113 protein-coding genes and 5 tRNA genes (2 of these 118 cut by a window edge) are annotated in these 113,017 nt (G+C 62.7%); 97 read left to right on the top strand and 21 right to left on the bottom strand.

Annotation, left to right across the window (positions count from 1 at the left end):
• From ACYU03_RS18305 to mgtE, 17 genes are all read left to right on the top strand, one after another.
• Positions 1–146, top strand: partial view of an ABC transporter ATP-binding protein gene (locus ACYU03_RS18305; RefSeq protein ID WP_461886043.1) — the 3' portion only. The gene continues 619 nt to the left of window position 1, outside the view; 146 of the gene's 765 nt are visible here — the last part of the coding sequence; its start codon lies off the left edge, out of view; the stop codon is at positions 144–146.
• A 115-nt stretch (positions 147–261) separates the two neighbouring features.
• The gene (gene argR, locus ACYU03_RS18300) at positions 262–1,242 is read left to right on the top strand and encodes a transcriptional regulator ArgR (RefSeq protein ID WP_461886042.1); all 981 of its coding nucleotides are present in this window, start codon (positions 262–264) and stop codon (positions 1,240–1,242) included.
• Between the two features lie 248 nt (positions 1,243–1,490).
• Positions 1,491–2,711, top strand: coding sequence for an aspartate aminotransferase family protein (locus ACYU03_RS18295; RefSeq protein ID WP_461886041.1), 1,221 nt, complete (start codon positions 1,491–1,493; stop codon positions 2,709–2,711).
• Between the two features lie 129 nt (positions 2,712–2,840).
• Positions 2,841–3,860 (top strand): arginine/ornithine succinyltransferase subunit alpha, encoded by a 1,020-nt coding sequence (gene aruF, locus ACYU03_RS18290; RefSeq protein ID WP_461886040.1) that lies wholly within the window; start codon positions 2,841–2,843, stop codon positions 3,858–3,860.
• A gap of 78 nt (positions 3,861–3,938) precedes the next feature.
• The gene (gene astA, locus ACYU03_RS18285; protein ID WP_461886039.1) at positions 3,939–4,967 is read left to right on the top strand and encodes an arginine N-succinyltransferase; all 1,029 of its coding nucleotides are present in this window, start codon (positions 3,939–3,941) and stop codon (positions 4,965–4,967) included.
• Positions 4,967–6,430, top strand: coding sequence for a succinylglutamate-semialdehyde dehydrogenase (astD, locus tag ACYU03_RS18280; RefSeq protein ID WP_461886038.1), 1,464 nt, complete (start codon positions 4,967–4,969; stop codon positions 6,428–6,430). Before astA ends, astD begins: the two co-directional genes overlap by 1 nt.
• Before the next feature lie 23 nt (positions 6,431–6,453).
• Positions 6,454–7,803: an N-succinylarginine dihydrolase gene (gene astB / locus ACYU03_RS18275; RefSeq protein WP_461886037.1), complete on the top strand. Its 1,350-nt coding sequence runs from the start codon at positions 6,454–6,456 to the stop codon at positions 7,801–7,803.
• A gap of 14 nt (positions 7,804–7,817) precedes the next feature.
• On the top strand, positions 7,818–8,105 hold the full coding sequence (locus ACYU03_RS18270; protein WP_461886036.1) for a topoisomerase II: 288 nt from the start codon (positions 7,818–7,820) through the stop codon (positions 8,103–8,105).
• A 10-nt stretch (positions 8,106–8,115) separates the two neighbouring features.
• Complete coding sequence (gene astE, locus ACYU03_RS18265; protein ID WP_461891494.1) at positions 8,116–9,123, top strand: succinylglutamate desuccinylase; 1,008 nt, start codon at positions 8,116–8,118, stop codon at positions 9,121–9,123.
• A gap of 336 nt (positions 9,124–9,459) precedes the next feature.
• Positions 9,460–12,084 carry an alanine--tRNA ligase gene (alaS, locus tag ACYU03_RS18260; RefSeq protein ID WP_461886035.1) on the top strand — a complete coding sequence of 875 codons (2,625 nt, stop codon included), beginning with the start codon at positions 9,460–9,462 and terminating at the stop codon, positions 12,082–12,084.
• A gap of 86 nt (positions 12,085–12,170) precedes the next feature.
• Positions 12,171–13,406: an aspartate kinase gene (locus ACYU03_RS18255; RefSeq protein WP_461886034.1), complete on the top strand. Its 1,236-nt coding sequence runs from the start codon at positions 12,171–12,173 to the stop codon at positions 13,404–13,406.
• A 180-nt stretch (positions 13,407–13,586) separates the two neighbouring features.
• Positions 13,587–13,775, top strand: a complete 189-nt coding sequence (gene csrA / locus ACYU03_RS18250) for a carbon storage regulator CsrA (protein ID WP_003254503.1) — start codon at positions 13,587–13,589, stop codon at positions 13,773–13,775.
• Positions 13,776–13,847: 72 nt separating this feature from the next.
• Positions 13,848–13,938 (top strand) — tRNA-Ser (locus ACYU03_RS18245).
• Between the two features lie 107 nt (positions 13,939–14,045).
• Positions 14,046–14,122, top strand: a tRNA-Arg gene (locus tag ACYU03_RS18240).
• 75 nt (positions 14,123–14,197) lie between these two features.
• Positions 14,198–14,274 (top strand) — tRNA-Arg (locus ACYU03_RS18235).
• 73 nt (positions 14,275–14,347) lie between these two features.
• Positions 14,348–14,424 (top strand) — tRNA-Arg (locus tag ACYU03_RS18230).
• Positions 14,425–14,809: 385 nt separating this feature from the next.
• Positions 14,810–16,252, top strand: coding sequence for a magnesium transporter (gene mgtE, locus ACYU03_RS18225; protein WP_461886033.1), 1,443 nt, complete (start codon positions 14,810–14,812; stop codon positions 16,250–16,252).
• A gap of 73 nt (positions 16,253–16,325) precedes the next feature.
• Here mgtE and ACYU03_RS18220 read toward each other — a convergent pair whose 3' ends face one another.
• Positions 16,326–16,652, bottom strand: coding sequence for an Arc family DNA-binding protein (locus ACYU03_RS18220; RefSeq protein WP_027915923.1), 327 nt, complete (start codon positions 16,650–16,652; stop codon positions 16,326–16,328).
• 108 nt (positions 16,653–16,760) lie between these two features.
• Here ACYU03_RS18220 and ACYU03_RS18215 point away from each other — a divergent pair, with 108 nt between their 5' ends.
• The 3 genes from ACYU03_RS18215 (at position 16,761) to ACYU03_RS18205 (ending at position 17,843) form a co-directional block, all read left to right on the top strand.
• On the top strand, positions 16,761–17,009 hold the full coding sequence (locus ACYU03_RS18215; RefSeq protein ID WP_461886032.1) for a hypothetical protein: 249 nt from the start codon (positions 16,761–16,763) through the stop codon (positions 17,007–17,009).
• Positions 16,999–17,628 carry a phosphonate metabolism protein/1,5-bisphosphokinase (PRPP-forming) PhnN gene (phnN, locus tag ACYU03_RS18210; RefSeq protein ID WP_461886031.1) on the top strand — a complete coding sequence of 210 codons (630 nt, stop codon included), beginning with the start codon at positions 16,999–17,001 and terminating at the stop codon, positions 17,626–17,628. Before ACYU03_RS18215 ends, phnN begins: the two co-directional genes overlap by 11 nt.
• A 138-nt stretch (positions 17,629–17,766) precedes the next feature.
• Positions 17,767–17,843, top strand: a tRNA-Arg gene (locus ACYU03_RS18205).
• A gap of 226 nt (positions 17,844–18,069) precedes the next feature.
• Here the strand turns inward: ACYU03_RS18205 and ACYU03_RS18200 are convergent.
• Positions 18,070–18,648, bottom strand: a complete 579-nt coding sequence (locus tag ACYU03_RS18200) for a hypothetical protein (RefSeq protein ID WP_461886030.1) — start codon at positions 18,646–18,648, stop codon at positions 18,070–18,072.
• 226 nt (positions 18,649–18,874) lie between these two features.
• Between ACYU03_RS18200 and ACYU03_RS18195 the strand changes: the two genes are divergently transcribed.
• A complete protein-coding gene (locus ACYU03_RS18195) occupies positions 18,875–19,876 on the top strand; it encodes a sensor domain-containing diguanylate cyclase (protein ID WP_461886029.1) in 1,002 nt (333 codons plus the stop codon).
• Between the two features lie 53 nt (positions 19,877–19,929).
• On the opposite strand, the gene lpdA is transcribed toward ACYU03_RS18195, so the two are convergent.
• Genes lpdA through ACYU03_RS18175 form a run of 4 tightly spaced genes read right to left on the bottom strand, consistent with a single transcriptional unit; the run spans position 19,930 to position 24,897 of the window.
• Positions 19,930–21,315: a dihydrolipoyl dehydrogenase gene (gene lpdA / locus ACYU03_RS18190; RefSeq protein WP_461886028.1), complete on the bottom strand. Its 1,386-nt coding sequence runs from the start codon at positions 21,313–21,315 to the stop codon at positions 19,930–19,932.
• A 2-nt stretch (positions 21,316–21,317) separates the two neighbouring features.
• Positions 21,318–22,604, bottom strand: a complete 1,287-nt coding sequence (locus ACYU03_RS18185) for a dihydrolipoamide acetyltransferase family protein (protein ID WP_461886027.1) — start codon at positions 22,602–22,604, stop codon at positions 21,318–21,320.
• A complete protein-coding gene (locus tag ACYU03_RS18180) occupies positions 22,605–23,663 on the bottom strand; it encodes an alpha-ketoacid dehydrogenase subunit beta (protein WP_461886026.1) in 1,059 nt (352 codons plus the stop codon). It lies immediately after the preceding gene.
• 1 nt (position 23,664) lies between these two features.
• Complete coding sequence (locus tag ACYU03_RS18175) at positions 23,665–24,897, bottom strand: thiamine pyrophosphate-dependent enzyme (protein WP_461886025.1); 1,233 nt, start codon at positions 24,895–24,897, stop codon at positions 23,665–23,667.
• Positions 24,898–25,097: 200 nt separating this feature from the next.
• On the opposite strand from ACYU03_RS18175, the gene bkdR reads away from it, so the two are divergent.
• The 3 genes from bkdR (at position 25,098) to ACYU03_RS18160 (ending at position 28,599) form a co-directional block, all read left to right on the top strand.
• Positions 25,098–25,583 (top strand): Bkd operon transcriptional regulator BkdR, encoded by a 486-nt coding sequence (gene bkdR, locus ACYU03_RS18170; RefSeq protein WP_461886024.1) that lies wholly within the window; start codon positions 25,098–25,100, stop codon positions 25,581–25,583.
• 279 nt (positions 25,584–25,862) lie between these two features.
• Entirely contained in the window at positions 25,863–27,104 is a 1,242-nt protein-coding gene (locus tag ACYU03_RS18165) for a glutamine synthetase family protein (protein ID WP_461891493.1), read from the top strand.
• Between the two features lie 145 nt (positions 27,105–27,249).
• On the top strand, positions 27,250–28,599 hold the full coding sequence (locus ACYU03_RS18160) for an MFS transporter (protein ID WP_461886023.1): 1,350 nt from the start codon (positions 27,250–27,252) through the stop codon (positions 28,597–28,599).
• Between the two features lie 138 nt (positions 28,600–28,737).
• On the opposite strand, the gene ACYU03_RS18155 is transcribed toward ACYU03_RS18160, so the two are convergent.
• The 4 genes from ACYU03_RS18155 to flgA form a co-directional block, all read right to left on the bottom strand.
• Positions 28,738–29,481 (bottom strand): flagellar brake protein, encoded by a 744-nt coding sequence (locus ACYU03_RS18155; protein ID WP_461886022.1) that lies wholly within the window; start codon positions 29,479–29,481, stop codon positions 28,738–28,740.
• A gap of 79 nt (positions 29,482–29,560) precedes the next feature.
• The gene (locus tag ACYU03_RS18150; protein WP_461886021.1) at positions 29,561–30,028 is read right to left on the bottom strand and encodes a flagella synthesis protein FlgN; all 468 of its coding nucleotides are present in this window, start codon (positions 30,026–30,028) and stop codon (positions 29,561–29,563) included.
• A 47-nt stretch (positions 30,029–30,075) separates the two neighbouring features.
• Positions 30,076–30,390 carry a flagellar biosynthesis anti-sigma factor FlgM gene (gene flgM, locus ACYU03_RS18145; RefSeq protein ID WP_461886020.1) on the bottom strand — a complete coding sequence of 105 codons (315 nt, stop codon included), beginning with the start codon at positions 30,388–30,390 and terminating at the stop codon, positions 30,076–30,078.
• Between the two features lie 152 nt (positions 30,391–30,542).
• Positions 30,543–31,295 (bottom strand): flagellar basal body P-ring formation chaperone FlgA, encoded by a 753-nt coding sequence (flgA, locus tag ACYU03_RS18140; protein ID WP_461886019.1) that lies wholly within the window; start codon positions 31,293–31,295, stop codon positions 30,543–30,545.
• A gap of 67 nt (positions 31,296–31,362) precedes the next feature.
• On the opposite strand from flgA, the gene ACYU03_RS18135 reads away from it, so the two are divergent.
• The 55 genes from ACYU03_RS18135 to ACYU03_RS17865 all read left to right on the top strand — a co-directional run bounded on the left by ACYU03_RS18135 (position 31,363) and on the right by ACYU03_RS17865 (position 84,902).
• Positions 31,363–32,292: a chemotaxis protein CheV gene (locus tag ACYU03_RS18135; RefSeq protein ID WP_461886018.1), complete on the top strand. Its 930-nt coding sequence runs from the start codon at positions 31,363–31,365 to the stop codon at positions 32,290–32,292.
• Positions 32,293–32,343: 51 nt separating this feature from the next.
• Positions 32,344–33,171: a protein-glutamate O-methyltransferase CheR gene (gene cheR, locus ACYU03_RS18130; RefSeq protein ID WP_461886017.1), complete on the top strand. Its 828-nt coding sequence runs from the start codon at positions 32,344–32,346 to the stop codon at positions 33,169–33,171.
• Positions 33,172–33,668: 497 nt separating this feature from the next.
• Positions 33,669–34,076, top strand: coding sequence for a flagellar basal body rod protein FlgB (flgB, locus tag ACYU03_RS18125; RefSeq protein ID WP_461886016.1), 408 nt, complete (start codon positions 33,669–33,671; stop codon positions 34,074–34,076).
• 3 nt (positions 34,077–34,079) lie between these two features.
• Positions 34,080–34,523: a flagellar basal body rod protein FlgC gene (flgC, locus tag ACYU03_RS18120; protein WP_461886015.1), complete on the top strand. Its 444-nt coding sequence runs from the start codon at positions 34,080–34,082 to the stop codon at positions 34,521–34,523.
• A gap of 13 nt (positions 34,524–34,536) precedes the next feature.
• Positions 34,537–35,238, top strand: coding sequence for a flagellar hook assembly protein FlgD (flgD, locus tag ACYU03_RS18115; protein WP_461886014.1), 702 nt, complete (start codon positions 34,537–34,539; stop codon positions 35,236–35,238).
• A gap of 29 nt (positions 35,239–35,267) precedes the next feature.
• Positions 35,268–36,587 (top strand): flagellar hook protein FlgE, encoded by a 1,320-nt coding sequence (flgE, locus tag ACYU03_RS18110; RefSeq protein ID WP_461886013.1) that lies wholly within the window; start codon positions 35,268–35,270, stop codon positions 36,585–36,587.
• Between the two features lie 115 nt (positions 36,588–36,702).
• Positions 36,703–36,897, top strand: a complete 195-nt coding sequence (locus ACYU03_RS18105; RefSeq protein WP_461891554.1) for a hypothetical protein — start codon at positions 36,703–36,705, stop codon at positions 36,895–36,897.
• Positions 36,898–37,062: 165 nt separating this feature from the next.
• On the top strand, positions 37,063–37,803 hold the full coding sequence (locus ACYU03_RS18100; protein ID WP_461886012.1) for a flagellar basal body rod protein FlgF: 741 nt from the start codon (positions 37,063–37,065) through the stop codon (positions 37,801–37,803).
• A 46-nt stretch (positions 37,804–37,849) separates the two neighbouring features.
• A complete protein-coding gene (flgG, locus tag ACYU03_RS18095) occupies positions 37,850–38,635 on the top strand; it encodes a flagellar basal-body rod protein FlgG (protein WP_461886011.1) in 786 nt (261 codons plus the stop codon).
• 57 nt (positions 38,636–38,692) lie between these two features.
• Positions 38,693–39,388 carry a flagellar basal body L-ring protein FlgH gene (flgH, locus tag ACYU03_RS18090; protein ID WP_461886010.1) on the top strand — a complete coding sequence of 232 codons (696 nt, stop codon included), beginning with the start codon at positions 38,693–38,695 and terminating at the stop codon, positions 39,386–39,388.
• Between the two features lie 12 nt (positions 39,389–39,400).
• On the top strand, positions 39,401–40,510 hold the full coding sequence (locus ACYU03_RS18085) for a flagellar basal body P-ring protein FlgI (protein WP_461886009.1): 1,110 nt from the start codon (positions 39,401–39,403) through the stop codon (positions 40,508–40,510).
• 11 nt (positions 40,511–40,521) lie between these two features.
• Positions 40,522–41,679, top strand: coding sequence for a flagellar assembly peptidoglycan hydrolase FlgJ (gene flgJ, locus ACYU03_RS18080; protein WP_461886008.1), 1,158 nt, complete (start codon positions 40,522–40,524; stop codon positions 41,677–41,679).
• 10 nt (positions 41,680–41,689) lie between these two features.
• Positions 41,690–43,732, top strand: coding sequence for a flagellar hook-associated protein FlgK (gene flgK, locus ACYU03_RS18075; protein WP_461886007.1), 2,043 nt, complete (start codon positions 41,690–41,692; stop codon positions 43,730–43,732).
• Positions 43,733–43,745: 13 nt separating this feature from the next.
• Positions 43,746–45,308, top strand: coding sequence for a flagellar hook-associated protein 3 (locus ACYU03_RS18070; RefSeq protein ID WP_461886006.1), 1,563 nt, complete (start codon positions 43,746–43,748; stop codon positions 45,306–45,308).
• Positions 45,309–45,597: 289 nt separating this feature from the next.
• Positions 45,598–46,524: a ketoacyl-ACP synthase III gene (locus tag ACYU03_RS18065; protein WP_461886005.1), complete on the top strand. Its 927-nt coding sequence runs from the start codon at positions 45,598–45,600 to the stop codon at positions 46,522–46,524.
• A gap of 247 nt (positions 46,525–46,771) precedes the next feature.
• Complete coding sequence (locus ACYU03_RS18060) at positions 46,772–48,208, top strand: flagellin N-terminal helical domain-containing protein (RefSeq protein ID WP_461886004.1); 1,437 nt, start codon at positions 46,772–46,774, stop codon at positions 48,206–48,208.
• Between the two features lie 73 nt (positions 48,209–48,281).
• Positions 48,282–48,629, top strand: coding sequence for a flagellar protein FlaG (locus ACYU03_RS18055; RefSeq protein ID WP_461886003.1), 348 nt, complete (start codon positions 48,282–48,284; stop codon positions 48,627–48,629).
• Between the two features lie 81 nt (positions 48,630–48,710).
• The gene (gene fliD / locus ACYU03_RS18050; RefSeq protein WP_461886002.1) at positions 48,711–50,099 is read left to right on the top strand and encodes a flagellar filament capping protein FliD; all 1,389 of its coding nucleotides are present in this window, start codon (positions 48,711–48,713) and stop codon (positions 50,097–50,099) included.
• Positions 50,100–50,245: 146 nt separating this feature from the next.
• Entirely contained in the window at positions 50,246–50,647 is a 402-nt protein-coding gene (fliS, locus tag ACYU03_RS18045) for a flagellar export chaperone FliS (protein ID WP_461886001.1), read from the top strand.
• 14 nt (positions 50,648–50,661) lie between these two features.
• Positions 50,662–50,958: a flagellar protein FliT gene (locus ACYU03_RS18040; protein WP_461886000.1), complete on the top strand. Its 297-nt coding sequence runs from the start codon at positions 50,662–50,664 to the stop codon at positions 50,956–50,958.
• A 171-nt stretch (positions 50,959–51,129) separates the two neighbouring features.
• Positions 51,130–52,605, top strand: coding sequence for a transcriptional regulator FleQ (gene fleQ, locus ACYU03_RS18035; RefSeq protein WP_461885999.1), 1,476 nt, complete (start codon positions 51,130–51,132; stop codon positions 52,603–52,605).
• Positions 52,606–52,788: 183 nt separating this feature from the next.
• Complete coding sequence (locus ACYU03_RS18030) at positions 52,789–53,997, top strand: sensor histidine kinase (protein ID WP_461885998.1); 1,209 nt, start codon at positions 52,789–52,791, stop codon at positions 53,995–53,997.
• Positions 53,997–55,367 carry a sigma-54-dependent transcriptional regulator gene (locus ACYU03_RS18025; protein WP_461885997.1) on the top strand — a complete coding sequence of 457 codons (1,371 nt, stop codon included), beginning with the start codon at positions 53,997–53,999 and terminating at the stop codon, positions 55,365–55,367. Before ACYU03_RS18030 ends, ACYU03_RS18025 begins: the two co-directional genes overlap by 1 nt.
• Before the next feature lie 115 nt (positions 55,368–55,482).
• Complete coding sequence (gene fliE, locus ACYU03_RS18020) at positions 55,483–55,809, top strand: flagellar hook-basal body complex protein FliE (protein WP_461885996.1); 327 nt, start codon at positions 55,483–55,485, stop codon at positions 55,807–55,809.
• A gap of 15 nt (positions 55,810–55,824) precedes the next feature.
• Positions 55,825–57,603, top strand: coding sequence for a flagellar basal-body MS-ring/collar protein FliF (gene fliF, locus ACYU03_RS18015; RefSeq protein WP_461885995.1), 1,779 nt, complete (start codon positions 55,825–55,827; stop codon positions 57,601–57,603).
• Positions 57,596–58,615, top strand: a complete 1,020-nt coding sequence (gene fliG / locus ACYU03_RS18010) for a flagellar motor switch protein FliG (protein ID WP_461885994.1) — start codon at positions 57,596–57,598, stop codon at positions 58,613–58,615. Before fliF ends, fliG begins: the two co-directional genes overlap by 8 nt.
• 142 nt (positions 58,616–58,757) lie before the next feature.
• Complete coding sequence (fliH, locus tag ACYU03_RS18005; protein WP_461885993.1) at positions 58,758–59,525, top strand: flagellar assembly protein FliH; 768 nt, start codon at positions 58,758–58,760, stop codon at positions 59,523–59,525.
• Complete coding sequence (gene fliI, locus ACYU03_RS18000) at positions 59,515–60,873, top strand: flagellar protein export ATPase FliI (RefSeq protein WP_461885992.1); 1,359 nt, start codon at positions 59,515–59,517, stop codon at positions 60,871–60,873. Before fliH ends, fliI begins: the two co-directional genes overlap by 11 nt.
• A 6-nt stretch (positions 60,874–60,879) precedes the next feature.
• Complete coding sequence (gene fliJ / locus ACYU03_RS17995; RefSeq protein ID WP_461885991.1) at positions 60,880–61,332, top strand: flagellar export protein FliJ; 453 nt, start codon at positions 60,880–60,882, stop codon at positions 61,330–61,332.
• Between the two features lie 124 nt (positions 61,333–61,456).
• A complete protein-coding gene (locus tag ACYU03_RS17990; protein ID WP_461885990.1) occupies positions 61,457–61,762 on the top strand; it encodes an STAS domain-containing protein in 306 nt (101 codons plus the stop codon).
• 8 nt (positions 61,763–61,770) lie between these two features.
• Positions 61,771–63,474, top strand: a complete 1,704-nt coding sequence (locus ACYU03_RS17985) for a SpoIIE family protein phosphatase (protein ID WP_461885989.1) — start codon at positions 61,771–61,773, stop codon at positions 63,472–63,474.
• A 25-nt stretch (positions 63,475–63,499) separates the two neighbouring features.
• Positions 63,500–63,847, top strand: a complete 348-nt coding sequence (locus tag ACYU03_RS17980; RefSeq protein ID WP_461885988.1) for an Hpt domain-containing protein — start codon at positions 63,500–63,502, stop codon at positions 63,845–63,847.
• Between the two features lie 74 nt (positions 63,848–63,921).
• Positions 63,922–65,145 (top strand): flagellar hook-length control protein FliK, encoded by a 1,224-nt coding sequence (locus tag ACYU03_RS17975; protein WP_461885987.1) that lies wholly within the window; start codon positions 63,922–63,924, stop codon positions 65,143–65,145.
• Positions 65,146–65,244: 99 nt separating this feature from the next.
• A complete protein-coding gene (gene fliL / locus ACYU03_RS17970) occupies positions 65,245–65,742 on the top strand; it encodes a flagellar basal body-associated protein FliL (RefSeq protein WP_461885986.1) in 498 nt (165 codons plus the stop codon).
• Positions 65,743–65,752: 10 nt separating this feature from the next.
• Positions 65,753–66,721: a flagellar motor switch protein FliM gene (gene fliM / locus ACYU03_RS17965; RefSeq protein ID WP_461885985.1), complete on the top strand. Its 969-nt coding sequence runs from the start codon at positions 65,753–65,755 to the stop codon at positions 66,719–66,721.
• 47 nt (positions 66,722–66,768) lie between these two features.
• Positions 66,769–67,242 (top strand): flagellar motor switch protein FliN, encoded by a 474-nt coding sequence (gene fliN, locus ACYU03_RS17960; protein WP_461885984.1) that lies wholly within the window; start codon positions 66,769–66,771, stop codon positions 67,240–67,242.
• Positions 67,243–67,689: a flagellar biosynthetic protein FliO gene (gene fliO / locus ACYU03_RS17955; RefSeq protein ID WP_461885983.1), complete on the top strand. Its 447-nt coding sequence runs from the start codon at positions 67,243–67,245 to the stop codon at positions 67,687–67,689.
• Positions 67,689–68,441, top strand: coding sequence for a flagellar type III secretion system pore protein FliP (gene fliP, locus ACYU03_RS17950; RefSeq protein ID WP_461885982.1), 753 nt, complete (start codon positions 67,689–67,691; stop codon positions 68,439–68,441). The genes fliO and fliP overlap by 1 nt, the downstream gene beginning before the upstream one ends.
• A 21-nt stretch (positions 68,442–68,462) precedes the next feature.
• Positions 68,463–68,732: a flagellar biosynthesis protein FliQ gene (gene fliQ, locus ACYU03_RS17945; protein ID WP_461885981.1), complete on the top strand. Its 270-nt coding sequence runs from the start codon at positions 68,463–68,465 to the stop codon at positions 68,730–68,732.
• A 7-nt stretch (positions 68,733–68,739) separates the two neighbouring features.
• Entirely contained in the window at positions 68,740–69,516 is a 777-nt protein-coding gene (gene fliR, locus ACYU03_RS17940; RefSeq protein ID WP_461885980.1) for a flagellar biosynthetic protein FliR, read from the top strand.
• A gap of 2 nt (positions 69,517–69,518) precedes the next feature.
• Positions 69,519–70,661 carry a flagellar biosynthesis protein FlhB gene (gene flhB, locus ACYU03_RS17935; RefSeq protein ID WP_461885979.1) on the top strand — a complete coding sequence of 381 codons (1,143 nt, stop codon included), beginning with the start codon at positions 69,519–69,521 and terminating at the stop codon, positions 70,659–70,661.
• Between the two features lie 194 nt (positions 70,662–70,855).
• Positions 70,856–72,985, top strand: coding sequence for a flagellar biosynthesis protein FlhA (gene flhA / locus ACYU03_RS17930; protein ID WP_461885978.1), 2,130 nt, complete (start codon positions 70,856–70,858; stop codon positions 72,983–72,985).
• Positions 72,986–72,996: 11 nt separating this feature from the next.
• A complete protein-coding gene (gene flhF / locus ACYU03_RS17925; RefSeq protein WP_461885977.1) occupies positions 72,997–74,307 on the top strand; it encodes a flagellar biosynthesis protein FlhF in 1,311 nt (436 codons plus the stop codon).
• A 115-nt stretch (positions 74,308–74,422) separates the two neighbouring features.
• A complete protein-coding gene (gene fleN, locus ACYU03_RS17920; protein WP_461885976.1) occupies positions 74,423–75,256 on the top strand; it encodes a flagellar synthesis regulator FleN in 834 nt (277 codons plus the stop codon).
• The gene (fliA, locus tag ACYU03_RS17915) at positions 75,253–75,993 is read left to right on the top strand and encodes an RNA polymerase sigma factor FliA (RefSeq protein WP_461885975.1); all 741 of its coding nucleotides are present in this window, start codon (positions 75,253–75,255) and stop codon (positions 75,991–75,993) included. The genes fleN and fliA overlap by 4 nt, the downstream gene beginning before the upstream one ends.
• Positions 75,994–76,103: 110 nt before the next feature.
• The gene (locus tag ACYU03_RS17910) at positions 76,104–76,478 is read left to right on the top strand and encodes a chemotaxis response regulator CheY (RefSeq protein WP_191622497.1); all 375 of its coding nucleotides are present in this window, start codon (positions 76,104–76,106) and stop codon (positions 76,476–76,478) included.
• 18 nt (positions 76,479–76,496) lie between these two features.
• The gene (locus ACYU03_RS17905) at positions 76,497–77,285 is read left to right on the top strand and encodes a protein phosphatase CheZ (protein ID WP_461885974.1); all 789 of its coding nucleotides are present in this window, start codon (positions 76,497–76,499) and stop codon (positions 77,283–77,285) included.
• Positions 77,286–77,297: 12 nt separating this feature from the next.
• Complete coding sequence (locus ACYU03_RS17900) at positions 77,298–79,511, top strand: chemotaxis protein CheA (RefSeq protein WP_461885973.1); 2,214 nt, start codon at positions 77,298–77,300, stop codon at positions 79,509–79,511.
• A gap of 45 nt (positions 79,512–79,556) precedes the next feature.
• Positions 79,557–80,663 carry a protein-glutamate methylesterase/protein-glutamine glutaminase gene (locus tag ACYU03_RS17895; protein ID WP_461885972.1) on the top strand — a complete coding sequence of 369 codons (1,107 nt, stop codon included), beginning with the start codon at positions 79,557–79,559 and terminating at the stop codon, positions 80,661–80,663.
• Positions 80,663–81,403 carry a flagellar motor protein gene (locus tag ACYU03_RS17890; RefSeq protein WP_461885971.1) on the top strand — a complete coding sequence of 247 codons (741 nt, stop codon included), beginning with the start codon at positions 80,663–80,665 and terminating at the stop codon, positions 81,401–81,403. The genes ACYU03_RS17895 and ACYU03_RS17890 overlap by 1 nt, the downstream gene beginning before the upstream one ends.
• Positions 81,404–81,406: 3 nt before the next feature.
• Positions 81,407–82,294 carry a flagellar motor protein MotD gene (motD, locus tag ACYU03_RS17885; RefSeq protein WP_461885970.1) on the top strand — a complete coding sequence of 296 codons (888 nt, stop codon included), beginning with the start codon at positions 81,407–81,409 and terminating at the stop codon, positions 82,292–82,294.
• Between the two features lie 48 nt (positions 82,295–82,342).
• Entirely contained in the window at positions 82,343–83,131 is a 789-nt protein-coding gene (locus ACYU03_RS17880) for a ParA family protein (protein ID WP_461885969.1), read from the top strand.
• Complete coding sequence (locus tag ACYU03_RS17875) at positions 83,131–83,964, top strand: CheW domain-containing protein (RefSeq protein WP_461885968.1); 834 nt, start codon at positions 83,131–83,133, stop codon at positions 83,962–83,964. Before ACYU03_RS17880 ends, ACYU03_RS17875 begins: the two co-directional genes overlap by 1 nt.
• Before the next feature lie 64 nt (positions 83,965–84,028).
• Positions 84,029–84,508: a chemotaxis protein CheW gene (locus tag ACYU03_RS17870; protein ID WP_461885967.1), complete on the top strand. Its 480-nt coding sequence runs from the start codon at positions 84,029–84,031 to the stop codon at positions 84,506–84,508.
• Position 84,509: 1 nt separating this feature from the next.
• A complete protein-coding gene (locus ACYU03_RS17865) occupies positions 84,510–84,902 on the top strand; it encodes a DUF2802 domain-containing protein (protein WP_461885966.1) in 393 nt (130 codons plus the stop codon).
• A gap of 107 nt (positions 84,903–85,009) precedes the next feature.
• On the opposite strand, the gene ACYU03_RS17860 is transcribed toward ACYU03_RS17865, so the two are convergent.
• The 3 genes from ACYU03_RS17860 to fliK all read right to left on the bottom strand — a co-directional run bounded on the left by ACYU03_RS17860 (position 85,010) and on the right by fliK (position 89,819).
• On the bottom strand, positions 85,010–87,805 hold the full coding sequence (locus ACYU03_RS17860) for a dermonecrotic toxin domain-containing protein (protein ID WP_461885965.1): 2,796 nt from the start codon (positions 87,803–87,805) through the stop codon (positions 85,010–85,012).
• Positions 87,806–87,915: 110 nt separating this feature from the next.
• Positions 87,916–88,266 (bottom strand): EscU/YscU/HrcU family type III secretion system export apparatus switch protein, encoded by a 351-nt coding sequence (locus tag ACYU03_RS17855; RefSeq protein ID WP_461885964.1) that lies wholly within the window; start codon positions 88,264–88,266, stop codon positions 87,916–87,918.
• Positions 88,263–89,819: a flagellar hook-length control protein FliK gene (fliK, locus tag ACYU03_RS17850; protein WP_461885963.1), complete on the bottom strand. Its 1,557-nt coding sequence runs from the start codon at positions 89,817–89,819 to the stop codon at positions 88,263–88,265. The genes ACYU03_RS17855 and fliK overlap by 4 nt, the downstream gene beginning before the upstream one ends.
• Before the next feature lie 158 nt (positions 89,820–89,977).
• Between fliK and ccmA the strand changes: the two genes are divergently transcribed.
• The 16 genes from ccmA to ACYU03_RS17770 all read left to right on the top strand — a co-directional run bounded on the left by ccmA (position 89,978) and on the right by ACYU03_RS17770 (position 102,265).
• Positions 89,978–90,610 (top strand): cytochrome c biogenesis heme-transporting ATPase CcmA, encoded by a 633-nt coding sequence (ccmA, locus tag ACYU03_RS17845; protein WP_461885962.1) that lies wholly within the window; start codon positions 89,978–89,980, stop codon positions 90,608–90,610.
• Positions 90,607–91,275: a heme exporter protein CcmB gene (gene ccmB, locus ACYU03_RS17840; RefSeq protein WP_461885961.1), complete on the top strand. Its 669-nt coding sequence runs from the start codon at positions 90,607–90,609 to the stop codon at positions 91,273–91,275. Before ccmA ends, ccmB begins: the two co-directional genes overlap by 4 nt.
• A 43-nt stretch (positions 91,276–91,318) precedes the next feature.
• Complete coding sequence (locus ACYU03_RS17835) at positions 91,319–92,095, top strand: heme ABC transporter permease (protein WP_461885960.1); 777 nt, start codon at positions 91,319–91,321, stop codon at positions 92,093–92,095.
• Positions 92,092–92,268, top strand: coding sequence for a heme exporter protein CcmD (gene ccmD / locus ACYU03_RS17830; protein WP_461885959.1), 177 nt, complete (start codon positions 92,092–92,094; stop codon positions 92,266–92,268). The genes ACYU03_RS17835 and ccmD overlap by 4 nt, the downstream gene beginning before the upstream one ends.
• Positions 92,265–92,720 (top strand): cytochrome c maturation protein CcmE, encoded by a 456-nt coding sequence (ccmE, locus tag ACYU03_RS17825; protein WP_461885958.1) that lies wholly within the window; start codon positions 92,265–92,267, stop codon positions 92,718–92,720. Before ccmD ends, ccmE begins: the two co-directional genes overlap by 4 nt.
• An 11-nt stretch (positions 92,721–92,731) precedes the next feature.
• Complete coding sequence (locus tag ACYU03_RS17820) at positions 92,732–94,705, top strand: heme lyase CcmF/NrfE family subunit (protein ID WP_461891492.1); 1,974 nt, start codon at positions 92,732–92,734, stop codon at positions 94,703–94,705.
• Positions 94,702–95,238: a DsbE family thiol:disulfide interchange protein gene (locus tag ACYU03_RS17815; protein WP_461885957.1), complete on the top strand. Its 537-nt coding sequence runs from the start codon at positions 94,702–94,704 to the stop codon at positions 95,236–95,238. The genes ACYU03_RS17820 and ACYU03_RS17815 overlap by 4 nt, the downstream gene beginning before the upstream one ends.
• Positions 95,235–95,711, top strand: a complete 477-nt coding sequence (locus ACYU03_RS17810; protein ID WP_461885956.1) for a cytochrome c-type biogenesis protein — start codon at positions 95,235–95,237, stop codon at positions 95,709–95,711. Before ACYU03_RS17815 ends, ACYU03_RS17810 begins: the two co-directional genes overlap by 4 nt.
• On the top strand, positions 95,704–96,900 hold the full coding sequence (gene ccmI, locus ACYU03_RS17805) for a c-type cytochrome biogenesis protein CcmI (protein WP_461885955.1): 1,197 nt from the start codon (positions 95,704–95,706) through the stop codon (positions 96,898–96,900). The genes ACYU03_RS17810 and ccmI overlap by 8 nt, the downstream gene beginning before the upstream one ends.
• Before the next feature lie 12 nt (positions 96,901–96,912).
• Positions 96,913–97,338 carry a hypothetical protein gene (locus tag ACYU03_RS17800; protein ID WP_461885954.1) on the top strand — a complete coding sequence of 142 codons (426 nt, stop codon included), beginning with the start codon at positions 96,913–96,915 and terminating at the stop codon, positions 97,336–97,338.
• A gap of 45 nt (positions 97,339–97,383) precedes the next feature.
• Complete coding sequence (locus ACYU03_RS17795) at positions 97,384–98,322, top strand: 2-hydroxyacid dehydrogenase (protein WP_461885953.1); 939 nt, start codon at positions 97,384–97,386, stop codon at positions 98,320–98,322.
• Between the two features lie 51 nt (positions 98,323–98,373).
• Complete coding sequence (locus ACYU03_RS17790) at positions 98,374–99,159, top strand: PhzF family phenazine biosynthesis protein (protein ID WP_461885952.1); 786 nt, start codon at positions 98,374–98,376, stop codon at positions 99,157–99,159.
• Between the two features lie 130 nt (positions 99,160–99,289).
• The gene (locus tag ACYU03_RS17785) at positions 99,290–99,697 is read left to right on the top strand and encodes a GFA family protein (protein ID WP_461885951.1); all 408 of its coding nucleotides are present in this window, start codon (positions 99,290–99,292) and stop codon (positions 99,695–99,697) included.
• 101 nt (positions 99,698–99,798) lie between these two features.
• Entirely contained in the window at positions 99,799–100,137 is a 339-nt protein-coding gene (locus ACYU03_RS17780) for an FKBP-type peptidyl-prolyl cis-trans isomerase (RefSeq protein ID WP_461885950.1), read from the top strand.
• Between the two features lie 202 nt (positions 100,138–100,339).
• Positions 100,340–101,002 carry a histidine phosphatase family protein gene (locus ACYU03_RS17775; protein WP_461885949.1) on the top strand — a complete coding sequence of 221 codons (663 nt, stop codon included), beginning with the start codon at positions 100,340–100,342 and terminating at the stop codon, positions 101,000–101,002.
• A gap of 63 nt (positions 101,003–101,065) precedes the next feature.
• Positions 101,066–102,265 (top strand): D-amino acid dehydrogenase, encoded by a 1,200-nt coding sequence (locus tag ACYU03_RS17770; protein ID WP_461885948.1) that lies wholly within the window; start codon positions 101,066–101,068, stop codon positions 102,263–102,265.
• A gap of 76 nt (positions 102,266–102,341) precedes the next feature.
• Here ACYU03_RS17770 and ACYU03_RS17765 read toward each other — a convergent pair whose 3' ends face one another.
• The 3 genes from ACYU03_RS17765 to ACYU03_RS17755 form a co-directional block, all read right to left on the bottom strand.
• Entirely contained in the window at positions 102,342–103,070 is a 729-nt protein-coding gene (locus ACYU03_RS17765) for an aspartate/glutamate racemase family protein (RefSeq protein ID WP_461885947.1), read from the bottom strand.
• Between the two features lie 16 nt (positions 103,071–103,086).
• Positions 103,087–104,619, bottom strand: a complete 1,533-nt coding sequence (locus ACYU03_RS17760; protein ID WP_461885946.1) for an NCS1 family nucleobase:cation symporter-1 — start codon at positions 104,617–104,619, stop codon at positions 103,087–103,089.
• A 438-nt stretch (positions 104,620–105,057) separates the two neighbouring features.
• Entirely contained in the window at positions 105,058–105,495 is a 438-nt protein-coding gene (locus ACYU03_RS17755) for an Lrp/AsnC family transcriptional regulator (protein WP_461885945.1), read from the bottom strand.
• Between the two features lie 133 nt (positions 105,496–105,628).
• Between ACYU03_RS17755 and ACYU03_RS17750 the strand changes: the two genes are divergently transcribed.
• Both ACYU03_RS17750 and ACYU03_RS17745 read left to right on the top strand, forming a co-directional pair.
• A complete protein-coding gene (locus ACYU03_RS17750; RefSeq protein WP_461885944.1) occupies positions 105,629–106,534 on the top strand; it encodes a DMT family transporter in 906 nt (301 codons plus the stop codon).
• A gap of 68 nt (positions 106,535–106,602) precedes the next feature.
• Positions 106,603–107,532, top strand: coding sequence for a class I SAM-dependent methyltransferase (locus ACYU03_RS17745; RefSeq protein ID WP_461885943.1), 930 nt, complete (start codon positions 106,603–106,605; stop codon positions 107,530–107,532).
• A 96-nt stretch (positions 107,533–107,628) separates the two neighbouring features.
• Here the strand turns inward: ACYU03_RS17745 and ACYU03_RS17740 are convergent, their stop codons facing one another.
• The 5 genes from ACYU03_RS17740 to ACYU03_RS17720 form a co-directional block, all read right to left on the bottom strand.
• A complete protein-coding gene (locus ACYU03_RS17740) occupies positions 107,629–108,627 on the bottom strand; it encodes a sulfate ABC transporter substrate-binding protein (RefSeq protein WP_461885942.1) in 999 nt (332 codons plus the stop codon).
• A gap of 144 nt (positions 108,628–108,771) precedes the next feature.
• Entirely contained in the window at positions 108,772–109,650 is an 879-nt protein-coding gene (locus tag ACYU03_RS17735; protein ID WP_461885941.1) for an urea transporter, read from the bottom strand.
• A 185-nt stretch (positions 109,651–109,835) separates the two neighbouring features.
• Positions 109,836–111,251, bottom strand: a complete 1,416-nt coding sequence (gene pyk / locus ACYU03_RS17730; protein WP_461885940.1) for a pyruvate kinase — start codon at positions 111,249–111,251, stop codon at positions 109,836–109,838.
• The gene (locus tag ACYU03_RS17725) at positions 111,241–112,521 is read right to left on the bottom strand and encodes a glycerate kinase type-2 family protein (protein WP_461885939.1); all 1,281 of its coding nucleotides are present in this window, start codon (positions 112,519–112,521) and stop codon (positions 111,241–111,243) included. Before ACYU03_RS17725 ends, pyk begins: the two co-directional genes overlap by 11 nt.
• A 186-nt stretch (positions 112,522–112,707) precedes the next feature.
• Positions 112,708–113,017: the end of a 2-hydroxy-3-oxopropionate reductase gene (locus tag ACYU03_RS17720; RefSeq protein WP_461885938.1), read on the bottom strand. The gene runs 584 nt beyond the window's last position; only the last 310 of its 894 coding nucleotides appear in the window; the start codon falls outside the window, past its right edge; it ends in the stop codon at positions 112,708–112,710.

Raw genomic sequence — 113,017 nt, 5'->3', positions numbered from 1 at the left:
ATGAAATGGGCTTTGCCCGCGAGGTCTCCAACCAACTGGTGTTCCTGCACAAGGGAGTGGTGGAGGAGAGTGGCAACCCGCGTGAGGTACTGGTCAATCCGCAATCGGAGCGTTTGCAGCAGTTCCTCTCTGGCAGCCTAAAGTAAAGACTGCCGCTTTGCACCAGAATAGGGCATGCTGCGCAACTGGCGCAGCCTGACCCGGCGCCACCGTCCGCCCTATGGGGCGTGTTGAATGACTTCAGGTTTCGGACCGCACCCTATGACCACCCAGCGAATCGGTTTTCTCATTTGGCCCAGCACCAAGGCGTTGACCCTGGCGCTCGCCGAGGAAGTGTTGCGGGTTGCCCAGAAGGTGCATCCGGAGGTGGTCTACGAGCTGGCCTTTCTCCAGGCCGAAGCGCCGGAGGAAGGTGCCTGGCGTTTACCGGGCGAGGCTTGGGTCGGCCGCCTGGAAGGTTGTCAGAAGCTGTTCCTGCTGGCGGACGAGCCGCCCTTGAGCGTGGGGACTGCACTGGCGGCGGCGCTCAAGCAGCAGGCGCGCAGCGGTTGCATGATCGGCGGGCTGTCCGCCGGTGTCTATCCGCTGGCGCAGTTGGGTCTGCTCGATGGCTACCGGGCGGCGGTGCACTGGCGCTGGCAGGATGATTTCGCCGAGCGCTTTCCCAAGGTCATTGCCACCAGCCATCTGTTCGACTGGGACCGTGACCGCCTGACCGCCTGTGGTGGCATGTCGGTGGCCGACCTGTTGCTGGCGGTGCTGGCCCGCGATCACGGTGCCGAGCTGGCGGGCGCGGTGTCGGAGGAGTTGGTGGTCGAGCGCATCCGTGAAGGTGGCGAGCGCCAGCGCATCCCGTTGCAGAATCGTCTGGGCTCGAGCCATCCGAAGCTGACCCAGGCCGTGCTGTTGATGGAAGCCAATATCGAAGAGCCGCTGACCACCGACGAAATCGCCCAGCACGTCTGCGTGTCGCGTCGCCAGTTGGAGCGTATCTTCAAGCAGTACCTGAATCGGGTGCCGAGCCAGTATTACCTGGAGCTGCGCCTGAACAAGGCGCGGCAGATGCTGATGCAGACCAGCAAGTCGATCATCCAGATCGGGCTGTCCTGTGGCTTCTCTTCCGGCCCTCACTTTTCCAGCGCTTACCGCAACTTCTTCGGCGCTACCCCGCGTGAAGACCGCAACCATCGGCGTAGCAGCAGTCCGTTCGAGCTGAGTTCGGTTCCTGCCGAGCGCGGCTGAAACCCGGCGCAGTATCTGTAGGCGCGGCATCAGGCTTCAAGAAGGGCTCGGCATCTCCCCGGCGGTCCCCGCAGCGTTTAAACTGCGCGATTGCGACACTGTTTGTCGCATTGCCGAAAGCCTTGGTAAAACAGGGTTTGGCGCTGTAAGAAGTTGTCGCTTGGCGACAAGGACAGCCGCCGTTCAGTCCTTACAATCCCCCCATCGCTCGCCACTTCCAGGCCAGCGTTCCTCTTCAGGAGACTCCGATGTCCGTTGAGCAAGCTCCGGTGCAACGTGCCGATTTCGACCAGGTCATGGTTCCCAACTATTCCCCGGCCGCCTTCATTCCTGTGCGCGGCGCGGGTTCCCGAGTCTGGGACCAGTCGGGCCGCGAGCTGATCGACTTTGCCGGCGGCATCGCGGTGAATGCACTCGGGCATGCTCATCCGGCACTGGTCGCGGCCCTGACCGAGCAGGCCAATACCCTCTGGCACGTGTCCAACGTCTTCACCAACGAGCCGGCCCTGCGCCTGGCCCACAAGCTGGTGGACGCGACCTTCGCCGACCGTGCCTTCTTCTGCAACTCCGGCGCCGAGGCCAATGAGGCCGCGTTCAAGCTGGCCCGCCGTGTTGCCCACGATCGTTTCGGCCCTGAGAAGCACGAGATTATCGCCACCGTAAACAGCTTCCACGGTCGCACCCTGTTCACCGTCAGCGTCGGTGGCCAGCCCAAGTACTCCGATGGTTTCGGGCCTAAGATCACTGGCATCAGCCATGTGCCGTACAACGATCTGGAGGCGCTCAAGGCACAGATCTCCGACAAAACCTGCGCCGTAGTGATCGAACCTATCCAGGGCGAAAGCGGTGTGGTCCCGGCTGACAAGGCCTACCTCGAAGGCGCGCGCAAGCTGTGCGATGAGCACAATGCCCTGCTGATCTTCGACGAGGTGCAGACGGGGGTTGGTCGCACTGGCGAGCTCTACGCTTACATGCACTACGGTGTTACCCCTGACATCCTGACCAGCGCCAAGAGCCTGGGCGGCGGGTTCCCGATCGGCGCGATGCTGACCACCGCCGAACTGGCCAAGCACCTGGCGGTCGGCACCCACGGCACCACCTACGGTGGCAACCCGCTGGCTTGCGCAGTAGCCAACGCGGTGCTGGACGTGGTCAATACCCCGGAGGTGCTGGCGGGTGTCAAGGCCAAGCACCAGCGCTTCAAGGCCCGCCTGGAGCAGATCGGCCAGCAGTACGGCCTGTTTACCCAGGTTCGTGGCGTCGGCCTGCTGATCGGCTGCGTTTTGACCGATGCCTGGAAGGGCAAGGCCAAGGACATCCTCAATGCAGCCGAGAAAGAAGACGTCATGGTGCTGCAGGCCGGCCCGGACGTGGTGCGCTTCGCCCCGAGCCTGGTGGTCGAAGACGCTGACATCGATGAAGGCCTGGCTCGCTTCGAGCGCGCCGTGGCCAAGCTGACCCAGGCCTGATCGGCCTGCGGTTCTGTCGCTGGCCTCGATGCAGGCCGGCGATGACCGAATTCCAGCGCAGGTGCCCTGAGTGCCTGCTGTTTTTCCGTGCCGACTCCGTTGGCCCGCTTTCCCGAAAGGAGTGACACCATGCTGGTGATGCGCCCCGCGCAAATGGCTGATCTGAGTGAAGTGCAGCGTCTGGCTGCGGACAGCCCCATTGGTGTCACGTCCTTGCCGGACGATACCGGCCGTCTCGGCGACAAGATCGCCGCTTCGGAAACCTCCTTCGCCGCCGAGGTCAGCTTCAATGGTGAAGAGAGCTACTTCTTCGTCCTCGAAGACAGCAGCACCGGCAAGTTGGTCGGTTGTTCGGCGATCGTTGCCTCGGCCGGCTATTCCGAGCCGTTCTACAGCTTCCGCAACGAGACCTTCGTGCATGCCTCGCGTGAGCTGAAGATCCACAACAAGATTCATGTGCTTTCGCAGTGCCATGACCTGACCGGCAACAGCCTGCTGACCAGCTTCTATGTGTTGCCGGAGCTGGTGAACACGGCCTGGGCCGAGCTCAACTCCCGTGGGCGCCTGTTGTTCATGGCGGCGCACCCGGAGCGGTTCGCTGACTCGGTGGTGACCGAGATCGTTGGCTACAGCGACGACCAGGGCGAGTCGCCGTTCTGGGATGCCATCGGCCGCAACTTCTTCGACCTCAACTATGCCGCGGCCGAGCGCCTGTGCGGCCTGAAGAGCCGGACCTTCCTCGCCGAGCTGATGCCCCATTACCCGATCTACGTGCCGCTGCTGCCGGACGCTGCCCAGGAAGCCATGGGTCAAGTGCACCCGCGAGCGCAGATCACCTTCGACATCCTGATGCGCGAAGGCTTCGAGACCGACCACTACATCGATATCTTCGACGGTGGGCCGACCCTGCACGCGCGGGTCTCCGGCATTCGCTCGATCGCCCAGAGCCGCGTCGTGCCGGTCAAGGTCGAGGCCAGCGCAGTCAAGGGCGGGCGCCCTTACCTGGTGTGCAATGGCCAGTTGCAGGACTACCGCGCGGTGCTGCTGGAGCTGGACTGGGTGCCCGGCAAGCCCGTCAGCCTGACCCCGGAAGCCGCCGAAGCCCTGGGCGTCGGCGAGGGTGGCAGCGTCCGCCTGGTCGCCGTTTGATGCCAGTGGCCGGATAGCCCAGCCAGGGCCCGGAGCAGAGTTTCGCGGCAGGCACAGACCGCCGCCCAAGGAGATAGCATGATCGTTCGTCCTGTACGCAGCAGCGATTTACCCGCGCTGATCGATTTGGCACGCAGCACCGGGACCACCGGGCTGACCACCTTGCCGGCCAACGAAGAGCGCCTGGGACACCGGGTCGGTTGGGCCGAGAAGAGCTTCCTTGGCGAAGCCGAGCGTGGCGACACTGACTACCTGTTCGTGTTGGAGGACGACGAGGGCCAAGTGGTCGGCATTTCCGCCATCGCCGGCGCGGTGGGCTTGCGCGAGCCCTGGTACAACTACCGGGTCGGCCTGACCGTCAGCGCTTCCCAGGAGCTCAACATCTACCGTGAGATCCCGACCCTGTTCCTGGCCAATGACCTGACCGGCAACTCCGAGCTGTGCTCGCTGTTCCTGCGCAGCGACTACCGCAACGGCCTCAATGGCCGCCTCCTGGCCAAGGCGCGGCTGCTGTTCATCGCCGAGTTCCCGGAGTTGTTCGGCAACAAGATCATCGCCGAGATGCGTGGCATGTCCGACCTGGCCGGCCGTTCGCCGTTCTGGGAAAGCCTGGGGCGGCACTTCTTCAAGATGGAATTCAGCCAGGCCGACTACCTCACCGGGGTAGGCAACAAGTCGTTCATCGCCGAGCTGATGCCCAAGTTCCCGCTCTACACCTGCTTCCTTTCCGAGGCTGCGCGCAACGTTATCGGCCGTGTTCACACCGACACGGAACCTGCGCTGGCCATGCTCAAGAGCGAAGGGTTCAGCTACCAGGGCTATGTGGACATTTTCGACGCCGGCCCTGCGGTCGAGTGCGAGACCGGCAAGATCCGCGCGGTGCGCGATAGCCAGACGTTGGTGTTAGCTGTCGGCACCCCTGGCGACGATGCCACGCCGTTCATCATTCATAACCGCAAGCGCGAGGATTGCCGCATCACTGCGGCGCCCGCGCGCCTGGCGGCCGGCACCCTGGTGGTCGATCCGCTGACGGCCAAGCGCTTGCGCCTGGGCGTCGGCGACCATGTGCGCGCCGTCCCATTGTCTGCTAGCCGGGAGGGCAAGTAATGACTACGCATTTCATCGCCGGCCAATGGCAGGCAGGGCAGGGCGAGGCGCTGCAATCGTTGAACCCGGTCAGCCAGCAGGTTATCTGGCAGGGCCAGGGCGCCAGCGCGGCGCAAGTCGATGCTGCCGTACAGGCGGCGCGGCAGGCATTCCCGGCTTGGGCACAGCAGAGCCTGGAGGCGCGCATCAGCGTGCTGGAAGCCTTCGCGGAAAAACTCAAGGCCAATGCCGAGGCGCTGGCCCGTTGCATCGGGGAGGAAACCGGCAAGCCGCTGTGGGAGTCGGCGACCGAAGTGACCAGCATGGTCAATAAAGTGGCGATCTCGGTACAAAGCTACCGCGAGCGTACCGGTGAAAAGAGCGGCGCACTGGCTGATGCCACTGCGGTGCTGCGGCACAAGCCCCATGGCGTGGTGGCCGTGTTCGGCCCCTACAACTTCCCAGGCCACTTGCCCAACGGTCATATCGTGCCGGCGCTGCTGGCCGGCAACTGCGTGGTGTTCAAGCCGAGCGAGCTGACGCCCAAGGTCGCCGAATTGACGGTCAAGTGCTGGATCGACGCCGGCCTGCCGGCAGGGGTACTCAACCTGGTCCAGGGGGCACGCGAAACCGGTGTCGCTCTGGCCGCCAACCTAGGGCTGGATGGCTTGTTCTTCACCGGCTCCAGCCGTACCGGCAACCTCCTGCACCAGCAGTTCGCCGGGCGTCCGGACAAGATCCTGGCCCTGGAGATGGGTGGCAACAACCCGCTGGTGGTTGACCAGGTCCAGGACCTGGACGCGGCGGTCTACACCATCATCCAGTCCGCATTCATTTCCGCCGGCCAGCGTTGCACCTGCGCCCGTCGCCTGCTGGTGCCGGAGGGGGCCTGGGGCGATTCGCTGCTCGGGCGCCTGGTCGAGGTGTGCAAGGGCATCAGCGTCGGTGCCTTTGACCAGCAGCCAGCGCCGTTCATGGGCTCGGTGATTTCCCTGGATGCCGCCCGGGCATTGCTCGCAGCCCAGGCCGAACTGCTCGGCAAGGGAGGCGTAGCGCTGCTGGGCATGACCCAACTACAGGCCAACGCTGCGTTGCTGACCCCTGGCATCATCGATGTCACCGCTGTGGCAGAACGTCCGGATGAGGAATTCTTTGGTCCACTGCTGCAGGTCATCCGCTACAGCGATTTCGATGCCGCCATCACCGAGGCCAACAACACTCAGTACGGGCTGGCCGCGGGCCTGCTGTCCGACTCCCGCGCGCGCTACCAGTACTTCTGGCTGCGCAGCCGCGCCGGCATCGTCAACTGGAACAAGCAACTGACCGGCGCTGCCAGCAGCGCGCCCTTCGGTGGCGTCGGTGCCAGCGGCAACCACCGTGCCAGCGCCTACTATGCCGCCGACTATTGCGCCTACCCTGTGGCCTCGCTGGAGACCCCCAGCCTGGCCCTGCCGGCGACCTTGACGCCGGGCGTCACCCTATAACAACAGGTCTCGGAGCCTAGCCGATGAAATCCTATGAAGTGAATTTTGATGGTCTGGTGGGACCTACGCACAACTATGGCGGGCTGTCCTACGGCAACGTGGCCTCGCAGAGCAACAGCCAACAGGCTTCCAACCCCCGTGAGGCCGCGCGCCAGGGCCTGGCGAAGATGAAGGCGTTGATGGACATGGGCTTCACGCAGGGCGTGCTCGCCCCGCAGGAGCGCCCCGATGTGGCTGCCCTGCGCCGCCTGGGTTTCACCGGCAACGACGCCGACGTGATCCAGCGTGCGGCGAAGGACGCCATGCCCCTGCTGGTGGCCAGTTGCTCGGCTTCGAGCATGTGGGTCGCCAACGCCGCCACCGTCAGTCCGAGTGCCGATACCGAGGATGGGCGCGTGCACTTCACCGCCGCCAACCTCAACTGCAAATACCATCGCAGCATTGAGCACCCGACCACCAGCCGTGTGCTCGGCGCGATGTTCGCCGATGACAAGCACTTCGCCCATCACGCCGCGCTGCCGGCGGTGGCCCAGTTCGGCGACGAGGGGGCGGCCAACCACACGCGGTTCTGCCGCGCCTACGGTGAGGCGGGAGTCGAGTTCTTCGTCTATGGCCGCAGTGCCTTCGACAGCCGCTACCCGGCGCCGCAGAAGTACCCGGCGCGCCAGACTTTGGAAGCCTCTCAGGCGGTGGCCCGGCTGCATGGGCTGCGCGAGGACGGGGTGGTCTACGCTCAGCAGAACCCCTCGGTGATCGATCAGGGGGTGTTCCACAACGATGTGATCGCGGTAGGCAACGGCGAAGTACTGTTCTATCACCAGGACGCGTTTCTCGAGACCGAAGCGGTGCTTGCCCAGCTGCAGGCTAAACTGGCCAGCAAGGGTGGTAATTTCCAAGCCATCTGTGTGCCGCGCTCGGCGGTGACGGTAGAGGATGCGGTGCGTTCCTACCTGTTCAACAGCCAGCTGCTGACACGTGCTGACGGGGCGATGCTGCTGGTGGTGCCGGAAGAGTGCCGCAACAACGAGCGGGTCTGGAGCTACCTGTCGCAACTGACCAGCCAAGGTGGCCCGGTCAAGGAGGTCAAGGTGTTCGACCTCAAGCAGAGCATGCAGAACGGCGGTGGCCCGGCTTGCCTGCGTTTGCGCGTGGCCCTGAACGAATCGGAACTGGCGGCGGTCAATCCAGGCGTTATCATGACCGCGCCGCTGTACGACACGCTGGTCCAGTGGGTCGACAGGCATTACCGCGACCGCCTGGGCGAGGCTGACCTGGCCGACCCGCAGTTGCTGGTTGAATGCCGCACGGCACTGGATGAACTGACCCAGATCCTCAAGCTGGGTTCGGTCTATCCGTTCCAACGCCAACCTTGAAGAGAGAATTCGACATGTCCGATGCCCTGCGCCTGATCCTTGAAGACGACGACGGCACTCAGCTGGAAACATCCTGCACCCGCTTTGCGGTGGTCTGGCAAGGCAAGGAGGTATGGATCCAGCAGGATGGCCGTGGCCAGCTGCTGATCGGCGTCGATGTCGAAGAGAACGACACCGAGTATGCCAACCTGCTGCTGCGTCCGATGGCCACCAACCTGGTCAGCCTGCAGCTGGAAATGGAGCCGGCGGATGCCGGTGATGACGATCACGTCCACGGCCCTGACTGTGGTCACCACCACTAAGGATTCGCCTATGCTCGCCCTCGGCAAACTGCTTGACCTGACCCTGGCCGACCACGAACCGGCCGAGAAGACGCAAGTGACGGTCGAGGGCGTGCGCCTGCGGTGGTTGGGCGTGGGTGCCCTGGAGGTGCGTCCGCCCGAGGCCCGTGACAATGGCATGGACCTGTTGCTGTCGGCGGGTATCCATGGCAACGAGACCGCTCCGATCGAGTTGCTCGACGAGTTGCTGCACGGTGTGGCGCGAGGCGACATCAAGCCGCGCGCACGGGTGCTGTTCCTGTTTGGCAACCCAGAGGCGATACGCAAGGGCGAACGCTACGTGGAGCAGGACATCAACCGCCTGTTCAATGGCCGTCATGAGCTGTCCAGCGGCGCCGAGGCCCTGCGTGCCGCTGAGTTGGAGCAGTTTGCCAGGCAGTTCTTCAGCCTACCGGACCGCACCCGCCTGCATTACGACCTGCATACGGCCATTCGTGGCTCGAAGATCGAGCAGTTCGCCCTGTACCCCTACAAGGAAGGGCGCCTGCATTCCCGGCGCGAACTGGCCCGCTTGCGCGCCGCGGGCATGGAGGCGGTGTTGCTGCAGAGCAAGCCGTCGATCACCTTCAGCGCCTTCACCTATGAGCAACTGGACGCCGAGGCCTTCACCCTGGAACTGGGCAAGGCGCGCCCCTTCGGGCAGAACCAGCAGGTCAACCTCGACCGCCTGGAAACCCGCCTGAAGCAGTTGATCGAAGGCAACGAGCCGGAGGCTGACGAAGGGCTCGATGGCCTGCAACTGTTCAGCGTTGCCCGTGAAATCATCAAGCACAGCGACAGTTTCCACCTGCATCTGCCGGCGGATATCGAGAATTTCTCGGAGTTGAGCAAAGGCTACCTGCTGGCCGAGGACCTGGCCGAGACACGTTGGATCGTCGAGGAGGAGGGGGCCCGTATCATCTTCCCCAACCCCAAGGTCCGCAACGGCCTGCGGGCGGGGATTCTCATCGTGCCCGATTCGGGTCAGCAACTGGGCTGACGTCTCAGGCTACCGGGGTATGCCTTGGAGGAGCCTGTCTCTCTTGAGGTATGCGCCTGGCGACCCTCATGCAACCCCCGCGATGGACCACATTTTCCCCTGCTGATTGGATCCCTTGCGAGATGAAAGTCGTTTCATCCGCTGCCCCTTGCCATTTTCCCTTCCCCTCGGCAGTTTTAGCATCCTGGCAGGCCCATAAACCGCCCAATCGACGGTTTCTATCGCATAAACACACTGCACCGAGATTGCAGGACCGATATAATGCGGCCCTTTGCCGTCGTTTCGTCAATTTGACGCACGCACTTGCCTCAGGCCGCCGTTTCCGTGGAAGAACCTATGAAAAGCGCAGAAATCCGTGAAGCCTTCCTTCGCTTCTTCGAAGAGCAGGGACATACCCGAGTTGCCTCCAGCTCCCTGATTCCGAACAATGACCCGACCCTGCTGTTTACCAATGCCGGCATGAACCAGTTCAAGGACTGCTTCCTGGGCCAGGAAAAGCGCGCCTATACTCGTGCCGTCAGCAGCCAGAAGTGCGTGCGCGCCGGTGGCAAGCACAACGACCTGGAAAACGTCGGCTACACCGCGCGTCACCACACGTTCTTCGAAATGCTGGGCAACTTCAGTTTCGGCGACTATTTCAAGCGCGATGCGATCACTTTCGCCTGGACCTTCCTGACCTCTGAAAAGTGGCTGAACCTGCCCAAGGAAAAGCTCTGGGTCACGGTCTACGAAAGCGACGATGAAGCCTACGACATCTGGACCAAGGAAATTGGCGTGCCAGCCGAGCGCATGGTGCGCATCGGTGACAACAAGGGCGCCCCGTACGCTTCCGACAACTTCTGGACCATGGGCGACACCGGCCCATGCGGCCCATGCACCGAGATCTTCTACGACCACGGCGCGGACATCTGGGGTGGCCCGCCCGGTTCGCCAGAGGAAGACGGCGACCGCTATATCGAGATCTGGAACAACGTGTTCATGCAGTTCAACCGTACTGCCGGTGGCGTCCTGCACCCGCTGCCGGCACCTTCGGTGGATACCGGCATGGGCCTGGAGCGCATCAGTGCGGTCATGCAGCATGTGCATTCGAACTACGAGATCGACCTGTTCCAGAACCTGCTCGCTGCAGCGGCCAAGGCCATCGGCTGCAGCAACGATGGCCAGCCGTCGCTCAAGGTGGTCGCTGACCACATCCGTTCCTGCGGCTTCCTGATCGCTGACGGCGTGCTGCCGTCCAACGAAGGCCGCGGCTATGTGCTGCGCCGCATCATTCGCCGCGCTTGCCGTCATGGCAACAAGCTTGGCGCCAAGGGCAGCTTCTTCTACCAGATCGTCGCCGCCCTGGTGGCCGAGATGGGCGAGGCCTTCCCTGAGCTCAAGTCCCAGCAGGCGCACATCGAGCGCGTGCTCAAGACCGAGGAAGAACAGTTCGCCAAGACCCTGGAGCAGGGCCTGAAGATCCTCGAGCAGGACCTGGCCCAGCTCAAGGGCGACGTGGTGCCGGGCGACGTGGTGTTCAAGCTCTACGACACCTATGGCTTCCCCATGGACCTGACCGCCGACATCGCCCGCGAGCGCAGTCTGACCATCGACGAGGACGGCTTCGAGCGCGAGATGGAAGCCCAGCGTGAGCGCGCACGTTCCGCCAGCGCCTTCGGCATGGACTACAACAGCCTGGTCAAGGTCGACGTCGCCACCGAATTCACTGGCTACAGCACCACTGAAGGCCTGGCCAGGGTCGTTGCCCTGTACAAGGACGGCCAGGCCGTCGAGCAACTGGCCGAGGGCGAGGAGGGTGTGGTCGTCCTGGACCGTACACCGTTCTATGCCGAGTCCGGCGGCCAGGTCGGCGACACCGGCTACCTGCAGGCGTCCGGCGTACGCTTCGATGTGCGTGACACCACCAAGACTGGCGGCGCCTTCCTGCACCATGGCGTGGTCGCCAGCGGCGCGCTGAGCGTCGGCGCTGAGCTCCAGGCCCGCGTCGATGCCGACGTGCAGAAGGCCACTTCGCTGAACCACTCGGCGACTCACTTGCTGCACGCCGCGTTGCGCCAGGTGCTGGGTGACCATGTACAGCAGAAAGGCTCGCTGGTCGACAGCCAGCGCCTGCGTTTCGACTTCAGCCATTTCGAAGCGATCAAGCCGGAGCAGATCAAGGCCCTGGAAGACATCGTCAACCGCGAAGTGCGCAAGAACTCCGAAGTGCAAACCGAAGAGACCGATATCGACACCGCCAAGCGCAAGGGAGCCATGGCCCTGTTCGGCGAGAAGTACGGCGATACCGTGCGCGTACTGAGCATGGGCGGCGACTTTTCGGTCGAGCTGTGTGGCGGCATCCATGCCAAGCGCACGGGCGATATCGGCCTGTTCAAGATCATCAGCGAAGGCGGCGTGGCCTCCGGCGTGCGCCGTATCGAGGCGATCACTGGCGCTGCGGCGCTGGCTTACCTCAACGGTGCCGAAGAGCAACTCAAGGAAGCCGCGCAACTGGTCAAGGGCAGTCGCGACAACCTGATCGACAAGCTGTCGGCTGTGCTCGAGCGCAACCGTCAGCTGGAAAAACAGCTGGAACAGCTGCAGGCCAAGGCCGCCAGTGCCGCCGGGGACGATCTCTCCAATGGCGCGGTGGAGGTCAAGGGCGCCAAGGTGCTCGCCGCTCGCCTGGATGGCCAGGACGGCAAGGCCCTGCTGGCGCTGGTCGATCAGCTGAAGAACAAGCTCGGCCGCGCAGTGATCCTGCTCGGCAGTGTGCATGAGGGCAAGGTCGTGCTGGTTGCCGGCGTGACCAAGGACCTGACCGGCCAACTCAAAGCCGGTGATCTGATGAAGCAGGCCGCTGCGGCGGTGGGAGGCAAGGGCGGCGGCCGTCCGGACATGGCCCAGGGCGGCGGTGTCGACGCCGCGGCGCTGGACAGCGCCCTGGCCCTGACCGTGCCTTTCGTCGAGCAAGGTCTTTGAGATGCCCGTGGCCTGCCGCCCAGTGGTAGGCCACGGCATGATGGATTGTTTATTGGGTGCCCTTCGTGGGCTGAGGCGGCTTTGAAATGGCGTTGATCGTACAGAAATTTGGCGGCACCTCTGTCGGCTCCATCGAGCGGATCGAGCAGGTTGCCGACAAGGTCAAGAAATTCCGTGAAGCCGGCGATGACCTGGTGGTCGTGCTGTCGGCCATGAGCGGAGAAACCAACCGCCTGATCGGCCTGGCCAAGCAGATCACCGATCAGCCGGTTCCTCGTGAGTTGGACGTGATTGTCTCGACCGGCGAGCAGGTGACTATTGCCCTGCTGGCCATGGCCTTGATGAAGCGAGGGATTCCGGCGGTGTCCTACACCGGCAACCAGGTACGGATCCTCACCGACAGCGCGCACAACAAGGCGCGCATCCTGCAGATCGACGACCAGAAGATCCGTGCCGACCTCAATGCCGGCCGCGTGGTTGTGGTGGCGGGTTTCCAAGGTGTGGACGAGCACGGCAACATCACCACCCTCGGGCGTGGCGGTTCCGACACCACCGGTGTGGCCCTGGCAGCGGCGCTCAAGGCCGATGAGTGCCAGATCTACACCGACGTCGATGGTGTCTACACCACCGATCCCCGTGTGGTGCCTCAGGCCCAGCGGCTGGAAAAGATCACCTTCGAAGAGATGCTGGAAATGGCCAGCCTCGGTTCCAAGGTGCTGCAGATCCGTGCCGTCGAGTTTGCCGGTAAGTACAACGTTCCGCTGCGCGTGCTGCACAGCTTCCAGGAGGGTCCGGGTACCCTCATTACCATTGATGAAGAGGAATCCATGGAACAGCCGATCATTTCCGGCATCGCTTTCAATCGCGATGAGGCCAAGCTGACCATTCGTGGCGTACCGGATACCCCGGGCGTTGCTTTCAAGATCCTCGGCCCGATCAGTGCCGCGAACATCGAAGTCGATATGATCGTGCAGAACGTCTCGCACGATAACACCACCGACTTCACCTTCACCGTACACCGCAACGAGTACGAGAAGGCGCACAAGGTGCTGGAAAACACCGCGCGTGAGATCGGCGCCCGTGAAGTGATCGGTGACACCCATATCGCCAAGGTTTCCATCGTCGGTGTCGGCATGCGCTCCCACGCGGGCGTTGCCAGCCGCATGTTCGAAGCCCTGGCCAAGGAGGGTATCAACATCCAGATGATCTCCACCTCGGAGATCAAGGTGTCGGTGGTCATCGAAGAGAAGTACCTGGAGCTGGCCGTGCGTGCCCTGCACACCGCTTTCGAACTGGACGCCCCCGCCCGACAGGGCGAGTAAGGCGTTGCCTGGAGGGGCGCGGCTTGCCGCGCCCTTCGCGTTTCTGTCTGGTGCAGATAATCCTGTCCTTTTGTCTGCGCCGGCCGATACCTAGGTCAGACGTCCGCCCCGCTTCGGAGGAGGGGCGTCGATCTTCTTACAGACTGTTGTCCCTGAATTGTTTTGCTTGAGGAGAAAGCTATGTTGATTCTGACTCGTCGGTGCGCCGAGAGCCTGATCATTGGTGACGGTGAGATCACCGTGACTGTGCTGGGTGTGAAAGGAAATCAAGTGCGCATCGGTGTCAGCGCCCCGAAGGAAGTCGCCGTCCACCGCGAGGAAATCTACCTGCGGATCAAGAAAGAGAAGGACGAAGAACCAAGCCTTTAATTTTTATCGATTTTTTTTTGAAAAAGGGTTTGCAAACGGGGAAAGCTCTGGTTATTATACGCCCCGTGTTGCGGAGAGGTGGCCGAGTGGCCGAAGGCGCTCCCCTGCTAAGGGAGTATACCTCACAAGGGTATCGGGGGTTCGAATCCCCCCTTCTCCGCCATTATTCATTTAGGGCGCTGTAATCTGGATTGATCGCTAAGTCGTTGAAATTAAACGAAAAAGTGATTGATAAATCAGTTAAGCGAACTATAATGCGCGGCAAGACACGGACTCATAGCTCAGCTGGATAGAGTACTCGGCTACGAACCGAGCGGTCGGAGGTTCGAATCCTCCTGAGTCCGCCATATAATGAAGCTGTTTTGAACATAGAAGCAGCTTTATTTCCACCAGTGGTAACCTGGTCTAAAACTACCAACTACGGACTCATAGCTCAGCTGGATAGAGTACTCGGCTACGAACCGAGCGGTCGGAGGTTCGAATCCTCCTGAGTCCGCCATAAAATGAAGCTGGTTTGATCATCGAAGCAGCTTTGTTCAACCAGTGGTAACCTGGTCTAAAACTACCAACTTGCACTCATAGCTCAGCTGGATAGAGTACTCGGCTACGAACCGAGCGGTCGGAGGTTCGAATCCTCCTGAGTGCACCATACGACGAAGAGCCCGCTCCTGAAGCGGGCTTTTTGCTTTTCGGCGATTCATTGTTTTGTCAGCATGATGCGTCAGGCTTTCTCGGGATCGGGAATGCTCCTCTCTGATTTTTTCGCACTGCAGTGTGTTCTTTTGTTTGCGTCCGCCGTCGCACTGATGGCCTCGAGCGTTGTCACAGCTTTATCGCGCAAACGATTGTTATGGCCAAAAATTTAAGCGCCCAGGCCGCGCAGGCGGTGTATGATTGCGCCCGTCAGCCCCGCCGGGGCTTGTGGAATACCACCATGGACTTACCCAGTAGTTACTCAATAGCCCGATTTGCCAAGCAAGATCTGACCGATTGATTCTCCCGGCGTGCTCCGCTGCTGGGAGTGGAGTTCGCCTATGACCGAAATCGAAGTAAAGAAAGCTCAAGAGAGCCTGCAGGATCGCCTGGCCCAAGTGGTCGAGTTGCTGCAGCGTCAGCGTGTGGTCGAAGACCTCACCCACCGCCAGGAAGGTCATCACCAGGATTTGGTGGAAAACCTGGTTCACCGGCAGAACCTGGTCGAGTTGCAACGCAAACTCGATGACCTGCACTCTGCCGACGTCGCCTACATCCTCGAAGCCCTTCCTTTGGACGACCGCCTCACCGTGTGGCAGTTAGTCAAGGCTGAGCGTGACGGTGACATTCTCCTGGAAGTGTCTGACGCGGTTCGGGAAACCCTGATCGCCGACATGGATGACCACGAGCTGCTTGCGGCGGCCAAGGAGATGGACGCCGACGAGCTGGCCGACCTGGCGCCGGAACTGCCGCGCGACGTCGTTCATGAGCTGATGGAAAGCCTCGATGCCCAGCAACGTGAGCGTGTACGTTCGGCGCTGAGCTATGACGAGGAGCAGGTTGGTGCGCTGATGGACTTCGAGATGGTGACCATCCGCGAGGATGTCAGTCTCGAAGTGGTGCTGCGTTACCTGCGCCGTCTCAAGGAACTGCCGAGCCATACCGACAAGCTGTTCGTGGTCGATTACGACGGCGTCCTCAAGGGGGTGCTGCCGATCAAGCGCCTGCTGGTCAACGATCCGGAGAAGAAGGTCGCGGATGTCATGGCCAGTGACCCGGTGAGCTTCCACCCTGATGAGGATGCCTACGACGCGGCGCAGGCCTTCGAGCGTTATGACCTGATTTCGGCCCCGGTGGTGGACAAGAGCGATCGTCTGATCGGTCGCCTGACTATCGACGAAATGGTCGACCTGATTCGGGAAGAGAGCGAGAGCGAAGTGCTGAACATGGCCGGTCTGCGCGAAGAGGAAGACATCTTCGCCTCGGTCTGGCGTTCGCTGCGCAACCGTTGGGCCTGGCTGGCCATCAACCTGATCACCGCCTTCCTGGCATCGCGGGTGATCGGCTTGTTCGAGGGTTCGATCGAGAAGCTGGTGGCACTGGCAGCGCTGATGCCGATCGTGGCGGGCATCGGTGGCAACTCGGGCAATCAGACCATCACCATGATCGTCCGGGCTATGGCCCTGGACCAGGTAAGCCCTGGCAATACCTCGCGGCTGATGCGCAAGGAGCTGGCGGTGTCGTTGCTCAATGGCCTGATCTGGGGAGGCGTGATCGGTGCGGTGGCCTATGCGCTGTACGACAGCTGGTCACTAGGCTTGGTGATGACTGCGGCCATGACCCTCAACCTGTTACTGGCAGCCCTGATGGGGGTGTTGATTCCCATGACCCTGACGCGTCTGGGGCGTGATCCGGCCATGGGGTCCAGCGTGATGATCACGGCCGTGACCGACAGTGGCGGGTTCTTCATCTTTCTTGGCCTGGCGACCCTGTTCTTGCTCTGAGCTGCCAGGTGTGCTCAAAAGAGATACAAAAAAGCCAGCTTTCGCTGGCTTTTTCATTGCATTGCAGGGCGGATCAGGAAGCGTCGGCTGCCATCTCTACATCATGTGCAATCAGGGCGACCAGTGCGTTCTGCTGGCGGTGGGAAAGCTGGCGGAAACGTTGCAACAGCTCGCGCTCATGCAGTGACAGCTCCGGGCTGTCCAGGCGCATGCTCAGCTCTTCACCGAGGGCGCCTTCCTGGATAAGGCTTTGCTCCAGGCGCGCGATGATTTCAGAGTTCATGCTGCGGTGATGGTTGCGCGCTACCTCGGCAATGCGCTCACGCATTCCGTCTGGCAGGCGGACGACGAACTTGTCAGCGGTGCGGCTCGAATAGATAGCCTGTTTCATTGGGCGCATATAATTGACCGGTTTTTTAGTTCAGGGGAAGCGGTTCTCAAAATTGGCCGCGCGGTGGGAAATACGACCATCGCGACGGCAAAATGTTCAACCCATGGAGCGAATTAGGTGTTCATCATGCCTCAAGGTCGCCGTTTCCTTGGCGTCAAGACTGTGACAAATAGTGATCCGGATAAAGGCTTTTTGCCAGCAGCAATTATCAGAAATGAGCACTGGTTTGAAAAGTCTCCCTCTATCTGGCTCACCATGCTGTCATTATCTTGTCGCCAAAATCTGATAAAAAGCAGCAAAGGTAAGGGAAAACGCCTAGAATGCGCTGGTTTCCCTACCTTTGAGCATAGTGGCTATGCGGTATGACGCAAGCGGGGCGGACCACAGGGCTTCGGCAGGTCGCCTCATCTACTTGATAGGACCTTCCGGGGCCGGAAAAGATTCCCTGATCGAGGCGGCCAGACGCAAATTAGCAGCGCATGGCGTGCAGATCGCCCGGCGTATCATCACCCGTTCTGCCGAATCCAAAGGTGAAGATGCCATGAGCGTTTCTCCCGAGCGGTTCCATGAGCTGCTCCATGCCGAGGGTTTTGCGTTGCACTGGCGTGCCAATGGCTTGGACTACGGCATCCCGGCGCAAGTGGACCAGTGGCTGGCCTCGGGGAGGCATGTCTTGGTGAATGGCTCACGTGCCCATTTGATGGAGGCGCGCCGACGTTATCCTGACTTGCTGGCCATTCGCCTGGATGTCGACCCGGCAGTTTTGCGTCATCGCCTGCTGGCGCGGGCGCGGGAGTCTATCGAGGAAATCGAACAACGCCTAGCGCGCAACCAGCAGCTACTGATGGCGGATGATCGTTCGATTCATGTGCTGGACAATTCCGGCACGCTGGAGGCGGCGGTAGAGGGCTTGCTTGGGCTCATGGGCGAAGAGGGGTTGCTCCACGATACGGACGAATCCCCAGACGCTCAGCCGAGCCGTTGAAATGACCTGCACACTTACCCAGATGGCAAGGAAAGAGATTACGGGCAAAAAGCCCGATTGATGACATGACAAATGGCGGAACGCTGGTTAACATGCTCGCCGTTCTTTATCGCGCAGCGCCCGCTGCCGGTATCTAATGTCTCAGTAGCTCAATTGGATAGAGCATCCCCCTCCTAAGGGGAAGGTTGCAGGTTCGAACCCTGCCTGGGACACCATCCAATTCAAGTTTTCCAGCAAACTCATCGGTTCTAGCAACCTTCTCAGCCAAGAATCGAGAAGTGGCACGCGCTGATCAACTGAAAAGCCTCCTCAGTAATACGCAGCCGGACCGCGTTCCAAAAAAAGTAGGGTAGGGCGGTACTGAGTCTCTGTGCAATGCAGATATAGACTGTCGAGAGGTATTTATTAAGGCGTTTCTCCCGACAGCCTCGATACCAAGGTTCAACCCAGGATGTTCTCCTGTTTTTCCCTGGCCTCCTTGCTCGCCTGTTCTATTGTCTGTGTACCGTTTGCCTGGGCCATCAGTTGCGCCGGCGTTGCGGATCCGTCCAGTTGCTGGTCCAGATTGGCCTTGGCCTTGAGTTCTGCTTCTTCCTTTATCTTCTGGGCAATCTGCTTGTCGACCAGTTCTTTTTTCTCCGGCGGCAACGCGTCGTACTCTTCTGCGGTCATGCCCAGTTCCGCCAGTATCTTCTCCTTGATCTTTTCCGCTGGGCTCTTGGCCATGTAGTCGTGAAACGCCTGTTCGGCGCTGCTGCGTTCTGGCTTCTCGACGCCACCTTGCTGGCGGGCGCTGACGTCAGGGTTCTGCAATTGCACCTTGAGCTTGGCGAAGGCTTCTTCACGGGCATCCTCGGCGTTCTGCTGCGAAGCATTGCCGTGGTTGTTCTGTTGTTGAGCGGTGTTGCTGGTGGCAACTGGCGGACGGAAGGGCAGGACGTCGGCAACCGGCGGTTCGCTGCCGATGCGGTTCTGATACTGCACGTTGCTCTGCCAGCCCAGGCCATTGAGGGTAATCACTGCGTCTTCTCCTAGAGAGGTTGGGGCTTTCGAGTAATGGCAAAACCTGTGCCAAGCTCTTGGATGGCTTAACCGCTGATATATTGAGAGGTGGTAGGCAGTTCCGTGGAGGGGCGTGTCGGAAGCGCCTTGCCAGAAGAGGAATGTGATTGCCCATCAGCGGCAAACCTACCGCTATCGGCAGTCTCTATCTGGGGGCAATTGCTGGACACAACGGGGAGCGTCCATGAGTCGAGAATCCGTACCTTTGCCGTCTGGCGGTTTCAGCGAGGAGCAACTGCAAACCCTGTTCGAGCTGATCAGCGATGGCATCTGGGATTGGAACGCCAATACCGGCTACGTCTATCGCAACCCAGGTTGGTACGCGATGCTGGGTTACCCCTGCCACTCCATGGATAACACCGTGCTGACGTGGGAAAGCGTGATTCACCCCGATGACTATCCCCGGGTGATGGCTCATTTCGAGGCCTACATCAACCAGCGCAATGAGCACTACCGGATCGAGTACCGTTGCCGGCGCCAGGACGGCAGCTACCTGTGGATAGAGGACAGCGGCCATATCATCGCGCGCAACGAGGATGGCTCGGTGGCGCGCATGCTCGGCGCCCACCGCAACATCGATGCGGGCAAGCGCCTGGTGGCCGAGCTGGAGCAGAAGAACCAGTCCCTCGAAGCCCTGGTGGAGGAGCGCACCCGGGAGCTTTCCTGGGTCAATGAACAGCTGCAGCGGCAGTTGGACGAGAACCGCGACTTGGCCGAACGTGATGCGCTGACCCGAGCCGCCAATCGCTACTGCCTGGAGCGCACGTTGCAGCAGGAGTGCGAGCGGGCGCGACGTTTCCGCCAGCCGCTGGCGCTGATCGTCATGGACCTGGACGATTTCAAGCCGATCAACGACCGCTATGGCCATGCCCGTGGCGACAGTGTGTTGCTCGATGTGGTCGAGCGCATTCGCGAGTGTCTGCGGCCTCAGGATTTGCTGGCCCGCTGGGGTGGAGACGAGTTCGTCGTGGTCTTGCCGGGCACGGCCTTGCCGCAGGCTTTGGACTGCACTGCGTCGTTGCGCGAGGCGATACAGCGTGCCGAGCCTGTGGGGGGCTGCCGGCTGACCATGAGTTATGGCGTCGTGCAGTGGCAGGACGGTGAGGACCAGACGCAGTTGTTGAGCCGTGCCGACCAGGCCTTGTACCGGGCCAAGGCGGCAGGCAAGGACGCCATCGGCGAATAAAAAAAGACCCGCTGCCAGGGGCAGCGGGCCAATCGGCTACAGCCGCTTCAGTATCAGATGTGCAGGGCGTGGCCCAGCGCGCGCAGCGCCGCTTCCTGGACCGCTTCGCCCAAGGTCGGGTGAGCGTGGATGGTACCCGCCACGTCTTCCAGGCGTGCGCCCATCTCCAATGACTGGGCAAAGGTACTGGACAGTTCTGAGACGCCCACGCCCACCGCCTGCCAACCGAGGATCAGGTGGTTGTCGCGGCGGGCGACCACACGCACGAAACCGCTCTTCGATTCCAGGGTCATGGCGCGGCCATTGGCAGCGAAGGGGAACTGCGTGACGATGCAGTCCAGGCCCTGTTGCTGGACCTGTTCCGGTGTCTGGCCGACCACCACTACTTCCGGGTCGGTGAAGCACACCGCGGCAATCGCGGTCGGCTCGAAGCGGCGAGCCTTGCCGGCGATCAGCTCGGCGACCATCTCGCCCTGGGCCATGGCCCGGTGGGCCAGCATGGGTTCGCCGGTGAGGTCGCCGATGGCCCAGACATTGTGCATGCTGGTCTGGCACTGCTCGTCCACGGCGATGGCCGCGCCCTTCATTTTCAGGGCCAGGCTTTCCAGGTTGAACCCTTGGGTGCGCGGCTTGCGGCCGACGGCCACCAGCACTTGATCAGTCTCCAGGCGCACTTGCTCGCCGGTCGTGTCGCGGGCCAGCAGGCACTGGCTGTCGCTGTCGAATCCTTCGACGCTGTGGCCCAGGTAAAGCTGGATGCCCAGCTTCTTGACCGACTCGGCCACTGGTTGGGTGAGCTCGTTGTCGTAGCTCGGCAGAATGCGCTCGCGCGCCTCGACCACGCTGACGTCTACGCCGAGCTTGCGGTAGGCGATGCCCAGCTCCAGGCCGATGTAGCCGCCTCCGACCACCACCAGGCGTTTGGGCAGGGCCTTGGGGGCCAGGGCTTCGGTCGAGGAGATGACCGGTCCGCCCAAGGGCAGCATCGGCAGTTCGACACTACTGGAGCCGGTGGCCAGCAGCAGGTGTTCGCACTGGATGCGCTGGCCGTCGACCTCGACGCTCTTGCCGTCGAGGAGTTTCGCCCAGCCATGGATCACCTTGACGCCATGCTTCTTCAGCAGAGCTGCGACGCCACTGGTCAGACGATCGACGATACCGTCCTTCCAGGCCACGCTGCGGCTGATGTCCAGGCGTGGCGAGGAGACGCTGATGCCCAGGTTCGACTGTTCGGTATGCTGGCAGGTCTGGTGGAACTGCTCGGCCACATGGATCAGCGCCTTGGAAGGGATGCAGCCGATATTCAGGCAGGTACCGCCTAGGGCTTGGCCTTCGACCAGCACGGTGGGGATGCCCAGTTGCCCGGCACGGATGGCGGCCACGTAGCCGCCGGGGCCGCCACCGATGATCAGCAGGGTGGTGTTGAGGGTCTGTTGCATGATCACTCCACAAACAGGCAGGCAGGCTGTTCCAGCAGGCCACGGACGGCCTGGATGAACAGGGCGGCATCCATGCCGTCGACCACGCGGTGGTCGAACGAGCTGGACAGGTTCATCATCTTGCGCACCACGATCTGACCGTTGATCACCATTGGCCGTTCGACCATGCGGTTGACGCCAACGATGGCCACTTCCGGGGTGTTGACCACCGGTGTGCTGGCGATACCGCCAAGGGCACCCAGGCTGGTCAGGGTGATGGTCGAGCCTGACAGTTCTTCACGGCTGGCCTTGTTGTTGCGCGCGGCGTGGGCCAGGCGGGCGATCTCGCTGGCATTGCTCCACAGGGTGCCGGCTTCGGCATGGCGCAGCACAGGCACCATCAGGCCGTTGTCGCCCTGGGTGGCGATGCCCACATGCACCGCGCCATGACGGGTGATGACTTGGGCCTCGTCGTCATAAGTGGCGTTGATCTGTGGGAAGTCACGCAAGGCCACGACCATGGCGCGGACCAGGAAGGGCAGCAGGGTCAGCTTGCCGCGGCTGTCGCCCCACTGCTTGTTCAGGTGCTGGCGCAGTTCTTCCAGGGCGGTGACGTCGATCTCTTCGACATAGCTGAAATGCGCGACCCGGCGCTTGGCGTCCTGCATGCGCTGGGCGATCTTGCGGCGCAGGCCGATCACCGGGATCTGTTCGCTGTCGGTACGCTGGGCATAGCCGCCTGGCGTCTGTGCGGCTGCGCTTTGCGGCCGGGTCATGAAGGCGTCGAGGTCTTCGTGGAGGATGCGGCCGGCAGGGCCGCTGCCATGCACATAGCGCAGTTCGATACCGGCATCCAGGGCACGCTTGCGTACGGCCGGGGAGGCCAGCGGGCGTTCATTGGCCTGGCGCGGCACGATGGGGGCGGCGGGTTTCGCGTTGCCTGGAGCGCTGGCCGCCAGTTGTGCTTCGGCGCGTGGCGTGGGCTGGCTGGCAGCGGCCGCCGGTGCTGGCGCAACAGGCTCGGCGCTGGCCGGCTTGGCGGTTGGCGGTTCCTCGTGATTGCCGTTGCCTTCGACCTCGATGCGGATCAGCTCGCTGCCCACGGCCATGACTTCACCGGGCTGGCCGCCCAGGGCCAGGACCTTGCCGCTGACCGGCGAGGGGATTTCAACGGTGGCCTTGTCAGTCATGACATCGGCTACCACCTGGTCTTCGGTGATGGTGTCGCCGACCTTGACGAACCATTCCACCAGTTCAACTTGCGCGATGCCTTCGCCAATGTCCGGCATCTTGATGACGTGCGTGCCCATTCAGACCTCCATGACCCGTTTCAATGCCGCGCCCACTCGCGAGGGGCCCGGGAAGTACGCCCATTCCTGCGCGTGCGGGTAAGGGGTGTCCCAGCCGGTGACGCGTTCGATCGGGGCTTCGAGGTGATGGAAGCAATGCTCCTGGACCAGCGATACCAGTTCGGCACCGAAACCGCAGGTGCGGGTGGCCTCATGAACTACCACGCAACGACCGGTCTTCTTCACCGATTCGACGATGGTTTCCAGGTCCAGTGGCCAGAGGCTGCGCAGGTCGATGACTTCGGCATCGACACCGGTTTCCTCGGCGGCGACCTGGGCCACGTACACTGTGGTGCCATAGGTCAGCACGGTGACGTCGTTGCCCGGGCGGGTGATGGCGGCCTTGTCCAGCGGTACGCTGTAGTAACCGTCCGGGACGGCACTGGCCGGGTGTTTCGACCAGGGGGTCACCGGCCGGTCGTGGTGGCCGTCGAAGGGGCCGTTGTACAGGCGCTTGGGCTCGAGGAAGATCACCGGGTCGTCGTTTTCGATCGAGGCGATCAGCAAGCCCTTGGCGTCATAGGGGTTCGAAGGCATGACAGTGCGTAGACCGCAGACCTGGGTGAACATCGCTTCGGGGCTCTGGCTGTGGGTCTGGCCACCATAGATGCCGCCGCCGCAGGGCATGCGCAGGGTCAGTGGGGCGACGAACTCGCCGGCCGAGCGGTAGCGCAGGCGCGCCATCTCGGAAACGATCTGGTCCGAGGCCGGGTAGAAGTAGTCGGCGAACTGGATCTCCACCACCGGGCGCAGGCCGTAGGCGCCCATGCCTACGGCGGTGCCGACGATGCCGCTTTCCGAAATCGGAGCGTCGAACACCCGCGACTTGCCGTATTTGGCCTGCAGGCCTTCGGTGCAGCGGAACACGCCACCGAAGTAGCCAACGTCCTGGCCGTAGATCACCACGTTGTCATCGCGCTCAAGCATGATATCCATGGCCGAGCGCAAGGCCTGGATCATGGTCATGGTGGTGGTGGTCATGGCGGTTTCCAGATGGATGCTGTTGTTGTGATCGTTCATCTCAGACCCCCAGTTCCTGGCGTTGGCGGCGCAGGTGTTCGGGCATTTCCTTGTACACGTCCTCGAACATCGAGGCGGCGCTCGGAATGTGGCCGTTGACCAGGGTGCCGTACTGTTCGGCTTCTTTTTGCGCCGCGACGATCTCGGCCTCGAGTTCGGCGGTGACCGCCTGGTGTTCTTCCTCGGACCACTGCCCGAGGGCGATCAGATGCTGCTTGAGGCGGGCAATCGGGTCGCCCAGCGGAAAGTGGCTCCAGTCGTCGGCCGGACGGTATTTGGACGGATCGTCCGAGGTCGAGTGCGGGCCAGCACGGTAGGTGACCCACTCGATCAGGCACGGGCCGAAACCGCGGCGGGCGCGTTCGGCGGCCCAGCGTGAAGCGGCATAGACCGCCAGGAAGTCGTTGCCGTCGACCCGCAGCGAGGCGATACCGCAGCCCACGCCACGGCCAGCGAAGGTGGTAGCTTCACCACCGGCGATGGCCTGGAAGGTGGAGATCGCCCACTGGTTGTTGACCACGTTGAGGATCACCGGCGCGCGGTATACGTGGGCAAAGGTGAGGGCGGTGTGGAAGTCCGACTCGGCGGTGGCGCCATCGCCGATCCAGGCGGAGGCGATCTTGGTATCGCCCTTGATGGCCGAGGCCATGGCCCAGCCAACTGCCTGGACGAACTGGGTCGCCAGGTTGCCGCTGATGGTGAAGAAGCCGGCTTCGCGCACCGAATACATGATCGGCAACTGGCGGCCTTTGAGCGGGTCGCGCTCGTTGGACAGCAACTGGCAGATCATCTCCACCAGCGACACGTCGCGGGCCATCAGGATGCTTTGCTGGCGGTAGGTGGGGAAGCACATGTCGGTGCGGTTGAGGGCTAGGGCCTGGGCACTGCCGATGGCTTCCTCTCCCAGGCTCTGCATATAGAAGGACATTTTCTTCTGGCGCTGGGCAACCACCATGCGGCTGTCGAATAGTCGGGTCTTGAGCATGGCACGCATGCCTTGGCGCAAGACCTGCGGATCGATGTCCTCGGCCCATGGACCCAAGGCATTGCCCTGGGCGTCCAGCACGCGGATAAGGCTGCAGGACAGGTCGGCCGTATCGGCGGCTTCTACATCGACGGGAGGTTTACGGACTTGACCCGCATCGTTCAGACGCAGGTAGGAGAAATCGGTCTGGCAGCCTGGCCGGCCGGTAGGCTCGGGCACATGCAAACGCAGGGGGGCGTACTCGTTCATGCTTTTTACGCTCGCTCGGTTTTGTGTTTTTGTGAGCTTTGAAGCGGTCGCTGCTGACGTCACTGGCTTGTGACCAAGGAGTCAGCGTTATTTACATCATAGGGCGCCAGAGGGAGAATTTTTCTCTCAAGTTCGTTGCCTTTGTCCTAATTTGCAGATAAACATTCTGCATAAACACAAGAAACAGGTGAATTTGTCTCATGCGAAAACTGGATCGCACGGATATTGGCATTCTCAACAGCCTGCAGGAAAACGCCCGCATCACCAACGCCGAGCTGGCCCGTTCGGTGAACCTGTCGCCCACGCCCTGTTTCAACCGGGTCAAGGCCATGGAAGAGCTGGGGGTGATCCGCCAGCAGGTGACCCTGCTGTCCCCGGAAGTGCTGGGGCTGGATGTGAATGTGTTCATTCATGTCAGCCTGGAGAAGCAGGTGGAGCAGTCGCTGCACCGCTTCGAAGAAGAGATTGCCGAGCGCCCCGAGGTGATGGAGTGCTACCTGATGACTGGCGATCCGGACTACCTGTTGCGTGTGCTGTTGCCCAGCATCCAGGCGTTGGAGCGCTTTCTCGATTACCTGACGCGCCTGCCGGGCGTGGCCAACATCCGCTCCAGCTTTGCCCTCAAGCAGGTGCGTTACAAGACGGCGTTGCCGTTGCCGGCCGGCGGCATGATGTTGCCGGGGTGAGCGACATGCATGCGTACATGCCTTCGACTTCTATGTAGGAACCAGCGCAAGCCGGCAATACGTTCCGTGTGGATGGTCACGAGCACTGTGTCCTCAGCGGCTTGATATCCTGAACACCTGCCGCCTATGTTGTGCAGGTCGCCGTTTCCGGCATGCCATACAACAAGGATTAGAGTCATGACGACCAAGGGCCAGAGTGCTTTCGCCGAGCGATTGACGGGCATTGACGAGATCGAGTGTGTAACCCCCGATCTCAACGGCGTACCACGAGGCAAGGTGATGACCGCCGATGGTTTCCTCGAAGGCCGCCGCTTGCAGATGGCCAGGGGCGTGTTGTTGCAGTGCATCATGGGCGGCTATCCACCGGCCAGGTTCTACGGCAGCGACGACGGCGACCTGGCCCTGGTGCCCGACCCCGGGCAGGTGCACCGTCTGCCCTGGAGCGACGAGCCCCGGGCGCTGGCGGTTTGCGACGCCAATGAACTGACTGGCGAGAGCTCCGGCCTGTCCACCCGTGGCCAACTCAAGGCCGTGATTGCCCGCTATGCCGCGCTCGGCTTGGCGCCGGTGGTGGCGACCGAGCTGGAGTTCTTCGTCTTTGCGCCGAACGGCGATCCGCACCAGCCCTTCCAACCGCCGTTGGGCAAGGATGGTCGGCGCGAGGAAGGCCACTCGGCGTTCAGTGTCAGTTCCAACAATGGCCTGCGGCCGTTTTTCAGCGAGGTCTACCGCTGCATGGCGGCGCTCGGCTTGCCGCGCGATACCTTCATGCATGAGATGGGCGTCAGCCAGTTCGAGATCAATCTGCTACATGGCGACCCGCTGCTGTTGGCGGACCAGACCTTTCTGTTCAAGCACCTGCTCAAGGAAGTGGCGCTCAAGCATGGCTTGACCGTCGTGTGCATGGCCAAGCCGTTGGCCAAGACCCCGGGCAGTTCCATGCACCTGCACCAGAGCTTGGTGGAGGTGGGCAGTGGCCGCAATGTGTTCAGCGATGGCGACGGCAAGCCGACGGAGACCTTCATGCATTTCATCGGCGGCTTGCAGGCCTGTATGGCGGATTTCACCGCGTTGTTCGCGCCTAACGTCAATTCCTACCAGCGCCTGTGCCATCCGTACGCTTCGCCCAACAATGCCTGCTGGTCCGAGGACAATCGTGCCGCCGGCCTGCGTATCCCGGCCAGTTCAGCGGCGGCGCGGCGGGTCGAGAATCGGCTGCCAGGGGCCGATGCCAACCCCTACCTGGCGATCGCTGCCAGTTTGGCGGCTGGCCTGCATGGTATCGAGCAGCGCTTGCAACCGACGCCGGCCATCCAGGGCGAATTCGAGGTGCCCGACCACCTCAGCCTGCCTTGTACCCTGCACGCGGCACTGGAGCGGCTCAAGCACAGCCAGCTGGCGCGGGCAGCGTTCGGCAAGGAGTTCATCGACGGCTATGTGGCGACCAAGACCCTGGAATTGACCGACTTCTTCGATGAAATCACGCCATGGGAGCGACGCGTGCTGGCGGCGCAGGCCTGAGGCGTTTTCAGCAGCGGGTGCGGGGCATGGGTGTCAATACGTCCCTCACCTGTTTTTTTGCGTCCGGGGGCCTGCGTTGCTGCAGTTTTCCCCTTATGCTTTCAGGCAGTTCTACACCTGCCCCAAGGAGCCCTTCGGGACGCTGATGCGACAGATCTGGAAGTCATTTCGCTCGCTGTATTTTGCTGCCCTGATGATGCTGATCGGCTCCGGCCTGTTGAGTACCTACCTGGCCCTGCGGCTGGCGGCCGATCATGTCGACAGCCTGTGGGTCGGTGCGCTGATGGCGGCCAACTATTTCGGCCTGGCCCTGGGGGGCAAGATCGGCCACCGGCTGATCGGCCGGGTCGGACATATCCGCGCCTACGCCACCTGTGCCGGCATCGTCGGCGCGGCGGTGCTCGGCCATGGCATGACCGACTGGTTGCCGGCCTGGGTGGGGCTGAGGATGATCGTCGGCCTTGGAATGATGTGCCAGTACATGGTCATCGAGAGCTGGCTCAACGAGCAAGCCGACGCCCGTCAGCGTGGCGCGGTGTTCAGTGGCTACATGATCGCTTCTTACCTCGGCTTGGTGCTTGGCCAGTTGATTCTGGTGGTGCATCCACAGTTGGGGCCGGAGCTGTTGATGTTGGTCGCCATGTGCTTTGCCCTGTGCCTGGTGCCGGTGGCCATGACCCGGCGTATCCACCCGGCGCCGCTGCGCCCGGCGCCCATGGAGCCGAGGTTCTTCATCAAGCGGGTGCCGCAATCGCTCAGCACGGTGCTGGGCTCGGGCCTGATCGTGGGCTCGTTCTATGGATTGGCGCCGGTGTATGCGGCGCACCAGGGGCTGTCCACGGAGCAGATCGGTCTGTTCATGGGCTGCTGCATCTTCGCTGGCCTGTTGGTGCAATGGCCGCTGGGCTGGTTGTCCGACCGCTATGACCGAGCCCTGCTGATCCGTAGTGTGGCGGTCGGTATCGCGCTGATCTCGCTGCCGCTGGCGATCCTGCCCAGCGTGCCGCTGGAACTGTTGTTCGCCATCGGCTTTTTGATTTCGTTGCTGCAGTTCTGCCTTTACCCGCTGGCCGTGGCGTTCTCCAACGACCACGTCGAGGGTGAGCGACGCGTGTCGCTGACCGCCATGCTGCTGGTCACCTACGGCGTCGGTGCCAGTATCGGCCCGCTGACGGCCGGTGTGTTGATGAAGATGCTGGGCAGCCAGATGCTGTATGCGTTCTTCGTGTTCTTTGCCTTGGTCCTGGTCTGGCGCATCCGTCCGAAAGCGGTCACCAACCTGCACCAGGTGGACGATGCGCCGCTGCATCACGTGGCCATGCCGGCGGCGGGCTCGCCATTGTCGGCAGCCCTGGACCCGCGTGTCGATGAGCAGGTGGTGCAAGAGCAGATGCAGACGCCGGTGGCAGCGGAAGACACCGAAGGGGAGGAGGAGCAGGGCGAGCCTGCCGAGGAGAGCGTGACGGCCGAGGCGGACAAGCCGACCCCAGTGTGAGATTCGTCGTGACGAGCCCCAATGCTGTTGCAGCTGGGGCTAATACCTGTGTAAGCCGCGAATCTTGCGACTGACACAACCCTGCGGGAGCGGCCTTGTGTCGCGATGGGCTGCACAACAGTCCTGGTAGTGACTCGATCAGTAATCGTCTTTGTCGAACCGGCGCGCTTCACGCTGCAATTGGTAGACGAAGCTTTCGACTCTGCGTTGCATCTGGCCGTTGAGGTTATGGAAGCGCACCCCGGCGAAGGTGGTGTTGAAGCGCTCTTCGTAATGCAGGTGGCGCAGTTCCACCATGGTTTGGTTCAGGCCGAGCGGGGCACCAGCGGCGAACTTCTCGTAGACCTGGCCCAGTTGCAGACGCTCTTCGACATTGCCCTCGAAACGCAGCTTGCAGCCAGTGGCGGAAATATCCAGCAATTTGCCACGTAGGGCGCCGTCACCTTTGAGCTTGTCGCCATCGAGCACGACCTCGAGCAGTTGCGACAGTTTGAGGGCGGCCCGGAATGCATTGCGCCGTTGGTGATAGGTCACCTCTTCCGGCAGGCTGCCGCGGTAGCAGCGATGGCCATCGATCTCGGTGATGCTCAGAGGGGTATTGCATTCCCAGGCGATACGCACGCCGTCGTGGAAGCCTTCGATGCGGAAGGGTTCGCCGTTCTCCAGGAAGCGTTCCCCGTCGCGGGGGATCATCTCGTCCAGCGCCAGGGTGTTGCCAGCGCGGTCGACATGCACGACATAGCTCTGGAAGCGCTGGCTGCGCTCGTGGAAAGTAATGATCAGTGGGTCGTTGCCCTCTAGCAGCAATCGCAGGTTGGCAGCGATTTCCAAAGGGGTATTCAGCACCTTTGGCGGCTGTGGAGCATCGGTTTCATTGAACACGGGTTATCAATCTCCAGGCAAAACGACACACGCGAGTGTCATCATTTTGCCAGCATGCTCCGTGCCTTGGTAGACGTAATCACACTTGGCTGAGCGCCCGGGGCTTGGCCAGTGATGCGGTGGCGCCGCGGCTGTCGTAGAGCGATGGAGAATCGCCACCCATGAGGATCCTGATCTGGTTGGCCGTGGCGTATTGCTGGAGCTGGATGGACTGGCCATTGCGCTCGTTGACGGCCTGGCATTCTTCCATCAGCTTGGCCAGCACGTCGAGCCGCTGCATCAACACTTCACCCTGGGGAGATTGCGCGGCCAGGGCCTTCGCGCCTTCGCGGTCAGGGCTCAAGCCGAGGCTGGTGAGCAACTCGCTACGGCGGCGGCCTTGCTGGTCGAGCAACACGATCAATGACTGCTTGCGCGCCAAAATGGTTTCCAGCAATGGCATGTCACGGCCATGCAGGGCGACTGCTTCGGTTTGCAGTAACTCGAGCAGTTGTTGCGCTGGGGCAATATCGTCTTCGATCAGTTGCAGCAAAGTGGTGTCGTGCATGGCTGGCTCTTGGCTTGTGGCGTCCTTGAAGTCAGCGCGCCATCAGGTCAGCGCTGGGCTTCGAAATTGAGCAGTTTGCTCGCGACCCGGCCGGCATCGACCTGATAGCTGCCATCAGCGATGGCCTGTTTCAACTCGGCCACGCGGGCACTGTTGACAACCGGCTGGTCGCGCAGCTCGTCGCTGATCTTCTGCAATTGCTGGGCCTCGTGGCTGAGGTGTACCGCTTCTCCGCTGGCGCCGGCGTTTTTAGGCGCATCGGCGGTTTCGCCCGCTTTCCCGGCAGTGTCGGCCGCAGGGGTGCTGCGTACGCCGCCCGTGACGCTCGGGGAGTTATTCAAACGACTGAAGTCGATGACCATGATCAGGAACCTCTGGGTATTTGTACGCTTGCCTTGTTTTCGGCCAACCCGAAAAAAACTTTAGGCGAAAATGTAAAGTCGCCGTTCGACAAGCCCGTGTAACCCGTTCTGACACAGTTTAGGAAAAGCGGTTGCGCACCGCCAGCCTTCTCTTACATGGCCACCTCGACCTGGCCAGGCCCCGTGACCCGAGCCTTGACGACCCGTTTGGAGTTGAGGTTGCGGACCCGGATCTGTTCGCTGAGGCCGCCCTTACTCAAGGCTTCGCCCGGCATGCGCACGCTGAGGCTGCCGCTGCGGGCCATGATCACCACATGATCGCCCTTGCGCACCACCTCGGCCTGCTCCAGATGCTGCGGGGTGAGTACCTGGTCCATCACGGTCGGACGCAGCAGCTTCATGCCCACCGCCTGGTTCAGTTGGGTCAGGAAGCCCTGGTTGAGCGTGCCCACATCGCGTTCGCGCAGGGCCACGTCGTCTGCGCCGATCACGCTTGCGCGCTTGAGTGGGCGAGCCATGGTGACGACATCACGGTACAGGCGTACCTGGGCCGGGACGAATACTGTCCAGGGCGCATTGCCATTGCAACGCACGCGCACCGTGACCCGCCCCAGCGGTTGCGCCGGACTTTCCAGCGTTGCATCCAGCTGTTGTTCGCACAGCGGCATGCGCAAGCGTGGGTCGAGGGTGTTGACCTGGATCTCGTAACGGCCTTCGGTCCCGGTGCTGGCCAGGTAATCTTCCACTGTGAATTCAAGAAACCCTTGGGTGACGCCGATAAGCTGTTCAGGCAAGGTAAACGCATCAGCCAGCGTGCGAGCGCCGGGTGCCAGCAGGCACAGCACGGCCAAGAGGCCGGGCAGGGGGCGCAGCAGTCGTCGGAAAAATGTCGTTTTCATGTGCATAACGCTCAAAAAGCAAAGCCCGTGCCGATTCGGTACACGGGCTGAAACGTTGGTGAAGGAGTCTGGCATGGCTGGTGTAATGGATTCGGTGAACCAGCGCACGCAACTGGTCGGGCAGAATCGCCTGGAGCTGCTGCTGTTCCGCCTCAATGGCGATCAGCTCTACGGCATCAATGTGTTCAAGGTACGGGAGGTGCTGCAATGCCCGGACCTGACCATTCTGCCCAAGTCCCACCCGGTCGTGCGCGGTGTGGCGAGTATCCGGGGAGCAACCATCCCCATCCTCGATTTGTCGATGGCGACCGGCTTGCCCGGGCTGCGGGAAGAGAACCGCAACAGTTTCGTGATCATCACGGAGTACAACACCAAGACCCAGGGCTTCCTGGTGCACTCGGTCGAACGCATCGTCAACATGAACTGGGAGGAGATCCATCCGCCGCCCAAGGGCACTGGCCGCGATCACTACCTGACGGCGGTGACCCGGGTGGACAACCGGATGGTGGAAATCATCGATGTGGAGAAGGTCCTCGCCGAAGTGTCGCCGACCTCCGAGACGATCTCCGCCGGTGTGGTCGATGCCGAGGTACAGGACAAGGCTGTGATGTCGCGGGTGCTGACGGTTGACGACTCGTCGGTGGCGCGCAAGCAGGTTGGTCGCTGTCTGCAGAGTGTGGGGGTCGAGGTCGTGGCGCTCAATGACGGCCGCCAGGCCCTGGACTACCTGCGCAAGTTGGTGGACGAGGGCAAGCGGCCTGAAGAAGAGTTCTTGATGATGATCTCGGACATTGAAATGCCGGAGATGGACGGTTATACCCTCACCGCCGAGATACGCAGCGACCCGCGCATGCAAAAGCTGCACATCCTCCTGCATACTTCGCTGTCTGGCGTATTCAACCACGCCATGGTCAGGAAGGTCGGCGCCGATGACTTCCTTGCCAAGTTCAAGCCGGACGATCTGGCCCAGCGTGTGGTCGATCGCATCAAGGCCACGCACTGAACAGCCAGGGGCATGCCCCTGGCGCTATTGATGACTTAAGAGGCGGCAGCATTGTCTACGGGTAATTTGGATTTCGAACAATTCCGGGTCTTCCTGGAAAAAGCCTGTGGCATCCTGCTAGGTGAGAATAAGCAATATCTGGTTTCCAGCCGTCTCAACAAGCTGATGGAGCAGCAGGGCATCAAGTCCCTGACCGAGCTGGTACAGCGCATCCAGAGCCAGCCGCGCAGTGGCCTGCGTGAGCGGGTGGTCGATGCGATGACCACCAACGAGACCCTCTGGTTTCGCGACACTTATCCGTTCGAGGTGTTGAAGAACAAGGTCCTGCCCGAGCAGATCAAAGCCAACCCCGGCCAGCGCCTGCGCATCTGGTCGGCGGCCTGCTCCTCCGGGCAGGAGCCTTACTCCATTTCCATGGCCATCGACGAGTTCGAGCGCAGCAACATCGGTCAGTTGAAGATGGGCGCGCAGATTGTCGCCACCGACCTGTCGGGCACGATGCTCGCTAACTGTAAGACCGGCGAGTATGACAACCTGGCAATTGCCCGTGGCCTGTCCCAGGAGCGCCTGCAGCGTTACTTCGACGCCAAGGGACCGGGGCGTTGGGCGGTCAAGCCGGCCATCCGCAGCCGTGTCGAATTCCGCTCGTTCAACCTGCTCGACAGCTATGCCAGCCTGGGCAAGTTCGACATCGTCTTCTGCCGCAACGTACTGATCTACTTCTCGGCCCAGGTCAAGAAAGACATCCTCCTACGTATCCACGGAGCGCTCAAACCGGGTGGCTACCTGTTCCTCGGCGCCTCCGAAGCGCTCAACGGCCTGCCGGACCATTACCAGATGGTCCAATGCAGCCCGGGGATCATCTACCAGGCGAAATAGGTGTCTTTGTGCGAGATCCCGCGGCGCATCGCTGTGCATGTCGAGAGTTTGTGGCGCCCTCAAGATCCCGCGCCGCCCGCGCGGCGCATCGCGACACAAGGCCGCTCCCACATTGATTGCAACGTGCCATGGCCTGATAGACCGAAGTCTTAGTCTTTGTTTGTACGACAGAGATATCGAGGTGGCCGCAACAGCCTCCACGCAATCTTTCGCCTTGCGCCAAGGCTACTGTGGGAGCGGCCTTGTGTCGCGATGCGCCGCGCGGGCGGCTCGGGGTCTTGAGGGCGCCGAAGAACTGCCGGCATGCATAGCTTGCAGCCTATCCCCCCATTTTTGCCGCTTTGCTGACGCCAAGCGGAAATCCATTGCCGCTTTTCTGGCATTGCCGCTGGCGGCAAGCCGCTGAAACCCGCGGATCTTCTAGGTCTGACCTGTTGGCACAAGGCTTGCTAAAGCTTGATCAACGCACTCCGGTCAACCTTCGAAGGTTCCCTGACATGAGCATCAGTTTCGACAAAGCGCTTGGCATCCATGAAAAGGCACTGGGCTTCCGTGCCCAGCGCGCCGAGGTGCTGGCCAACAACATCGCCAACGCCGACACGCCGAATTACAAGGCTCGCGATATGGACTTCTCCGCGGTGCTGGCCGCCGAGAGTGAGAAGCGCCAGGGCGGCCATTTCGCTTTGGAGCGGACCAACAGCCGGCATATCGAGGCCGAAGGCCTGAGCATGGGTGATGAGACCCTGCAGTACCGCACGCCCATGCAGCCGTCGATCGACCAGAACACCGTCGACGCGCAGATCGAGCAATCGAACTATGCGGAAAACGCCATGAACTTCCAGGCCAGCTTCACCCTGCTCAACAGTAAATTCAAAGGGCTGGTTTCGGCCCTGCGCGGAGAGTAATCCATGTCCCTCGCCAGTGTTTTCAATATCGCCGGTAGCGGCATGAGTGCCCAGACCACCCGGTTGAACACCGTCGCTTCGAACATCGCCAACGCCGAGACCGTGTCGTCGAGCATCGACCAGACCTACCGTGCGCGCCACCCGGTATTCGCCACCACCTTCCAGCAGGCCCAGAGTGGCGTCAGCCAATCGCTGTTCCAGGACCAGGGCGCGGCAGGGCAGGGCGTGCAAGTGATGGGCATCGTCGAGGACCAGAGCAACCTCGAGGCACGCTACGAGCCGAACCATCCGGCGGCGAACAAGGACGGCTACGTGTACTACCCGAACGTCAACGTGGTTGAGGAAATGGCCGACATGATCTCCGCCAGCCGTTCGTTCCAAACCAACGCCGAGCTGATGAACACGGCCAAGACCATGATGCAGAAGGTTCTGACCTTGGGTCAGTGATCAGGAAATCGATATGAGCACAACCGACTCCACCAGCGGCGTTGCCAACTCGGTACTGACGTCCCTGCAAAAGCCTGAGAACACCAATAGAAACAATACCGGCAGCGCCGGTAGCGCGCTGGGCAAGGACGCGTTCCTGCAGTTGCTGGTTACCCAGATGCAGCACCAGAACCCCCTCGATCCCCAGGAGAACGGCGAGTTCGTCGCGCAGTTGGCGCAGTTCAGCAGTCTTGAAAGCATGCAGACCCTGAACAGTTCCGTATCCACCATCGTCAGCGCCTTCCAGTCGTCCCAGGCGCTCCAGGCGTCCTCCTTGGTCGGGCGCAATGTGATTGTCCAGACCGACAAGGCGCAGGTGGACACCAGCAAGGACATGCAAGGCTCGGTCAACCTGACGTCGTCCAGCACGGCAGTCAAGGTCGGGGTCTATGACAGCGATGGCGAGCTGGTGCGCACCATCGACCTGGGCAGCCAGTCGGGCGGCAAGGTCGATTTCACCTGGGACGGCAAGGACAGTGACGGAGAGGTGGCGCCGCCGGGGGTTTACACCTTCAAGGCGACCGCGGATGTCGAGGGTACGGCAACGACCATGACGACCAATCTGCCGGCGACGGTCAGCAGCGTGACCATGGGCGGCAATGGTTCGGAAATGATGCTGAACCTGGCAGGCCTGGGTAGCGTGGCACTGTCGAAAATTCAAACGATTGGAATCTAAGGGCCGGTTCGAGCGGCAGGAGTGAGCAGATGTCTTTCAATATTGGCCTTAGCGGGCTTTATGCGGCAAACAAGGCCCTGAATGTCACCGGCAACAACATTGCCAACGTCGCCACGACAGGCTTCAAATCCTCGCGTGCGGAGTTCGCTGATCAATATGCGGCGTCGATTCGCGGAACCAGCGGCAGGACCGTTGGCGGCAGTGGTGTCACCACGGCAGCCGTTTCGCAGATGTTCTCGTCGGGCAATATTGTCGGGACCGGGCAAAGCCTTGACCTGGCCATCGATGGCAACGGCTTTTTTGCCTTGAGTGACAACGGCTCGAAGATCTATACCCGTGCAGGTGCGTTCTACAGCGACAAGGCCGGCTATATCGTCAATGCCCAGGGGGCCAACCTGCAGGGGTATGCGGTCGATGCCAACGGCAAGATCGTTCCGGGCGCGTTGGTCGACTTGAAGATCGATACCTCGAACCTGACGCCTAATCCGACTGGCAAGATTTCAGAGACCGTCAACCTGAACTCCAGCGCCACCGTACCCACGGTGACACCATTCGATCCGAAGAACGTAGAGACCTACAACTACGCCTTCAACACTGATGTGTACGACAGCCAAGGCAATGCGCATCAGCTCAACCAGTATTTCGTCAAGGATGAAGCTTCCAACTCCTGGACGATGTACACCACCATCGACGGGCGCAACCCGGCTGACCCGACCTCGGACACGCCACTGGCCAACACCTTGGCCTTTAAATCCGACGGCACCCTGGATACGGCTTCGATGAACGCAGGCCCGGTGCCCGGTGGCCTGGCGATTGGCGACGACAAGAGCTTCCGCCTCGATGGCTGGATTCCGGCTGAGAAGAATGCCGCCGGTGATTGGGCGAGCAACGGCGCGACCGCCCGGCCAGGAGGGGTGACGCTGGATATGCTGGCGACGACCCAGTACAACGCTGCGTCGGCGACCACGGCGAAAACCCAGGATGGCTATGCCACGGGTGAGCTTACCGGTTTGACGGTGGACCAGAGCGGCAATCTCTTCGCCAACTTCACCAACGGCGAGGACAAGGTGATTGGCCAGGTGGTCATCGCCAATTTCGCCAACGTACAAGGCTTGACGCCTATCGGTGGCACTAGCTGGAGGGAGTCCTACGCTTCGGGCGTACCTGTCGTGGGTGAGCCGGATACTGGCACGCTCGGCAAGATCTATGGCGGCGCGTTGGAAGACTCCAACGTCGACCTGACGGGCGAACTGGTCAATCTGATCAAGGCGCAAAGCAACTATCAGGCGAATGCCAAGACGATCTCCACCGAAAGCACCCTGATGCAGACCATCATCCAGATGGCCTGATGGGCCCATGCTGGCAATAGCCCCAGCCTGCCGTAATGCAGTTCATTTCAATGAGCGGCATTACCAGCCTGCTGGGGCTTTTTTACGTTTCTGAAATGACCGCGAGGCTGTTCAGGTGAAAAGACCAGGCGTACTCGTCGGGGTGATGTTGCTGCTCATGGCCCAGGCTGGGCTACAGGCGGCGCCAGCGCCTTGGTATCAGTGGCAGAGCAAGCAGACCGGCCGCTACATGTGCGCGCAGAGGCAGCCGGGAGAAGGCTGGGTGCGCCATGCCGGGCCTTTCGACAATGCCGGTTGCCGGGTTTACTGACCCGGGATTGCCGGGGCTGGCAAATCTTTGCCGACAAACTGACGGTGACGGCCGTTCACCTCTGCCTGAAGGCCCGTGGTTACGGGCTTTTGCTCACTTGGTTCGATAATTGCTTTGCCAATCGCAATGCGTCAGCGCGGCATGTGAACGCGCAAAGGAGAATCCGTGGACAAGATGCTTTACGTGGCCATGACCGGCGCCAGCCAGAACGCGCTGGCCCAGCGGGCTCACGCCAACAACCTGGCGAACATTTCCACCAGCGGTTTCCAGCGCGACCTGGAGCAGGCGCGTTCGATGCCGGTATTCGGTGACAGCTTTCCGGCGCGGGCCTATGCCATGACCGAACGCCCGGCCACCGATTTCACCCCAGGGGCGCTGCAGGAAACCGGCCGCGACCTGGACGTGGCCATCGGCGGCGACGGTTTCATCGCCGTGCAGGCGCCGGATGGCAGCGAGGCCTATGTCCGCACCGCCAGTCTGAACATTGACGCCCTCGGCGTGCTGCGTGCCGGCAATGGCATGCCGGTACTGGGCAATGGCGGCCCAATCGCCATTCCGCCGGAGCAGAAGGTCGAGATCGGCGAGGACGGCACCATCAGCATCCGCGCCATGGGCGAAGACCCGCGAGTCATGGCCGAGGTCGACCGGATCAAGCTGGTCAACCCGGACGTGCGCGACCTGGCTAAGGGCCTGGACGGCATGATCCACACCAAGAGCGGCCAGCCCGCCGATGCCGATGTCAACGTAAAGCTGGTGTCGGGTTTTCTCGAGGCGAGCAACGTGAACGCCGTGGAAGAGATGACCTCGGTGCTGGCGCTGTCCCGTCAATTCGAACTGCACGTCAAGATGATGAACACGGCCAAGGAAGGCGATGAAGCCATGGCTCGGGTTTTGCAAATCGGCTAATCACATTTGAACGGGTGCCGTAAAACAGGCGCGCGAGGAGAACACTATGCTTCCGGCTCTTTGGGTCAGTAAAACCGGCCTGTCCGCCCAGGACACCAACCTGACGGTCATTTCCAACAACCTGGCCAACGTCTCGACCACCGGCTTCAAGCGCGACCGGGCCGAGTTCCAGGACCTGCTGTACCAGATCAAGCGCCAGCCGGGCGCCCAGTCGACCCAGGATAGCGAGCTGCCTTCGGGCCTGCAGGTCGGTACCGGTGTGCGCATCGTCGGCACCCAGAAGAACTTCAGTGCCGGCAGCCTGCAGACCACCGAGAACCCGCTGGACATGGCGGTCAATGGCCGGGGCTTCTTTCAGGTCCTGCAGCCGGATGGCACCGTCTCCTACACCCGTGACGGCACCTTCCACCTGAACTCTGACGGCCAGATCGTCACTGCCAACGGTTTTGCACTGGAGCCTGCGATCATCGTGCCGCCGGATGCGCAGACCTTCACCGTCGGCCAGGATGGCACCGTGTCGATCACCACCGCCGGCAACCCGGCCGCGCAGATTATCGGCAACATCCAGACCGCCGACTTCATCAACCCGGCTGGCCTGCAGGCGATCGGCAACAACCTGTTCCTGGAAACCGCAGCCAGCGGCGCGCCACAGATCGGCACCCCGGGCCTGAACGGCTTTGGCACCACCCAGCAGCAGACCCTGGAGAACTCCAACGTCAGCACCGTGGAAGAGCTGGTCAACATGATCACCACCCAACGTGCCTACGAAATGAACTCCAAGGTCATTTCCACCGCCGACCAGATGCTCTCGTTCGTCACCCAGCAGCTGTAAGCCTTGAAAGTCCGGCGGCCGCTCACGCAGCCCCTGTTACACCGTGAGGTAAGCGTCATGAATCGTCTGTTATCCGTCTTCGCCCTGGGTGGGGTGTTGTTGCTGGCCGGCTGCGTCGCACCGGTAGCCAAGCCCAACGACCCGTACTACGCGCCGGTCTTGCCGCGTACCCCACTGCCGGCGGCGGCCAACAACGGTTCGATCTACCAGGCCGGTTTCGAACAGAACCTGTACAGCGACCGCAAGGCGTTCCGGGTCGGTGACATCATCACCATCACCCTCAATGAGCGCACCTCGGCGAGCAAGAGCGCCAACTCGCAGATCGCCAAGAACAGCGAAGCGAACATCGGCTTGACGTCGCTGTTCGGCGCCGTGCCGAACACCAACAACCCGTTCGGCGGCGGCGACCTGAGCCTCAACGCCGGCTACAGCGGCGACCGCGCGACCAAAGGTGACAGCAAGGCCGCCCAGGGCAATACCCTGACCGGCTCGATCACCGTCACCGTGGCCGACGTCCTGCCCAATGGCATCATTGCCGTGCGCGGCGAGAAATGGCTGACCCTCAACACCGGCGATGAGCTGGTGCGCATCGCCGGTTTGGTCCGTGCCGACGATATCGCCACTGACAACACCGTACCGTCGACCCGCGTGGCCGATGCGCGCATCACCTATTCGGGCACGGGCTCCTTCGCCGACGCCAGCCAGCCCGGGTGGCTGGACCGCTTCTTCCTCAGCCCGCTTTGGCCTTTCTGAGTCCGGATGCCCATGTTCAATTTCAGGCAATTGCTTGCCGCCATGCTCCTCCTGTCCTGTGCGTTCGCTGCCCATGCCGAGCGCCTGAAGGACATTGCCAGTATTTCTGGCGTGCGCACCAACCAGTTGATCGGCTACGGCCTGGTGGTGGGCTTGAATGGCACGGGTGACCAGACCACCCAGACCCCGTTCACCTTGCAGACCTTCAACAACATGCTGTCGCAATTCGGCATCAAGGTGCCGGCGGGTACGGGCAACGTGCAGTTGAAGAACGTTGCTGCCGTGTCGGTGCATGCCGACCTACCGGCCTTCGCCAAGCCCGGCCAGGTGGTCGATATCACCGTGTCGTCGATCGGCAACTCCAAGAGCCTGCGCGGCGGCAGCCTGCTGCTGACCCCGCTCAAGGGGATCGACGGCAACGTCTACGCCATCGCCCAGGGCAACCTGGTGGTCGGCGGCTTCGATGCCGAGGGCCGCGACGGCTCGCGGATCACCGTCAACGTGCCATCGGCCGGCCGTATTCCTGGCGGCGCCACCGTCGAGCGCGCCGTGCCCAGTGGTTTCAACCAGGGCAACAGCCTGACCCTGAACCTCAACCGGCCCGACTTCACCACCGCCAAGCGCATCGTCGACAAGGTCAACGAACTGCTCGGCCCGGGTGTCGCCCAGGCTTTGGACGGCGGTTCGGTGCGAGTCAGTGCGCCGATGGACCCGAGCCAGCGCGTCGACTACCTGTCGATTCTCGAGAACCTGGAGATCGACCCGGGCCAGGCCGTGGCCAAGGTCATCATCAACTCACGCACCGGCACCATCGTCATCGGCCAGAACGTCAAGGTGTCGCCGGCCGCGGTGACCCACGGCAGCCTGACCGTGACCATCACCGAAGACCCGATCGTCAGCCAGCCTGGCCCGTTCTCTGGCGGCCAGACCGCCGTGGTGCCGCGCTCGCGGGTCAATGCCGAGCAGGAAGCCAAGCCGATGTTCAAGTTCGGGCCGGGCACTACGCTGGATGAGATCGTCCGCGCGGTGAACCAGGTCGGCGCCGCGCCGAGCGACCTGATGGCGATCCTCGAAGCCCTGAAACAGGCCGGCGCCTTGCAGGCCGACCTGATCGTGATCTGAGGAGGCGGGCGATGAATCCCAAGAGCCTGGTCTCCAGCCCTGCCGACAGCGGCGCCTACACCGACCTGAACCGCCTCAGTTCGCTGAAGGTGGGTGACCGCGACAGCGAGGGCAACCTGCGCAAGGTCGCCCAGGAGTTCGAGTCGCTGTTCATCAGCGAGATGCTCAAGGCATCGCGCAAGGCCAGCAATGTGCTGGCCGATGACAACCCGCTCAATACCGAGACCGTCAAGCAGTACCAGGAAATGTACGACCAGCAGTTGGCCGTGAGCATGTCCCGCGAGGGTGGCGGCATCGGCTTGCAGGACGTGCTGATGCGCCAGTTGTCCAAGCAGAAGGGTGTTAGTGCTGCCAGCACCAGTCCATTCCCGCGCAGCGAGGGCCACCAGCCTGCGCTGTGGGGCGCTCGCGTCGCCGAGCCGTTGCGTGGAGAAAGCAGTGGCGCCACGCGCAATGATGTCGCCGCGCTCAACTCACGCCGCCTGGCGTTGCCGGGCAAGCTTACCGACCGCCTGCTGGCCGGGATCGTACCCTCGGCGGACGCCGGCGCCGCGACCAGCAGCGCCGCGCTGCCGCCCCGTCAGGGCGTGCAGGGCGACGCCGCACCAGGGCGCATGCAGATCTACGGGCGTGCCGTGGCCCAGCCGCCGCTGGCACCGGCGAAGAAGGCCTTCGCCGACAGCGAGGCGTTCATCGCCACCATGCTGCCGATGGCCGAACAGGCGGCCAAGCGCATCGGTATCGACCCTCGCTACCTGGTGGCCCAGGCCGCCCTGGAAACCGGCTGGGGCAAGTCGATCATGCGCCAGAGCGATGGCAGCAGCAGCCACAACCTGTTCGGCATCAAGGCCACCGGCAACTGGCAGGGCGGGCAGGCGAGGGCGATCACCAGCGAGTTCCGTGATGGCCAGTTCGTCAAAGAAACGGCGGCGTTCCGTTCCTATGGTTCCTACCAGGAGAGCTTCCATGACCTGGTCAACCTATTGCAGAACAATTCACGCTATCAAGATGCCTTGAAAGTGGCCGATAACCCAGAGCAGTTCGCCAGAGAGCTGCAGAAGGCGGGCTATGCGACCGATCCAGGCTACGCGAAGAAGATCATCACCATTGCCCGGCAGATGCAGCCAACCCAGCAGTACGCCATGGCTGGCAGTTCCACGAATCTATAAGGATTGAAGCATGTCGAACCTGATTTCGATCGGCCTGAGCGGCCTGAATGCCAGCCAGGCGGCGTTGTCGGTCACCAGTAACAACATCGCCAACGCCGCCACTTCCGGGTACTCGCGCCAGCAGGCCGTGCAGTCCGCGGGCGCCCTGCAGAACATCGGCGTCGGTTTCCTGGGTACAGGCACGACATTGTCGGATGTCCGCCGCATATACAGCGCTTACCTGGACAACCAGTTGCAGACCGCCACTTCGCTGCAGGCTGACGCCGTCGCTTTCCAGGACCAGATCACCAGCGTCGACAAGTTGCTGGCCGACCGCGACACCGGCATCAGCTCGGTCCTTAGCTCATTCTTCTCCGCGTTGCAGACGGCCTCGGCCAAGCCGGGCGACGTCGCCTCCCGGCAACTGCTGCTGACCCAGGCGCAGACCTTGAGCAACCGTTTCAATGCCATCTCCACCCAGATGAGCCAGCAGAACGAGAGCATCAACTCCCAGCTCGATACCCTCACTGGCCAGGTCAACAAGCTGACGGCCAGTATTGCCGAGTACAACAAGCAGATCGTGCAACTGTCGGCCTCAGGCAATACCCCCAACAGCCTGCTCGACGCACGCAACGAAGCGGTGCGCTCGCTGAACGAGCTGGTCGGCGTGACCGTGCAGGAGCGTGACGGCAACTTTGACGTCTACCTGGGTACCGGCCAATCCCTGGTGACCGGCAACCGAGCCAATACGCTGTCGGTCGCCCCTGGCAACACCGACAAGAGCCAGTACAGCCTGCAGGTCAACTACCAGAACTTCAGCTCGGACGTCACCTCGGTGGTCAGCGGCGGGCAGATCGGCGGACTGTTGCGTTACCGCAGCGAGGTGCTGGCGCCAGCGATGAATGAACTGGGGCGCGTTGCGCTGGTGGTGGCCGACAGCATCAACAGTCAGTTGGGGCAGGGCCTCGATGTCAACGCGCAGTTCGGCAGCGCCTTGTTCTCCAGCATCAACAGCGCCACGGCCATTGCCCAGCGCAGTCTGGCGGCGTCGGGCAACAGCGCTGGCTCCGGCAACCTGGATGTGACCATTGCCGATAGCGGCGCGTTGACGACCTACGACTATGAGGTCAAGTTCACCAGCGACAAGCAGTACACCGTGCGCCGCTCGGACGGCACCGACATGGGCAGTTTCGACCTGGATGCCGATCCCGCGCCGGTGATCGATGGCTTTTCGCTCAAGCTCAATGGCGGAGACCTGGCTGCGGGCGACAGCTTCAAGGTGATCCCCACCCGTGCGGCGGCGGGGAGCATCAAGACCGTCATGACCGACGCCAACAAACTGGCCTTTGCGGCGCCGATCAGCGCCACGGCCGGCAGCGGCAACGGCGGTACGGGCACCATCACCCAGCCTAACCTCGCTGATGCGCTGGACATTTACGGCGGTGCCGACACCGCCTTGATGCAGGAGTCCATCCGCAACTCGATGCCTGTGCGTGTCGTCTTCCAGCAGGCCAGCGGCGGCACCCAGGGCTATGCGCTGTTCGATGCCAAGGGCAACCAGATCGGGACTGGCAGCATCGTGCCGGGGCAGGACAACGACCTGTCGATTGCCGTGCCCATGCTCGATGCGTCGGGTGCGCCGATCCTCGACGGCAGTGGCAACCCGCGCACCTTCAACGTGGAGACCACCATTGGCGGCAACCCGGCGGCCAATGACAGCTTCAGCCTGTCGTTCAATGCCGACGGTAAATCAGACAACCGTAACGCCACCTCCTTGTTGGAATTGCAGACCAAGTCGACCATAGGCACAGAATCTGGCGGTGGCATCAGCTTCACCTCGGCCTATGCCTCGCTGGTGGAGCGGGTCGGTGCCAAGGCCAACCAGGCCAATCTCGACTCCACCGCAACCGATGCCGTGCTCAAGTCCGCCAAGGAGAGCCGCAGTGCCGTCTCTGGGGTCAACCTGGATGACGAAGCTGCTGGCCTGGTGAAGTTCCAGCACTACTACACCGCGTCGTCGCAGATCATCAAGACCGCGCAAGAGACGTTCTCAACCTTGATCAACGCCCTGTAAGGAGTAGCTGACCGTGCGTATTTCCACTGCTCAATTCTATGAGACCAGCGCCACTAGCTACTCGAAGAACTTTTCTGATGCGGCCAAGACCCAGGCACAGATATCTTCCGGTGTGCGTATCCAGACGGCGGCGGATGATCCGGTCGGGGCGGCCCGTCTGCTGCTGTTGCAGCAGCAGAGTGCTTTGCTGGGGCAGTACAGTGCCAACATGACCACGGTCAACAACGCGCTGCTGCAGGAAGAAAGCGTGCTTTCGACCATCAATGAGGCGATGCAGCGTGCCAGCGAACTGGCCATCCGCGCCGGTGGCGGCAGTCTGAGTGACGCCGACCGAGTTTCGATCAGCAGTGAGCTGAAGGAAATCGAGGCCAACATCTTTGGTCTGCTCAATTCGCGCGATGCCAATGGCGACTACATGTTTGGCGGGTCGAAGACCTCGTCGCCACCTTATGTGCGCAACAGCGATGGTACCTACAGCTACCGTGGCGATCAGACCCAACTCAGCCTGCAGGTCTCCGATACCTTGCGCCTGGCCACCAACGACAGCGGCTACAGCGTCTTCGACCAGGCGACCAACAACAGTCGAACCCAGTCGAGCCTACAGGCGCCGACGCCCGACGACGGACGAGTGAGGTTGTCCTCAGGATTGTTGAGTTCGGTCAATGCCTACAATGACCGCTTCGGCGCGGGGCAGCCCTATACAGTGACGTTCACCAGTGCTACCGAATACAGCGTCACGGATGCCAACGGCAACGACATCACCAGCGAGACGCCAACCAACGGTAAGTTCGATCGCGATGCCGAAGGAGGGAATATCATCTCCCTGCGTGGTGTCGAGTTCGAAATCAATATCGCTCTGCAAGACGGGGACGATCCGGACACGGCTGTGGCCGGTCACGTCTTCTCCCTTGAGGCCAAGCCGGACACGCTGACGGCGACGCGCAGCGCTGGCAATGCTTCCACCGCCCAAGTCACCGGTACCAGCATCACCGATGCCGATGCCTATCGCAGCACTTTCCCCAGTGACGGCGCGGTGATCAAGTTCACCAGTGATACGGAATACGCGCTCTACGCCCAACCCTATACCGCTGACAGCAAACCGGTGGCGACCGGCACCTTCGGTGGGGGGACGCTGATGGTCGCCGGGGTCACCTACCAGTTGGATGGCACGCCCGCAGCTGGCGACCAGTTTGCAGTCAGTGCCAACACTCACAAGACCCAGAATGTGCTGGATACGCTGGGGCAATTGCGGGCGGCGCTGGACAACCCGGTTACCGATGGCGAATCTGAGTTCGCCCTCAAACAAGCTGTGGGCTCGGCCGTTGCCAACCTTGCCAGCTCCCGGGAGCGAATAGACATCACCCGTGGTTCGATTGGTGCGCGTGGCAATTCTTTGGAAATCCAGACACTGGAAAACACGAGTTTGTCGTTGGCCAATGAGAGCACGCAAAGTGCAATCGGCAATACTGATATGGCTGAAGCTGCAGTAACGTTGACGTTGCAGCAGGCCATGCTAGAGGCCTCCCAGCTGGCATTTGCCCGTCTCTCGCAACTGAGCTTGTTCAACAAGCTCTGAGCCAAGCGTCATCCAACCCCGGCCGGCATCTATGCCTGCCGGGGTTTTTCATGCCTGCCGTCAACCCGCTTCGCAGTGGTCTGAGACAAATCGAGTGTGACCAATGAGTCAAATCGGGCATCTTCCCTGTATTCTATCGGTGGGATTTGCAAGAATTTGTTGCCGGTTTTTTGTCTGCAGGTTCAGGCAACAACACTGCCATGTGCCACCTGGGGTGGTGCAGCCCCGGTTTTTGGCGCCCTCAGTTCTGCGAGCGGCGGTCTTTGGCTGTTTTGATTGGGAAGCCAGAATGATTGGCATTAAAAGTATCGCGAGTTACGTGCCCACCGCTGGCCTGGACAACTATGCCCAGGGTGCGAAGTTCGGCAAGGATGAAGAGTTCATCTTCGGCAAGATCGGCTCGACCTTTCTGCCGCGCAAGGCAGACGAGCAAGAAACCTCGGACCTCTGCGTCGAGGCCGCCAAGGCCCTGTTTGCCAATAACCCCGACCTCGATCCGCAGTCGGTCGATGCCCTGATCGTGGTCACCCAGAACGGTGATGAAGAAGGCTTGCCACACACGGCAGCCATCGTGCAGGACAAGCTTGGCCTGTCTACCCGTGTGGCAGCCTTCGACGTGTCGCTGGGGTGCTCTGGCTATGTCTATGGCCTGTATGCGATCAAGGGCTTCATGGAGGCGGCAGGGCTCAAGAACGGCCTGCTGATCACCGCTGACCCTTATTCGAAGATCGTCGACCCAGAAGACCGCAACACCACCATGCTGTTCGGCGATGCCGCCACCGCCACCTGGATGGGCGAGGGGGCTACCTGGCAACTCGGGCAGGCGCGTTTCGGTACCGACGGTTCCGGTGCGGCGCATCTGAAGGTCACCGATGGCAACTTCTTCATGAATGGCCGTCAGGTGTTCAACTTCGCCTTGCTCAAGGTGCCGGCGCACCTGCATGAGCTGCTCGAAGCGTCGGGTCTGACCTCGGCGGATATCGACGCCTTCTGTATCCACCAGGGCAGCGCGGCCATTGTCGATGCTGTGGCCCGGCGTTTCGAGGAGCAGCCGGAGAAGTTCGTCAAGGACATGCTGGAGACCGGCAACACCGTGTCGTCCAGCGTGCCGCTGCTGCTCGAGAAGCACATGCTCGACGGCAGTTGGAAGCGCGTGGCTATCAGTGGCTTCGGCGTTGGCCTGTCCTGGGGCTCGGCCATTCTGTACCGCGACTGAAGAACTGCGCTTCGAAAAAGGGCGCCTGGCGGATATTGCCAGGCGCCCTTTTTTTGCGTTTGCGCAAACCCTGTGGTGGATGGCAACCCATTGATTTCTTGGGGCTGGCCGCATGATGGCATTTTTTTTTGAAAAAGCCCTCAAGCAACCGGCGCAAACGACGATAACCATTACGAAGGTTCTCTAGGCCACACCCGGCGGTTGCCAGGGCCGGAAGCCGCAGTATCCATCCAACGAGGATTTCGTCATGGCTTTAACCGTAAACTCCAACATTGCCTCGATCACTACCCAGGGCAACCTGAACAAGGCCGGCAACGCCCTGGCCACCTCCATGCAGCGCCTGTCCTCCGGCCTGCGTATCAACAGCGCTAAAGACGATGCTGCCGGCCTGCAGATCTCCAACCGCCTGACCAGCCAGATCAACGGCCTGGGTCAAGCGATCAAGAACGCCAACGATGGTATCTCCATCGCCCAGACCGCTGAAGGTGCAATGCAGGCTTCCACCGACATCCTGCAGAAGATGCGTACCCTGGCGTTGTCCTCGGCTACTGGCTCGCTGAGCGCCGAAGACCGTAAGTCGAACAACGACGAATACCAGGCACTGACCGCCGAGCTGACTCGTATCTCCCAAACCACCACCTTCGGTGGTCAGAAGTTGCTGGATGGCTCCTATGGCACCAAAGCTATCCAAGTCGGCGCCAATGCTAACGAAACCATTAACCTGTCCTTGGATAACGTCGCAGCCAATAACATCGGTTCGCAGCAGATCAAGAGCCAAGCGGTTGCCATTGACGATACCGGCCTGACCGCAGGTGAGATCGTTGTCACCGGTAACGGCCAGACGAAAACTATCTCCTACGCTGACGGTGCTTCTGCCAAGGAAGTCGCGTCCAAGCTCAATGGCTCCATCGGCGGCCTGAGTGCTACTGCGAGCACTGAAGTGAAGTTTACTGTTGGCACTGCTGCAGCGACGACCCCTGCCAACTTTGAGCTGACTGTAGGTGACGGTACTGCTGTCAGCTTCATTGGTGTTACCGACACCGCCAGCCTGGCCGATCAGTTGAAATCCAACTCGGCTAAGCTGGGTATCAGTGTCAACTATGACGAAGTCAACAATACCTTGGAGGTTAAATCCGACTCGGGTGAGAACCTCAAGTTTACTGGTGGGGCCGGATCTGATGCGATCAGCCTGGATTCCAAAGGCGGTGACGGCAAGTACTCCGGTACGGCTGTTGCTCTGGCCGATGGCGATGCCGCTGTCGTCACTGGTCAGGTTTCGCTGGATTCGGCCAAGGGTTACTCCCTGGGCGAAGGCGCCACCGACGGTGTGACCGCGCTGTTTGGTGCCGCCACCAAGTCTTCTGCAAAGACCACAATTTCCGAGACCGACGTCACTGACGCCAACAACGCGCAAAACGCCCTGGCAGTTATCGACAAAGCCATCGGCTCCATCGACAGCGTGCGTTCGAACCTGGGTGCGACCCAGAACCGTCTGACGACCACTGTCGACAACCTGCAGAACATCCAGAAGAACTCCACTGCTGCCCGTTCGACCATTCAGGACGTGGACTTCGCGGCTGAAACTGCCGAACTGACCAAGCAACAGACTCTGCAGTCGGCTTCGACCGCGATCCTGTCGCAGGCCAACCAGCTGCCATCCGCTGTACTGAAGCTGCTTCAGTAATCCAGGCGCCTGGTAACTGACGGAAGGGCGCGTATACGTGCCCTTCCGTTTTTTCGTCATAAGGAGTCCGGACATGGACATGAGCGTCAAGTTGAATCTGACTTATCCGCCAGTCGTGCCGAACAACGTGCAAGCGAGTAATGATGCGAGCAATCGTTCCGAGGCACAGGACGCTGTGGTGCCCGCGGTAGAACCTGAGCGTGACGAGTTGGAAAAGGCGGTCAGTGATATTCGTGAGTTCGTCCAGGCTAGCCAACGCAAACTGGATTTCTCCATCGACGACTCCACTGGTCGGGTCGTGGTCAAGGTCATCGCCACTGAGTCCGGTGACGTGATTCGCCAGATTCCTTCGGAGACTGCGCTGAAACTGGCGCAAAGCCTCAGCGAAGCCGGCAGCCTGCTGTTCGATGGTAGAGCCTGAGCTGGCATGAATTTTGTTGCTGCTTGAATTCGCGACGCCGTTCGTCAAGAAAGTGGCAGCTACTGAACAAGGAGCACAATGATGGCGGGTACAACAGTCAGTGGTATCGGTTCGGATATCGATACCCAGGCAATTGTGAAGTCTCTGGTCGATGCCGAGAAGGCGCCGAAGCAGGCACAGATCAATACCCAAACATTGAAAGCGACTACCACGCTGTCCTCGATTGGCAAGATCCAGTCGGCCCTGGATGCGTTCCGTGGTGCCCTGGCGACCATGGGGACCGATAACAGCTTCGCGGGCCTGAGCCTCTCCTCTTCGGACGAAAAGGTCGCCACGTTCACGGCGGCGGCGGGAGCCTCCACCGGCAGCTTCACCCTGCTGGTCACTCAACTGGCCAGTGCCTCCAAGCTGTCCACCCAGGTGTATGCCGGTGGTGCTGATTCGGTAGTCAATGCCGGAAGCACGCCGACCACCCTGACGATCTCTCAGTCGGGTAAGAACTATGACCTCAGCGTACCGCCGGGCGCGACCCTGCAGCAGGTGCGCGATAGCATCAACAGCCAGTTCGGCACCTCCGGCCTGAGTGCCAACATCCTGACCGATGCGAATGGTTCACGCCTGATGCTGACTTCGACCACCATGGGGGAGGGCTCTGACCTTACCCTGTCGGGTAATTCGGGCATCGACACCGGTTACACTGTGGTCGATACGCCGAAGAACGCCAAGTACAGCATCGATGGCATTGCCATGGAGTCCAAGAGCAACAGCATCTCTGATGCTATCAGCGGCCTGAACATCAAGCTGACCGGCGTCTCCGGCAAGAACGCAACCAGCGGGGAGTTGACTCCGACCATTCTGTCCCTGACCACCAGCCCGGCAGCGCTGAAGTCCGGGGTCAAGGGCTTTGTCGATACCTACAATGCCTTGATCAAGGCAATCAATGCCGAGACCAAGGTGACAATAGGAGCTGACGGCAACCCGATTGCAGGGGCCCTTACCGGCGATGCTTCAATGCGTACCTTGATATCCTCGATCCGTAGTGAGCTCAATGCGTTGTCAGGCAATGGCACCATGAAGTCGTTGGCGCAGTTCGGCATCACCTCGTCTCAGGACGGCGGGCTGCTGAGTATCGACGACAAGAAGTGGGATAAGGCCGTGGCTACAAATGCTGCGGACATTTCCAGTATTTTCAACGGCAAGGATGGTTTGTTGGCGCGCATGACCAAGGTCACTGACGACTATGCCAAGGCTACCACTGGTACTTTGGCCCAGCGCAGCAAAACCCTGACCGAGAACTTGACTGATCTGAAGAAGCAGCAGGATTCGCTGGATGAGCGCATGACTGCCCTGCAGAAAAGCCTGCAGGACAAGTACAATGCCATGGACTCGCTGGTCGCCCAGCTGCGGGCCCAGAGCAACAGTGTAATGACTACCCTGAACGCTCTGAACAACCCGAAACGGGATAACTGATCCGGCAGTCGGCGTGACAAGCCCGGGCTGGCATTTCGTGCTGCCCGGGCTTTGTGTTTGAACAGGCCGGGTAAAGTTTTGCCAGGGCTGGTCGATACATCGGTTAACCCATCCAATTTAGTCTTTGCCTGTCACGAGGTAGCAACATGAACCCCATGAGAGCCCTTCGTCAGTACCAGAAGGTCAATTCCCATGCCCAGATATCCGAGGCCACGCCCCACCGCTTGGTGCAGATGCTGATGGAAGGGGGGCTGGATCGCATGGCCCAGGCCAAAGGCGCCATGGCTCGTGGTGATATTGCAGAAAAGGGGCTGATGCTGGGTAAGGCCATCGATATCATCATCGGCCTGCGCGATGGCCTGGACGCACAAAAGAGCGATGACCCGGCTTATGTGGAGCAGTTGGCTGGCCTATACGTCTATATGACCAACCGGCTGATGCAGGCCAATGTCGAAAACAATGCTGAAATTATCGATGAAGTCGCCCAGTTGCTGATCACTGTGAAAAGCGGTTGGGATGCCATCGCAGCGACAGAGCAGGCCGGCTGACCTGGAGGATGGACATGATCTGCGCCTTGCAACGATTTGACGATACTCGCAATGCATTGCTCAGTGCTTTGAGCGCACGGGATTGGAGTGCCATTGGCAAGCTGGATGAAATCTGTCGCGTGTGCATTGACGACATGCTCAATGAAGCATCGCTGGATGAGGCTGCAGTGCGCGAGCGGCTCGAAGGTTTGCTGGAGGTCTACCGTGACCTCTTGAATGTGACCATGGGGGAGCGCCAGCTGATTGCCGATGAAATGACCCAGATCAACCAAGCGAGGAATGCTTCAAAGGTTTACCATCTGTTCAGTTAACATTGGTATCGAAAACTGAATGGAGCGCCATAAATTTGACTATTTACGCTTTTTTGACTTAACTAGTGCGTGTTTTCCATTTTCAGACGTCCAAACGCTGACGCCTTCAGTCGGAATGATGTCTAGCTCGCCCTTTCTGGGCGCTGAGATGACTAGGGAAGTTGTTATTGCATGTGGCGTGAAACCAGAATTCTCCTGATCGATGACGATAGCGAGCGCCGCCGCGACTTGGCGGTGGTGCTGAATTTCCTCGGCGAAGAAAACCTGTCCTGCTCAAGCCATGACTGGCAGCAGGCGGTCGAGTCGTTGTCATCGAGTCGTGAAGTACTTTGTGTCCTGGTAGGGACTGTCGATGCTCCTGCAAGTCTCCTGGGCTTGCTTAAGACAGTGGCTGCATGGGATGAGTTCCTTCCGGTTTTGCTTTTAGGTGAAATTTCTTCTGCTGACTTGCCAGAAGACCTACGCCGCCGGGTCCTGTCCAACCTGGAAATGCCGCCGAGCTACAGCCAATTGCTCGATTCGCTGCACCGTGCCCAGGTCTATCGCGAGATGTATGACCAGGCCCGCGAGCGCGGCCGCCAGCGCGAGCCGAACCTGTTCCGCAGCCTGGTCGGCACCAGCCGGGCCATCCAGCATGTGCGCCAGATGATGCAGCAGGTGGCCGACACCGATGCCAGCGTGCTGATCCTCGGCGAGTCCGGCACTGGCAAGGAAGTGGTGGCGCGCAATCTGCACTACCACTCCAAACGTCGCGAGGCACCGTTCGTGCCGGTCAATTGCGGGGCGATCCCAGCCGAGTTGTTGGAGAGCGAGCTGTTCGGCCACGAGAAGGGCGCCTTCACCGGCGCTATCACTAGCCGTGCCGGGCGTTTCGAGCTGGCCAACGGTGGCACCCTGTTCCTCGACGAGATCGGCGACATGCCGCTGCCGATGCAGGTCAAGCTGTTGCGCGTGCTGCAGGAGCGCACCTTCGAGCGGGTCGGCAGCAACAAGACCCAGAGCATCGATGTGCGCATCATCGCCGCCACCCACAAGAACCTCGAAACCATGATCGAGGGCGGTACCTTCCGTGAAGACCTCTACTACCGTCTCAATGTCTTCCCCATCGAGATGGCACCGCTGCGTGAGCGGGTCGAGGATATTCCGCTGTTGATGAACGAGCTGATCTCGCGCATGGAGCACGAGAAGCGCGGTTCGATCCGCTTCAATTCGGCGGCAATCATGTCGCTGTGCCGTCACGGCTGGCCGGGCAACGTCCGCGAGTTGGCCAATCTGGTCGAGCGCATGGCGATCATGCATCCCTACGGGGTGATCGGCGTGGCTGAACTGCCGAAGAAATTCCGCTACATCGATGATGAAGACGAGCAGTTGGCCGACAGCCTGCGTTCCGACCTCGAAGAGCGCGTGGCGATCAATGGCCATACGCCGAATTTCGCCGGCCACGCCATGCTGCCGCCTGAGGGGTTGGACCTGAAGGACTACCTCGGCAATCTGGAGCAGGGCCTGATCCAGCAGGCGCTGGATGATGCCAATGGCATCGTCGCACGTGCCGCCGAACGCCTGCGTATCCGTCGTACCACCCTGGTGGAGAAGATGCGTAAATACGGCATGAGCCGCCGTGAGGGCGACGAGCAGGCTGGGGATTGACCTCGCTGCTCAGGGCGTGCGGGCCAAGGTAGGAGCCAGCTCACGCTGGTTCCTGCGTCTCCTACCTATAATGCCGGTCGCTGGATTCGGACCTAGTCCTCGCTCGCTGATATCCGGCACGCCTATTGCTACATCGCTGGCAACATACCGTTTTTATGACGGTCAGCCATGCGAGAGAGCACGATGCCCCAGGCCGCCCCGATTTCCCGAATTCCCGATCCGCAGGTGCGGACCCCGGTCGAGCAGGAAAGCCGACTGGGCATCGAGCAGGCGTTCGCCCTGTTCAATCAGGTATCCAGCCAGCTGAGTCAGTCCTACACGATGCTCGAGGCCCGGGTCAGCGAGCTCAAGGGGGAGTTGGCCGTGGTCAGTGCCCAGCGCATGGCCGAGCTGGCCGAGAAGGAGCGCCTGGCTAACCGTTTGCAAAATCTGCTGGACCTGCTGCCCGGCGGCGTGATCGTTATCGATGCCCAAGGCTTGGTACGCGAAGCCAACCCGGCGGCCTGCGAGCTGCTCGGTGAGCCGCTGGTGGGCCAGCTGTGGCGCCAGGTGATTGCCCGCAGCTTCGCTCCGCGAGAAGACGACGGCCATGAAGTCTCCTTGCGCGATGGCCGGCGCCTGTCCATTGCCACCCGTTCGCTGGATGCCGAGCCGGGGCAGTTGGTGCTGCTCAATGACCTCACCGAAACCCGTCGCCTGCAGGACCAGTTGGCACGCCACGAGCGCTTGTCGTCGCTGGGGCGCATGGTCGCGTCCCTGGCGCATCAGATTCGTACGCCACTGTCGGCGGCCATGCTCTATGCCAGTCACCTGGCTGACCCCGAACAGGATTTGCCGCCGGAAACCCGTCAGCGTTTCGCCGGCAATCTCAAGGAGCGCCTGCACGAGCTGGAGCACCAGGTGCGTGACATGCTGGTGTTCGCCCGTGGCGAGTTGCCGCTGGGCGAGCGGCTGACGCCCAAGGCGTTATTCCAGGCGCTGCAGCAGGCGGCTCAGGTCCATGTCCAGGGGCATGCGGTGCGCTGGCAATGCGACACGCACCTGGGGGAGTTGTTGTGCAACCGCGACACCCTGGTCGGCGCCTTGCTCAATCTGATCGAGAACGCCTTGCAGGCCAGTGCCGAGCCGGCCCGCCTCAAGGTCCATCTGTACCGCCGTGGTCAGGACCTGCACCTGTGCGTCAGTGATGCCGGCAGTGGTATCGACGCGGCATTGCTGGCGCGCTTGGGCGAGCCTTTTCTGACCACCAAGGCCACCGGCACCGGTCTTGGCCTGGCCGTGGTGAAAGCGGTGGTGCAGGCTCACCAGGGCAGCCTGCAGTTGCGCTCGCGGGTTGGACGGGGCACCTGTGTACGGGTCACCCTGCCGTTGATTGGCATGGAGGCAGCGTGATGGCGGCCAAGGTCCTGTTGGTCGAGGATGACCGCGTGCTGCGCCAGGCGCTGGGCGACACCCTGGAGATCGGTGGCTTTACCTATCAGGCGGTCGGCTCGGCGGAAGAGGCGCTGAAGGTCGTGGCCACCGATGCCTTCAGCTTGGTGGTCAGCGATGTGAACATGCCGGGGATGGACGGCCATCAGTTGCTGGCGCAGTTACGCCAGCATTATCCGCAGTTGCCGGTGTTGCTCATGACCGCCCATGCCGCGGTGGAGCGCGCGGTGGAGGCCATGCGCCAGGGTGCGGTGGTTTACCTGGTCAAGCCGTTCGAGCCCAAGGCCTTGCTGGCGCTGGTGGAGCGGCATGCCGCTGGCCGTCTGGCGCTGGCCGAGGACGACGGGCCGGTGGCTTGCGAGCCGGCCAGCCAGCAGTTGCTGGAACTGGCGGCGCGGGTGGCGCGCAGCGATTCGACGGTGCTGATCTCCGGTGAGTCGGGCACCGGCAAGGAAGTGTTGGCGCGTTATATCCACCAGCAGTCGCCACGGGCCGCGCGGCCGTTCGTGGCGATCAATTGCGCGGCGATTCCGGACAACATGCTCGAAGCGACCTTGTTCGGCCATGAGAAAGGCGCCTTCACCGGCGCCATCGCGGCCCAGCCAGGCAAGTTCGAGCAAGCCGATGGCGGCACCTTGCTGCTGGACGAGATTTCCGAGATGCCCCTGGGACTGCAGGCCAAGCTGCTGCGCGTGCTGCAGGAGCGTGAAGTGGAGCGGGTCGGCGGACGCAAGCCGATCGCCCTGGACATCCGCGTATTGGCCACCACTAACCGTGACCTCGCCGGCGAAGTGGCAGCGGGGCGCTTCCGTGAGGACCTGTACTATCGGCTGTCGGTGTTCCCCCTGGCCTGGCGACCGTTGCGCGAGCGCAGCGGCGATATTCTGCCGCTTGCCGAGCGCTTGCTGGCGCGCCACGCCAGCAAGATGAAGCATGCGCCGGTCCGCCTTTCCGAGGCGGCCCGCACCTGCCTGCGCGATTACGCCTGGCCAGGCAATGTGCGCGAACTGGACAACGCCCTGCAGCGAGCCTTGATCCTGCAGCAAGGCGGGGTGATCGAGGCGGCGGATTTCTGTCTGGCGGGCGGCATCCCGCTACCAGCGCCAACGCCGCAAACGGTGGCAGCGCCGCCCGTGGCCGAGGAGTCCAGTGGCCTGGGCGATGATATGCGCCGGCATGAGTTCCAGATGATCATCGATACCCTGCGTGCCGAGCGCGGTCGCCGCAAGGAGGCTGCCGAGCGCCTGGGCATCAGCCCGCGCACCCTGCGTTACAAGTTGGCGCAGATGCGCGATGCGGGCCTGGATGTCGAGGCCAGCCTGTACGGCTGAAGCCTGCCAGGGTGTTTCTAACAGCATTGCGCAAGGGCTGGCACTCTTGTTGCTAGTCCCTTGCCTATTCGCTGCGTGAGCGTCAAAAAAATGCGGCCCTCGGAGAGATGAGTCCATGAGCCAAGGTGTTGAATTCAATCGATTGATGCTGGACATGCGGGCCATGCAGGCCGACGCCATGTCGCTGCCCAAGGCCGCCGCCGCGCCCGAGCTGGGTTCGAGCAGTTTTGCCGATATGCTGGGGCAGGCCATCAACAAGGTGCATGACACCCAGCAGGCTTCCAGTCAACTGGCCAACGCCTTCGAGATCGGCAAGAGTGGTGTCGACCTCACTGACGTCATGATTGCCTCGCAGAAAGCCACTGTCTCGTTCCAGGCGTTGACCCAGGTGCGCAACAAGCTGGTCCAGGCGTACCAAGACATCATGCAGATGCCGGTATAAGGGCGAGAGTGAGTCATGGCCGAAGCAGTCGTCGATAACGTGCCCGCGAAGAGCAGCCCGGCAGCATCCAAGCCGCCGTTGTTCGGCATGTCGTTCCTGGAAAACATCTCGCAGATGCCCGCGCTGCGCCAGGTCGGTCTGCTGGTCGGCCTCGCGGCCAGCGTGGCGATCGGTTTCGCCGTCGTGCTCTGGTCGCAGCAGCCGGACTACCGACCGCTGTACGGCAGCCTGGCGGGCATGGACACCAAGCAGGTCATGGAGACGCTGGCCAGCGCGGACATTGGCTATCGCGTCGAGCCCAACTCCGGCGTATTGCTGGTCAAGGCCGACGATCTCTCCCGCGCGCGCCTGAAGCTGGCCGCCGCTGGCGTGGCGCCGAGCGATGGCAACGTCGGTTTCGAAATCCTCGACAAGGACCAGGGACTGGGCACCAGTCAGTTCATGGAGGCGACCCGTTACCGCCGGGGCCTGGAAGGCGAGCTGGCCCGTACCGTCTCCAGCCTGAACAACGTCAAGGCGGCACGTGTGCACCTGGCGATCCCGAAGAGCTCGGTGTTCGTCCGTGACGAGCGTAGGCCGAGTGCCTCCGTACTGGTCGAAATGTACCCAGGCCGTACCTTGGAAGGTGGTCAGGTGGCGGCCATCGTCAATCTGGTGGCGACCAGTGTCCCTGAACTGGACAAGTCCCAGGTCACCGTGGTCGACCAGAAGGGCAACCTGCTCTCCGACCAGATCCAGAACACCGAGCTGACCATGGCCGGCAAGCAGTTCGACTACAGCCGGCGCATGGAAGGCATGCTGACCCAGCGCGTGCACAACATCCTGCAGCCGGTGCTGGGCAATGACCGCTACAAGGCCGAGGTGTCTGCCGACATCGACTTCAGCGCCGTCGAGTCCACCTCCGAGCAATTCAACCCCGACCAGCCGGCCTTGCGCAGCGAGCAGTCGGTCAACGAGCAGCGCTCCAGCAGCCAGGGGCCACAGGGCGTGCCTGGCGCACTGAGCAACCAGCCACCCGGCCCGGCCTCGGCACCGCAGACCACCGGTGGCACCGCCGCCGCAGCCGGTGCGGTGCAGCCTGGTCAACCGCTGCTCGACGCCAACGGCCAGCAGATCATGGACCCGGCCACCGGCCAACCAATGCTCGCGCCTTATCCGAGCGACAAGCGCCAGCAGTCGACCCGGAACTTCGAGCTGGACCGCTCGATCAGCCATACTCGCCAGCAGCAGGGGCGCTTGACCCGGCTGTCGGTGGCGGTGGTGGTCGATGATCAGGTCAAGTTCGACGCGGCCACCGGCGAGGCCACCCGCGCGCCCTGGGCGGCCGACGACCTGGCGCGCTTCACCCGGCTGGTGCAGGACGCGGTCGGTTTCGACGCCAGCCGTGGCGACAGTGTCAGCGTGATCAATGTGCCTTTCGCCGCCGACCGTGGCGAGGTGATCGCCGAGATCCCGTTCTACTCTCAACCGTGGTTCTGGGACGTGATCAAGCAGGTGATGGGCGTGCTGTTCATCCTGGTCCTGGTGTTCGGCGTGCTGCGTCCTGTACTCAACAACATTACCGGTGGCAGCAAGCAGGCTGCACCTGACAGCGACATGGAGCTGGGCGGCATGCTCGGCCTGGATGGCGAGTTGGCCAACGACCGCGTCAGCCTGGGTGGTCCGCAAAGCATTCTGTTGCCGAGCCCCAGCGAGGGTTACGAAGCACAGCTGAACGCAATCAAGGGCCTGGTGGCCGAAGACCCGGGCCGGGTAGCCCAGGTCGTCAAAGAGTGGATCAACGCCGATGAGTGACAACCGAGCCGTTACCGCCAAGCTGAGCCGTGTCGACAAGGCGGCGATCCTCCTGCTGTCCTTGGGCGAGACCGACGCGGCCCAGGTACTGCGGCACATGGGGCCGAAGGAAGTGCAGCGGGTCGGCGTGGCCATGGCGCAGATGGGCAATGTCCATCGTGAACAGGTCGAACAGGTGATGAGCGAGTTCGTCGAGATCGTCGGCGACCAGACCAGCCTTGGTGTGGGTTCGGACGGCTATATCCGCAAGATGCTCAATCAGGCGTTGGGTGAGGACAAGGCCAACGGCCTGATCGACCGTATCCTGCTCGGCGGCAACACCAGCGGCTTGGACAGCCTCAAGTGGATGGAGCCGCGTGCCGTGGCCGACGTCATCCGCTACGAGCACCCGCAGATCCAGGCCATCGTCGTCGCCTACCTGGACCCGGACCAGGCCGGTGAAGTACTGAGCAATTTCGACCACAAGGTGCGCCTGGACATCATCCTGCGCGTGTCCTCTCTCAACACCGTGCAACCGGCGGCGCTCAAGGAGCTGAACCAGATCCTCGAGAAGCAGTTCTCCGGCAACTCCAATGCCGCGCGCACCACCTTGGGCGGCATCAAGCGTGCGGCCGACATCATGAACTTCCTCGACAGTTCGGTGGAAGGTCAACTGATGGATTCGATCCGCGAGATCGACAACGACCTGTCCGAGCAGATCGAAGACCTGATGTTCGTCTTCAACAACCTTTCCGACGTCGACGACCGTGGTATCCAGGCGTTGCTGCGGGAGATTTCCTCCGACGTGCTGGTGATCTCGCTCAAGGGCGCCGACGAGCGGGTCAAGGACAAGATCTTCAAGAATATGTCCAAGCGGGCCTCGGAGCTGTTGCGTGACGACCTGGAGGCCAAGGGGCCGGTGCGGGTCAGCGATGTCGAAGCGGCGCAGAAGGAAATCCTCACCATCGCCCGGCGGATGGCCGAAGCCGGCGAGATCGTGCTCGGAGGCAAGGGCGCGGAAGAGATGATCTGATTGCCACTGATCGACGCACTCCCTGTAGGAGCGGGCTTGCCCGCGATGGCATACGATCGGTAGACGATCTTTGTTCCTTCTGGCGCTATCGCGGGCAAGCCCGCTCCTACAGGCGCCAGGCGCATTTCGAGTATCTGACAGCATGTCCACCACCGAACACCTCAGCGACCTGATCCGCGCCCGCGACCTGGAAGGGGTCGACGTCTGGGCCTTGCCCAGCTTCGACCCGGAGCCTGAGCCCGCGCCGGAACTGGAAGCGGAGCCCGAGACCGTCGAGGAAGAAGTCGAGGAAGTGCCGCTGGAGGAGGTCCAGCCGCTGACCCTCGAGGAGCTCGAGAGCATCCGCCAGGAGGCCTACAACGAAGGCTTCGCCACCGGCGAGCGCGAGGGTTTCCACAGCACCCAGCTCAAGGTGCGCCAAGAGGCCGAGGTGGCCCTGACGGCCAAGCTGGCCAGCCTGGAGAAACTGATGGGCCACCTGCTCGAGCCGATTGCCGAGCAGGACACTCAGATCGAGAAGGCGCTGGTGAACCTGGTTGGGCACATTACCCGCCAGGTGATCGGCCGTGAGCTGCGCACCGATTCCAGCCAGATCAGCCATGTCTTGCGCGAGGCCCTCAAGCTGCTGCCAATGGGCGCCGAGAACATCCGCATTCACCTCAATCCCCAGGACTTCGAGCTGGTCAAGGTTTTGCGCGAGCGCCACGAGGAGAACTGGAAGCTGCTCGAAGACGAATCCCTGTTGCCAGGCGGTTGCCGTATCGAAACGGCGCACAGCCGCATCGATGCCAGTATCGAGACGCGCATCGAGAAGGCCCTGGCGCAATTGTTCGACCAGTTGCATGACCAGGCCTTGCACCCGGCGGCACCGGACATCGCCATCGAACTGGATGACCACGATGCGCCTTGACCGCACCAGTTTCGGCAAGCGCCTGGGCGGCTATGCCGACGCGGTGAAGCTGCCGTCCCAGCCCGTGGTGGAAGGGCGCCTGCTGCGCATGGTCGGCCTGACCCTGGAGGCCGAAGGCCTGCGCGCCGCGGTGGGCAGCCGCTGCGTGGTGATCAATGACGACAGCTACCACCCGGTGCGGGTCGAAGCGGAAGTGATGGGGTTTGCTGCTGGCAAGGTGTTCCTCATGCCGGTCGGTAGCGTCGCCGGGATCGCCCCTGGCGCGCGCGTGGTGCCCTTGGACGACAGTGGCCGTTTGCCCATGGGCATGAGCATGCTGGGACGGGTGCTGGACGGTGCCGGCCGCGCCCTCGATGGCAAGGGCGGCATGAAGGCCGAAGACTGGGTGCCGATGGATGGCCCGCTGATCAACCCCCTCAATCGCGACCCGATCAGCCAGCCGCTGGACGTGGGCATTCGCAGTATCAACGGCCTGCTGACGGTGGGCCGTGGCCAGCGTTTGGGCCTGTTCGCCGGTACTGGCGTGGGTAAGTCGGTATTGCTGGGCATGATGACCCGCTTCACCGAAGCCGAGATCATCGTCGTCGGTCTGATCGGCGAGCGCGGCCGCGAGGTGAAGGAGTTCATCGAGCACATCCTTGGCGAAGAGGGCCTCAAGCGCTCGGTGGTGGTGGCCTCGCCGGCGGACGACGCGCCGTTGATGCGCCTGCGTGCGGCCATGTACTGCACGCGCATCGCCGAATATTTCCGTGACAAGGGCAAGAATGTCCTTCTGCTGATGGACTCGCTGACCCGCTTCGCCCAGGCCCAGCGGGAAATCGCCCTGGCCATCGGCGAACCGCCGGCTACCCGTGGCTATCCGCCTTCGGTGTTCGCCAAGTTGCCCAAGCTGGTGGAGCGGGCGGGTAACGGCGAGCCTGGCGGTGGTTCGATCACCGCTTTCTATACGGTGCTGTCCGAAGGGGATGACCAGCAAGACCCGATCGCCGACTCGGCGCGGGGTGTGCTCGACGGCCACTTCGTACTGTCGCGGCGCCTGGCCGAGGAGGGGCATTACCCGGCCATCGACATCGAGGCCTCGATCAGCCGCGTCATGCCCCAGGTGGTCAGTCCTGATCATTTGCGTCAGGCGCAGCAGTTCAAGCAGCTATGGTCGCGCCTGTCCCAGAGCCGCGACCTGATCAGCGTGGGCGCCTACGTGGCCGGCGGCGACCCGGAGACGGACCTAGCCATCGCGCTGCAATCCAAGCTGGTGGGCTTTTTGCGCCAACGGTTGGACGAGAACGTCGGCATGGAGCAGAGCCGCGAGCAGTTGGGCAGCGTCTTCGCTGCGCCTGCGGGCAACTGATAGGCCATGGCCTTGCCAAGTCGTGCCGCGCGCCTGGCGCCAGTGGTGGAAATGGCCGAAGACGCCGAGCGCAAGGCCGCTCAGCGCCTGGGGCAGTTCCAGCAGCAGGTGGGGCAGGCCCAGGCCAAGCTGGCCGAGCTCGAGCGCTTTCGCGAGGATTACCAGGCGCAGTGGATCAACCGTGGCGGGCAGGGAGTCAATGGCGCCTGGCTGGTCAATTATCAGCGCTTCCTCGGCCAACTGGAGGCGGCCATGACCCAGCAGCGCCAGAGTCTGGTCTGGCACCAGACCAACCTGGACAATGCCAGGGGCACTTGGCAGCAGGCCTATGCGCGGGTCGAGGGCTTGCGCAAGCTGGTGCAGCGTTACCTTGATGAGGCGCGGCGGGCTGAAGACAAGCGTGAACAGAAGCTGCTCGACGAGCTGTCACAGCGCCTGCCCCGGCAGCATATCGGCTGAATTCGCCTGCTCTCGACCGAGTCGTCCCCGCCTAGACATTCCCGATCACCTGCCTTGTCGCCCCCAGGGTTGGCTGCTACACCTTCTGTAGTCCGCATTCGCCATCATCGAAGGAATCGCTAGCATGGCAGTCGAATCTGTTTTGTCCCCGGAAGGGAATAAATTGACGATCAAGGTCAAGGGCCGCTTTGACTACGGCAAACACCAGGAATTCAGGGATGCCTACGAGCGTCAGAGCTACAAGCTCGACTCCGTGATAGTGGACCTCAAGGAAGCCACCTACCTGGACAGCTCCGCCCTCGGCATGCTCTTGCTGCTGCGCGATCATGTCGGTGGTGATGACTCGGAGGTCCGCGTGATCAATACCAGTGCCGATGTGCGCAAGATCCTCGCCATCTCCAATTTCGACAAGCTCTTCGACATCAGTTGAAGCTGCCCATGCCGGCCGACGAAGCGCTGAGCGTGCTGATCGCCGAAGATGGCGCGGCGGACCGTTTGTTGCTGGCGCAGATCGTGCGGCGCCAGGGGCACCGGGTCTTCACCGCCGAGGACGGTGAGCAGGCAGTCGCTTTGTTCGTCGAGCAGCGCCCGCAGTTGGTGTTGCTCGATGCCTTGATGCCGGTCATGGATGGCTTCGAGGCCGCGCGGCGGATCAAGGCCCTGGCTGGCGAGGCGCTGGTGCCGATTATCTTCCTCACTTCGCTGAACGAGGAGCAGGCCTTGGTGCGCTGCCTGGAGGCGGGCGGCGACGACTTCCTGGCCAAGCCTTACAACGCGGTGATCCTGGCGGCCAAGATTCGGGCGATGGACCGCTTGCGACGCCTGCAAGAGACGGTGCTGCAGCAGCGCGACCAGATCATCCGGCACCATCATCACCTGCTCAACGAGCAACGGGTGGCCAAGGCGGTGTTCGACAAGGTGGCTCACTCCGGGTGCCTGAGTTCGCCGAACATCCGCTACCTGCAATCGCCCTATGCCTTGTTCAATGGTGACCTGCTTCTGGCGGCCTTCACGCCTTCGGGCGACATGCATGTGTTGCTGGGCGATTTCACCGGGCATGGCTTGCCGGCGGCCGTCGGCGCGATGCCATTGGCCGAGGTGTTCTATGGCATGACCGCCAAGGGCTACGGCCTGGTGGAGACGCTGCGCGAGATGAACGCCAAGCTCAAGCGCATCTTGCCAGTGGATATGTTCTGTTGCGCGCTGCTGCTCAACCTGAGCTTCCAGCGCGGCTCGGTCGAGGTATGGAATGGCGGTATGCCGGACGGCTACAGGCTGTCCAGCAGTGGCCAGCGCCTGACGCCCTTGGTGTCGCGCCATCTGCCCCTGGGCATCCTGGCCCCCGAGCAGTTCGATGACAGCACTGAAGTCCTGCCGCTACGGGAAGGCGAGCGGTTGTTGCTGCTGTCCGATGGTGTGGTCGATACCAGCGACGAGCAGGATCAGTTGTTCGGGGTCGAGCGCCTGCGTGCGGTGCTGGCCGGCAACCAGGACCCGGAGCACTTGTTCGGCGAGGTGCTGCAAGCTCTGGAGCGCTTTGGCGGCCGCGCCCGTGACGATATCAGCTTGCTGGAAATCCGTATGGTTGGTCCCGACCAGTTGGCGGCGCCGGCGGTGGTCTACTCTGATAGCGGCCGCTCAAGCCCGCTGGACTGGTCGCTGCATTTCGAATTGCGTGGCGACAGCTTGAAGCGCTTCAACCCCGTGCCATATCTGGTGCAACTGCTTCAGGAAATCCATGGCTTGCGCCCCAGCAGCGGGGCCTTGTACAGCGTGCTCAGCGAACTGTATTCCAATGCCCTGGAGCATGGTGTGTTGGGCCTGGATTCCCGGCTCAAGCGCGATGCCGAGGGTTTCGCGCAGTATTACCTGGAGCGCAACCAGCGTCTGGCGCGGCAGGTCGAGGGTTTCGTGTGCATCGACCTGCGTGTTGAACCCTTCGGTACTGGCGGCCGTCTGATGATTGAGGTCCGTGACAGTGGGGTCGGCTTCGATGTCGACCAAGTGCTGGCGCGTCCGCTCGGGGAGCAGCGCTTTTGCGGGCGAGGGCTGAGCCTGGTGCGGCGTTTGAGCCAGAGTGCGCAATGGCTGGATGATGGACGGTGCGCGCGCGTGGAGTTTGCCTGGGAGGCTCAGGCATAATGCAACTTGATCAAGGAGTGAACAAGTGTCCGACAATCACATCGATCACAAGGTCCTCAGCGACCTGCAGGAAGTCATGGAAGATGGCTACCTGCAACTGCTGGAAACCTTTCTCGAAGACTCCGAAAAGCGTCTGAGCCAGTTGCACGAGGCCAAGGACGCCGGCGAGCTCGGGCTGGCTGCGCACAGCTTCAAGGGCAGCAGCAGCAACATGGGGGCGGTCGGTCTGGCCGAGTTGTGCCGGCAGCTTGAAGAACGGGTCAGGCAACAACCCCTGTACGGTATCGAAGACCTGATCAACCGTATCGACCAGGAATACGTCGAGGTCCAGCGCTTCTATCGTGATGAACGGCAACGGGTTTCTGCAGAGTAAACAGGAACCTGGCGCGAGTTTTGCTCTGTCTTCTGTCCAGATGAATACAGCCCTCTGGCCTGGAGATCTTTTCAATGCCTGTCGCCCCCAACCCACTGTTGCAAACCAGTGCCGTGAGCAAGACCTCGCGCGCTGCCGCCAACCTGGCGGAGCAGCCGCAGCAGGCAGTTGGCGGCAAGGCTGGGGCCTTCGACCAGGTGCTGGCACGGCAGGGGCGTGACAAAACCGTTGCGGCCGATGGCAAGGAGATGTCGGCCAAGCCCAAGGACAAGCCGGAACCTGCCGCTGGCGGCAAAAGTTTGCCGGGGGCGGAAAAGGACAAGGGCGACGGCAGCCAGTCGAAGCTGACCGATGCCAGTCTGGTCGCAGGTCAGATTACTGACGCCCAGCCGGGCGCGCAGTTGATCCAGGCCCAGGCCGAAATGGTGACCCCGGTGCTGCAGGCTGCCGTCCAGCAGCCGGTGCCCGCGCTACCGTCCACGCCGGAAGAGGATGGCGCATTCGATCCGCAGGCCGATCCGCTGGATGACCTGCCGGCCCTGCGCTTGGCGCTGGAGCAGAACGCCCAGGCCCATGCTTCATCCAAGGCGAACGCACAGTCTGAGACGAGCCAGCCGCAAGCGCTCGTCAATACCTTGGCGAACCTGCTGCAGGAGCCGGGTGCCGAAGCCGAGCAGGGCGAGCCAGGCGACAAAGCCTTCTCTGGGTTGCTCGACGATGGCCTGAAGGACCTCAAAAGCGCGTCGAGCGATACCCGCGTCGATGACTTTGCCGACCGCCTGAACAGCCTGACCCAGGCGGCCACGGCCAAGACCGCCAACGCCGTGCCAGCGAGCAACCTGCTGCACCAGCCGCTGGCGATGAACCAGAACGCCTGGACCGAAGGGCTGGTCAACCGGGTCATGTACCTGTCGAGCCAGAACCTCAAGTCTGCGGACATCCAGCTCGAACCGGCCGAGCTCGGCCGCTTGGACATCCGCGTCAATGTGGCAGCAGACCAGCAGACCCAGGTCACCTTCATGAGTGGTCACGTGGGGGTGCGCGATGCGCTGGAAAGCCAGGTGCACCGCCTACGCGAACTGTTCGCCCAGCAAGGCCTCGCGCAGCCTGACGTCAATGTCGCCGACCAGTCCCGCGGGCAGCAGCAACAGGGTCAGCCTGAGGGTTCGTCGCTCAGTGGCGTGGCGGCCCGCCGTGCGGCTGCCGGCGAGGACGACCCCGGTGACCCCGCCAATGCCGCGATGCCGGTGGAGCGGCAAGTGGTGGTCGGTTCCAGTGCGGTGGATTACTACGCCTGACCCGGCCCCGACAGCGCTGCCCCTGAACGAATCTGGCATAACACTTGCTCAAGCCACGTCATCTCCTTTGAAACCCCCGATGGGTGACGGATTATTGGCATGGCGAAGAGCGACGCAGTGAAAGACCCCGCCGCGAAAGGCAAACTCAAGCTGATCTTGCTGCTGGTGCTGGCTCTGCTGCTGGCCGTGGGCCTGTCGGTGGGCGCCACCTGGTTCTTCATGCACAAATCCCAGAGCGCCTCGGCGCTCGACGCGGCGGCGGCCAACGGCAAGCCAGCAGCGGTCTACGAGCCATTGACACCGCCCTTCGTGGTCAACTTCAACCAGAACGGCCGGCAGCGCTACATGCAGGTGAGCATCACCCTGCAAGGGCGTGACCAGGCAGCGCTGAATGCCCTGAAGGTGCATATGCCGGTCATCCGCAACAACCTGGTCATGATGTTCTCCGGCCAGGGCTTCGACACCCTGGCCAGCAGCCCGGTGGGCCAGGAAATGCTGCGCCAGAAGGCCACTGCGGTGGTCCAGGAAGTGGCGCAGAAGGAAGTCGGCGCGCCGGTCGTCGAGCAGTTGCTGTTCACCAATTTCGTATTGCAGTAGGAGCCCCCCGATGGCCGTGCAGGACCTGCTGTCCCAGGATGAGATCGATGCTCTGTTGCATGGTGTCGATGATGGGCTGGTACAAACCGAAAGCGTCAGTGAGCCGGGCAGCGTCAAGAGCTATGACCTGACCAGCCAGGACCGGATCGTCCGGGGTCGCATGCCGACCCTGGAAATGATCAACGAGCGTTTCGCCCGCTACACCCGCATCAGCATGTTCAACCTTCTGCGCCGCTCCGCCGACGTGGCGGTCGGCGGCGTGCAGGTGATGAAATTCGGCGAGTACGTGCACTCTCTGTATGTGCCGACCAGCCTCAACCTGGTCAAGATCAAGCCGCTGCGCGGCACGTCGCTGTTCATCCTCGACGCCAAGCTGGTGTTCAAGCTGGTGGACAACTTCTTCGGCGGCGACGGCCGTCACGCCAAGATCGAAGGACGCGAGTTCACCCCGACCGAACTGCGGGTGGTGCGCATGGTGCTGGACCAGGCCTTCGTCGATCTCAAGGAGGCCTGGCAAGCGATCATGCCGGTCAACTTCGAGTACATCAACTCGGAGGTCAACCCTGCCATGGCCAACATCGTCGGCCCGAGCGAAGCGGTGGTGGTCTCGACCTTCCACATCGAGCTCGACGGCGGCGGTGGCGACCTGCACGTGACCATGCCGTACTCGATGATCGAGCCGGTGCGCGAGATGCTCGATGCGGGCTTTCAGTCCGACCTGGACGATCAGGACGAGCGCTGGGTCAAGGCCCTGCGCGAGGATGTTCTGGACGTCAGCGTGCCGATCAGTGCGACCGTAGCCCGGCGTCAGTTGAAGCTGCGCGACATCCTGCACATGCAGCCGGGCGACGTGATCCCGGTGGAGTTGCCAGAGCACCTGGTGCTGCGCGCCAATGGCGTGCCGTCGTTCAAGGCCCGGCTGGGTTCGCACAAGGGCACCCTGGCCCTGCAGATCATCGATCCGGTCGAACGCCGCTGAGCGTGCGCCGGTCGCAATTCCTGAATTGAATGCCTGTCGAGGACATCATGGCTAACGAAAACGAGATCACTTCCCCGGAAGAGCAGGCCCTGGCCGACGAATGGGCCGCGGCCCTGCAAGAGACCGGTAACGCCGGCCAGGCCGATATCGACGCCTTGTTGGCCGCCGATGCGGGTAACGCCGCTTCCGCAGGCTCGGGCCGTCTGCCCATGGAAGAGTTCGCCAGCTCGCCCAAGCCCAATGAGCAGGTCAGCCTAGAAGGTCCGAACCTGGACGTGATCCTCGACATTCCGGTGAACATCTCCATGGAAGTCGGCAGCACCGAGATCAGCATCCGCAACCTGCTGCAACTCAACCAGGGGTCGGTGATCGAGCTCGACCGCCTGGCTGGCGAGCCGCTGGATGTGCTGGTCAACGGCACCCTGATCGCCCATGGCGAGGTGGTGGTGGTCAACGAAAAGTTCGGCATCCGCCTGACTGACGTGATCAGCCCCAGCGAACGCATCAAGAAGCTGCGCTGAATGAAGGGCATGATGCGGGCCGGGCTGGCCCTGGGCATGCTGCTCGGTAGCGAACTGGCCGCCGCAGCGGCGGCTGAACCGGCGGCAGCGGCGCCGACACCTGGCAGTCTGGGAGGGCAACTGGCGCAACTGGTGTTCGGGTTGTTGCTGGTGATTGGCCTGATCTTCCTGTTGGCCTGGCTGCTGCGCCGGGTGCAGGGCGTTTCACCTCGTGGTGGCCAGGTGATCGAGATCCTTGGCAGCCGTGCCATTGGCTCGCGCGACCGGCTGCTGCTGGTGCAGGTGGGTAAGGAGCAGATCCTGCTTGGGCACACGCCGGGCAGCATCCAGGCCCTGCATGTACTGGCCGAGCCGGTGGAGGTGCCTGCCGGTGCCCGCCAGGCGACGCCGGAGTTCGCCCAGCGGCTGATGGAGCTGATGGGCAAGGACCATAAGGACAGGTCGTGATGGGCGCCTTGCGCATGCTGTTGACCCTGGCGCTGATGCTGGCGGCGCCGATGGCCCTGGCTGCCGACCCATTGTCGATACCGGCCATCACCCTCTCCAGCGGCCCGGACGGCCAGCAGGAGTATTCGGTCAGCTTGCAGATCCTGCTGATCATGACTGCGCTGAGTTTCATCCCGGCGTTCGTCATCCTGATGACCAGCTTCACCCGCATCATCATCGTCTTCTCGATCCTGCGCCAGGCCCTGGGCCTGCAACAGACGCCATCGAACCAACTACTGACCGGCATGGCGCTGTTCCTGACTCTGTTCATCATGGCGCCGGTGTTCGATCGGGTGAACACGGACGCCCTGCAGCCCTATCTGAACGAGCAGATGGCCGCCCAGGAGGCGATCGACAAGGCCCAGGTGCCGCTCAAGGACTTCATGCTGGCGCAGACTCGGCAGAGCGACCTGGACCTGTTCATGCGCCTGTCCAAGCGCACCGACATCCCTGCTCCGGAGGCGGCGCCCCTGACTATCCTGGTGCCGGCGTTCGTCACCTCGGAGCTCAAGACCGCGTTCCAGATCGGCTTCATGATCTTCATTCCGTTCCTGATCATCGACCTGGTGGTCGCCAGTGTACTGATGGCCATGGGCATGATGATGCTCTCGCCGTTGATCATCTCGCTGCCGTTCAAGATCATGCTGTTCGTGCTGGTCGATGGCTGGGCGCTGATCATGGGCACCCTGGCCGGCAGTTTCGGCGGCGTTTGACGCCCGCAAGGAGAATGGCCCATGACCCCTGAAGTCGCTGTCGACCTGTTCCGTGACGCCCTGTGGCTGACCACCCTGATGGTCGCCACCCTGGTGGTGCCGAGCCTGTTGGTCGGCCTGGTGGTGGCGATGTTCCAGGCCGCCACCCAGATCAACGAGCAGACCTTGAGCTTTCTGCCGCGCTTGCTGATGATGCTGGTGACCCTGATCCTGGCGGGGCCCTGGCTGGTGCAGAAGTTCATGGAGTATTTCATCGGCCTATACACCAGCATTCCGCAGTTGATCGGTTGAGTCGGCCATGCTCGAGTTGACCGACACGCAGATCGGCACCTGGGTCGCCACCTTCATCCTGCCGCTGTTCCGGGTGACGGCGGTACTGATGACCATGCCGATCATCGGCACCAAGATGCTGCCTGCGCGTATCCGCCTGTACCTGGCGGTGGCGATCACCGTTGTGATCGTCCCCGGGCTGCCGCCATTGCCCGAGGTCAATCCCCTGGGGCTGAGCGGGCTGCTGTTGTGCGCCGAGCAGATCATCATCGGCGCCTTGTTCGGTTTCTCGTTGCAGATGCTGTTCCAGGCCTTCGTGGTGGCCGGGCAGATCATCGCCATCCAGATGGGTATGGGCTTCGCCTCGATGGTCGATCCGGCCAACGGCGTCAACGTGGCGGTGGTCAGCCAGTTCATGACCATGTTGGTGAGCTTGCTGTTCCTGACGATGAATGGCCATCTGGTGGTGTTCGAAGTGCTGATCGAAAGCTTCACCACCTTGCCAGTCGGGGGTGGGCTGATGGTCAATCACTTCTGGGAGTTGGCCGGGCGCCTGGGCTGGGTGATGGGCGCCGCGTTGCTGCTGGTGTTGCCGGCGATCACGGCATTGCTGGTGGTCAACATCGCCTTCGGCGTGATGACCCGCGCCGCGCCGCAACTGAACATCTTTTCCATCGGCTTTCCGCTGACCCTGGTGCTCGGCATGGGCATCTTTTGGGTGGTGCTGGCCGATATCCTTCCCCACTACCAGGCATTGGCCAGCCAGGCGCTGCAATGGCTGCGTGAACTGGCGCGGGCGTCCTGAGCATGGCAGAGAGCGAAAGCGGTCAGGACAAGACAGAAGAACCCACCGACAAGCGCAAGAAGGATGCGCGCGAGAAGGGGGAGATCGCCCGTTCCAAGGAGCTCAACACCGTGGCGGTGACCCTGGCTGGCGCCGGCGGGCTGCTGGCATTCGGCGGCGCGCTGGCCGAGACCTTGATGGAGTTGATGCGCATCAACTTCAGCCTGTCGCGCGAAGTGCTGATCGACGAGCGCTCCATGGGCATGTTCCTGCTCGCCTCGGGCAAGATGGCGCTGTGGGCGACCCAGCCGGTGCTGGTGGTGCTGTTGCTGGCCTCGATCATCGGGCCGGTCGCCCTTGGCGGCTTCCTGTTTTCCGGCAGCCTGCTGCAACCGAAGTTCAGCCGCCTGAACCCGTTGTCCGGGATCAAGCGCATGTTCTCTCTGCATGCCCTGACCGAATTGCTCAAGGCCCTGGCCAAGTTCTTCGTCATCCTGCTGGTGGCCTTGGTGGTGCTTTCGTCCGACCGCGACGCGTTACTGGCGATCGCCAACGAGCCGTTGGAACAGGCGATCATCCATAGCGTCCAGTTGGTTGGCTGGAGCGCATTGTGGATGGCCGCCGGGTTGCTGCTGATCGCGGCGGTGGACGTACCGTTCCAGCTCTGGCAGGCGCACAAGAAGCTGAAGATGACCAAGCAGGAAGTGCGCGACGAATACAAGGACATCGAAGGCAAGCCTGAGGTCAAGCAGCGTATCCGCCAGTTGCAGCGCGAAATCTCGCAGCGGCGGATGATGGCGGCGGTCCCTGAAGCCGACGTGATCATCACCAACCCGACCCACTATGCCGTGGCGCTCAAGTACGACCCGGAGAAGGGCGGGGCGGCGCCCTTGCTGTTGGCCAAGGGCACCGATTTCATTGCCTTGAAGATTCGCGAGATCGGGGTCGAGCACAAGGTGCAGATCCTTGAGTCGCCAGCCCTGGCGCGGGCGATCTACTACTCCACCGAGCTCGAGCAGGAGATTCCGGCTGGGCTGTACCTGGCGGTGGCGCAGGTGTTGGCCTACGTGTTCCAGATCCGCCAGCACCGGGCCGGTAAGGGCAAAGCGCCGGAGCCGCTCAAGGACGACCTGCCGATCCCCCCGGACCTGCGCCGCGATACCTGACAGCCACACAGAGCAAGCGCCCACGCTGGACTTGTAGGAGCGGGCTTGCCCGCGATGCATCGGTACCGGCAACGCAGACTGACATTGGTGCGCGATCCGCTTCTACTTGCCGCTTGTAAAAGTTGGAAAGCTTCTTGCAGAGCCAGCGCCAGGCGCCACCCAGGCGTCAAAGTTTTGCTTCAAGAGGACTCGCGGTGGATCGCACTCAGTTAATCAACAGCGCCCGAACCAACCTGGCAGGTCTGGGGCGGGGCAATCTCGGCGTGCCGCTGTTGTTGCTGGTGATGTTGGCAATGATGATGTTGCCGGTGCCGCCGTTCCTGCTCGATGTGTTCTTCACCTTCAACATCGCGCTGTCGATCGTGGTCCTGCTGGTTTGCGTGTACGCCCTGCGTCCGTTGGACTTTGCCGCGTTCCCGACCATCCTGCTGGTGGCGACCTTGTTGCGTCTTGCGCTGAACGTGGCGTCGACGCGGGTGGTGATGCTCCACGGCCATGAGGGCCACCAGGCGGCGGGCAAGGTGATCCAGGCCTTCGGTGAGGTGGTGATCGGCGGCAACTACGTCGTCGGTGCGGTGGTTTTCTCCATCCTGATGATCATCAACTTCGTCGTGGTCACCAAGGGCGCTGGCCGGATCTCCGAGGTGAGTGCGCGCTTCACTCTCGACGCCATGCCCGGCAAGCAGATGGCCATCGACGCCGACCTCAACGCCGGCCTGATCGATCAGGCCCAGGCTAAGTCGCGTCGCGCCGAGGTGGCCCAGGAGGCCGAGTTCTACGGTTCGATGGACGGTGCCAGCAAGTTCGTTCGCGGTGATGCCATCGCTGGCCTGCTGATCCTCTTCATCAACCTGATCGGCGGCATGCTGATCGGCATGCTGCAACATGGCATGCCGTTCAGCGAAGCGGGCAAGGTCTACGCCTTGCTGACCATCGGTGACGGTTTGGTGGCGCAGTTGCCCTCGCTGCTGCTGTCCACCGCTGCGGCGATCATGGTCACCCGGGCCTCGGGCTCCGAGGACATGGGCAAGCAGATCAATCGGCAGATGTTCGATTCGCCCAAGGCGCTGGCGGTGTCCGCAGGTTTGATGGTGGTCATCGGCCTGGTGCCGGGCATGCCGCATATCGCCTTTCTCAGCCTTGGCCTGATCGCCGCTGGCGGTGCTTACCTGGTCTGGCGCAAGCAGCAACAGGTCAAGGTCAAGGCACAGGAGGAGGCGCAGCGCGAGCAAGACCTGCTGCCATCGCCCCAACGTGCCCTGGAGACCAAGGAGCTGGGCTGGGACGATGTGACGCCGATCGACATGATCGGCCTGGAGGTCGGCTACCGTCTGATTCCGCTGGTCGACCGCAACCAGGGCGGGCAGTTGCTGGCGCGGATCAAGGGGGTGCGCAAGAAGCTCTCCCAGGACCTGGGCTTCCTCATGCCCACCGTGCACATCCGCGACAACCTCGACCTGGCACCCAGCGCTTATCGCTTGACGCTGATGGGGGTGATCCTGGCCGAGGCGGAAATCTATCCGGACCGCGAACTGGCGATCAACCCGGGTCAGGTGTTCGGCACGCTCAACGGTATCGCCGCGCGCGACCCGGCGTTTGGCCTGGAAGCGGTGTGGATCGACGTCGGCCAGCGCAGTCAGGCGCAGTCGCTGGGCTACACGGTGGTGGATGCCAGTACCGTGGTCGCCACCCACCTGAACCAGATCCTCTACAAGCACTGCCATGAGCTGATCGGCCACGAGGAAGTCCAGCAACTGTTGCAGGTGCTGGCCAAGGCCTCTCCGAAGCTGGCCGAGGAGTTGGTGCCGGGTGTCATTTCCTTGTCGGGCCTGCTCAAGGTGCTGCAGGCATTGCTTGCCGAGCAAGTGCCAGTACGCGACATCCGCAGTATCGCCGAGGCGATCGCCAACAACGCGGGCAAGAGTCAAGATACCGCCGCATTGGTTGCGGCAGTGCGTGTTGGATTGTGTCGAGCTATCGTGCAAAGCATTGTCGGCGTTGAGTCCGAGCTGCCTGTCATTACCCTCGAGCCAAGGTTGGAACAGATTTTGCTCAATAGTCTGCAAAGGGCTGGGCAAGGCCAAGAAGACGGTGTGCTTCTTGAGCCGAGCATGGCCGAGAAGCTGCAGCGTTCATTGATCGAAGCGGCTCAACGCCAGGAGATGCAGGCGCAGCCGGCGATCCTTCTGGTCGCAGGGCCGATCCGCGCGATGCTGTCGCGTTTCGGCCGTCTGGCGGTGCCGAACTTGCATGTTTTGGCGTACCAGGAAATACCGGACAACAAGCAAGTGACTATCGTTGCCACCGTGGGCCCCAACGGCTGAGGTAGTGGGATATGCAAGTTAAGCGTTTTTTCGCCGCCGATATGCGTCAGGCCATGAAGCTGGTCCGTGATGAGCTCGGCTCCGATGCCGCGATCATTGGCAACCGGCGGATCGCCGGCGGTGTCGAGCTGACGGCTGCGCTGGACTACAAGCTGTCCGCCTTGTCGCCACGGGTGCCCAACGTCGAACTGGAAGACGAGTTGCGCAAGACCCAGTCGCGCATCGCCACCGCCCAGGCCGAGTTGAGCAGCCGCAACGAAAGTGACGAAGGCAACCGGCAGCTGTTTGCCGGGTTGCCGCTGACCGCCTCTGAGCCGCTGGTCGAGCCGCACGCCGATGAGCCGGCTGCCCCGGCCCGGCCAGCACCCGCAGCGGTCGACCCGCGCCTGTTCGACGCCATGCGTTCGGAGCTCTCGGGCCTGCGCGAACTGTTGGAAGTGCAGCTCGGCTCCCTGGCTTGGAGCCAGCTGCAAGGCAACAAGCCGCAGCAGGCCAACCTCTGGCGACGCTTGCAACGCATCGGCCTGTCTGGCCCGCTGTCGCGGGAGCTGCTTGACCTGACCGCGAGGATCGAAGAACCGCGCCAGGCCTGGCGCATGCTCTTGGCGCACCTGGCGCGGATGATCGACGTGCCGCAAGTCGAGCCGATCGAGGAGGGCGGGGTCATCGCCATGGTTGGCCCTGCCGGTATGGGCAAGACCACCACCCTGGCCAAGCTGGCCGCTCGCTATGTGCTCAAGTACGGCGCGCAGAACCTCGCGCTGGTGAGCATGGACAGCTTCCGTATCGGCGCCCAGGAGCAGTTGAGGACCCTGGGCAGGATCCTCAATGTCTCGGTGACCCATGTCGACCCCGGCCAGTCCCTGGCCCAGGCGCTGGAGCCGTTGCTGCGCAAGCGGGTGATCCTGATCGACACCGCTGGCCTGCAGGCCAGCGATCCGGCCCTGCGCATGCAATTGGAAACCCTTGCCGGACGCGGCATTGCCGCCAAGAACTACCTGGTGCTGGCAACCACCAGCCAGAAGCAGGTGCTGACCGCCGCCTACCATAGCTACAAACGCTGTGGCCTGGCCGGTTGCATCCTGACCAAGCTCGATGAAACGGCCTGCCTCGGCGAAGTGCTGAGCCTGGCCATCAGTCATGAGTTGCCGGTGGCCTATCTGACCGATGGGCCCCGCATTCCTGATGATTTGCACCTGCCGCGGCGGCACCAATTGGTCAGTCGTGCGGTCAGTGTTCAGTTGCAGGACGAGCCCAGCGAAGAGGCGATGGCCGATATGTTCGCTGATCTCTACCACAATCCGGGCAAACGCGTGGGTTGAGGATGATACTGTTGCAAAATATCTGCATGAAGGGGTTGCCCGGTTTGGCTCCGGCGTTGACAGCACAGCCCCTCAATGTGGCCTGGGTCTAAGCAAGACAAGGTAAAGAACAAATATGGGTAGCATGCATCCCGTACAGGTGATCGCCGTAACCGGTGGCAAAGGTGGCGTCGGCAAGACTAACGTTTCAGTGAATCTGTCATTGGCGCTGGCTGACCTTGGCCGCCGCGTCATGCTGCTGGACGCCGATCTTGGCCTGGCCAACGTCGACGTGTTGCTCGGGCTGACGCCCAAGCACACCCTGGCCGACGTCATCGAAGGGCGCTGCGAGCTGCGCGATGTGCTGCTGCAGGGCCCAGGTGGGGTGCGCGTCGTGCCGGCCGCCTCCGGTACCCAGAGCATGGTGCACTTGGCGCCGGCCCAGCATGCTGGCCTGATCCAGGCCTTCAGCGAGATCGGTGACAACCTCGACGTGCTGGTCATCGACACCGCTGCAGGTATCGGTGACTCGGTGGTCAGCTTTGTCCGCGCCGCCCAGGAAGTGCTGCTGGTGGTGTGCGACGAGCCTACGTCGATCACTGACGCCTACGCGCTGATCAAACTGCTCAACCGTGATTACGGCATGAACCGTTTTCGCGTCCTGGCGAACATGGCCCAGAGCCCGCAGGAAGGGCGCAATCTGTTCGCCAAGTTGACCAAGGTCACGGACCGCTTCCTCGACGTCGCCCTACAATACGTCGGCGCCGTGCCCTACGACGAATGTGTTCGCAAGGCCGTGCAGAAGCAGCGTGCCGTCTACGAAGCCTTCCCTCGTTCCAAGTGCGCGCTGGCCTTCAAGGCCATCGCCCAGAAGGTCGATAGCTGGCCGTTGCCTGCCAACCCGCGTGGGCACCTGGAGTTCTTCGTCGAGCGCCTGGTGCAGCCCACTAGCGCGGGTCCCGTCCTATGAATGCAAGCGGTTTCCAGATGTACAGCAAGGCCTCGCGTGACGCGCAGTACGACCTGGTCGAGCGTTACGCCCCGCTGGTCAAGCGCATCGCCTATCACCTGTTGGCACGCCTGCCAGCCAGCGTGCAGGTCGAAGACCTGATCCAGGCCGGCATGATCGGCCTGCTGGAAGTCGCCAACAAGTACGATGCCAGCAAAGGCGCCAGTTTCGAGACCTATGCCGGCATCCGCATCCGTGGCGCCATGCTCGATGAGGTGCGCAAGGGTGATTGGGCGCCGCGTTCGGTACACCGCAATACCCGCATGGTCAGCGACGCGATCCGTGCAGTTGAAGCAAAAACCGGCCGTGACGCTAAAGATCACGAGGTTGCTGCCGAACTCCAATTGAGTCTCGATGATTACTACGGGATCTTGAACGATACCTTGGGCAGCCGTTTGTTCAGTTTCGACGACCTGTTGCAGGACGGCGAGCACGAAGGCCTGCACGAGGATGGCGCCAGTGCCCAGCCCGAGCCGTCGCGCGACCTGGAGGACGAACGCTTCCAAGCCGCCCTGGCTGATGCGATCGCCAACCTGCCGGAACGCGAGCGTCTGGTCCTGGCGCTGTACTACGACGAAGAGCTGAACCTCAAGGAAATCGGTGAGGTCCTGGGGGTCAGCGAGTCGCGTGTCAGCCAGCTGCACAGCCAGTGTGCGGCGCGGTTGCGCAGCCGCCTGGGGGAATGGCGGGCGCGCTGACCCAAGGCTCATTGCAGTCGTTGCCTACGTAGTGCCGAATTGATTGAAGTGCACGCTCAGCGCTGAGCGTGTTTAAGACTGCTTGGAGGTCTATCTAATTGAACAAAGACATGAAAATCCTCATCGTTGATGACTTCTCGACGATGCGGCGGATCATCAAGAACCTGCTGCGCGACCTGGGCTTCACCAATACCCAGGAGGCTGATGACGGCACCACCGCGCTGCCGATGCTCGAAAGCGGCCATTTCGATTTCCTGGTGACCGACTGGAACATGCCGGGCATGTCCGGTATCGACTTGCTGCGCAAGGTGCGCGCCGATGAGCGCCTCAAGCACCTGCCAGTACTGATGGTCACCGCCGAAGCCAAGCGCGACCAGATCATCGAAGCGGCCCAGGCAGGGGTCAATGGCTACGTGGTCAAGCCTTTCACCGCTCAGGTGCTCAAAGAAAAGATCGAGAAGATCTTCGAACGCGTCAACGGCTGAGTCCGTCAAGGGGGCGCCATGGAGCCAATACATTCGTCTTTGGGGGAGTTCGAAGCGACCCTGAAGAAACACGCCCAGGAACTGGTCGAGAGCCTCGAGCGGGGACGGTTCGGCGAGGCGGTGCAGCTGATCCATCAGTTGAACCAGACCCGCGACCGCGGCCTGTACCACGAAGTCGGCAAGCTCACCCGTGAGCTGCACAGCGCCATCGTCAGCTTTCAGATCGACCCGCGCATGCCGCAGGCCGAGGAAGTGTCGCAGATCACCGATGCCACCGAGCGCCTGTCCTATGTGGTCACGCTGACCGAAGGCGCGGCCAACCGCACCATGGACCTGGTCGAGGAAAGCACGCCGGTGCTCAATGACCTGGCGGCGGAGGCCAAGGCCCTGAGTGTCGACTGGCAGCGCTTCATGCGCCGCGAAGTGGCGGCCTCGGAGTTTCGCGAGCTGGCCAAGCGCGTCGACAGTTTCCTGACGCGCAGTGAAGAGGGGAGCCGCAAGGTCGCTGGCCACCTCAACGATATCCTGCTTGCCCAGGACTATCAGGACCTGACCGGCCAGGTGATCAAGCGCGTGACCCACCTGGTCACCGAAGTGGAAAGCAATCTGCTCAAGCTGGTGCTGATGGCCAGCCAGGTCGACCGTTTTGCCGGTATCGAACATGACCACCAGCAACTGCGAGCTGAAAAAGATCAAGAAAAATATCCGACTCGGGGTGAAGGTCCGCAGATTCATGCCGATAAGCGTGAAGACGTCGTGTCCGGTCAGGACGATGTCGATGATCTGCTGTCCAGCCTGGGTTTTTAGGGAGCACGTTTAATGAGCTTCGGCGCCGATGAAGAAATCCTGCAGGATTTCCTGGTAGAAGCCGGCGAAATTCTTGAGCAACTGTCCGAGCAACTGGTCGAGCTGGAAAGCCGGCCCGATGATGCCGACCTGCTCAATGCGATCTTTCGCGGTTTTCACACTGTAAAAGGGGGCGCCGGCTTCCTTCAGCTCAATGAGCTGGTGGAGTGCTGCCACATCGCCGAGAACGTGTTCGACGTCCTGCGCAAGGGCGAGCGGCGCGTTGATGCGGAATTGATGGACGTGGTTCTCGAAGCGCTGGACGCCGTCAACGGCATGTTCGGCCAGGTACGCGAACGCAACGAGGTTACCCCGGCGACGCCCGAGTTGTTGGCCGCCCTGTCGCGCCTGGCCGAGCCTGCCGCCGCACCAGCCGAGGTTGCGCCGCAGCCGGTGGCCGAAGCGCCAGCGGCTGCGGCGGACATCACCGACACCGAGTTCGAACAACTGCTCGACTCCCTCGATGCGGTCAAGGCCGAGGCTGAGGCCGCCGAGCAGGCGCAGGCTGAAGCGGTTGGTGAGGCGGGCGGTGAGGAGATCACCGACGCCGAGTTCGAGGCGTTGCTCGACCAGTTGCACGGCAAGGGACAGTTCGCGCCGGAGGTCGCCGACAGTGGCGCCGAGGCAGCAGCACCTGCCAGCGATGAGATCACTGACGACGAGTTCGAGGCGCTGCTTGACCAGTTGCATGGTAAGGGCACCTTCGCCGCCGACGCCTTGCCAACTGCCGCCAGTGTTGCTGTGAGCGAGACGGGCACGACCGAAGCGGCTGACGACCACATCACCGAATATGAATTCGAAGCCCTGCTGGACCAGATCCACGGCAAGGGCAAGTTCTCCGAAACCACGGCTGGCTCGCTAACCACCGCTAGCGCCGTGGCTGCCAAGCCTGAAACCCAGGCCCAGGGCAAGCCGACCCCGGCGCCAGTGCCGAAGCCATCCCCGGCCGCCGCCGCCAAACCTGCCGCCGCTGCGCGCGCTGCTGCGCCAGCGGTCGACAAGCATACGATCAGTGAAGCGGAAACCACGGTGCGGGTCGATACGGCGCGCCTGGACGAGATCATGAACATGGTCGGCGAACTGGTGCTGGTGCGTAACCGCCTGGTGCGCCTGGGCTTGAACAGCGCCGACGAGGCCATGTCCAAGGCGGTCTCCAACCTGGATGTGGTCACCGCTGACCTGCAGACCGCGGTCATGAAGACCCGCATGCAACCGATCAAGAAAGTTTTCGGGCGCTTCCCACGCTTGGTTCGCGACCTGGCTCGCCAGTTGAAGAAAGAGATCAACCTGGAACTGGTCGGTGAAGAAACCGACTTGGACAAGAACCTGGTCGAGGCCCTGGCCGACCCGCTGGTGCACCTGGTGCGCAATGCCGTCGACCATGGCATCGAGATGCCGGAAGAGCGTGAAGCCGCCGGCAAGGCGCGTGGCGGCAAGGTGGTGCTTTCGGCCGAGCAGGAAGGCGATCACATCCTCCTGTCGATCTCTGACGACGGCAAGGGCATGGACCCCAACGTGCTGCGTGCCAAAGCGGTGGAGAAGGGCCTGATGGACAAGGACGCCGCTGACCGCCTGAGCGAATCGGACTGCTACAACCTGATCTTCGCGCCGGGCTTCTCGACCAAGACCGAGATTTCCGACGTGTCTGGCCGTGGTGTCGGCATGGACGTGGTCAAGACCAAGATCTCCCAGCTCAACGGCTCGATCAACATCTACTCGGCCAAGGGCCAGGGCTCGAAGATCGTCATCAAGGTGCCGCTGACCCTGGCGATCATGCCGACCTTGATGGTCATGCTTGGCAACCAGGCCTTCGCCTTCCCGCTGGTCAACGTCAACGAGATCTTCCACCTGGACCTGTCGCGCACCAACGTGGTCGACGGCCAGGAAGTGGTGATCGTGCGCGACAAGGCTCTGCCGCTGTTCTATCTCAAGCGTTGGCTGGTCAGCTCCGCCAAGCATGAGGAGCAGCGCGAAGGCCATGTGGTGATCCTCTCGGTCGGCACCCAGCGCATCGGCTTCGTGGTCGACCAACTGGTGGGCCAGGAAGAGGTGGTGATCAAGCCGCTGGGCAAGATGCTCCAGGGCACCCCGGGCATGTCTGGCGCCACCATCACCGGCGACGGCCGCATCGCGCTGATCCTCGACGTACCGAGCATGCTCAAGCGTTACGCGGCGCGGCGTATTTGATTTCGGCGGCGCAGCCTGGCGGTTGCGCCGCCTAACGGAGTGTTTATGGCAGTCAAGGTCCTGGTGGTGGATGATTCCGGTTTCTTCCGCCGCCGTGTCTCGGAAATTCTCTCGGCGGACCCGACGATCCAGGTCGTGGGTACCGCGACCAATGGCAAGGAAGCGATCGACCAGGCACTGTCGCTCAAGCCCGACGTCATCACCATGGACTATGAAATGCCCATGATGGATGGCATCACCGCCGTGCGTCATATCATGCAGCGTTGCCCGACGCCGGTCCTGATGTTCTCTTCGCTGACCCACGAAGGCGCCCGCGTCACCCTCGATGCCCTGGATGCCGGCGCGGTCGATTATCTGCCGAAGAACTTCGAAGACATTTCGCGCAACCCGGAGAAGGTCAAGCAGTTGCTGTGCGAGAAGGTGCATACCATCTCCCGCAGCAACCGCCGCTTCGGCGGCTTCGCCACGCCGCACCCGGCTTCGGTCCCAGCGCCTGCGAGCAGCCATGCCGCCAGCGTTCCTGCGCGCGCGGCGGCTCCGGCCCGTGCAGCCGCCGCGCCGTTGCACAGCGCTCCAGCGCCCAAGCGCAAGCCTTACAAGCTGGTTGCCATCGGCACCTCCACCGGTGGTCCAGTGGCCTTGCAGCGGGTGCTGACCCAGTTGCCGGCCAGCTTCCCGGCGCCGATCGTGTTGATCCAGCACATGCCGGCGGCGTTCACCAAGGCCTTCGCCGAGCGGCTCGACAAGTTGTGCAAGATTCGCGTCAAGGAAGCCGAGGACGGCGACGTGCTGCGCCCAGGTTTGGCACTGCTGGCGCCGGGTGGCAAGCAGATGATGGTCGACAGCCGTGGCACGGTGAAGATCCTGCCGGGCGATGAGCGCCTGAACTACAAACCCTGCGTGGACATTACCTTTGGCTCCGCCGCCAAGTCCTATGGCGACAAGGTGCTTTCGGTGGTGCTCACCGGCATGGGGGCCGACGGCCGTGAAGGCGCGCGTTTGCTCAAGCAGGGCGGCAGCACGGTATGGGCCCAGGACGAAGCGAGCTGCGTGATCTATGGCATGCCCATGGCCATCGTCAAGGCTAACCTCGCCGACGCGGTGTACAGCCTGGACGAGATCGGCAAGCATCTGGTCGAGGCGTGTGCCTGATGGATGTCTTGAGCCTGATCGGCATCATCCTCGCGTTCGTCGCCATCATCGGTGGCAATTTCCTTGAAGGCGGGCACCTCGGGGCATTGGTCAACGGTCCGGCAGCGCTGATCGTGCTGGGCGGCACCTTGGCGGCCTCCTTGCTGCAGTCTCCGCTGAGCGCCTTCAAGCGGGCGATGCAGATCATCAACTGGATCTTCTTTCCGCCACGTGTCGATTTGGCGGGCGGCATCGACCGGGTGGTGAACTGGAGCCTGACCGCGCGCAAGGAAGGCCTGCTCGGCCTGGAAGGCGTGGCTGACGCCGAGCCCGACCCCTATGCGCGCAAGGGCCTGCAACTGCTGGTCGACGGTGCCGAGCCCGAGGCCATCCGCAGCATTCTTGAAGTCGACTTCCTGACCCAGGAAAGCCGTGATATCCAGGCCGCCAAGGTGTTCGAGAGCATGGGCGGATACGCGCCGACCATCGGCATCATTGGTGCGGTGATGGGCCTGATTCACGTGATGGGCAACTTGGCCGACCCGGCGCAGTTGGGCGATGGCATCGCCGTGGCCTTCGTCGCCACCATTTATGGGGTGGCCAGCGCCAACCTGATCCTGCTGCCGATCGCCAGCAAGCTCAAGGCCATCGTCCTGCGCCAGTCGCGCTACCGGGAGATGCTGCTTGAGGGCCTGCTATCGATCGCCGAAGGCGAGAACCCGCGCTCGATCGAGTTGAAGCTGCAAGGCTTCATGGAGTAAGTCATGGCTCGCCGTCGTCAACCTGAGGAGCATGAAAACCACGAACGCTGGCTGGTGTCCTACGCGGACTTCATCACCCTGCTGTTCGCGTTCTTCGTGGTCATGTACTCGATTTCCTCGATCAACGAGGGCAAGTACAAGGTGATCTCCCAGGCCCTGGTCGGGGTGTTCAACGACCCCGAGCGAAGCATGAAGCCGATCCCCATCGGCGACGAGCGCCCCCTGAGCGTCAAGCCGGCCGAGCCGCTGGTCAAGGACAGCGACCAGGTCGACGCGGGTATCGGGCAGACCAGCAGCGACCCGCTCAAAACCATCAGCGAGGATATGCGCGATGCCTTCGGTGACCTGATCAAGTCTGACCAGATGACCGTGCGCGGCAACGAACTGTGGGTGGAGATCGAGCTCAATTCGACCTTGCTGTTCGGCAGTGGCGATGCCATGCCCAGTGACGTTGCCTTCGACATCATCGAGAAGGTGGCGAGGATCCTCAAGCCCTTCGCCAACCCGGTGCACGTGGAAGGCTTCACCGACAACCAGCCGATCCGCACGGCGCAGTATCCGACCAACTGGGAGCTGTCTTCGGCGCGGGCGGCGAGCATTGTCCGCCTGCTGGCCATGGATGGGGTCGACCCGGCCCGCATGGCCTCGGTCGGTTATGGCGAGTACCAGCCGGTGGCCAGCAACGATACCGCCGAAGGGCGCGCGCGCAACCGCCGGGTGGTGCTGGTGATCTCGCGCAACCTCGAAGTGCGCCGCAGCCTGACCGGGACGGGTAGCGCTCACGCCACGCCCGACGCGGCATTGAGGCGGGCTGGCACACAAACTGCACCCGCTTCGCCAGCAGCGACGGCAGGGCGCGATCCCGTCAATTCCCCGTCACCGACTTTTTAAACCGTTCCCGGCAGGGCAGGCGGCCATACCGGGAGGAAGCAACGCACGATGAGAGTCTGGGCAGTAGCCAATCAAAAAGGTGGCGTCGGCAAGACCACCACTTCCATCGCCTTGGCCGGCCTGCTGGCCGATGCGGGCAAGCGTGTGGTCGTGGTCGACCTCGACCCGCATGGGTCCATGACCAGCTACTTCGGGCACAACCCCGATACCCTGGAACACAGCTGCTACGACCTGTTCCTGCACAAGGGCGCGGTGCCCGAAGGGCTGCCGGGCCAGTTGCTGCTGCCGACCAGTGACCAGCGCATCTCGCTGTTGCCATCGAACACCGCCTTGGCGGTGCTGGAGCGCCAGTCCCCCGGCCAGAGTGGCCTGGGCCTGGTGATCGCCAAGAGTCTGGCGCAGCTGTGGCAGGATTTCGACTACGCCTTGATCGACAGCCCGCCGCTGCTCGGCGTGCTGATGGTCAACGCCCTGGCGGCCAGCCAGCAACTGGTGATCCCGGTGCAGACCGAGTACCTGGCGGTCAAGGGCCTGGAGCGCATGGTCAGCACCCTGGCGATGGTCAACCGGTCGCGCAAGCAGGCCTTGCCGTACCATATCGTGCCGACTCTGTTCGACCGCCGTACCCAGGCGTCGCTGGGGACCTTGAAGGTACTGCGCGATGCTTATCCCGAGAACATCTGGCAAGGCTACATCCCGGTCGATACACGCCTGCGTGATGCCAGCCGGGCTGGCGTCACGCCTTCGACATTCGACGGCAAGAGCCGTGGCGTGACCGCTTACCGCGCGCTGCTCAAGCAGCTGCTGACCTACCAAACCGCATTGCAGGTGGCCTGATGAGTCAACTCCGGCAGACCGCCACCCGCTCGCAACTGGCCCTGCAGTCCTATCTCGATGGCCTGTTGCAGGAAGCCACCGAGGAGCTCGAAGTGCCGCCGACCCCAGCGGTCGACGAAGCACCCGCCGATGAGTTCCAGGCCGCGGTCCTGGAGGAACAGGTGCGGGACGCGCAACGGTCCGGGCGGTGCGAGCCCCTGCCAGCGTTGGCGCCACGTCCTTTCGATGCGCCGCAGGCCCGGACGCTGCCGGACGTCTTGCCGGTAGCGGAAGTCGTGATAGCCGAGGTCGAACCGCTGGTCGAGGTCCACCTGCCGCGCTCGCCGAACGCACCCACGCCACCGGCCACGGTGGACGGTCGCCCGGCCTGGGCGGCGGAACCCTTCGAATGCCTGCTGTTCGACGTGGCCGGGTTGACCCTGGCGGTGCCGCTGGTGTGCCTCGGCTCGATCTATACCCTGGCCGGCCAGGAACTGACGCCGTTGTTCGGCCAGCCCGACTGGTTCCTTGGCATCCTGACGTGCCAGGCCGGCAACTTGAAGGTCCTGGACACCGCGCGTTGGGTCATGCCCGAGCGTTACCGTGATGACTTGCGCCAGGGCTTGCAGTACGTGATTTCGGTCCAGGGCTACGAATGGGGCCTGGCTGTGCATCAGGTCAGCCGTTCGCTGCGCCTGGACCCGAGCGAAATCAAGTGGCGCAGCCAGCGCGGCCAGCGCCCGTGGCTGGCCGGAACCGTGATCGAACACATGTGCGCCTTGCTCGATGTCGCCGAACTTGCCGAGCTGATCGCCAGCGGGGCGGCCAAGCAGATGCATGCCAACCATAAATGAATGGCCGCAATTGTCGCGGCCACACTGAGCACACCGCCGAAGGCGGGTTTTGAGGGATAGGGGAATGAAAAAGTCGTCTGCACAAGGTTCCGAAGATCCGATCCTGCAGTGGGTTACCTTCCGCCTGGACAACGAGTCCTACGGCATCAACGTCATGCAGGTGCAGGAAGTCCTGCGCTACACCGAGATCGCTCCGGTGCCGGGTGCGCCGAGCTACGTGCTGGGCATCATCAACCTGCGCGGCAACGTGGTCACGGTGATCGACACCCGTCAGCGTTTCGGCTTGATGCCCACCGAGGTCACCGACAACACCCGCATCGTCATCATCGAGGCGGACAAGCAGGTGGTCGGCATTCTGGTCGACAGCGTGGCCGAAGTGGTCTATCTGCGTCAGTCCGAGGTCGAGACCGCGCCGAATGTCGGTAACGAAGAGTCGGCCAAGTTCATCCAGGGCGTGTGCAACAAGAACGGCGAGCTGCTGATCCTGGTCGAGCTGGACAAGATGATGACCGAGGAAGAATGGTCCGAGCTGGAGAGCATCTGAGTTGATTTTCGAGGTTGCTGTCATCTTCCTGGCGCTGCTTTGGGCGCTGAGCCTGTGGTTTTTCCTCAACTACAGCAAGCGTCAGCGCGAACTGGCGGCCCAGCAGGCCCAGGGCGATGCGCTGCGCGACCAGCGCATCAAGGACTTGGCCAAGCGCCTGGACGATTACCAGAACGGCACCGTGCGCATGGGCGAGGCTTTGCACGAACTGCGTGCGGTGGTCGCGCCTCTGCCCGACAAGGTCCTGCAACTGGAGCAGCGTGACCCCAATAACCTGTCGTTCACCCAGGCGGCGCGGTTGGTGGGCATGGGCGCGAGCGTCGAGGAATTGACCCGGACCTGCGGCCTGACCCAGGCTGAGGCGGAGTTGATGAGCAAGCTGCATCGCAGCTGAGCAAGGCAAAGAAGGCTTAGGACCAATGGGGCCGCAAAGCGGCCCCAATTACAGACCCTGCGTCTTAACGGACTGGCACTAACTCGTAGGTCGCCTTCTTCATGGGCTCAGGGCCTGGCCCAGGAGTTGTAGCCGCCGACCCGGGCGATGCGGTTGAGCGGTAGCAGTTGCCTTTGCGCCTCCCGGTAGGCTTCCCCGTCTATGAATAGCCAGGAGTTGAGGTGCGGGACGCTATGCAGGTTGATGATCTGTCGCATCACCTGCAAGGCGGGCAAATGGCGATCGACCACATCCGTGAGCAGGGCCGGACCGGTCAGGCGGTTGAGGGCGGCTGTATAGCGGTAGAACCCTTCAGGATCACTTTGCCGGCTGGGCTTGCTGTCGTAGAAGCCAGGTTCGGCAAGGTAACGTGCGTGCATTTCCTCGGCTATCGCCTTCAGAGTCGGGTTGCCGGCGTGGCTGCCGATCAGGCTGCCGTTGTACAGGCAGTTCATGCCCAATTCCTCGTTGGACAAGGGGGGAAACAGCAGCAGCCCATCCTGGGTGGTCACCAGGTCCACCTGGTCCAGCGCTTCGCCGGGTAAGCCTATACCCACGCCATTGTTGGTGAAGGGGTACTCACCAGGTGCCAGCAGGGAGTCATCGACGTCCATGTACAGGCCGCCTTCGTGATCGAGCAGCGCGTAGCGCAGCACGTCCGACGCCGAGGAGAAATTACAGGCCACGCCTCCATTGCCGTCGATGGCGGCCGCGTACTGTGCATAGCTGGGGCTTTCCCTGAAGCTGACGTAGAACGCTTGCTCCTCCAGCGGCAACACAGTCACTCCTGGCGCTCTCTCGGCCAGCAGGCGCAGATTTTCCTGAAACGCCGCTGGCGTGGCATTGGAGAGATAGAGGCGCAGCGTGTACTGACTGTCTTCGAGGCGCTCGGCGTTCCTGGCGAGGTTGCTCAACAGCTCGTCGTCGAGCACTTTGTCGCCGACCCAGAGACTGAGGAACTGTTTGGGAATGGGGCGCAGGTCCTCGGCTGGCGACATGGGGATTTCGACCGGTAGGTGCAAGTCGATACCGAGGGCGCGCAGGCTGGCCATACGCATTTCATTGGTGACGGTGCGGGAGTTTATGTTCACCCCGATCAAGCTTTGGGAGTTAGGCGTTGCGATGTAGTAGCTGGGGTCGACGGCGTTTTGGTCGTGGGGCTCGATGAAGGCATCAGCCTCAAGGTCGTACATGACCTCTGTGTTGTAGCCGCCGATCGAGGACGAGAGCATGTCGGACGTGCCGTCGTAGCAGGGCTTCCTGATGACGGAGCCGGCGATGGCCGGATCGCCTCCCGGCAAGGGAGAGATCGCGTCCGGCATATGAAAGTATTCGGCGACTTCCGGCATTGGCAGGTGGGGAGGGGTGATGGGGCTCAAGGGATAGCCGATCTGGCCGTTGGCCCTGCTGGGCAAGACGAAACCGTCTTGTTTGACGCGAAACAATGCTGGCTCCTTCGACAGCCCGGCATGGACGAGAGGGGCCGCATTGAGCAATCCGAAGACTGCGGTGCCGACCCCCTCGGCCTGCGCCTGCACGTTCTTGCCGTGAATGGCCTGGTCCAGCCCTAGGCCGAACTGGGCGACTCCGCCCAAGGCGAACAGCGGTGCCAGTTCGGGCAGTACCAGCGCCAGCGGAGCCAACAGGTTGATCGCCGAGTTCAGATAGCCGCGCCACTTGGCCTTGGTCACCTCGTCGTCGCTGGTGATGATGAAGTCGGCGTCCTTGTAGCTGCGTTGCTTCTGGCGCCTGGCCAGGGTGAGGAACAGGTCTGCGGCGATTGGCGGGCTGTACTCCTTGGCCTTGTAGTTGATGTAGTCACGTGGTGGCCAGATGCCTTCGGCGGTGAAGCCGGGTCGGTTGCTGTCCAGGTGGTAGGGCTGCGGGTAGTTGCCCAGGCCGCACAAGGCCGTGTGCAGGCCGCTGTAGCTCAGCCCGTCCTCACGGTCGGCGAGAGCGAAGTGGGCTTGCAGGGCTGCGCGCGTGGGCGCGCTCTTGCACTGTTCGGCGAACCAGTCCTGCATCTGCGCTGCATCGCTGAACTCATGCAGCGGCGATGAATTGCCGGGGATATAGAGTAGGGTCAGGCCGCTGATCGAATCGCTCAGGCACAACAGGTCAGTGGCGGCATAGCCATAAACGTTGAGCATTCTGGCCTTGACCCTGGGTTTGCTGCTCTTCTTGCCGTCGGGGCGAATGATCGGTGGCGGCGTTTCCAGGCCGGCGACCTGCCAGGCAAGCCTGCGGCCGGCGTCGCTGAGGCTGCCTTCGCTGACCTGCTTGTTGCAGGCGACGATGAAGTTGATCTTCGCGGCATTGCGGTAGGTGTCCAGGCCTTCGTTCCAGTAGTTGTCCAGTGCGGCTTTGTAATGGCTGTGGAAGTCCAGTTCCCAGATGAACGACTGGAAGTCCTCGGCGGGTATCTGGACATGGGTCCTGGGGCTGTATTCGGCGGTCGTGGTCTGCCTGAACAGGCCGTTGTACACCGAATAGGCAGTGTCGTAGTGGATCAGGCCCTGGCCACGCAGCGAATCGACGACAGTCAACGGACCTTCGGGGAAGTGGCCGGCCCACGGGGCGCCGATGGTCGCGTCGATCAAGTCGTTGTTCGATTCACCTTGCCAGTTCGACAGCACTGCCTGGGTCAGGGTCATCTTCTGCGTTATCACGCCTACCCAACCCTGCTCGTGATTGAATTGGTAATGCAGGGTCACGGCATCGATCCTGTCCGGGTCCAGGTCCATGCCGCGTTCGTTGGCCCATTGGCGGATCGCGTCGGCTGCGCTCCGGTCCGGCCGAGGAAAGCTGTCGATGCTGTTGCGGACGTACTGCACGCCTTTGGCATTCACATACTGCGTGTTCATGCGAGTCACCGTTGTCGGTTGATGGGCCGGCAACGGTGACGTGGGCAGGGATGGCGTGAGTGTTATCTATTTATCCGTTGTCGCAGTGAGGGGCGCGCGAAAGGTAGGTGTCAAAGGCTGCCGGTACCGATGGCGGGCCCCAGGCGCAGTTGGCCGGGGGTGATGTTGCGTTCTTGCTCACGTTCCTCGGCAAAGCCTTCCGGTACTTTGCCACGTAGTTGCCAGGCGAAGGCGATGATCTCGGCGATGGTCAGGTACAGCGCCTCGGGAATCTGCTCGCCCAGTTCCAGGCGTGCCAGCAGGCGCACCAGTTCCGGGTTCTCGTAGATCGGCACTTCATGTTCACGGGCGATGGCGAGGATGGCTTCGGCCAGTTCGTCCTCACCTTTGGCGCTGAGGGTCGGCGCCTGTTGGCCGTCGTAGCTCAGGGCAATGGCCTGGCGGGGCTGCTTGTCGGTCATGCGGTTTCATCCACCCAGCGTTGTTCCAGACGGGTACGGGGGCCTTGCGGCGGCGTACCGGGGTGGCACTCCAGGTCACCGACATTCAGGCCACGGGCCAGCAGGCGTTCGCGCAAGGCGCCGAGCTCGCTGCCGATCAGTTGCGCGGTGGCCGGTACTTCGGCCCACATCTCGCCGGACAGCTTGCCCTGGACCAGTTGCGCCTGAACCTGCAAGGGGCCCAACGGATGCAAGTCGAACGCCAGTTCGATGCGCCAGAGCTGTTCCAGTGGGTCACGTTGCCCACGCTGTGGGTCGTTTTGCTGTTCAGGTGTTTCCTCGCGCTGCAGCTTGACCTGCAGGGGCACGAAGTCCTGGCCGCTGCGTACGGGGATCTCCAGTTGCCAGGTGGTCTGTTGGTTGCCGCTCTCGGTGGTGCCGGTCTGCTGCAGGCTGGCCAACTGATGGCTCTGCAGGCGTGAGATGGCGGCGGCGGCCAGGCGCAGCAATTGCTGCAGGTCACCTTCTTTTTCCAGGCTCGGCAGCATCCGAGAGGGCAGGGGGAAGCTACCCGGCTGGGGGCGTGGGCTGACCTGCCCGAGCATGCCCAGGGCATTGCGCGCCATCCCGGGGAACACCTGGGCCAGGGTGCTGGCTGCGGCAGCTGGGTTGAAACCGGGGTTGCCTGGCAGTCCCGGCAGCAACTGGGCCACCAGCCTGACCATCTGTGCCTTCAGGTCCGTCATCATGCTGCCGGGCAGGCCGGCCAATAGCTTGCCTTCAAGAAACGCGCCGCTGTTGTTCAGGGCTTGGGCCACGCCCTTGGCGTCGCTGAGCTGGCGTAGGTCCGGCAGGTTCGCCAGCAGACGCTCAGCGGTGGCGCGCACTTCGCCGTTGGCGCCGCTGTCGGCGCGTAGTTGCTGCAAGGCAGCGAGCAGGCCGGGTAGCGAGGCCTGCCGGTTCTGTTGGGCAAGCAACTGCTGGGCGATGACCAATTGGTCCTGGCGACCGCTCAGAGGGACGAAGCGCAGTGACTGGTCACCCTGCACCAAAGCGCTGAGCAGGCTGCCCACCGGCAGTGGGCGGGGGCCGTCGATGGTCAGGGTTGCGCCGGCCTGGGCACTGTTGAGCAGGCTGACCAGCGAACGGAAAACGGCGGCCGCACCCGCGGCCTGGGGCAGCGCCTGGCTGGTCAGGACCTTGCCTTGCAGCAGGGTACCGACTGGGAATTGGCGAGTGTCGAGGTGGGTGAGGTTGGCGGCGGCCTGCTGCAAGGTAACGAGCAGGCTGTTGTTGGTGGCCTGGCTGACGTTGAGCAGGCTGCCTTGGGGCAGTGGCTGACTGCCGCTGGCCTGCAACTGGGCCAGGTTGCCGTTGGCCAGGGTCAGGCGCAACAGCATCTGAAAGTCCTGGCCGACCTGGCGCAACGACATGACCTCGGCCCGGGCGGTCTCGCCGGGGGCCAACAGGCCGGGCTGTGGCTGCAACAGGCGCAGCAGATCACCGGTCCTGGCCGCCTTGGCTGCCTGTGGGCTGACCGCAGTTTGGGCAGCAAGACTATTGATTTCCGTCATGATTGTATACAACCTGTCAAACCAGCCCTCTTGGCAGCAGGACATCGCATGTATAATGCCGGCCGTTCGTTCGGCCGCCCGCCCTGCGCAGTCCGCCAATGCCAGTATAACGGCAGGGCAGAAGCCGACTTGAGACAGGTACAGCATAAGGCGAAACCGTGACCCTTCATCTCCAAGCCGCAGGCCTGGCCTGCGAGCGCGACTGGCGCATGCTCTTCGAGCATCTGGACCTGCAATTGCGCCCTGGCGACATGCTGCAGGTCAGTGGCCCCAACGGCAGCGGCAAGACCAGCTTGTTGCGGCTGTTGGCCGGCCTGATGCAGCCCACCGCCGGGCAGATCCTGCTCAATGGCCAGCCCTTGGCGCAGATGCGTCACGAGTTGGCCAAGGTGCTGTTGTGGATTGGTCATGCCGCCGGGATCAAGGACTTGCTCAGCGCCGAAGAGAACCTGTCCTGGCTCTGCGCCCTGCACCAGCCGGCCAGCCGCGAAGCGATATGGCGAGCCCTGGAGGCGGTCGGCCTGCGCGGTTTCGAGGATGTGGCCTGCCACACACTGTCGGCTGGCCAGCAGCGCCGCGTGGCCCTGGCACGCCTGTACCTGGACAGCCCGTTGCTGTGGATTCTCGACGAGCCCTTCACCGCCTTGGACAAGCAGGGCGTGGCCCAGCTCGAAGCGCACCTGGCCGCGCATTGCGAGCAGGGCGGCATGGTCGTGCTGACCACTCACCACAACCTTGAGCGCAAGCCGGGTGGTTACCGTGAACTCAACCTGGGGCAGTGGGCCGCATGAGCGTATTTGTCCTGTTGTTGCGTCGCGAAGCCCGCTTGTTGTGCCGCCGTCCGGCCGAGTTGGCCAACCCGCTGGTGTTCTTCGCCATCGTCATCGCTTTGTTTCCGTTGGCGGTCGGTCCCGAGACGCAATTGTTGCAAACCTTGTCTCCTGGATTGGTCTGGGTCGCGGCTTTGCTCTCCGTATTACTCTCGCTAGACGGCCTGTTTCGCAGCGATTTCGAGGATGGTTCGCTGGAGCAATGGGTGCTGTCATCCCACCCGCTGCCCATGCTGGTGCTGGCCAAAGTGCTGGCCCACTGGACTTTTTCCGGGCTGGCACTGGTATTGTTGGCACCGCTGCTGGCGCTGATGCTGGGATTGCCCACGGCCTGCCTGCCGGTGCTGCTGGCCTCGTTGCTGCTCGGCACGCCGATCCTTAGCCTGCTGGGAGCGGTGGGCGCAGCGCTGACGGTCGGCCTCAAGCGCGGCGGGCTGCTGTTGGCGCTGCTGATTTTGCCGTTATATATCCCGGTATTGATCCTGGGCAGTGGCGCGTTGCAAGCGGCATTGCAAGCTATGCCGGCGACCGGTTATCTGCTTTGGCTCGGCAGCCTGACTGCCCTGGCTGTAACTCTGGCACCCTTTGCAATAGCGGCCGGCCTGAAGATCAGCGTCGGCGAATAATGAGGTCTGGGCCAAGCCCAGCAAAGACCCTGGATGTACCGTGATGAAGAACAGCGCAATAAGCTGGACGTGGTTTCACAAGCTGGGTTCACCGAAGTGGTTCTATGCCATCAGCGGCCGTATGCTGCCGTGGCTGGCCGTCTCTGCCATAGCCCTGCTGTTGGTTGGCGTAGCCTGGGGTCTGGCCTTCGCCCCGCAGGACTACCAGCAAGGCAACAGCTTCCGAATCATCTATATCCACGTGCCTGCGGCGATGCTGGCACAGTCCTGCTATGTGCTGTTGGCGGTGGCTGGCGTCGTGGGGCTGGTGTGGAAGATGAAGATCGCCGACGTCGCCCTGCAGTGCGCCGCGCCCATCGGCGCATGGATGACCGCCGTGGCACTAGTCACCGGGGCTATCTGGGGCAAGCCGACCTGGGGCAGTTGGTGGGTCTGGGATGCCCGACTGACGTCGATGCTTATCCTCCTTTTCCTGTACTTCGGCATCATTGCCCTGGGCCAGGCGATCAGCAACCGTGACAGCGCGGCCAAGGCCTGCGCGGTGCTGGCCATCGTCGGGGTGGTGAACATCCCGATCATCAAGTACTCGGTGGAGTGGTGGAACACCCTGCACCAAGGCGCCACTTTCACCTTGACCGAAAAGCCGGCGATGCCCGCCGAGATGTGGCTGCCGCTGCTGTTGACGGTGCTGGGGTTCTACTGCTTTTTCGGCGCCGTGCTGTTGCTGCGTATGCGTCTTGAAGTGCTCAAACGCGAAGCGCGCGCCAGTTGGGTCAGGGAGGAAGTGTTGAACAGCCTGGGTCAGGAGAGGGCTCGATGAGTTTTGCTTCCTTCAGTGATTTCCTCGCCATGGGCCACCACGGCCTGTACGTATGGTCGGCCTACGGTATCTGCCTGGCGGTGCTGGCGCTGAACGTCGCCTCGCCACTGCTGGCCCGCCGCCGCTACCTGCAAGAAGAGGCGCGTCGTCTGCGCCGGGAGAGTCGCCAGTGAATCCGCAGCGCAAGAAACGCCTGTTCCTCATCCTCGGCCTGTTGGCCGGTGTCGGCGTCGCCGTGGCCTTGGCCCTGAGCGCCCTGCAGCAGAACATCAACTTGTTCTACACCCCGACCCAGATCGCCAGCGGCGAAGCGCCGCTGGACACCCGCATCCGCGCCGGGGGCATGGTCGAGAAAGGCTCGCTGCAACGTTCTAGCGACTCGCTGGACGTGCGCTTCGTGGTTACCGACTTCAACAAGTCGGTGCCGATCACCTACCGCGGCATCCTCCCGGACCTATTCCGCGAAGGGCAGGGCATCGTCGCCCTGGGCAAGCTCAATGCCGATGGCGTGGTGGTGGCCGATGAAGTGCTGGCCAAGCACGACGAGAAGTACATGCCGCCGGAGGTCACCAAGGCCCTCAAAGAAAGTGGCCAGGCGGCCACCGCGACGGAGGCTAGGCCATGAACGCTGCTCTGATGATTCCTGAGCTGGGCCAGTTGGCGATGATCCTGGCGATCTGCTTTGCCGCGGTTCAGGCCACCGTGCCACTGCTGGGCGCCTGGCGTGGCGACAGCCTGTGGATGGGCCTGGCGCGCCCGGCGGCCTGGGGCCAGTTCGCCTTCCTGGCGTTCGCCTTCGCCTGCCTGACCCACGCCTTCATGACCGACAACTTCTCGGTCGCCTACGTGGCCAGCAACTCCAACAGCGCCTTGCCTTGGTATTACAAATTCAGCGCCGTGTGGGGCGCCCATGAAGGCTCGTTGCTGCTCTGGGCCTTGATCCTCGGTGGCTGGACCTTCGCTGTCTCGGTATTCTCGCGCCAGCTGCCGCAGGTCATGCTGGCGCGGGTGCTGGCGGTGATGGGGATGATCAGTGTCGGCTTCCTGTCCTTCCTGATCATCACCTCCAACCCCTTCGCGCGCCTGTTGCCGCAAGTGCCCACGGACGGCAACGACCTCAATCCGCTGCTGCAGGACTTCGGCCTGATCGTCCACCCACCGATGCTGTACATGGGTTACGTGGGCTTCTCGGTGGCCTTCGCCTTCGCCATCGCCGCCTTGCTCGGCGGCCGCCTGGACGCTGCCTGGGCGCGCTGGTCGCGGCCCTGGACCCTGGTCGCCTGGGCCTTCCTCGGCATCGGCATCACCCTCGGCTCCTGGTGGGCCTACTACGAGCTGGGCTGGGGAGGCTGGTGGTTCTGGGATCCAGTGGAAAACGCCTCCTTCATGCCTTGGCTGGTGGGCACGGCGCTGATCCATTCGCTGGCGGTCACGGAAAAGCGCGGCGTCTTCAAGAGCTGGACGGTGCTGCTGGCCATCGCCGCCTTCTCCCTGAGCCTGCTGGGCACCTTCCTGGTCCGTTCGGGCGTGCTGACCTCGGTGCATGCCTTTGCCTCCGACCCGGCCCGTGGCGTGTTCATCCTGATCTTCCTGCTCTGCGTAGTCGGCGGTTCGCTGACCTTGTTCGCCTTGCGCGCTCCGGTGGTCAAGAGCCAGGTCGGCTTCGCCCTGTGGTCCCGTGAGACCCTGCTGATGGCCAACAACCTGGTTCTGGTAGTGGCGGCGTCGATGATCCTGCTCGGCACCCTCTACCCGTTGATCCTCGATGCTTTGACCGGCGCCAAGCTGTCGGTCGGGCCGCCGTACTTCGATGCCCTGTTCCTGCCGCTGATGGCGCTGCTCATGGTGGTGCTGGGCATTGGCGTGGTGGTGCGCTGGAAGGACACGCCGGGCAAATGGCTGGCTGGCATGATGACGCCGGTGCTGGTGGGCTGCGCGATCCTGGCACCGGTCGGTGGGCTGATCGTCGATGACTTCGACTGGCAGGTGCTGACCGCCTTCGCCCTGGCCGCCTGGATTGTTCTGGCCGGCTTGCGCGACATCCTCGACAAGACCCGTCACAAGGGCCTGTTCAAGGGCCTGCGCGGCCTGAACCGCAGCTACTGGGGCATGCACCTGGCACACCTGGGCCTGGCGGTCTGTGCCCTGGGCGTGGTGCTGTCGAGCAACAACAGCGCCGAGCGCGACCTGCGCATGGCGCCTGGCGAGTCGGTGGAGTTGGCCGGTTATCACTTCGTCTTTGAAGGCGCCGAGCACTTCGAGGGTCCCAACTTCACCTCCGACAAGGGCACGGTACGGGTGGTACGCGATGGTCGCGAGATCAGCGTGCTGCATCCAGAGAAGCGCCTGTACACCGTGCAGCAGTCGATGATGACCGAAGCCGGTATCGATGCCGGCTTCACCCGCGACCTTTACGTCGCCCTCGGCGAGCCGCTGGACAACGGCGCCTGGGCGGTGCGGGTACACATCAAACCCTATGTCCGCTGGATCTGGCTGGGTGGTCTGCTGACCGGCCTGGGCGGTTTGCTGGCGGCTTTCGATCGGCGCTACCGCGTCAAGGTCAAAGCCCGGGTGCGTGATGTCCTGGGCCTGTCTGGAGCCACTGCATGAAGCGTTGGATCATGGTGTTGCCGCTGGCGTTGTTCCTGCTGGTGGCGGTGTTTCTCTACCGGGGCCTGTACCTGGATCCCAGCGAGTTGCCATCGGCGATGATCGGCAAGCCGTTCCCGGACTTCTCCCTGGCCTCGGTGCAGGGCGACCGCAACCTGACCCAGGCCGACCTGATCGGCAAGCCCGCGCTGGTCAACGTCTGGGGGACCTGGTGCCCGTCCTGCAAGGTCGAGCACCCGTACCTGAACCAACTGGCCGAGCAGGGGGTGGTGATCCATGGGGTCAACTACAAGGATGACAACGCGGCTGCGCTGAAGTGGCTGAGCGAGTTCCACAACCCCTACCAGCTGGATATCCGTGACGAGCAAGGCACCCTGGGCCTGGACCTGGGCGTGTACGGCGCGCCGGAGACCTTCTTGATCGATGCCAAGGGCATCATCCGCTACAAGCATGTCGGCGTGGTCGATGCCACCGTGTGGCGCGAGCAACTGGCGCCCCTGTACCAGGGCCTGGTCGATGAGGCCCGGCAATGAGGCGCTGGCTGGCGGCCGCCGTGTTCGGCTTGAGCTTGGGCAGTGTGGCCCACGCGGCCATCGACACTTACCAGTTCGCCGATGACGCCGAGCGTGAGCGTTATCACCAACTGACCAAGGAACTGCGCTGCCCCAAGTGCCAGAACCAGGACATTGCCGACTCCAATGCGCCGATCGCCGCTGACCTGCGCCGGGAGATCTTCCGCATGCTCGGCGAGGGCAAGAGCAACCAGCAGATCGTCGACTTCATGGTCGACCGCTATGGTGACTTCGTGCGCTACAAGCCGGCGCTCACTGGCCGCACTTGGTTGCTCTGGTTCGGCCCGGGAATCCTCCTGGCTGGTGGTTTCGTGGTGTTGGCGCTGATCGTGCGCCGGCGCCGTGGCCAAGCTGTGGCCGGCCCCGTGGAACTGTCCGCCGAAGAACGCGAGCGCCTCGCCAAACTGCTGGATAAAGAAAAAAACCATGACTGATTTCTGGCTGTACGCGGGCCTGCTGTTGCTGGTGGCCCTTGGTTTCCTGTTGATTCCCGTGCTGCGTGGCCGCCGCCAGCAGTTGGAGGAGGATCGGACCGCCCTGAACGTCGCCCTGTACCAGGAGCGTGTCGCCGAACTGGCCGCGCAGCAAGAGGCCGGTGCGCTCGATGCCGAGCAGTTGGCCAAGGGCCGCGATGAGGCGGCCCGGGAGCTGCTGGCCGACACCGAGGGTGCCGAGGCGCCGCGCCAGGGCCGCCTGGGCAAGCCTCTGCCGCTGTTGGCGGCGATCCTGGTGCCGCTGCTGGGGCTTGGGCTGTACCTGCATTTTGGTGCTGCCGATAAGGTCGAGCTGACACGTGAGTTCGCTCAGGCACCGAAGAACATGCAGGAAATGACCTCGCGCCTGGAGCGTGTCGTCGCGGCCCAGCCGGACTCTGCCGAAGCCCTGTACTTCCTCGGCCGCGCCTACATGGCCGATGAGCGCCCTGCGGATGCGGCCAAGACCTTCGAGCGCGCCGTGGCCCTGGCCGGGCGCCAGCCCGAGTTGCTTGGTCAATGGGCCCAGGCGCTGTACTTCGCCAACGGCAAGCAATGGAACCCGCAACTGCAGGCCCTGACCGACGAAGCGCTCAAGACCGACCCCAAGGAAGTCACTAGCCTTGGCCTGCTGGGTATCGCAGCCTTCGAGGGGGAGCGCTACCAACAGGCCATCGATTACTGGCAGCGCCTGCTGGCCCAGTTGCCCGAGGGCGATGCTTCGCGGACGGCATTGCAGGGCGGTATCGACCGTGCCGCCGAGAAGCTCAAGGCTGACGGGGGCACGCCTGTTGAGGCTGCACCGGTGGCGGTCCGGCTCAAGGTCCGGGTAGAACTGGCCGCTGCGCTCAAGGACAAGGTCAAGCCCGACGACACGGTGTTCATCTTCGCCCGTGCCAGCAATGGCCCGCCCATGCCGCTGGCGGCCAAGCGTGTGACGGTCGCCCAGCTCCCTATCGAAGTCGAACTGAGCGACGCCGATGCCATGCTGGCGCAGATGAAACTGTCGGACTTTCCTGAAGTCCAACTGGTTGCGCGCGTTTCCCGTGCGGGCCAGCCGACCCAGGGTGAATGGATCGGCAAGGGTGCCCCCGTGGCGACTGGCACCAAGGCCGCGCAACACCTGACCATCGACAGCCCCGATTCGTAAGAGAGCCGCTCCATGAACAGCACCGTCCGCCTGACCCTGATCACCCTGGCACTGGGTCTGAGTGCGTGTACGGTGCAGCAACCGGCCGAGCAGCCGCCGCTGCCGCCGATCAAAACCACGCCACCGCCAAGCGGGCCGGTGGTCAAGCCTCTGCCCGGCGACAAACCCAGTGTGCCGAGCACGCCAGGCACGACCCCAGCACCCAAGCCCATGCCGCGCACTTCGGCCAGTTTCGCTCCGCCACCCGGCGGTGCCAGCCATTGGGACCCGCGCCTGGGCGTCTATGTGCTGGAGAAGAAGGCCAATACCTTCTACCGCCAGCGCACCTACTACCGCTGGGACAACGGCTGGAGCTGGTCCACCAGCCCCGACGGCCCTTGGCAGGAAACCGACAGCAGTGGTGTGCCGGGCGGTCTGGGCCGGGCTTTCGCGCAATAGCCCAAGCTGCGCATAATGCCCCCTCGCATTGAGCCGGAGGGTGGCATGAGCAAGACAGTCCTGGTGCTGGTGGAAACCGTTGATGATTACTTGCCGTTGCTGGAGCAGGCGGGCTATCGCCTGATCCGTGCACCGTCGCCGCAAGCGCGTGCCACGGCCATCGCCCACCACGCCGATGACATCGATGCAGTGCTGACGCGCGGCCCGTTGGGGCTCACGGCCGAGGAAATCGCTGCGCTGCCAAGGTTGCAGATCATCTGCGTGATCGGGGCCGGCTACGAACAGGTCGACCTGGCTGCCGCCGCGGCCCGCGGTATCACCGTCACCAATGGGGCCGGCGCCAACGCCACTGCAGTGGCCGACCATGCCATGGCCATGTTGCTTGGACTGCTGCGCGACATTCCCCGGGCCGATGCCAGTACCCGCCGCGGTGAGTGGAACCGGGTGATCAGCCCGTCTGTCTCGGGCAAGCGCATGGGCATCATCGGCCTGGGCGCCGTTGGCCTGGCGATTGCAAAGCGTGCGGCGCAAGGTTTCGATATGAGTGTCAGCTACCATAATCGCAGTCCTCGTGACGGCGTGCCCTACACCTACTACGACAGCGTGCCGAGCCTGGCCGAGGCCGTGGATATCCTCGTGGTCGCGACCCCGGGCGGGGCCGGTACGCAGCATCTGGTAGATGCCCAGGTGCTCGAAGCCCTGGGGCATGAGGGCTACCTGCTCAATATCGCGCGCGCTAGCGTGGTCGATAGCGAGGCCTTGGTGCAGGCCTTGCGGCAAGGGGGGATCGCCGGTGCCGCGCTGGATGTGTTCGATGACGAACCCAATGTGCCGGATGCCCTAAAGGCCCTGGGCAATACCCTGCTCACACCCCATGTCGCCGGCCAGTCGCCCGAAGCGGCGCGGGACACCGTGGCCCTGGTGCTGCGCAACTTGCAGGCGTTCTTTTCAGGTGAGCCGGTGCTGACGCCGGTCCTTCGCTGATCCCTTTCTTGAATCAACCTGAAGTGGCTTCAGGTTAGAGGAGCTTTTTGCATGCAACTCGAGATCTTCCAGGTCGACGCCTTCACCTCCACGCCATTCGGTGGCAACCCCGCAGCTGTCTGCCCGCTGCAAAGCTGGCTGCCGGATGAAACCCTGCAACTGATCGCAGCCGAGAACAACCTCTCGGAGACCGCCTATTTTGTACGCAATGGCGAAGGCTTCGACCTGCGCTGGTTCACCCCGACCGTGGAAGTGGACCTGTGTGGCCATGCGACCCTGGCGGCTGCCTGGGTGCTCTTCGAGCAGCTCGGCGAACAGTGCGAGGTGCTGCGCTTCAATACCCGCAGTGGCGAGTTGCGGGTCAGCCGAGCGGACGGCCGCCTGGCCATGGACTTCCCGGCCAAGCAACCGCTTGCCGAGGCGTTTCCGAATGGCCTGCTGGAGGCCTTGGGTCTGGAGCAGGCCCATGGACTGTTCCGCACCGATGACTACCTGGTGGTGATCGACGATGCCTCGCTGCTCGATGGCCTGGCCCCGGATTTCGCAGCTCTGGCGGCTTACGACGTAAGGGGGATCGCGGTGACTGCGCCGGGGCGTGGCTTCGACTTCGTCACCCGCTGGTTCGGGCCACGGGTGGGGGTGAACGAAGACCCGGTCACGGGCTCTGCGCATACCTCGCTGGCGCCTTACTGGGCGCAGCGCCTCGGCAAGCGCAGCCTGAGCTGCGAGCAGGGTGGGGCGCGCAAGGGGCAACTGCATTGTGAAGTGCAGGACAATGGCCGGGTGATCATCAGCGGGCAGGCTGCGTTGTACCTGCGTGGCACGATCTACATCTGATCCTGCATGCGTCGCCGAGCCGAGGTAGGAGGCCCCTTGCCTCTGGCAAGGCTTCGCCCGCTGACGCTGGCTCCTGCACGGCCCTGCGCTAGACTTATGTGCCCGTTCCTCATTGCGATGGAGCTCCGCCATGTCCCTGGAAAAACACGGCAGCTGTCTTTGTGGCGCCATCAAAGTCAGCGTGTCCCTGGAAAACGCCAGCGTTAACGCCTGCCACTGCAGCATGTGCCGTAAGTGGAGCGGTGGTCCGCTGCTGGTGGTGCACAGCACCCAACAGGTGCGTTACAGCGGCGCCGAGCCGAGTGTCTACGATTCGTCCGACTGGGCCCAGCGCGGGTTTTGCGGCCAGTGCGGCACGCACCTGTTCTACCGGCTCAAGGCCGGTGGCTTCGATGCGGTGCCGGTCGGGATCCTCGACGGTGACACCGATTGGGTCTTCGATCTGCAGGTGTTCGTCGACGAGAAGCCGGCGTATTACTGCTTCGCCAACCAGACTCAGGAAATGACCGGTGAGCAGGTGATGGCGCAGTTCAGCTAGCGGCCACTAGACCTGCGTTAGCGTGAAACCCCACGCGGTCTTGCCAAATCCGTTCATTCCTGAGAAAAGGCGGGCTCGAAATCCGCTTCAAGAGACCCGGCATGAGCAGCGAACTGCAAATCATCGATATCCAGGAAGGCGACGGCAAGGCCGTGGTCAAGGGCGCCCTGATCACCACCCAGTACACCGGCTGGTTGGAGGACGGCAGCGAGTTCGACTCGTCCTGGTCCCGTGGCAAGCCATTCCAGTGCGTGATTGGTACCGGCCGCGTGATCAAGGGGTGGGATCAAGGCCTGATGGGCATGCGCGTCGGCGGCAAGCGCAAGCTGCGAGTACCCGCGCACCTGGGCTATGGCGAGCGCAAGGTTGGCGCCATTCCACCGAACGCGGACCTGACCTTCGAGATCGAGCTGCTCGAGGTGCTTACCCGCGACGATTGACCGGCGTCTCAATCCGGAAATATGCCGACGATAGAGTCAGTCTGGCTCATGGATGGCTACCCAAGGATGAACCAATTGCCTGTATGGCACTCTGAAGCTCGCTCGCATCCATGGAGGGATGACTGACAAGGAGCCTCGCGGCGCAAGCCGCGGGGCAATCAGGCAGGGCAGCCCAACCCTATCGCCGCAAGAGTCTGTCGTCATGAAGTTGCCCTCGTTCGTTCTCCGTCGCCGCCATGCGCTCCTAGGCGCGGCGTTCACTGCTGTCATCGCGCCGCTGGCGTTGGAGGTGGTGGAAAGCCGGGCAGAGCCGGTCGATGGCACCCAGACCCTGGTGTTCCTGCGTCATGCCGAGAAACCCGACGAGGGCTTGGGTCAGCTCAACTGCCAGGGGCTGAACCGCGCCCTGGACCTGGCGACCCTGCTGCCCGAGAAATTCGGCAAGGCCGACTATGTATTCGCTGCCAACCCTTCGCGCCATGTCGAAGAGGGCAGCCGCGACGACTCCTACAGCTATATCCGCCCGTTGATGACCATTAGCCCCAGTGCCATCAAGCTGGGGCTGCCGGTGAACATCGACTTCGGCGCCAACGATACCGATGAGCTCGCCGAAGAACTGCTGAGCGACAAGTATCGCAATGCCACCGTCTACACCGCCTGGTCCCATGGCTACCTGCCTGATCTGATCAACGCCGTGGCCGGCGAGGCGCTGGGCGAGGAGCAGGTGATCACCGAGGACTGGGACGGCGATGATTTCGATTCGCTCTATGTCTTGACCCTGACTTGGAAGGACGGCAAGGCCAGCCTGCTCAGCCGCAACTACCGCCAGGGGCTGGATGGCGGCGAGCACGCCTGCCCCAGCTGATTTTTTGGTATCCGGACGTTTCTATTCTGATTAGGCTGGACCTCTCGGTGTGGGAGGGACCTCATGGAAGAACGGGTAACAGTGATCGGCGGGGGCGTGATTGGCCTGGCGACGGCGTACGCGTTGGTGCGTGAAGGCTTTTCGGTGGAACTGATCGAAGCCCGGGACAGCCTGGCCAGTGCGACCAGCTTCGCCAATGGGGGGCAACTGTCCTACCGCTATGTGGCGCCACTGGCCGATGCCGGCGTGCCCTGGCAGGCGCTGGGCTGGCTGTTGCGGCGGGAGTCGCCGCTACGCTTGCGGCCACGCCTGGACCCAGCCCAGTGGCGCTGGTTGATGGCGTTTTTGCGGGCCTGTCGGGGCTCGGTCAACCGCCGCAATGGCGAGGTCTTGCTCGAGCTGGCGTTGCACAGCCAGGCCACTCTGGCGCAATGGCGCGAGGTAGATGGCCTGGAGGGTTTCGCCTGGCGCCGCAACGGTAAGCTGGTGGCCTTCCGCACGCCACGTTCGTTCGCCCAGGCTCGTGCCCATCTGCTCGATCCGCAGGGCCAGCAGGTGCTGGATGGTGCTGAGGTGCGGGCGCTGGAGCCGGCCCTGGCGGATGGCTCGTTCATTGGTGGTGTGTTCACACCCGACGAAGAAGTTGCCGATTGTCATCGCTTCTGCCAGGTACTGGCCGAGCGCTTGCGTGCTTCGGGGCAATGCCGGTTCGTGTTCGGCCAGCCGGTGACACGGCTGTTGCACGACAAAGGCGAGGTGACGGCGTTGCAACTGGGCAGCGAGCAGTTACCGGTGCAGCAACTAGTGCTCTGCGCCGGTCACCGCAGCCCGGCCTTGCGCCTGCCGGGCCTGCATCTGCCGATCTATCCGCTCAAGGGCTACAGCCTTACCGCACCCATTGTGCCGGGGCAGCGGGCACCGCAAGTGAGTATCACCGACTACGAGCGCAAGATCGTCTATGCCCGCCTGGCGCAGCAGTTGCGCGTGGCGGCCATGGTGGACATCGTCGGTTTCGATGAGTCGGTGGATCCCCGGCGGTTGCGCAGCATGCGTGGGTTGGCGCAGGCGACTTTGCCGGATGCTGCCGATTACAGCCGAGCGGTGGAATGGGCCGGGATGCGGCCGGCGACACCGACCGGGGTGCCGCTGTTGGGGGCCAGCCCTTACCGCAACCTGTGGTTGAACCTGGGGCATGGAGCGCTGGGGTTCACCCTGGCGTGTGGCTGCGCGCAGCGGCTGGCCAGGATGCTTGCCAGCGAATAGGGCAGTGCAGACAACTACAGATGCATCACCTGCACTGACCCTGACGGGTATCGCGTGGATCTGGGGAACTGGCGGGTCAGCGCCCTAAGCGCATTGGCCAGCCCACGACCCGTTTGGCCCTGGGCGGCGCATAGGTCCGCACTTTCGATGTTTTCAACCCCAACCGTACCAGCGACTCGGCGATGGTCACCGCTGCGCTGACGCCGTCGACCACGGGCACGCCGGTGCGCTGGCGGATGCGTTCGTCGAGGCCGGCCATGCCGCCGCAACCGAGGCAGATCACTTCGGCCTTGTCGTCCTGTACGGCCCGTTCGGCCTGGCTGACGATCGCCTCTACCGCCCGTTGCGGGTCGGCCTCCAGGTCCAGTACCGCCAAGCCGCTGGCACGTACCGAGGCGCAGCGGTCGTAGAGGCCGGACAACTTCAGGCGGTCTTCGATCAAGGGCACGGTGCGGTCCAGGGTGGTCACTACCGAATAGGCGTGGCCCAGGTACATGGCCGTGCTGGCGGCGGCGTCGGTGATGTCCACCACCGGCACTTCGAGCAGCTCCTGCAGGCCTTCGCGGCCATGTTCGCCGTAGCCGGCCTGGATCACCGCATCGAAGGGTTCCTCATAGGACAGTACGCGGTCCATGACGGCGATGGCAGCCAGGTAGCTTTCGAAGTTGCCTTCGACGGATTCGGCACCGAACCAGGGCGTCAGGCCGACGATCTCGGTGCCCGGCGCGGCGACGCTGCGGGCTTGTTCGGCAATGGCCTCGGTGATGGCTTCGGTGGTGTTGACGTTGACGATCAGAATGCGCATGAACGGCTCTCCGCAATCAATGGCTGCTGTGGTCGACGGCGATGCGTTCGCCGCTGACATCCAGGTATTGGTTATGGCGCTGGGCGACCAGCAGGTAGAGGGCGGCGGCGATGCCGGCACCGATCAGCCAGGAGAAGGGCGCCACGCTGTGGAAGTTGGGCACCAGGGCCAGGACGATGGCCAGCAAGGCGGCGGGAATGAACGCGGCCAGGGCACGCAGGTTGACCCCGCGGTGGTAGTGATAGGCGCCGTCCGGGTGCTCGCTGTACAGCTCCGGCACGTTGACTCGTCCCTTACGCAGCAGCCAGTAGTCGGCCATGATCACGCCGTACAGTGGGCCGAGCAGAGCGCCGAGGCCGGACAGGAAGTAGACGATCACCAGCGGGCTGTTGTAGAGGTTCCACGGCAGGATGAGCACCGCCAGGGTGGCGCTGATCAGCCCGGCTCGGCGGAAGTTCAGGTGACGCGGCGCCAGGTTGCTGAGGACGAAGGCCGGTGCGACGAAGTTGGCCATGATGTTCACCGCCACGGTGACGATCAGGAAGGCCAGGCAACCGAGCACCAGGAACAGGGTGTTGGGGATATTGGCGACGATCTGTGTCGGGCTGTCGATGATTTGCCCGTTGATCTGGAACTGTGCGCCGCACAGCACCACGGTGATCACGGCAAAGGCCAGGATGTTCACCGGCAGGCCCCAGAAGTTGCCGACGCGGATGGTCTTGCGGCACGGCGAGGAGCGGGCGAAGTCGCAGAAGTTCAGCACCAGGGTGCCGTAGATCGCCAGCCACAGTGCGCCACCGGCGAAGATGTTGCGCCACATCTCGAAGCCCGTCAGGGGTTCGTTCACCGACCAGGCGATGCGTGCGTCGGCCTGGAAGTACATCCACCCCGCGAGGCTGGCCACGGTCAGCAGGATCACCGGACCGGCGAACGCCTCGTAGCGGCGCACCATCTCCATGCCGTAGGCAAGGATCACCAACTGCACCAGCCAGATCGACACGAAGCACACCCAGCCCAGGCTCGACAGGCCAAGGATGCTGTCCTGGTCATAGGCCGCCAGGTGTGGCCACACCGCCATGAGCAGTACCCGTAGCACCACCGAGGCCAGGTAGGTCTGGATGCCGAACCAGGCGATGGCGATCACTGCGCGGATCAGTGCGGGGATCTGCGCGCCATGGATGCCGAAGGCGATGCGGCTGATGACCGGGAAGGGCACGCCGGTCTTCTGGCCCATGTAGCCGGACAGGTTCATGAAGAAGTACACCAGCGCCGCGCCGATGGCCAGCGACAGCAGGATCTGCCAGCCACCCAGGCCAAGGGCGAAGAGGCCCATGGCGAAGGAGTAGTTGGCGATGTTGTGCACATCATTGGTCCATAACGCGAAGATGCTGTAGCCCCCCCAGCGCCGGCCTTCGAGTCGGGTCGGTGCGAGGTCGCGGTTGTGCAGGCGTGGGCTCAGTTCAGGAAGCGGAAGATCACCGGTGTCGGTGGATGCGGGTGTGGTGCTGGCCACGGAAAGTTCAGGGGCAAGGTTGAGGCTTGTACTCATTCCGGCAGGCTCCTGATGCGTGCGTACTGCGAGGAGCGGGCATGCGCACGGGCTCGCCATCTCGTCGGTGCAGGCATTGGCATCACTGGGTTCAGGGCTTCTGCAGCCTGTCTTGGGGCAGGCGTGCGGGTTAATGTGTATTTATGTTTTGTCTGGTTTGTATACAAAACATGAACACACTAAAGCCAGTTCCATGCCAGGAAACTTGTAGGGGGCGAGGTGACTCATTTTCGAACTTATGTCTTTGAAACATAAGTGGATGAAATCTTGAAAATATAAGTTGACCATTTGAACAGTTTTTATTTTTTACAGGCCTATTTGTTGATTTTCAGGTCAACTTATACCGCTCTATGGCTGTAACGTTATGGGGCGTTACTTGGGGAAGTGCACACAAAAATGGCACTTTAGGTGACATAAGTGTGTACAAAAACTGATCGATCAGTTCATCGGCGGCAACCGTCGTCTCACCGAGGTCTTCTTAATGATCGCGGTATTGGTTTCCGCATGGACGTTGAGCTTGTCCAGCAAGGAATCGAGTTGCTCCATGGTGCGCACATGCAGGCGGGCGATGAAGCAGTCCTCGCCGGTGACTTTGTCGCACTCGGTGAACTCGGGGATAGCGATGATCTGCCGTTCCACTTCCTGCAACTGCCCGGGCAAGGGGCGGATGCGCACGATGGCCTGCAACTGATAGCCGAAGCAGCGGGGGTCGATGTCCACGGTGTAGCCGCGCAATACACCGCGTTCTTCCAGGCGGCGCAGCCGCTCGCTGACGCTGGGCGCGGACAGGCCGCTGAGCTGGGCCAGGGCTTTGAGGGAGCGGCGCGAGTCTTCCATCAAGGCGTTGATCAGCAGTTGGTCGATGTCGTCGGTCATGTTGGCCTCGTCAGGCAAAATTGTGAATTCACCTTGATAGTAAAGGTAGACTCTTGATTCTTCCTTCGTTATCCGCTGGATGGCGTGTCAGTGCCTTCGGCATACTGTTTCCATCGTTAAACGGAGGTGTGTGATGGACAGTTCAGTACGTCGTGGTTCATTGGAAATGACCGCTGCCATGCTGATTTCCGGGACCATTGGCTGGTTCGTGCTGGTGTCGGGACAGCCGGTGCTGGATGTGGTGTTCTGGCGCTGCCTGTTCGGCGCCGGAACCCTGCTGCTGATCTGCGCTGCTATGGGCTTTCTCAAGCCGGGCGTGATCGGCCGTACTGCTTTTCTTCTGGCGCTGCTCAGCGGCGTGGCCATCGTCGGTAACTGGGTGCTGTTGTTCGCCTCCTACTCGCGAGCCTCGATCGCCATCGGCACGGCGGTGTACAACGTCCAGCCTTTCATATTGGTCGGCCTGGCTGCGCTATTTCTCGGCGAGAAGATCACCGTGCCCAAGCTGTTCTGGCTGAGCCTGGCCTTTGTCGGGATGCTGGCCATCGTCAGCGCCCACGGCAGCCAGCAGGGCAGCGGCAGCGACTACCTGCTGGGGATTGTCCTGGCCTTGGGTGCGGCGTTCCTCTATGCCGTGGCTGCGATGATCATCAAGCGCCTGAGCGGCACGTCACCGCACCTGATCGCGCTGATCCAGGTGTGCACCGGTATCGTTCTGCTGGCGCCGTGGGCCAATGTCGGCAACCTACCCACCGAGGCGTCGGCATTGGCTAGCTTGGTGACATTGGGCATGGTCCACACCGGATTGATGTACGTGCTGCTGTACAGCGCCATCCAGCGCCTGCCGACGGCCCTGACTGGCGCTTTGTCGTTCATCTACCCGATTGCGGCGATCCTGGTCGACTGGTTTGCCTTTGGCCATCGCCTGGCGCCCTTGCAGTGGGTGGGCGTGGCGGCGATCCTGCTGGCCGCGGCCGGTATGCAGCAAGGCTGGTGGTTCAGGCCCGCTGCGCGCCGGGCCGCCGTCAAGCCGGACTGAGCCGGCGGGCAGGCACTGGTGAGGAAGGGGGCGTAGAATAGCCCCCTTTTTGCGTTAGCGACTTTGCCATGACTTCCGTGATCCAAACCCTTGAGCAGCACTTGCTCGTGGCCCTCGACCCCGTTCCCGAAGAAACCCGCCGCCTGTTCCATGGCCGCGGTCGCTGTTGGCCGGGATTGGAGCAGATCACTGTCGATTGGCTGCAGGGCGTGTTGCTGGTGGCGCTGTTCCGTGAGCCGCCTGCAGGGCAGTTGGCTGAGCTGGAAGCCATGCTGCGTTCGTTGGCCGAGCGCTCGCAATGTACCGGCCAGGCCATCCTCATCCAGCATCGCTACCTGCCGGACAGCCCTGGCCAGTGGCTACTGGGCGACCCCTGCCAGCAACGCGAAGTGACCGAGGACGGCCTGAAGTACCTGCTCGATCTGGGTGTGCGGCAGAACAATGGGCTGTTCCTCGACATGCGTTACGGGCGCCGCTGGGTTCGGCAGCAGGCAGCGGGCAAGCGGGTGCTCAATCTGTTCGCCTACACCTGTGGCTTCTCGGTTGCGGCGATTGCCGGGGACGCAGAGCAGGTGGTCAACCTCGACATGGCCAAGGCGGCGCTGTCCCGTGGCCGCGATAATCATCGGCTCAATGGGCATGACGTGGGGCAGGTGGCGTTTCTTGGGCACGAGTTGTTCAAGTCGTGGGGCAAGGTACGCAAATATGGGCCGTATGACCTGATCATCATCGATCCGCCGAGCTTCCAACGGGGCAGCTTCGTGCTGACCCAGGATTACGCGAAGATCCTGCGTCGACTGCCGGAGTTGTTGAGCGAGGGGGGGACGGTGTTGGCCTGCGTGAATGATCCGGGGATTGGTTCGCAGTTCCTGATCGACGGCATGGCGGAGCATGCGCCTGTGCTGGCGTTTGTCGAGCGGCTGGAGAATCCGCCGGAGTTTCCTGATGCGGATCCTGAGGGTGGGTTGAAGGCGCTGGTGTTTCGTCTGGAGAGCTGATTCAGGTCGTGCCGGCGCTATCGCGGGCAAGCCCGCTCCTACAGTGGAATGAGGAGCGGCTGCGAATGGGGCGCAACGCGCCCCTGTGTTGCGGTCTTACTGGCCGGTATAGATCTGGTCGAACACGCCACCGTCATTGAAGTGGGTCTTCTGCACGGTGCGCCAGTCACCGAAGGTTTTTTCCACCGAGAGGAAGTCGACTTTCGGGAAACGGTCGGTGTACTTGGCCAGCACGGTGGCGTCACGCGGGCGCAGGTAGTTCTGCGCGGCGATTTCCTGGGCTTCTGGCGACCACAGGTACTTCAGGTATTCCTCAGCCACGGCACGGGTGCCTTTCCTCTCCACTACCTTGTCGACCACGCTTACCGGAGGCTCGGCCTCGGCAGACACGCTCGGGTAGACCACTTCGAACTGGTCGCGGCCGAACTCGCGGGCGATCATCTCGGCTTCGTTCTCGAACGTTACCAGTACGTCGCCGATCTGGTTGGTCATGAAGGTGGTGGTGGCGGCGCGGCCACCGGTGTCGAGCACTGGCGCCTGCTTGAACAGTTTGCCGACGAACTCGCGTGCCTTGTTCTCGTCACCGCCTTCTTTGAGGACATAACCCCAGGCCGAGAGGTAGGTGTAGCGGCCGTTACCCGAGGTCTTGGGGTTGGGCACGATCACCTGTACGCCGTCTTTGAGCAGGTCCGGCCAGTCCTTCAGGGCCTTGGGGTTGCCTTTGCGCACGATGAACACGGTGGCCGAGGTGAACGGCGCGCTGTTGTTCGGCAGACGGGTCACCCAGTTGTCGGGCACCAGCTTGCCGTTGTCTACCAGGGCATTGATGTCGGTGGCCATGTTCATGGTGATGACGTCAGCCGGCAGGCCATCGATCACTGCTCGTGCCTGTTTGCTCGAGCCGCCGAAGGACATTTGTACGTTGACCTTTTCTTTGTGCTCGGCTTCCCAGTGCTTCTGGAACGCCGGGTTGTAGTCCTTGTAGAAGTCGCGCATCACGTCATAGGAGACGTTGAGCAGGGTGGGCGCGGCCTGGGCCAGGTTGCCCAAGGCGAGGCCGGCGGCCAGCAGTGAGGCACTGAAGAGTTTTTTCACGACGCATTCCTTGTACGAGTAGTGTTGTTGGCGATATGCCAGCGACTATAACGGTTCGTTCTTAGGCGATTAAAGACCAAAAGGCTCTTTGCTTATTCGGATTTCCTGAAAAGGCATCGCCACGGCGGGAGCAGGAACGACGTTTCAACTGGGCAGGTGAGGCGTTGCGTCGTTGCGGCTCGCTCGCGCCAGGCGGCCACCCAAGTGCATCAGCCAGCAGGCCAGCACGAATGGGGCGGTCAGCCCGGAGACCGGCAGCAGGTTGAACAGGGGTTGCAGAAGCAGCGTCAGGAGGATCGCCAGCAAGGGCAGTATGGGTTGCTCGCGTTGCCGGCTGAAGGCCAGGGCGGCCAGGGCGGCATTGAAACCGAACAGGCCTTGCCAGGCGGCCTGTGCTTCACCGCTGAGCAGCGCCACGCTGCCGCCGATGGCCGAGCCGAGCAATGCCCAGAAGGCCGCGTAACGATTGGCGATGAACATGCCGATGGCGATCAGCAGGCCGGCCAACGGCTTATCGAGCAGGAAGATCTGCCCCAGGCCCCGGCCCAGGGCATACAGTGGGTTGGCCTCGACCGGCGCGTTGGCGGCAGTCGGCTCGGCCAGCAGCAGGGTGCCCCAGCCCAGCAGTACGAAGGGCGAGGTGTAGGCGATCAGCAGTTTGCCACCGCGCTTGCGCCACTGGTGGGTGATGATGCTGGAGAGGCCGCCGGCGGCGATGATCAGCGGCGGCAGGATGGCCGACCAGGGCAGCACTGCGCTGATCAGGATGCCGATCAGCACGCCGTTGTAGCTATACAGCCCGGCTTGGCGGTCGGCTCGGTCGTAGCCGCGGCGTTGGGCGGTGAGCAAGCCGGTGAGGGCGCCGAGCAGGGCTCCGCCGACCAGGCTGGGGGCGGTCAGAAGGATGGCCAGCAGGCAGCACAGGCCACACAGTGGGTTGCGCAGCAGCAGCACCTGGCTGAAGCCATTGAGCAGCGCCGTGGCCCAGTCGGGGCACGGGTTGACGAAATTCTTGGTGTACATGGGGCAGTCAGGAAGGTTGAGGGGGAGCGGTGGGCCTCTTCGGGGCCTCGGTTTTTCCGCAGTGCTTTTGTGCCCTGGCACCTGTAGGAGCGGACTTGCCCGCGATGGCGATGGATCAGGCGGCAAGGTTGTCCATGCCGACGCTATCGCGGGCAAGCCCGCTCCTACAGGGGATCAGCAGCGTTTCAGATCAAGGTTTCGATCCGCAGGGTGTTAGTCGATCCCGGTTTGCCGAAAGGCACGCCAGCGGTGATCAGCAGGGTGTCACCCCGGCTGGCCATACCCTGGGCCTGGGCGATCTCCAGGGCGGTGGAGCAGATCTCGTCGACTTGGCGCAGGCGGTCATTGACCACCGAATGCACGCCCCAGGTAACGCTCAGGCGGCGGGCGGTGGCCAGGTTGGGCGTCAGGTTGAGGATCGGTGCCCGTGGCCGCTCGCGGGCGGCGCGCAGGGTCGAGGCGCCCGACTCGCTGTAGTTGACCAGCACCGCCACCGGCAGGATGCCGCTGATGCGGCGGATCGCGCAGCTGATGGCGTCCGACACCGTAGCCTCGGCCTTGGGCCGACCAACGTCCAATTGGGCCTGGTAGTCCGGACCGTTCTCCACCTGGCGGATGATCTTGCTCATCATCTGCACCGCTTCTAGCGGGTAGTCACCGGAGGCGGTCTCGGCCGACAGCATCACCGCGTCGGCGCCTTCGGCCACGGCGTTGGCGACGTCGGTGACTTCGGCGCGAGTCGGGGCTGGCGAGAAGCGCATGGACTCGAGCATCTGCGTCGCCACCACCACCGGTTTGCCGAGCTGGCGGCAAGTGCCGATGATCTGCTTCTGGATCTGCGGCACGCTTTCGGCCGGCACTTCCACACCCAAATCGCCCCGGGCGACCATGATCGCGTCGGACGCTTCGGCAATGGCCTGCAACTGGGCCACGGCCGAAGGTTTTTCGATCTTGGCCATCAGGTAGGCGCGGTCGCCGATCAGTTGGCGCGCTTCGGCGATGTCTTCGGGGCGCTGGACGAACGACAGGGCTACCCAGTCCACGCCCAGCTCCAGGCCGAAGGCCAGGTCGCGGCGGTCCTTGGCGGTCAGCGGGCTGAGGTCGAGCACCGCCTGGGGTACGTTGACGCCCTTGCGGTCCGACAGCTCGCCACCGGCAAGCACTTCGGTGTCGATGGCATCGCTGTGCTTGGCGGTCACCCGCAGGCGCAGCTTGCCGTCATCGAGCAGCAGGTCCATACCCGGCTCCAGCGCAGCGATGATCTCCGGGTGCGGCAGGTTGACTCGGCGACTGTCGCCCGGAGTGCTGTCCAGGTCCAGGCGCAGGGCCTGGCCACGCTGCAGCTGGACCTTGCCGTCGGCGAAGCGGCCGACGCGCAGTTTGGGCCCTTGCAGGTCCATGAGAATGCCCAGCGGGTAGTTCAGCTGGCTTTCCACTTCGCGGATCCACTGGTAGCGCAGGGCGTGGTCGGCGTGTTCGCCGTGGCTGAAGTTGAGGCGGAAGATGTTCACCCCGGCTTCGACCAGTTGACGGATCTCGTCGATGCCTTTGATCGCGGGGCCGAGGGTGGCGAGGATTTTGACTTTTTTATCAGGCGTCATGATTGCGGGTCTCGAGGATCAGGATGGCGCGGAAGTCGTTCACGTTGGTCCGGGTCGGCTCCGTGATGATCAGTGCATCGAGCGCGGCGAAGTAGCCGTAGCCGTTGTTGTTGTCCAACTCGTCGGAGGCCGACAGGCCCAGGGCCTGGGCGTGGGCGTAGCTGTCGGGAGTCATGATGGCCCCGGCATTCTCCTCCGAGCCGTCGATACCGTCGGTGTCGCCGGCCAGGGCATAGACGCCGGGCAGGCCTTTGAGGCTTTCGGTGAGGCTGAGAAGGAATTCGGCGTTGCGTCCGCCACGGCCATTGCCGCGTACGGTCACGGTGGTCTCGCCACCGGAGAGGATCACACAGGGCGCCGGCAGTGGCTGGCCGTGCTGGACGATCTGCCGGGCGATGCCGGCGTGGACCTTGGCCACCTCGCGCGACTCGCCTTCCAGGTCGCCGAGGATCAGCGGGCTGAAGCCGGCCTGGCGGGCTTTCACTGCTGCCGCTTCCAGCGACTGCTGGGGCCGGGCGATCAGTTGGAAGTGGCTGCGGGCCAGGGCCGGGTCGTCGGCCTTGACGGTTTCGGAGGCCGGGTTGTTCAACCAGTCGATGACGGCCTTGGGCGCTTCGATGTTATAGCGCTTGAGGATGGCCAGGGCATCGGCCGAGGTGCTCGGGTCGGCTACGGTGGGGCCGGATGCGATGACCGTGGCCAGGTCGCCCGGCACGTCGGAAATCGCGTAGGTGTAGACAGTGGCGGGCCAACAGGCCTTGGCCAGGCGGCCGCCCTTGATCGCCGAGAGGTGCTTGCGCACGCAGTTCATTTCACCAATGGTCGCGCCGGATTTGAGCAGCGCTTTGTTGATCTGTTGCTTGTCGGCCAGGGTCAGGCCTTCGGCAGGCAGGGCGAGCAGCGCCGAGCCTCCGCCGGAGAGCAGGAAGATCACCCGGTCGCTTTCGTCGAGGTCGCTGACCAGCTCCAGTACGCGCTTGGCCACGGCTAGGCCGGCGGCGTCGGGAACCGGGTGAGCGGCTTCGACCACCTCGATCTTCTGGCAGTTGGCGCCGTGGCCGTAGCGGGTCACCACCAGCCCAGAGACTTCGCCCTGCCAACTGCGCTCTACCACTTCGGCCATGGCGGCGGCGGCCTTGCCGGCGCCGATGACAATGACGCGGCCGCTGCGGTCGCGGGGCAGGTGGGGTTCGAGGACCTGGCGGGGGTGTGCGGCGTCGATGGCTGTGTCGAACAGCTCGCGGAGAATTTTTTGCGGATCGACCGACATGGCAGGCTCCCAATCTTATTGTTATGCAGAATCGAAAACGCCCCCGGATCTGCCTCCGTGCAGGCCGAACCAGGGGCGGTGTTGCTCGTTGTCATGTAGGAGCGAGCATCAGCCGTGGCAACGTTGTTGTCTGAGCGATCGCAATCGCGGGCAAGCCCGCTCCTACAGCGACAGGACCTGAAGGGCTTACTTGTCGTCGCGGATCGAGAAGTTGGCCATATGCTCCAGGCCTTTGATCAGCGCCGAATGGTCCCAGTTGCCGCCACCGAGGGCGACGCAGGTGCTGAACACTTGCTGGGCGTTGGAAGTGTTGGGCAGGTTGATGCCCAGTTCCTTGGCGCCCTGCAGGGCCAGGTTGAGGTCCTTCTGGTGCAGGTTGATGCGGAAGCCCGGGTCGAAGGTGCCCTTGATCATGCGCTCGGCATGCACTTCGAGGATTTTCGAGGAGGCGAAGCCGCCCATCAGCGCTTCGCGTACCTTGGCCGGATCGGCGCCA

This window comes from Pseudomonas sp. X10 (genome assembly GCF_054889225.1).
Note: the sequence above shows the minus strand (reverse complement) of the source record. Positions and strands in the feature narration are given on the sequence as shown.

Bases quoted from the DNA above. Each gene is read 5' to 3' on its own strand.
- argR (WP_461886042.1), top strand. From the start codon at position 262: ATGACCACCCAGCGAATCGGTTTTCTCATTTGGCCCAGCACCAAGGCG.
- ACYU03_RS18295 (WP_461886041.1), top strand. From the start codon at position 1,491: ATGTCCGTTGAGCAAGCTCCGGTGCAACGTGCCGATTTCGACCAGGTC.
- aruF (WP_461886040.1), top strand. From the start codon at position 2,841: ATGCTGGTGATGCGCCCCGCGCAAATGGCTGATCTGAGTGAAGTGCAG.
- astA (WP_461886039.1), top strand. From the start codon at position 3,939: ATGATCGTTCGTCCTGTACGCAGCAGCGATTTACCCGCGCTGATCGAT.
- astD (WP_461886038.1), top strand. From the start codon at position 4,967: ATGACTACGCATTTCATCGCCGGCCAATGGCAGGCAGGGCAGGGCGAG.
- astB (WP_461886037.1), top strand. From the start codon at position 6,454: ATGAAATCCTATGAAGTGAATTTTGATGGTCTGGTGGGACCTACGCAC.
- ACYU03_RS18270 (WP_461886036.1), top strand. From the start codon at position 7,818: ATGTCCGATGCCCTGCGCCTGATCCTTGAAGACGACGACGGCACTCAG.
- astE (WP_461891494.1), top strand. From the start codon at position 8,116: ATGCTCGCCCTCGGCAAACTGCTTGACCTGACCCTGGCCGACCACGAA.
- alaS (WP_461886035.1), top strand. From the start codon at position 9,460: ATGAAAAGCGCAGAAATCCGTGAAGCCTTCCTTCGCTTCTTCGAAGAG.
- ACYU03_RS18255 (WP_461886034.1), top strand. From the start codon at position 12,171: ATGGCGTTGATCGTACAGAAATTTGGCGGCACCTCTGTCGGCTCCATC.
- csrA (WP_003254503.1), top strand. From the start codon at position 13,587: ATGTTGATTCTGACTCGTCGGTGCGCCGAGAGCCTGATCATTGGTGAC.
- mgtE (WP_461886033.1), top strand. From the start codon at position 14,810: ATGACCGAAATCGAAGTAAAGAAAGCTCAAGAGAGCCTGCAGGATCGC.
- ACYU03_RS18220 (WP_027915923.1), bottom strand. From the start codon at position 16,652: ATGCGCCCAATGAAACAGGCTATCTATTCGAGCCGCACCGCTGACAAG.
- phnN (WP_461886031.1), top strand. From the start codon at position 16,999: ATGCGGTATGACGCAAGCGGGGCGGACCACAGGGCTTCGGCAGGTCGC.
- ACYU03_RS18195 (WP_461886029.1), top strand. From the start codon at position 18,875: ATGAGTCGAGAATCCGTACCTTTGCCGTCTGGCGGTTTCAGCGAGGAG.
- lpdA (WP_461886028.1), bottom strand. From the start codon at position 21,315: ATGCAACAGACCCTCAACACCACCCTGCTGATCATCGGTGGCGGCCCC.
- ACYU03_RS18185 (WP_461886027.1), bottom strand. From the start codon at position 22,604: ATGGGCACGCACGTCATCAAGATGCCGGACATTGGCGAAGGCATCGCG.
- ACYU03_RS18180 (WP_461886026.1), bottom strand. From the start codon at position 23,663: ATGAACGATCACAACAACAGCATCCATCTGGAAACCGCCATGACCACC.
- ACYU03_RS18175 (WP_461886025.1), bottom strand. From the start codon at position 24,897: ATGAACGAGTACGCCCCCCTGCGTTTGCATGTGCCCGAGCCTACCGGC.
- bkdR (WP_461886024.1), top strand. From the start codon at position 25,098: ATGCGAAAACTGGATCGCACGGATATTGGCATTCTCAACAGCCTGCAG.
- ACYU03_RS18165 (WP_461891493.1), top strand. From the start codon at position 25,863: ATGACCGCCGATGGTTTCCTCGAAGGCCGCCGCTTGCAGATGGCCAGG.
- ACYU03_RS18160 (WP_461886023.1), top strand. From the start codon at position 27,250: ATGCGACAGATCTGGAAGTCATTTCGCTCGCTGTATTTTGCTGCCCTG.
- ACYU03_RS18150 (WP_461886021.1), bottom strand. From the start codon at position 30,028: ATGCACGACACCACTTTGCTGCAACTGATCGAAGACGATATTGCCCCA.
- flgM (WP_461886020.1), bottom strand. From the start codon at position 30,390: ATGGTCATCGACTTCAGTCGTTTGAATAACTCCCCGAGCGTCACGGGC.
- flgA (WP_461886019.1), bottom strand. From the start codon at position 31,295: ATGCACATGAAAACGACATTTTTCCGACGACTGCTGCGCCCCCTGCCC.
- ACYU03_RS18135 (WP_461886018.1), top strand. From the start codon at position 31,363: ATGGCTGGTGTAATGGATTCGGTGAACCAGCGCACGCAACTGGTCGGG.
- flgB (WP_461886016.1), top strand. From the start codon at position 33,669: ATGAGCATCAGTTTCGACAAAGCGCTTGGCATCCATGAAAAGGCACTG.
- flgC (WP_461886015.1), top strand. From the start codon at position 34,080: ATGTCCCTCGCCAGTGTTTTCAATATCGCCGGTAGCGGCATGAGTGCC.
- flgD (WP_461886014.1), top strand. From the start codon at position 34,537: ATGAGCACAACCGACTCCACCAGCGGCGTTGCCAACTCGGTACTGACG.
- flgE (WP_461886013.1), top strand. From the start codon at position 35,268: ATGTCTTTCAATATTGGCCTTAGCGGGCTTTATGCGGCAAACAAGGCC.
- flgG (WP_461886011.1), top strand. From the start codon at position 37,850: ATGCTTCCGGCTCTTTGGGTCAGTAAAACCGGCCTGTCCGCCCAGGAC.
- flgH (WP_461886010.1), top strand. From the start codon at position 38,693: ATGAATCGTCTGTTATCCGTCTTCGCCCTGGGTGGGGTGTTGTTGCTG.
- ACYU03_RS18085 (WP_461886009.1), top strand. From the start codon at position 39,401: ATGTTCAATTTCAGGCAATTGCTTGCCGCCATGCTCCTCCTGTCCTGT.
- flgJ (WP_461886008.1), top strand. From the start codon at position 40,522: ATGAATCCCAAGAGCCTGGTCTCCAGCCCTGCCGACAGCGGCGCCTAC.
- flgK (WP_461886007.1), top strand. From the start codon at position 41,690: ATGTCGAACCTGATTTCGATCGGCCTGAGCGGCCTGAATGCCAGCCAG.
- ACYU03_RS18065 (WP_461886005.1), top strand. From the start codon at position 45,598: ATGATTGGCATTAAAAGTATCGCGAGTTACGTGCCCACCGCTGGCCTG.
- ACYU03_RS18060 (WP_461886004.1), top strand. From the start codon at position 46,772: ATGGCTTTAACCGTAAACTCCAACATTGCCTCGATCACTACCCAGGGC.
- ACYU03_RS18055 (WP_461886003.1), top strand. From the start codon at position 48,282: ATGGACATGAGCGTCAAGTTGAATCTGACTTATCCGCCAGTCGTGCCG.
- fliD (WP_461886002.1), top strand. From the start codon at position 48,711: ATGGCGGGTACAACAGTCAGTGGTATCGGTTCGGATATCGATACCCAG.
- fliS (WP_461886001.1), top strand. From the start codon at position 50,246: ATGAACCCCATGAGAGCCCTTCGTCAGTACCAGAAGGTCAATTCCCAT.
- ACYU03_RS18040 (WP_461886000.1), top strand. From the start codon at position 50,662: ATGATCTGCGCCTTGCAACGATTTGACGATACTCGCAATGCATTGCTC.
- fleQ (WP_461885999.1), top strand. From the start codon at position 51,130: ATGTGGCGTGAAACCAGAATTCTCCTGATCGATGACGATAGCGAGCGC.
- ACYU03_RS18030 (WP_461885998.1), top strand. From the start codon at position 52,789: ATGCCCCAGGCCGCCCCGATTTCCCGAATTCCCGATCCGCAGGTGCGG.
- ACYU03_RS18025 (WP_461885997.1), top strand. From the start codon at position 53,997: ATGGCGGCCAAGGTCCTGTTGGTCGAGGATGACCGCGTGCTGCGCCAG.
- fliE (WP_461885996.1), top strand. From the start codon at position 55,483: ATGAGCCAAGGTGTTGAATTCAATCGATTGATGCTGGACATGCGGGCC.
- fliF (WP_461885995.1), top strand. From the start codon at position 55,825: ATGGCCGAAGCAGTCGTCGATAACGTGCCCGCGAAGAGCAGCCCGGCA.
- fliG (WP_461885994.1), top strand. From the start codon at position 57,596: ATGAGTGACAACCGAGCCGTTACCGCCAAGCTGAGCCGTGTCGACAAG.
- fliH (WP_461885993.1), top strand. From the start codon at position 58,758: ATGTCCACCACCGAACACCTCAGCGACCTGATCCGCGCCCGCGACCTG.
- fliI (WP_461885992.1), top strand. From the start codon at position 59,515: ATGCGCCTTGACCGCACCAGTTTCGGCAAGCGCCTGGGCGGCTATGCC.
- fliJ (WP_461885991.1), top strand. From the start codon at position 60,880: ATGGCCTTGCCAAGTCGTGCCGCGCGCCTGGCGCCAGTGGTGGAAATG.
- ACYU03_RS17990 (WP_461885990.1), top strand. From the start codon at position 61,457: ATGGCAGTCGAATCTGTTTTGTCCCCGGAAGGGAATAAATTGACGATC.
- ACYU03_RS17985 (WP_461885989.1), top strand. From the start codon at position 61,771: ATGCCGGCCGACGAAGCGCTGAGCGTGCTGATCGCCGAAGATGGCGCG.
- ACYU03_RS17975 (WP_461885987.1), top strand. From the start codon at position 63,922: ATGCCTGTCGCCCCCAACCCACTGTTGCAAACCAGTGCCGTGAGCAAG.
- fliL (WP_461885986.1), top strand. From the start codon at position 65,245: ATGGCGAAGAGCGACGCAGTGAAAGACCCCGCCGCGAAAGGCAAACTC.
- fliM (WP_461885985.1), top strand. From the start codon at position 65,753: ATGGCCGTGCAGGACCTGCTGTCCCAGGATGAGATCGATGCTCTGTTG.
- fliN (WP_461885984.1), top strand. From the start codon at position 66,769: ATGGCTAACGAAAACGAGATCACTTCCCCGGAAGAGCAGGCCCTGGCC.
- fliO (WP_461885983.1), top strand. From the start codon at position 67,243: ATGAAGGGCATGATGCGGGCCGGGCTGGCCCTGGGCATGCTGCTCGGT.
- fliP (WP_461885982.1), top strand. From the start codon at position 67,689: ATGGGCGCCTTGCGCATGCTGTTGACCCTGGCGCTGATGCTGGCGGCG.
- fliQ (WP_461885981.1), top strand. From the start codon at position 68,463: ATGACCCCTGAAGTCGCTGTCGACCTGTTCCGTGACGCCCTGTGGCTG.
- fliR (WP_461885980.1), top strand. From the start codon at position 68,740: ATGCTCGAGTTGACCGACACGCAGATCGGCACCTGGGTCGCCACCTTC.
- flhB (WP_461885979.1), top strand. From the start codon at position 69,519: ATGGCAGAGAGCGAAAGCGGTCAGGACAAGACAGAAGAACCCACCGAC.
- flhF (WP_461885977.1), top strand. From the start codon at position 72,997: ATGCAAGTTAAGCGTTTTTTCGCCGCCGATATGCGTCAGGCCATGAAG.
- fleN (WP_461885976.1), top strand. From the start codon at position 74,423: ATGGGTAGCATGCATCCCGTACAGGTGATCGCCGTAACCGGTGGCAAA.
- fliA (WP_461885975.1), top strand. From the start codon at position 75,253: ATGAATGCAAGCGGTTTCCAGATGTACAGCAAGGCCTCGCGTGACGCG.
- ACYU03_RS17910 (WP_191622497.1), top strand. From the start codon at position 76,104: ATGAAAATCCTCATCGTTGATGACTTCTCGACGATGCGGCGGATCATC.
- ACYU03_RS17905 (WP_461885974.1), top strand. From the start codon at position 76,497: ATGGAGCCAATACATTCGTCTTTGGGGGAGTTCGAAGCGACCCTGAAG.
- ACYU03_RS17900 (WP_461885973.1), top strand. From the start codon at position 77,298: ATGAGCTTCGGCGCCGATGAAGAAATCCTGCAGGATTTCCTGGTAGAA.
- ACYU03_RS17895 (WP_461885972.1), top strand. From the start codon at position 79,557: ATGGCAGTCAAGGTCCTGGTGGTGGATGATTCCGGTTTCTTCCGCCGC.
- ACYU03_RS17890 (WP_461885971.1), top strand. From the start codon at position 80,663: ATGGATGTCTTGAGCCTGATCGGCATCATCCTCGCGTTCGTCGCCATC.
- motD (WP_461885970.1), top strand. From the start codon at position 81,407: ATGGCTCGCCGTCGTCAACCTGAGGAGCATGAAAACCACGAACGCTGG.
- ACYU03_RS17880 (WP_461885969.1), top strand. From the start codon at position 82,343: ATGAGAGTCTGGGCAGTAGCCAATCAAAAAGGTGGCGTCGGCAAGACC.
- ACYU03_RS17875 (WP_461885968.1), top strand. From the start codon at position 83,131: ATGAGTCAACTCCGGCAGACCGCCACCCGCTCGCAACTGGCCCTGCAG.
- ACYU03_RS17870 (WP_461885967.1), top strand. From the start codon at position 84,029: ATGAAAAAGTCGTCTGCACAAGGTTCCGAAGATCCGATCCTGCAGTGG.
- ACYU03_RS17860 (WP_461885965.1), bottom strand. From the start codon at position 87,805: ATGAACACGCAGTATGTGAATGCCAAAGGCGTGCAGTACGTCCGCAAC.
- ACYU03_RS17855 (WP_461885964.1), bottom strand. From the start codon at position 88,266: ATGACCGACAAGCAGCCCCGCCAGGCCATTGCCCTGAGCTACGACGGC.
- fliK (WP_461885963.1), bottom strand. From the start codon at position 89,819: ATGACGGAAATCAATAGTCTTGCTGCCCAAACTGCGGTCAGCCCACAG.
- ccmB (WP_461885961.1), top strand. From the start codon at position 90,607: ATGAGCGTATTTGTCCTGTTGTTGCGTCGCGAAGCCCGCTTGTTGTGC.
- ACYU03_RS17835 (WP_461885960.1), top strand. From the start codon at position 91,319: ATGAAGAACAGCGCAATAAGCTGGACGTGGTTTCACAAGCTGGGTTCA.
- ccmD (WP_461885959.1), top strand. From the start codon at position 92,092: ATGAGTTTTGCTTCCTTCAGTGATTTCCTCGCCATGGGCCACCACGGC.
- ACYU03_RS17820 (WP_461891492.1), top strand. From the start codon at position 92,732: ATGATTCCTGAGCTGGGCCAGTTGGCGATGATCCTGGCGATCTGCTTT.
- ACYU03_RS17815 (WP_461885957.1), top strand. From the start codon at position 94,702: ATGAAGCGTTGGATCATGGTGTTGCCGCTGGCGTTGTTCCTGCTGGTG.
- ACYU03_RS17810 (WP_461885956.1), top strand. From the start codon at position 95,235: ATGAGGCGCTGGCTGGCGGCCGCCGTGTTCGGCTTGAGCTTGGGCAGT.
- ccmI (WP_461885955.1), top strand. From the start codon at position 95,704: ATGACTGATTTCTGGCTGTACGCGGGCCTGCTGTTGCTGGTGGCCCTT.
- ACYU03_RS17800 (WP_461885954.1), top strand. From the start codon at position 96,913: ATGAACAGCACCGTCCGCCTGACCCTGATCACCCTGGCACTGGGTCTG.
- ACYU03_RS17795 (WP_461885953.1), top strand. From the start codon at position 97,384: ATGAGCAAGACAGTCCTGGTGCTGGTGGAAACCGTTGATGATTACTTG.
- ACYU03_RS17790 (WP_461885952.1), top strand. From the start codon at position 98,374: ATGCAACTCGAGATCTTCCAGGTCGACGCCTTCACCTCCACGCCATTC.
- ACYU03_RS17785 (WP_461885951.1), top strand. From the start codon at position 99,290: ATGTCCCTGGAAAAACACGGCAGCTGTCTTTGTGGCGCCATCAAAGTC.
- ACYU03_RS17780 (WP_461885950.1), top strand. From the start codon at position 99,799: ATGAGCAGCGAACTGCAAATCATCGATATCCAGGAAGGCGACGGCAAG.
- ACYU03_RS17775 (WP_461885949.1), top strand. From the start codon at position 100,340: ATGAAGTTGCCCTCGTTCGTTCTCCGTCGCCGCCATGCGCTCCTAGGC.
- ACYU03_RS17770 (WP_461885948.1), top strand. From the start codon at position 101,066: ATGGAAGAACGGGTAACAGTGATCGGCGGGGGCGTGATTGGCCTGGCG.
- ACYU03_RS17765 (WP_461885947.1), bottom strand. From the start codon at position 103,070: ATGCGCATTCTGATCGTCAACGTCAACACCACCGAAGCCATCACCGAG.
- ACYU03_RS17760 (WP_461885946.1), bottom strand. From the start codon at position 104,619: ATGAGTACAAGCCTCAACCTTGCCCCTGAACTTTCCGTGGCCAGCACC.
- ACYU03_RS17755 (WP_461885945.1), bottom strand. From the start codon at position 105,495: ATGACCGACGACATCGACCAACTGCTGATCAACGCCTTGATGGAAGAC.
- ACYU03_RS17750 (WP_461885944.1), top strand. From the start codon at position 105,629: ATGGACAGTTCAGTACGTCGTGGTTCATTGGAAATGACCGCTGCCATG.
- ACYU03_RS17745 (WP_461885943.1), top strand. From the start codon at position 106,603: ATGACTTCCGTGATCCAAACCCTTGAGCAGCACTTGCTCGTGGCCCTC.
- ACYU03_RS17735 (WP_461885941.1), bottom strand. From the start codon at position 109,650: ATGTACACCAAGAATTTCGTCAACCCGTGCCCCGACTGGGCCACGGCG.
- pyk (WP_461885940.1), bottom strand. From the start codon at position 111,251: ATGACGCCTGATAAAAAAGTCAAAATCCTCGCCACCCTCGGCCCCGCG.
- ACYU03_RS17725 (WP_461885939.1), bottom strand. From the start codon at position 112,521: ATGTCGGTCGATCCGCAAAAAATTCTCCGCGAGCTGTTCGACACAGCC.